The 115,343-nt window shown below is 44.7% G+C and carries 83 protein-coding genes, 1 tRNA gene and 1 pseudogene (2 of these 85 cut by a window edge); 47 read left to right on the top strand and 38 right to left on the bottom strand.

Annotated elements, in window-relative coordinates:
- Window positions 1-583, bottom strand: partial view of an aspartyl protease family protein gene (locus RB622_RS17115; protein ID WP_308047799.1) — the 5' end (the start) only. 683 nt of this gene lie to the left of the window's left edge; 583 of the gene's 1,266 nt are visible here — the first part of the coding sequence; its start codon is at window positions 581-583; its stop codon lies beyond the left edge, outside the window.
- Between the two features lie 379 nt (window positions 584-962).
- Between RB622_RS17115 and RB622_RS17110 the strand changes: the two genes are divergently transcribed.
- The 4 genes from RB622_RS17110 (at window position 963) to RB622_RS17095 (ending at window position 5,781) form a co-directional block, all read left to right on the top strand.
- Window positions 963-2,159 carry a histidine kinase gene (locus tag RB622_RS17110; protein WP_308047798.1) on the top strand — a complete coding sequence of 399 codons (1,197 nt, stop codon included), beginning with the start codon at window positions 963-965 and terminating at the stop codon, window positions 2,157-2,159.
- Window positions 2,131-2,904, top strand: coding sequence for a LytTR family DNA-binding domain-containing protein (locus tag RB622_RS17105; RefSeq protein ID WP_308047797.1), 774 nt, complete (start codon window positions 2,131-2,133; stop codon window positions 2,902-2,904). Before RB622_RS17110 ends, RB622_RS17105 begins: the two co-directional genes overlap by 29 nt.
- Before the next feature lie 163 nt (window positions 2,905-3,067).
- Window positions 3,068-3,334, top strand: a complete 267-nt coding sequence (locus RB622_RS17100) for a hypothetical protein (RefSeq protein ID WP_308047796.1) — start codon at window positions 3,068-3,070, stop codon at window positions 3,332-3,334.
- A 92-nt stretch (window positions 3,335-3,426) separates the two neighbouring features.
- Entirely contained in the window at window positions 3,427-5,781 is a 2,355-nt protein-coding gene (locus tag RB622_RS17095) for a TonB-dependent receptor (RefSeq protein WP_308047795.1), read from the top strand.
- Window positions 5,782-5,904: 123 nt separating this feature from the next.
- Here the strand turns inward: RB622_RS17095 and RB622_RS17090 are convergent, their stop codons facing one another.
- Window positions 5,905-7,170 (bottom strand): hypothetical protein, encoded by a 1,266-nt coding sequence (locus tag RB622_RS17090; protein WP_308047794.1) that lies wholly within the window; start codon window positions 7,168-7,170, stop codon window positions 5,905-5,907.
- A gap of 155 nt (window positions 7,171-7,325) precedes the next feature.
- Between RB622_RS17090 and RB622_RS17085 the strand changes: the two genes are divergently transcribed.
- From RB622_RS17085 to RB622_RS17015, 15 genes and pseudogenes are all read left to right on the top strand, one after another.
- A complete protein-coding gene (locus RB622_RS17085) occupies window positions 7,326-8,474 on the top strand; it encodes a hypothetical protein (RefSeq protein ID WP_308047793.1) in 1,149 nt (382 codons plus the stop codon).
- 742 nt (window positions 8,475-9,216) lie between these two features.
- Window positions 9,217-9,687, top strand: a complete 471-nt coding sequence (locus RB622_RS17080) for an Lrp/AsnC ligand binding domain-containing protein (protein ID WP_308047792.1) — start codon at window positions 9,217-9,219, stop codon at window positions 9,685-9,687.
- Between the two features lie 94 nt (window positions 9,688-9,781).
- Window positions 9,782-10,135, top strand: a complete 354-nt coding sequence (locus RB622_RS17075; protein WP_308047791.1) for a PadR family transcriptional regulator — start codon at window positions 9,782-9,784, stop codon at window positions 10,133-10,135.
- A 59-nt stretch (window positions 10,136-10,194) separates the two neighbouring features.
- Complete coding sequence (locus RB622_RS17070; RefSeq protein WP_308047790.1) at window positions 10,195-11,223, top strand: TonB family protein; 1,029 nt, start codon at window positions 10,195-10,197, stop codon at window positions 11,221-11,223.
- A gap of 168 nt (window positions 11,224-11,391) precedes the next feature.
- Complete coding sequence (locus RB622_RS17065) at window positions 11,392-11,907, top strand: 3'-5' exonuclease (RefSeq protein WP_308047789.1); 516 nt, start codon at window positions 11,392-11,394, stop codon at window positions 11,905-11,907.
- Between the two features lie 86 nt (window positions 11,908-11,993).
- Window positions 11,994-12,170, top strand: a complete 177-nt coding sequence (locus tag RB622_RS17060; RefSeq protein ID WP_308047788.1) for a hypothetical protein — start codon at window positions 11,994-11,996, stop codon at window positions 12,168-12,170.
- A 139-nt stretch (window positions 12,171-12,309) separates the two neighbouring features.
- Window positions 12,310-12,383: transfer RNA gene (locus RB622_RS17055), tRNA-Ala, on the top strand.
- 33 nt (window positions 12,384-12,416) lie between these two features.
- Window positions 12,417-13,448, top strand: a complete 1,032-nt coding sequence (locus tag RB622_RS17050; protein ID WP_308047787.1) for a RagB/SusD family nutrient uptake outer membrane protein — start codon at window positions 12,417-12,419, stop codon at window positions 13,446-13,448.
- A gap of 176 nt (window positions 13,449-13,624) precedes the next feature.
- Complete coding sequence (locus RB622_RS17045; protein WP_308047786.1) at window positions 13,625-14,656, top strand: glycoside hydrolase family 43 protein; 1,032 nt, start codon at window positions 13,625-13,627, stop codon at window positions 14,654-14,656.
- A gap of 49 nt (window positions 14,657-14,705) precedes the next feature.
- A complete protein-coding gene (locus RB622_RS17040) occupies window positions 14,706-15,794 on the top strand; it encodes a Gfo/Idh/MocA family oxidoreductase (protein ID WP_308047785.1) in 1,089 nt (362 codons plus the stop codon).
- Between the two features lie 90 nt (window positions 15,795-15,884).
- Window positions 15,885-16,385 (top strand): family 43 glycosylhydrolase, encoded by a 501-nt coding sequence (locus RB622_RS17035; RefSeq protein ID WP_308047784.1) that lies wholly within the window; start codon window positions 15,885-15,887, stop codon window positions 16,383-16,385.
- Between the two features lie 52 nt (window positions 16,386-16,437).
- On the top strand, window positions 16,438-18,363 hold the full coding sequence (locus RB622_RS17030; protein ID WP_308047783.1) for an alpha/beta hydrolase-fold protein: 1,926 nt from the start codon (window positions 16,438-16,440) through the stop codon (window positions 18,361-18,363).
- A 241-nt stretch (window positions 18,364-18,604) separates the two neighbouring features.
- Window positions 18,605-19,528: a hypothetical protein gene (locus tag RB622_RS17025; protein WP_308047782.1), complete on the top strand. Its 924-nt coding sequence runs from the start codon at window positions 18,605-18,607 to the stop codon at window positions 19,526-19,528.
- An 80-nt stretch (window positions 19,529-19,608) separates the two neighbouring features.
- Window positions 19,609-21,735, top strand: a complete 2,127-nt coding sequence (locus tag RB622_RS17020; protein ID WP_308047781.1) for an alpha-glucuronidase family glycosyl hydrolase — start codon at window positions 19,609-19,611, stop codon at window positions 21,733-21,735.
- A gap of 68 nt (window positions 21,736-21,803) precedes the next feature.
- Window positions 21,804-23,403 (top strand): annotated as a pseudogene (locus RB622_RS17015) (sodium:solute symporter family transporter).
- Between the two features lie 253 nt (window positions 23,404-23,656).
- Here RB622_RS17015 and RB622_RS30345 read toward each other — a convergent pair.
- From RB622_RS30345 to RB622_RS17000, 4 genes are all read right to left on the bottom strand, one after another.
- On the bottom strand, window positions 23,657-23,872 hold the full coding sequence (locus RB622_RS30345; RefSeq protein WP_409021581.1) for a T9SS type A sorting domain-containing protein: 216 nt from the start codon (window positions 23,870-23,872) through the stop codon (window positions 23,657-23,659).
- 8 nt (window positions 23,873-23,880) lie between these two features.
- Complete coding sequence (locus tag RB622_RS17010; protein ID WP_308047780.1) at window positions 23,881-24,621, bottom strand: hypothetical protein; 741 nt, start codon at window positions 24,619-24,621, stop codon at window positions 23,881-23,883.
- Between the two features lie 324 nt (window positions 24,622-24,945).
- On the bottom strand, window positions 24,946-25,917 hold the full coding sequence (locus tag RB622_RS17005) for a zinc-binding dehydrogenase (protein ID WP_308047779.1): 972 nt from the start codon (window positions 25,915-25,917) through the stop codon (window positions 24,946-24,948).
- A 72-nt stretch (window positions 25,918-25,989) separates the two neighbouring features.
- Window positions 25,990-26,574 (bottom strand): Crp/Fnr family transcriptional regulator, encoded by a 585-nt coding sequence (locus tag RB622_RS17000; RefSeq protein WP_308047778.1) that lies wholly within the window; start codon window positions 26,572-26,574, stop codon window positions 25,990-25,992.
- Window positions 26,575-26,923: 349 nt separating this feature from the next.
- On the opposite strand from RB622_RS17000, the gene RB622_RS16995 reads away from it, so the two are divergent.
- Window positions 26,924-28,561: an ABC-F family ATP-binding cassette domain-containing protein gene (locus tag RB622_RS16995; RefSeq protein ID WP_308047777.1), complete on the top strand. Its 1,638-nt coding sequence runs from the start codon at window positions 26,924-26,926 to the stop codon at window positions 28,559-28,561.
- 93 nt (window positions 28,562-28,654) lie between these two features.
- On the opposite strand, the gene RB622_RS16990 is transcribed toward RB622_RS16995, so the two are convergent.
- The 3 genes from RB622_RS16990 to RB622_RS16980 form a co-directional block, all read right to left on the bottom strand.
- The gene (locus RB622_RS16990) at window positions 28,655-29,473 is read right to left on the bottom strand and encodes an SDR family NAD(P)-dependent oxidoreductase (RefSeq protein WP_308047776.1); all 819 of its coding nucleotides are present in this window, start codon (window positions 29,471-29,473) and stop codon (window positions 28,655-28,657) included.
- 185 nt (window positions 29,474-29,658) lie between these two features.
- The gene (locus RB622_RS16985; RefSeq protein ID WP_308047775.1) at window positions 29,659-30,039 is read right to left on the bottom strand and encodes a hypothetical protein; all 381 of its coding nucleotides are present in this window, start codon (window positions 30,037-30,039) and stop codon (window positions 29,659-29,661) included.
- A 162-nt stretch (window positions 30,040-30,201) separates the two neighbouring features.
- Window positions 30,202-33,618 carry a ThuA domain-containing protein gene (locus RB622_RS16980; RefSeq protein ID WP_308047774.1) on the bottom strand — a complete coding sequence of 1,139 codons (3,417 nt, stop codon included), beginning with the start codon at window positions 33,616-33,618 and terminating at the stop codon, window positions 30,202-30,204.
- A 407-nt stretch (window positions 33,619-34,025) separates the two neighbouring features.
- Here RB622_RS16980 and RB622_RS16975 point away from each other — a divergent pair, with 407 nt between their 5' ends.
- On the top strand, window positions 34,026-34,763 hold the full coding sequence (locus RB622_RS16975; protein WP_308047773.1) for an NrtR DNA-binding winged helix domain-containing protein: 738 nt from the start codon (window positions 34,026-34,028) through the stop codon (window positions 34,761-34,763).
- A gap of 293 nt (window positions 34,764-35,056) precedes the next feature.
- On the opposite strand, the gene RB622_RS16970 is transcribed toward RB622_RS16975, so the two are convergent.
- Both RB622_RS16970 and RB622_RS16965 read right to left on the bottom strand, forming a co-directional pair.
- Entirely contained in the window at window positions 35,057-36,214 is a 1,158-nt protein-coding gene (locus RB622_RS16970; protein ID WP_308047771.1) for an acyltransferase, read from the bottom strand.
- A 215-nt stretch (window positions 36,215-36,429) separates the two neighbouring features.
- Window positions 36,430-37,251: an alpha/beta hydrolase gene (locus tag RB622_RS16965; protein ID WP_308047770.1), complete on the bottom strand. Its 822-nt coding sequence runs from the start codon at window positions 37,249-37,251 to the stop codon at window positions 36,430-36,432.
- A gap of 460 nt (window positions 37,252-37,711) precedes the next feature.
- Here RB622_RS16965 and RB622_RS16960 point away from each other — a divergent pair, with 460 nt between their 5' ends.
- From RB622_RS16960 to RB622_RS16940, 5 genes are all read left to right on the top strand, one after another.
- Window positions 37,712-43,600 carry an Ig-like domain-containing protein gene (locus tag RB622_RS16960; RefSeq protein ID WP_308047769.1) on the top strand — a complete coding sequence of 1,963 codons (5,889 nt, stop codon included), beginning with the start codon at window positions 37,712-37,714 and terminating at the stop codon, window positions 43,598-43,600.
- A gap of 225 nt (window positions 43,601-43,825) precedes the next feature.
- The gene (locus tag RB622_RS16955) at window positions 43,826-44,491 is read left to right on the top strand and encodes an RNA polymerase sigma-70 factor (protein WP_308047768.1); all 666 of its coding nucleotides are present in this window, start codon (window positions 43,826-43,828) and stop codon (window positions 44,489-44,491) included.
- A gap of 126 nt (window positions 44,492-44,617) precedes the next feature.
- Window positions 44,618-45,622 carry a FecR domain-containing protein gene (locus RB622_RS16950; protein ID WP_308047767.1) on the top strand — a complete coding sequence of 335 codons (1,005 nt, stop codon included), beginning with the start codon at window positions 44,618-44,620 and terminating at the stop codon, window positions 45,620-45,622.
- Complete coding sequence (locus tag RB622_RS16945; protein ID WP_308047766.1) at window positions 45,619-49,104, top strand: TonB-dependent receptor; 3,486 nt, start codon at window positions 45,619-45,621, stop codon at window positions 49,102-49,104. The genes RB622_RS16950 and RB622_RS16945 overlap by 4 nt, the downstream gene beginning before the upstream one ends.
- A 25-nt stretch (window positions 49,105-49,129) precedes the next feature.
- Complete coding sequence (locus tag RB622_RS16940) at window positions 49,130-50,713, top strand: RagB/SusD family nutrient uptake outer membrane protein (RefSeq protein WP_308047765.1); 1,584 nt, start codon at window positions 49,130-49,132, stop codon at window positions 50,711-50,713.
- Window positions 50,714-51,020: 307 nt separating this feature from the next.
- Here the strand turns inward: RB622_RS16940 and RB622_RS16935 are convergent, their stop codons facing one another.
- The 12 genes from RB622_RS16935 to RB622_RS16880 form a co-directional block, all read right to left on the bottom strand.
- A complete protein-coding gene (locus RB622_RS16935) occupies window positions 51,021-52,835 on the bottom strand; it encodes a DUF4838 domain-containing protein (protein ID WP_308047764.1) in 1,815 nt (604 codons plus the stop codon).
- On the bottom strand, window positions 52,832-53,263 hold the full coding sequence (locus RB622_RS16930) for an alpha-glucuronidase family glycosyl hydrolase (RefSeq protein WP_308047763.1): 432 nt from the start codon (window positions 53,261-53,263) through the stop codon (window positions 52,832-52,834). Before RB622_RS16930 ends, RB622_RS16935 begins: the two co-directional genes overlap by 4 nt.
- 85 nt (window positions 53,264-53,348) lie before the next feature.
- A complete protein-coding gene (locus RB622_RS16925) occupies window positions 53,349-55,589 on the bottom strand; it encodes a DUF4838 domain-containing protein (protein ID WP_308047762.1) in 2,241 nt (746 codons plus the stop codon).
- A 2-nt stretch (window positions 55,590-55,591) separates the two neighbouring features.
- On the bottom strand, window positions 55,592-57,862 hold the full coding sequence (locus RB622_RS16920) for a DUF4838 domain-containing protein (protein ID WP_308047761.1): 2,271 nt from the start codon (window positions 57,860-57,862) through the stop codon (window positions 55,592-55,594).
- 82 nt (window positions 57,863-57,944) lie between these two features.
- On the bottom strand, window positions 57,945-59,201 hold the full coding sequence (locus RB622_RS16915) for a hypothetical protein (protein WP_308047760.1): 1,257 nt from the start codon (window positions 59,199-59,201) through the stop codon (window positions 57,945-57,947).
- Between the two features lie 8 nt (window positions 59,202-59,209).
- Window positions 59,210-60,502, bottom strand: a complete 1,293-nt coding sequence (locus RB622_RS16910) for a hypothetical protein (protein ID WP_308047759.1) — start codon at window positions 60,500-60,502, stop codon at window positions 59,210-59,212.
- 319 nt (window positions 60,503-60,821) lie between these two features.
- Complete coding sequence (locus tag RB622_RS16905) at window positions 60,822-62,354, bottom strand: carboxypeptidase-like regulatory domain-containing protein (RefSeq protein WP_308047758.1); 1,533 nt, start codon at window positions 62,352-62,354, stop codon at window positions 60,822-60,824.
- Between the two features lie 50 nt (window positions 62,355-62,404).
- A complete protein-coding gene (locus tag RB622_RS16900; protein ID WP_308047757.1) occupies window positions 62,405-62,641 on the bottom strand; it encodes a FecR domain-containing protein in 237 nt (78 codons plus the stop codon).
- Window positions 62,642-63,131: 490 nt separating this feature from the next.
- A complete protein-coding gene (locus tag RB622_RS16895) occupies window positions 63,132-64,358 on the bottom strand; it encodes a hypothetical protein (RefSeq protein WP_308047756.1) in 1,227 nt (408 codons plus the stop codon).
- Window positions 64,355-64,798, bottom strand: coding sequence for a Rieske (2Fe-2S) protein (locus RB622_RS16890; protein WP_308047755.1), 444 nt, complete (start codon window positions 64,796-64,798; stop codon window positions 64,355-64,357). Before RB622_RS16890 ends, RB622_RS16895 begins: the two co-directional genes overlap by 4 nt.
- A gap of 2 nt (window positions 64,799-64,800) precedes the next feature.
- Window positions 64,801-65,997, bottom strand: a complete 1,197-nt coding sequence (locus RB622_RS16885; RefSeq protein ID WP_308047754.1) for a di-heme oxidoredictase family protein — start codon at window positions 65,995-65,997, stop codon at window positions 64,801-64,803.
- A 145-nt stretch (window positions 65,998-66,142) separates the two neighbouring features.
- A complete protein-coding gene (locus tag RB622_RS16880) occupies window positions 66,143-66,808 on the bottom strand; it encodes a metalloregulator ArsR/SmtB family transcription factor (protein ID WP_308047753.1) in 666 nt (221 codons plus the stop codon).
- Between the two features lie 178 nt (window positions 66,809-66,986).
- Between RB622_RS16880 and RB622_RS16875 the strand changes: the two genes are divergently transcribed.
- A complete protein-coding gene (locus RB622_RS16875; protein WP_308047752.1) occupies window positions 66,987-68,441 on the top strand; it encodes an MBL fold metallo-hydrolase in 1,455 nt (484 codons plus the stop codon).
- Between the two features lie 174 nt (window positions 68,442-68,615).
- On the opposite strand, the gene RB622_RS16870 is transcribed toward RB622_RS16875, so the two are convergent.
- Complete coding sequence (locus RB622_RS16870) at window positions 68,616-69,458, bottom strand: hypothetical protein (RefSeq protein ID WP_308047751.1); 843 nt, start codon at window positions 69,456-69,458, stop codon at window positions 68,616-68,618.
- 282 nt (window positions 69,459-69,740) lie between these two features.
- On the opposite strand from RB622_RS16870, the gene RB622_RS16865 reads away from it, so the two are divergent.
- The 5 genes from RB622_RS16865 (at window position 69,741) to RB622_RS16845 (ending at window position 73,818) form a co-directional block, all read left to right on the top strand.
- Window positions 69,741-70,676, top strand: a complete 936-nt coding sequence (locus RB622_RS16865) for a hypothetical protein (RefSeq protein ID WP_308047750.1) — start codon at window positions 69,741-69,743, stop codon at window positions 70,674-70,676.
- A gap of 149 nt (window positions 70,677-70,825) precedes the next feature.
- Window positions 70,826-71,302, top strand: coding sequence for an RNA polymerase sigma factor (locus RB622_RS16860; protein ID WP_308047804.1), 477 nt, complete (start codon window positions 70,826-70,828; stop codon window positions 71,300-71,302).
- The gene (locus RB622_RS16855; RefSeq protein ID WP_308047749.1) at window positions 71,286-72,632 is read left to right on the top strand and encodes a hypothetical protein; all 1,347 of its coding nucleotides are present in this window, start codon (window positions 71,286-71,288) and stop codon (window positions 72,630-72,632) included. Before RB622_RS16860 ends, RB622_RS16855 begins: the two co-directional genes overlap by 17 nt.
- 284 nt (window positions 72,633-72,916) lie before the next feature.
- On the top strand, window positions 72,917-73,492 hold the full coding sequence (locus RB622_RS16850) for a DUF417 family protein (RefSeq protein WP_308047748.1): 576 nt from the start codon (window positions 72,917-72,919) through the stop codon (window positions 73,490-73,492).
- Window positions 73,493-73,626: 134 nt separating this feature from the next.
- Window positions 73,627-73,818: a hypothetical protein gene (locus RB622_RS16845; protein ID WP_308047747.1), complete on the top strand. Its 192-nt coding sequence runs from the start codon at window positions 73,627-73,629 to the stop codon at window positions 73,816-73,818.
- 52 nt (window positions 73,819-73,870) lie between these two features.
- Here the strand turns inward: RB622_RS16845 and RB622_RS16840 are convergent, their stop codons facing one another.
- From RB622_RS16840 to RB622_RS16815, 6 genes are read right to left on the bottom strand one after another with little or no spacing between them, the layout of a single operon-like run.
- Complete coding sequence (locus RB622_RS16840; protein ID WP_308047746.1) at window positions 73,871-74,803, bottom strand: glycerophosphodiester phosphodiesterase family protein; 933 nt, start codon at window positions 74,801-74,803, stop codon at window positions 73,871-73,873.
- Between the two features lie 50 nt (window positions 74,804-74,853).
- A complete protein-coding gene (locus RB622_RS16835; protein WP_308047745.1) occupies window positions 74,854-75,480 on the bottom strand; it encodes a histidine phosphatase family protein in 627 nt (208 codons plus the stop codon).
- On the bottom strand, window positions 75,455-76,912 hold the full coding sequence (locus tag RB622_RS16830) for an FGGY-family carbohydrate kinase (protein WP_308047744.1): 1,458 nt from the start codon (window positions 76,910-76,912) through the stop codon (window positions 75,455-75,457). The genes RB622_RS16835 and RB622_RS16830 overlap by 26 nt, the downstream gene beginning before the upstream one ends.
- Entirely contained in the window at window positions 76,909-78,360 is a 1,452-nt protein-coding gene (locus tag RB622_RS16825; protein ID WP_308047743.1) for an FGGY family carbohydrate kinase, read from the bottom strand. Before RB622_RS16825 ends, RB622_RS16830 begins: the two co-directional genes overlap by 4 nt.
- 10 nt (window positions 78,361-78,370) lie before the next feature.
- Window positions 78,371-79,375 carry a 2-hydroxyacid dehydrogenase gene (locus RB622_RS16820; protein ID WP_308047742.1) on the bottom strand — a complete coding sequence of 335 codons (1,005 nt, stop codon included), beginning with the start codon at window positions 79,373-79,375 and terminating at the stop codon, window positions 78,371-78,373.
- A 37-nt stretch (window positions 79,376-79,412) separates the two neighbouring features.
- Complete coding sequence (locus RB622_RS16815) at window positions 79,413-80,678, bottom strand: MFS transporter (RefSeq protein ID WP_308047741.1); 1,266 nt, start codon at window positions 80,676-80,678, stop codon at window positions 79,413-79,415.
- 476 nt (window positions 80,679-81,154) lie between these two features.
- Here RB622_RS16815 and RB622_RS16810 point away from each other — a divergent pair, with 476 nt between their 5' ends.
- Window positions 81,155-81,925, top strand: a complete 771-nt coding sequence (locus tag RB622_RS16810; RefSeq protein WP_308047740.1) for a DeoR/GlpR family DNA-binding transcription regulator — start codon at window positions 81,155-81,157, stop codon at window positions 81,923-81,925.
- A 422-nt stretch (window positions 81,926-82,347) separates the two neighbouring features.
- Here the strand turns inward: RB622_RS16810 and RB622_RS16805 are convergent, their stop codons facing one another.
- The 4 genes from RB622_RS16805 to RB622_RS16790 form a co-directional block, all read right to left on the bottom strand.
- Window positions 82,348-83,106 (bottom strand): LytTR family DNA-binding domain-containing protein, encoded by a 759-nt coding sequence (locus RB622_RS16805; protein WP_308047739.1) that lies wholly within the window; start codon window positions 83,104-83,106, stop codon window positions 82,348-82,350.
- A complete protein-coding gene (locus tag RB622_RS16800; protein ID WP_308047738.1) occupies window positions 83,103-84,731 on the bottom strand; it encodes a histidine kinase in 1,629 nt (542 codons plus the stop codon). The genes RB622_RS16805 and RB622_RS16800 overlap by 4 nt, the downstream gene beginning before the upstream one ends.
- 251 nt (window positions 84,732-84,982) lie before the next feature.
- The gene (locus tag RB622_RS16795; RefSeq protein WP_308047737.1) at window positions 84,983-86,491 is read right to left on the bottom strand and encodes a RagB/SusD family nutrient uptake outer membrane protein; all 1,509 of its coding nucleotides are present in this window, start codon (window positions 86,489-86,491) and stop codon (window positions 84,983-84,985) included.
- 6 nt (window positions 86,492-86,497) lie between these two features.
- Window positions 86,498-89,554: a SusC/RagA family TonB-linked outer membrane protein gene (locus RB622_RS16790; RefSeq protein WP_308047736.1), complete on the bottom strand. Its 3,057-nt coding sequence runs from the start codon at window positions 89,552-89,554 to the stop codon at window positions 86,498-86,500.
- A gap of 392 nt (window positions 89,555-89,946) precedes the next feature.
- Here RB622_RS16790 and RB622_RS16785 point away from each other — a divergent pair, with 392 nt between their 5' ends.
- The 10 genes from RB622_RS16785 (at window position 89,947) to RB622_RS16740 (ending at window position 105,242) form a co-directional block, all read left to right on the top strand.
- Window positions 89,947-90,585: a GntR family transcriptional regulator gene (locus tag RB622_RS16785; protein WP_308047735.1), complete on the top strand. Its 639-nt coding sequence runs from the start codon at window positions 89,947-89,949 to the stop codon at window positions 90,583-90,585.
- A 654-nt stretch (window positions 90,586-91,239) separates the two neighbouring features.
- Window positions 91,240-94,422 (top strand): TonB-dependent receptor, encoded by a 3,183-nt coding sequence (locus RB622_RS16780; protein WP_308047734.1) that lies wholly within the window; start codon window positions 91,240-91,242, stop codon window positions 94,420-94,422.
- A gap of 23 nt (window positions 94,423-94,445) precedes the next feature.
- On the top strand, window positions 94,446-96,227 hold the full coding sequence (locus tag RB622_RS16775; protein ID WP_308047733.1) for a RagB/SusD family nutrient uptake outer membrane protein: 1,782 nt from the start codon (window positions 94,446-94,448) through the stop codon (window positions 96,225-96,227).
- Between the two features lie 44 nt (window positions 96,228-96,271).
- The gene (locus RB622_RS16770; protein WP_308047732.1) at window positions 96,272-97,564 is read left to right on the top strand and encodes a Gfo/Idh/MocA family oxidoreductase; all 1,293 of its coding nucleotides are present in this window, start codon (window positions 96,272-96,274) and stop codon (window positions 97,562-97,564) included.
- Window positions 97,565-97,613: 49 nt separating this feature from the next.
- On the top strand, window positions 97,614-98,843 hold the full coding sequence (locus RB622_RS16765) for a Gfo/Idh/MocA family oxidoreductase (RefSeq protein WP_308047731.1): 1,230 nt from the start codon (window positions 97,614-97,616) through the stop codon (window positions 98,841-98,843).
- A 54-nt stretch (window positions 98,844-98,897) separates the two neighbouring features.
- On the top strand, window positions 98,898-100,244 hold the full coding sequence (locus RB622_RS16760) for an aspartate aminotransferase family protein (protein WP_308047730.1): 1,347 nt from the start codon (window positions 98,898-98,900) through the stop codon (window positions 100,242-100,244).
- Between the two features lie 27 nt (window positions 100,245-100,271).
- A complete protein-coding gene (dgoD, locus tag RB622_RS16755) occupies window positions 100,272-101,450 on the top strand; it encodes a galactonate dehydratase (protein ID WP_308047729.1) in 1,179 nt (392 codons plus the stop codon).
- A gap of 45 nt (window positions 101,451-101,495) precedes the next feature.
- Complete coding sequence (locus RB622_RS16750) at window positions 101,496-102,263, top strand: SDR family oxidoreductase (protein ID WP_308047728.1); 768 nt, start codon at window positions 101,496-101,498, stop codon at window positions 102,261-102,263.
- Between the two features lie 19 nt (window positions 102,264-102,282).
- Window positions 102,283-103,671 (top strand): neutral/alkaline non-lysosomal ceramidase N-terminal domain-containing protein, encoded by a 1,389-nt coding sequence (locus tag RB622_RS16745; protein ID WP_308047727.1) that lies wholly within the window; start codon window positions 102,283-102,285, stop codon window positions 103,669-103,671.
- On the top strand, window positions 103,671-105,242 hold the full coding sequence (locus RB622_RS16740; RefSeq protein WP_308047726.1) for a sodium:solute symporter family transporter: 1,572 nt from the start codon (window positions 103,671-103,673) through the stop codon (window positions 105,240-105,242). Before RB622_RS16745 ends, RB622_RS16740 begins: the two co-directional genes overlap by 1 nt.
- Before the next feature lie 3 nt (window positions 105,243-105,245).
- Here the strand turns inward: RB622_RS16740 and RB622_RS16735 are convergent, their stop codons facing one another.
- Window positions 105,246-105,530: a 2Fe-2S iron-sulfur cluster-binding protein gene (locus RB622_RS16735; RefSeq protein WP_308047725.1), complete on the bottom strand. Its 285-nt coding sequence runs from the start codon at window positions 105,528-105,530 to the stop codon at window positions 105,246-105,248.
- A gap of 584 nt (window positions 105,531-106,114) precedes the next feature.
- On the opposite strand from RB622_RS16735, the gene fabV reads away from it, so the two are divergent.
- A complete protein-coding gene (gene fabV / locus RB622_RS16730) occupies window positions 106,115-107,305 on the top strand; it encodes an enoyl-ACP reductase FabV (protein WP_308047723.1) in 1,191 nt (396 codons plus the stop codon).
- Between the two features lie 97 nt (window positions 107,306-107,402).
- On the opposite strand, the gene RB622_RS16725 is transcribed toward fabV, so the two are convergent.
- On the bottom strand, window positions 107,403-108,659 hold the full coding sequence (locus RB622_RS16725; RefSeq protein WP_308047722.1) for an MFS transporter: 1,257 nt from the start codon (window positions 108,657-108,659) through the stop codon (window positions 107,403-107,405).
- A gap of 127 nt (window positions 108,660-108,786) precedes the next feature.
- Between RB622_RS16725 and RB622_RS16720 the strand changes: the two genes are divergently transcribed.
- From RB622_RS16720 to RB622_RS16710, 3 genes are all read left to right on the top strand, one after another.
- Window positions 108,787-109,215 (top strand): carboxypeptidase-like regulatory domain-containing protein, encoded by a 429-nt coding sequence (locus tag RB622_RS16720; protein WP_308047721.1) that lies wholly within the window; start codon window positions 108,787-108,789, stop codon window positions 109,213-109,215.
- Between the two features lie 215 nt (window positions 109,216-109,430).
- Window positions 109,431-110,471, top strand: coding sequence for an SDR family oxidoreductase (locus tag RB622_RS16715; RefSeq protein WP_308047720.1), 1,041 nt, complete (start codon window positions 109,431-109,433; stop codon window positions 110,469-110,471).
- Between the two features lie 194 nt (window positions 110,472-110,665).
- A complete protein-coding gene (locus RB622_RS16710; protein ID WP_308047719.1) occupies window positions 110,666-113,149 on the top strand; it encodes a glycoside hydrolase family 9 protein in 2,484 nt (827 codons plus the stop codon).
- A 43-nt stretch (window positions 113,150-113,192) separates the two neighbouring features.
- Here RB622_RS16710 and RB622_RS16705 read toward each other — a convergent pair whose 3' ends face one another.
- Both RB622_RS16705 and RB622_RS16700 read right to left on the bottom strand, forming a co-directional pair.
- Window positions 113,193-114,332 carry a VCBS repeat-containing protein gene (locus RB622_RS16705; protein ID WP_308047718.1) on the bottom strand — a complete coding sequence of 380 codons (1,140 nt, stop codon included), beginning with the start codon at window positions 114,330-114,332 and terminating at the stop codon, window positions 113,193-113,195.
- 453 nt (window positions 114,333-114,785) lie between these two features.
- A protein-coding gene (locus RB622_RS16700; RefSeq protein ID WP_308047717.1) for a hypothetical protein crosses the window boundary here: on the bottom strand, window positions 114,786-115,343 show its 3' portion. Its footprint extends 147 nt past the window's final position; the window shows 558 of its 705 coding nt (coding positions 148-705); the start codon falls outside the window, past its right edge; its stop codon occupies window positions 114,786-114,788.

Below are 115,343 nucleotides of genomic sequence, written 5' to 3'. Positions count from 1 at the left end.
TGTGTATCAAAATGGGTAGCTTATCGCCTTTTTTCGCGTTGTACTGATATTTTGACGGAGTAGTCAGCGTTAATTCTTTTCTGTCAAAATCCAGTGTCACAACAAAACTGTCAAAAATTTCATAACCGATAATGCCATGAACAGGCATCCCGGCATAAGCTGACAGCATGGTTAATGGCTCGTCCAGAATCAGCATGTTGTGCTGGTTGACCTGCATGTGCTGCATCGACAGCGAATTTCCAATAGCCGTGTGCGCGCTGATCATTTTGCCTTCGCCCATGCCCCCGATCATCAGCCTGCGTTTTAGATCAAGTTTGCTTTTATCCAGTGTCGTCGGATCGAGAATAATGGTATGGGCCACACCCGTATCGAGGATGAAATTCAGGGTATCCGAGCCGTTGATTTGTATCGGGACAATGATCAGGTTTGAACGGAATTTAAACGGAATGCGGTCATGTTTGCGGTTTTCGGTCAGGAAAAATCCGCTTGGGCCTTCTTTCTTTTCTTTGTCTACCGCTATTACACCCGTTGGGAAATATAATTGGATGATTAATGCCAGGATTAACCACTTTATTCGCTTCATTTTATCAGAGGACTAATTGTAAACCTGGCCGGATTCTAGTCCGGTATATTACTTTATTGCTATTAAACTGACGGAAACCATGAAATTTCGCTGGCAAAAGTAACAGGTAATGCTGTAAATAAGACAACAGATTGTGACAGCCGGTTCATTTACGATGTAAAAATGATCAATTGATAAGACATGATCTGGTTTTTGGCCCTGAAAAGTGTTTTAAATAATAATCAGGGCAGTTTGGATAAATTTTATCAAGTAAATATCAGCCGGATTTTAGTTTTGTTTTAAAATCTAATTTATTCTCCTTCAACCATTTTTAATTGGTCGTACGGGATAAATTTTAAAACTTTAAGTAAAATTAAAAGACACCCTAACCGTGCTGTGTATGCACTTTGTTCAACGATTACTTAACCAGTCCCGGTTGCCGCTTACCGTTGGTCAGTTCTGGAAATATGCTTTTTGTTACTGGAGCATTTTTGCCGTGATCACTTTCGGGCAGCTTACGATGCTGTGGCTGCTTCGGGATGGTTTGACCATGCGCTATTACGAGACTTTTATCTGGCTTCTGGATGGTCTGTTCTGGTGGAGTACAACGCCGCTGATTCTTTATGCTTCTTTAAAAATCCCCATTGTTTTCAAAGACCGGACCAAACGGCTGTTTCGCCAGATCCTTTTGCATTTATTTATTGTCACGTTTCTGATCACTTTCTTAAATATCTTCCATTATTTCATCACCAATCCGATCATGTTTCGGTTGGTGGGTAAGTTCGTGTCTGCGGAAAGTTATATTTTTTCACTTTTCATGGCGTACCCTGCCGCGTTTGGGCAGTACATGCTGCTGGTTGTGGGGTTTAATAAGGTGTCTTATATCTACCGCTACCAGGCACTCAGGCAGCAGCATTTTAAAACTGAGTTAACCAATGAACAGCTCCGAGGGCAGCTCGCGACGGCTCAGCTTCAATCATTGAAAATGCAGCTTAACCCGCATTTCCTTTTCAATACCCTCCATGCTGTCGTCAGTCTGATGATTAAAAATGACATCAGAAAAGCCACGCTGATGATTACCACTTTAAGTGACCTGCTCAGGGCCGTGTTGGTTAACCAAAAAGCGGATTTTATTCCTTTGCAGGAAGAGCTGCGGCTGACCCAGCAATACCTGGGTATTCAACAGATCCGGTTTCAGGACAGACTCAAAGTTGAATACGATATTGATCCCGCCACGGAGTTATGCCCGGTTCCGCAATTGATTCTGCAACCGCTGGTCGAAAATTCATTTACACACGGAATTTCAGACCTGACGACGGACGCGCTGATCCGGATTACGAGCAAAATTGTCGGAGACCATCTGCAACTGGAAGTAATCGATAATGGTATTGGGCAGAAACAACGGAAGGCGTCGACCGGCATGGGACTTGGCCTGAAAAACACTTTGCTGCGTCTGCAACAGGCCTATGGCGAGGATGCAAGTCTGATCTGTTCGTACCCGCCGCAGGGTGGAACGGTTGTAACATTATTTTTTCATACACAAACAAAAACCAAAATTCAGGAAGACAATGACATATTGCTGCCTTATTATAGATGATGAGATATTGGCAAGGGACGTGATTCGGACGTTTCTGACGGGAGACACTTCCATTCGCGTGGTGGATGAGGCTGCAAATGGTACGGAAGCCGTGATAAAAATATTGCAGCACAAACCCGATATTATATTTCTCGATATTCAGATGCCGGAGCTTGACGGTTTCGAGGTTTTAAAGGAAGTGTGGCCGCACCATCAGCCTTTCGTGGTTTTTACGACCGCTTACGATCAGTATGCGTTGCGTGCATTTGAGGTCAATGCGATTGATTATTTACTAAAACCTTTCGATGAAATCCGTTTTCACCAGTCGCTGGGACGTTTGAAAGAGCGGTTAAGTCAACAGGCGCAGCCGCGTATTGAAGAACTTGTCAACCGGTTATTATTAGAGCAGAAGGAAGAAAAAGGAGGTAATTATTTGCAGCGGATCCTGGTCAAGGAAGCCGGGCGGATGTATCTTGTAAAAGTGGAGGATATTACCCATTTTGGCGCGGACGGAAATTATATTTCGTTATTCACCGCTTCGAAAACGTATACGATTTATGAAAGCCTGACGAGCCTGGAAAACCGCCTGGATCCTACGCTAATGATACGTGTCAGCCGGTCCAATATTATCAATATCAATTGCATCGCAGAACTCGAAACCTATTTTAACGGCGAGTATATCGTTCATCTGACGGGCGGCCACAAAGTGAAATGGACGCGTGGGTACAGAGATACAATTAAGGCTTTTTTGACTAAAATTGGCTAGTTAAGTGATTGATTTATAGTTTGATAAATTGTGAATCTGCGCACTCTTTACCGTTTAGTCATTAAAGTTGGATTGCAGTTTTATATAAATAAAATTTGTAGACTGGAAGGTCTCTGCCTGAGACAGAGGTTGTTGCATTTATAATTTATCAAATTTCATAGCCATGTTAAGTCAAACTTCATTAAAACGCTCGCTTCATTCACTTTTTCTGCCTGGATTGCTGGCCTGCAACAATGTCTGCGAAGTATCCCGATTTCAGCAGGATTTATTTCCCGATTCCGATTCAAAAAACCTGAAATGGGACTATGACGAAATTACGCACAAGCTAATCGTTAACGATCAGTCCGAAAAAGGCTGTGAACTTTTCAGACTGAAAGACGATGGTTTTAAAGTTAAAAGTATAATCGCCAACGTTACCAGCCGCATCTGAAATTTGCCTCACGGAAGTAAATATTGTTGATTTAAGTAAAGAGGATTCGCGTGATTTCCTAAACGATCTTATGTCCACACTTTTCCATAGTCATGAAAAAAGTAATACTAACAACCTTATTGGAGCTCTGTTTTTATGCAGGCTGGTCGCAAACTTTATCCAATACAGTAAAGGGAAAAATTCTGGATGCCCAGTCCGGAAGTTCCTTGCCAGGTGTTCATGTTATCCTGGTGGGGAGTGAGCCGCTGACCGGTATACAGTCCGATCAGGAAGGTATTTTCAGGTTGCCGTTCGTGCCGCTTGGTCGTCAGACGTTGAAGATAACCTGTGTGGGTTATGGTGAGCAGATTGTTCCCGATGTGCTGGTTACGGCCGGGAAGGAAGTCAATCTTGAAATCCGGCTTATTGAACAGGTGATTAATGCAGAGGAGCTGACAGTAAAGGCAAACCGCAATCAGGATGTTCTAAATAACGAATTTGGAACGCTTAGCGCCAGGACATTTGATGTTGAAAATACGCGCCGCTTTGCCGGAAGCCGGAATGATCCTTCGCGCATGGCGGCCAATTTTGCGGGCGTCGTGGGAAATAATGATGCCCGCAATGATATCGTAATCAGAGGAAATTCTCCTACCGGACTTCTGTGGCGGCTCGAAGGTATCGATATCCCCAATCCGAGCCATTATGGCGCATTGGGTGCAACGGGCGGTCCTGTCACTATTTTGAATAACAACGTATTGAGTCAATCCGATTTTTTTACGGGGGCTTTTCCGGCTTCCTATGGCAATGCGCTCAGCGGTGTTTTTGACCTACAACTGAAAACAGGCAATCGGGATAAACGCGAGTATACCGGACAGGTCGGTTTCAACGGCTTTGAACTGGGTGCGGAGGGGCCGTTTAAAAAAGGGAAAAAGGCGACATATCTCGCGCACTACCGCTATTCGGTAATGGGTCTCGTACAAAAACTCGGTGTGAATTTGGGAACGGGCAGCAGTGTGCCGAATTATCAGGACCTATCTTTTAAAATAGATATCCCAACGAAAAAAGCCGGAAGCAGATGGAGTATCTACGGGGTAGGGGGCACCAGTGATATATCTTTCAAGGGTGATTTGAAAGATACGGCCAACCTTTACAGCGACGCGTACAGTAATCTTGTCAACAAAGCAAAAATGGGCGTGGCCGGGTTGTCCTACCTGCATTATTTCAACGAAAAGACTTCTCTAAAAGCATCGCTCGCTGTTTCCGGGTCTGTTTTTGAAACGCAAATTGATTCGCTTAATGATGAACGTCAGCCTTTTAACCGGTACAGGGATAAGTCTGGTCTGGGAAGGATTACATTTACCGGCATTTACAACAAAAAGCTGAACGCCAAAAATCTGTTTTCAGCGGGCGTGTATCTTCATAAGTTGTCCTATGACCTGTTGGACAGTACTTACAGCAACAAAATATACCGACGTTTAAGGGATGAAAATGGTGGGACGGAGCTGGCCCAGGCATATGGACAGTGGCAATACAAACCCTTGAACGAACTGACGATTAACGGCGGACTGCATTTTACGTATTTCAATCTGAATAAAAAAAATGCGGTTGAGCCAAGGCTGGGCATGCGTTATGATCTGCCGTTGCGACAAGCCGTTTCTTTTGCTGCGGGTATGAACAGTAAGATGCAACCGATACAGCTTTACTTTTACAAAACCAGAAATACTGACGGGAGTTTTACGCAGACAAACATGGATTTGGACCTTACCAAAAGTTATCAGTTTGTGGGTGGATACGAACGGTATTTTGGCGATAATATAAAACTGAAAACGGAAGTGTATTCTCAGCATCTATACAATGTGCCCGTTGAAAGATTTCGGTCAACGACTTCAGTCCTTAATCTGGGTGCAACGTTTTCTGCGCCGGACGTGGATAGTCTGGTTAATGAGGGTAAAGGAAAAAATTATGGTCTGGAAATTACTTTGGAAAGGAATTTTAATAAGGGTTATTATTTTCTCACGACCATTTCACTGTATGAGTCCAAATACCAGGGAAGCGATAAAATATGGCGAAATACGGCTTTTAACGGTCGCTATGTGGTCAATTTCCTGGGTGGGAAAGAGTGGAAGATTAATGAGAAACACAGTGTTGCCGTTGATTTAAAAGTAGCGCTCGCGGGTGGGCGGCCCTATATTCCCGTTGATCTGCAAAAATCCATTGAAACAGGGTGGGAGATAACCGACAAAAGCCGCGCTTATGAAAATCGCTTCAAATTTTATTTCAGGACCGATTTAAAGCTGACATACAGACAAAACGGGAAGCGGATGGCTCAGGAATGGTTTGTTGACATCCAGAATGTAAGCAACACGAAAAACATATTCTCGAAGCATTTTGATGTGAGGACCGGTAAAATCAAGACCATCTATCAGACTGGTCTGTATCCCAACTTCAATTATCGTATCGAATTCTGATCAGATTTTGCGAAAAAAACACTTTGTCCTAAATGATTAAAAGCATTGAGCTTTTTTGAAAAATGAAAACAGGCTGATCGCTCAGCGTGCCGTCAGGCTGTTTTGTTCGGGTTTGAAACGCAATCAGAATGCTTGAAAAATGATTTTGTTTTGGCTGCTTAAACTCACTTTTTTAACCGCTCCTGTTCCTTGAAATGTGTAGGCCAAACCCACAACATGGATGTCACGGGCGGGCAAGGGCAACTCCAGCACCTGTTTATTGTTGACTGAATATTGAATTTTAGTTCCGGAGCTTTTGCATGAAACCTTTACCCAATCCGAAAAATCGGCGCCAAAAGCAGAAAGGTCTTCCTTTTTTCCCGAAATGAAATTATCGATGCTGAGAAAGTTTAACTCGGAAACGCAACCCTTTGCCGAAAACGGAATGACGATAGGTATATCATCTGTAATTAACGTAATGGCCGATAACTGACAAGCACCCGCGCCGTCCCTGAACTCATTTTTAATTTCACTACTGAAATTAAAGTTCTTTATCGAAACGGGCTCAAAGTTGCCAACATTATAATAATGAATGTTGGGAGTCTGGGGCTGCATCGGTATATTTTTGGTGGCAATAACACTTACAGGCAATTGTAAAATGCTGTCGGCCATAAACTCACGGTTTTTGAGATATACAGGAATTGTCGGCCCGTCGATCGTGCCGAGCCAACCAGTGGTAGGCACCAGTAACTTATGCTCCTTCACAATTTGTTCACCCACGATAAGTTTAGCAATGTAAAAACCCGGTTCGTAGTAGATAGAAGTATGTTTGTGGAGGTTTTTCTCGACCACTGTTCTGCGACGTTTATCCCAGGATTGTTGTATGAAAATCGAATCTCCCGGAGCTTTCGATGCATCGTATGTGAAAATGACTGAGTTAGGGATTCCTTTGGTAATGGGCTGGCTGCTAAAAGCATATTCCTCAGATTTGAGCTGAGGTTGGCCTTTGTCGAACGCGAGAATAGTTATCAGACCTGTAAACACAGCAAGTCCAAAGATCCACGCAAATTTCACGAGTGACCCCGAATGGATTCTTGTTTTTTTCTCAGTGGACGGATTTCGATTCAGATCTGGTTCAGAAGCATTCTTCTTCATGAAATTACGCCAGTCTTCAAAACCGGCAAACTTCGCCAGGGTATTTAAAGTTGTCACGCTGGGCAGGTGATTGTATTCGACTCTTCCCCAAATTCTGCGCAGCGTACTCACGCTTAATGAAACCCCGGTTTTATCAAGAATCAGCTGATTGAGATTTTCAAAATCGGAGCTTTGCCAGTTTTCACTGTCGCCCCAATCAAGCTTTTGCTCAATTATTTTTTTACATCGCAATAGTTCACTTATGTCGGACAGCATTGGAATTCAGTGTGATATAACTTGAAAAAACTTGACCAGAATTTGAGCAACGATAAAATGGGCGCGCTGTTTATGTTTGCCAAAGGTAACCGGAAACCTTAAAACCCAAACTTATAGTGAATTTTATATTAAATCAATCTGAACAATTAAAAGTCATGAAAAAGATATTAATCATTTTTTTGCTACTGATTTCACTATCAGTGGTTGCTCAAAAAAAGAAAAACCGGACGAAAACGCCTGCTGATTCAAATACCACAATCTCATTAAAAGCCGAAAATTGGGATTATCAGCATGAGAAAGTAGCGTTTGTAATGCATGATTCAAGGCCATCAATGAAACTTTCACCGAAGGGTAGACAGGTTATTTTGAAAAATACTTCTTTTTCAAACGGCACGATTGAATTTGATTTTATTCCGGCTGATGCACGTTTTGTCTCGGTTTATTTTCGCTGGCAGGATGCCAGGGAGAACGAATGTTTCTATTTTCGAACACATCGCCTCCGCGATTCCACTGCTATGGAAACGGTTCAATACGCACCTCATATTTCCGGCGTAAACCTGTGGGATTTGTTGGGGCATTTTCAGGGCAATGCTTATTTTTGGAAAGAAGGCTGGAATCACGTCAAACTGGTGATTTCGGGGAAGCAGTTTCAGGCTTATGTGAATGATATGGCCAGGCCAGTGGTGGAAGTCCCCAGGCTGGAAGGTAATGTATCTGACGGAACAATCGCCTTTGAAGGGGAATCTGTAATCTCGAATCTGGTTATAAAAATGAACGATACGGGAAATCTGTCGCCTTTGGCAGGTATAGATCTTACGGATCACGATCCGCGATATCTACGGAATTGGCAGGTCAGCAAGCCCTTTGAAACACCGACAAACGTTGATTTTAGTAACGATTTTATTCCAAAGCCGGAAGAAATCTGGGAGCCTGTGGTGTCAGAAAGAATGGGGCTGGTTAATCTTACCAGGAAATTTGGGGGAAGTGTTAATAACAAGAGGAGGCTGGTATGGTTAAAAGTCAATATCAATTCGAAAATGGAACAAAAGAAAAAGATTTCGCTTGGTTTCAGCGATGAAGTTTGGGTTCTGCTGAATGGCCGTTATCTCTACGTTGATAAGAATTCTTTTGGATCACCCATCATGAAAGAGCCTTTCGGCCGGTTGTCATTGGAAAATACGTCGTTTATAATTCCGTTTAAAGAGGGGAAAAATGAAATACTGATCGGCGTATCCAATGATTTTTACGGATGGGGTATTGTTGCCCGAATGGAAGATATGGAAGGGATATCGATAATAAAGTAAGTTCATTTCTGCAAAAATCCGTAGTAAACAGCATGCGCTGGGAAGCCCGTCTGTTTACTGCGGATTTCTTGTTGTTTAATTTTATCAGGCGAACTATTATTTTAACAAATTCCGAAAATAATTTTGTAACGATCAGTAATTTAGTGGTAGACGGGAGGATGACATGTAAAATAATCTATGAAGGGTGGTGTCCAGGTACCAACTGTTATGCATGAACGGTGGCCGGTTGACTTTACTTCTATGGTTAGGTAAAGTGCTCTTGAAGTCTTGAAAGCAACTTTTTGTCTCTAAAACAAAAAAACACGCAGGTTTCAAAATGAACCCGCGTGTCAAATTACACTTCATCAACAAACTAAAAACCAAATAAAACTACTACGAAAAAAATCGCTTGTCAAGTTTTTTTTGCTGTAGGAGGGGGATTCGAACCACCCACGGTGAGGTTAGCCGCGGTACAAATACTGTTGGTGGTCCACCCCAGTCGACTTTCGTCGGCATTATACCGTGTTTATCCCTGATTCACCACCCCCGAGACAGGAGGGCATGGCTGCCAATTTCATCACCCTACAATGTGATATTTTGTCGATTCCAGTTTTTAAAATAAATTGTCTTTCCCGGAATGACAATGCAAAAGTAAGCGGTATAATTTTAAATATAAAATATTTGCATAAAAAAATCGAAAAATTTACGATATTTTTATAAATTGCTTTAAATAATTGCGAAAAATTCAACAAAAATACGCTTTATGCAGAAGTATTCAGATATAGACAGTACTGATTTAAAAATTTTGTCCCTGCTGATCGAAAACGCAGCGCTACCTTACACAGAGATAGGAAAGCGGGTATTTGTGTCGGGCGGTACCGTACACGTTCGCATGAAGAAGATGGAGCAGCTCGGTATCGTAAAAGGTTCACAGTTGCTGATCGACCCGACCAAACTGGGGTGGGATATCAGTGCATTTTTAGGCGTTTATTTAGATAAGAGCTCTTTGTATGAGCAGGTGGCGCTGGAATTGGAGCGTATTCCGGAAGTGGTCAATATCCATTATACTACGGGTATTTATAGTATTTTCGTTAAAATTGTATGTCGTGATACAGGTCACTTAAGAGAAATACTCCATGACAAAATTCAAAAAGTAAACGGAATTCAGCGGACAGAGACGTTTATTTCGTTAGAAGAGCGTATTAATCGTTCTATTCCGTTGACGGACGATTAATTTTTAAATAAATATCACAGATTTTAATAATATTTGACCTGGATTGTTGCATATATAAAAAACTTATATATATTTGTAGAGTAAAAACTGACTTATGGATACGAACACAACAAGTAACGAATATGTGCGTGGTACGCTGAAAACCATTGTTCTTAATTTACTCGCTGAGCAGAAGCGTATGTATGGTTATGAAATTACGCAAGAGGTGAAGGAGCGTACGAGCGGGGCGATTGCACTTACCTTTGGTGCTTTATATCCTGTTTTGCATAAATTGGAACAGGAAGGGCTGCTGGTGACAGAATCTGTGGAGGTCGATGGGCGGCTGCGGAAATATTATTCATTAACTACGCCGGGAAGTGAAGCCGCACGTACTAAAACGGATGACCTTGAACGTTTTGTAGATGCGATCAGGTTGTTGCTTGCGCCGAAGGGCCTGGCAACGGAATAGTTGATCCACTGGCTAATAGTTTTTATTCAAATCCTGTAATACCCTAATCTCATTTACAGATGAAACGCCTTCAAGAAAACCGAATCGAACTGCTGAAAAGTTATTTGAAAAATAATGGTTTGAGTCCGGAATTGTTGCCGGAAATCCTTGACCATCTGGCGTGTGAAGCAGAAGAAAGACTTTGGGACGGGAATTCGTTTGAGCATGCTTTCAAAGGGATTGTTGAAACGGCTGATCCGAAAACGCTCCAGATACTGAGTGTTGAACATAATCATCTATTAGCCATGGAAAAAACATTAAATGACATCGTTTTTGAAGGAAGGAATAAGTCTTACGGGGCTTATCAGCTGCGAAAAGGGTATAAAAGCACGATGCAGCGGTCGGTGCTGCTTGGGGTGACCTTCTTTTTACTGGTTATGTTATTGCCCGATCTGTATGCCCGTTTGACACCGGACCCTAAGAAGGAAGATATTGGCTTTGAGGCAACGCTGTTAACCGTGGATATTAAACCCGAAGCGACACCTCCGCCTGCTCCGATTGAACTACCCAAGCCGGAGCCACAAGTGAACACGAAACGTTTTGTGAGCTACGACGTGTTGCCCGATAATATGGTGCCAGAGGAGATAACACCGCCGACGATCGATGATTTGCAGCATGCAGTACCCGGACAGGAAAATATCGAAGGCAATGCCGATATTGCTGAAATTGTTCCGCCGGCTGCGGAAGCCCCTGCCGGCAAGGGTAAGGTCGTGGAAACGGAAGCGCCAAAGGAAGAGACTTTCATTGCCGTTGAACAAGCACCTTCTTATTTGGGAGGCAATGCAGCAATGGCTGATTTCTTACGTAAGAATTTGAAATACCCACGCCAGGCTGCACAGGCAGGAATTCAGGGAAAAGTTTTCGTTTCCTTCGTGGTAGGAGCAGACGGTAAAATTGAAGACGTGAAAACTTTGAAGGGAATCGGTTTTGGCTGTGATGAAGAAGCCGAACGTGTGATGAAACTGATGCCAAACTGGAAACCGGGCCGTCAATCAGGCAATGCCGTTCGGGTTCGCTTTAATATGCCAGTTGTATTTCAGCTTGAATAATTTTCGTTGTAGAAAATATTAAAAGTACAATCGTAATATTTCGAAAAATCCTCGCCTTAAACGGGGATTTTTCGTTTTTTTGTATTCTAATTGGAGATGTTAAAATTGATCAGTCTTATTTTCTTCACATAACATGATTTCTTTACCTATGCAGATGTTTGAAAAGTAATGTACGCTATCGTTGATATTGAGACAACCGGAGGAGGAGGAAATGCCCGCATTACTGAAATAGCTGTTTTTCGCCACAATGGAGTGGAGGTCGTTGACTTTTTTCACTCGCTCATTAATCCTGAAATATTTATTCCGCCCTTTATTAGCCGACTGACCGGCATTGATAACCTGATGGTCCAGGACGCCCCGACGTTTGCCGAAATTCAGGATTCTGTAAGAAAACTGACGGTAGATGCCTGGTTTGTAGCGCATAACGCCAAGTTTGACTATGGGTTTTTGAAGAAGGAATTTGGCGCACTCGATGAATATTTTCAAAGAGAATTGCTGTGCACGGTTCAGCTAAGCCGGAAAATATTTCCTGGTTTAAAATCATATAGTCTTGGGAATTTGTGCGAAAGCTTAAAAATTTCCATTGAAAATCGTCACCGGGCAGAGGGAGATGCGGCGGCAACTGTGCGACTTTTTGAAATGCTTTTAGAAAATGACCTTCAAAACCTTATTCCCATGGCCTAGGGAAGATGCAGATGATTTCGGGCAGTTTCATGTGGAATGGTTTTTGTAATAATTTAAGTATAATCTATACCTAAATTATTATACGCATGAAAGCTTACATCAACATTCTTATCGTTACTTTTCTATTGGCAGGCCTTACCAGCTGCGAAGTTATTGGTGGTATTTTCAAAGGTGGTATGTGGACGGGAGGCATTCTGGTCATTGCTGTGATCGTATTGGTGATCTGGTTGTTTACCAAAATGCTCGGTGGGAACAAACGGTAGCCTTGGGTACCTTCATTTTTTTTTCTTTTCTAATGCGTTGTTTATGAGAATCTTGCTGTTTTAATTGAGAAAAGTAACTTAAAAAGCTTTCTTTTCCTTGGTTATCACAATTCTGTCGCACATCTTTGCACTCCAATCCGGGGGATTAGCTCAGTTGGCTAGAGTGCTTGCATGGCATGCAAGAGGTCATGGGTTCGAATCCCATATTCTCCACCTGATTATCAGTCACTTACAAATTATTTGTAAGTGACTTTTTTATTTGGTCGAACATTTTCGGATCAGGCCAAATTTTTGAGGGCTTTCTGGTATTTCTACCTTGTGCAGACCTGGGGCGGTGCGGCGCAAAACCTGAGTCCATGGTTCACCAACTGGAATTATCCTAACAACAGTGGCATCAATTCCATTAAAAATGCTTCCGGCGCTTTTGTGAACAGTGGAACTTCCGGCATGATCCGCGATTCGTACTACGGTCGCCCTTATGTGCGGATGCGTCCGAATTCAGATAAACAGACAACTGGTACGCGTACCGGCAAAAACTATTTCCTTGATCAGGCTTTCACAAACCGAGATGTCGATTCCCGTTTTGCCAATTCATTTTACACGGTTTACATTGCAAACACGGCTGTAACCAATACCGCTACTACCGCCAACAATACCCGGGGAATCGGTTATACCACCGTACCAGGTTCGGACACAGCCGTTTGGCTGCCCGACTATGAAGTGCCAGGCGCACCTCAGTTTGTAGGGGCCAGGCCATTTAAGGGCATTGTAGTGCCGCCAAGTCTTTGGAACAACGGTATTTATCCGGCATTGAAAAAATACATGGATCCTAGTCGTGGTGCTAATTTCAATGATCCATCCACACGCCCTGCTGTATTATACCGCTTTTCTGATGTTTACCTGACAGGTGCCGAGGCGCATTTCAAAGCGGGCGACGCATCCAGGGCAGCAACGCTGATCAATGTTTTGCGGCAGCGCTCAGCATTCAGGAAAACCAATAGCACGGCGCAGAATGCAGCTGCTGCTACGGCTATGACCATCACCTCTGCTGACGTAACACTGGATTTTATCCTGGACGAACGGAGCCGCGAGTTTTTCGGAGAATGGCAGCGTTGGCATGACCTTGTAAGAACACGCTCACTGGTCCGCCGTGTGCAGGAGTGGAACAAAGAGGCAGCACCTTACGTCAAAGATTTTCATATGTTACGACCAATCCCGCAGTCGCAGATCGACAGGGTGGTAGAGGGGCCTAAGTTTCCACAAAATACAGGATACTAAAACTTTTTTAGAGGCCTGATCCAACGATCCTGAAATGTAACTGCACCACCTGCGGTAATACATCTCAGGGTTCGTTTTTGTCCGGAGATGTTGCTGAGATAGGATCCGGATAGTAGACATTCAACGACTTACAGTTTTATAGTAAACTAAAAATGATGATTCGATTTAATAAAAAAATGCTGATAACATTTGCGTTTGTTGTTGCCGGTGTCGGTCAGGTAATCAGCCAGAGAGCACCTGGGAAAATCAAGCCCTTGGTTAACGGTTTGTATACAGCCGATCCGTCAGCGCATGTTTTTAACGGAAAAATTTACATTTATCCATCCCATGACGTGGAAGCAGATGTGCCGCAGGATGACGAAGGCGGACATTTCCAGATGCGGGATTACCATGTTTATTCCATGGACAAGATCGGTGGAAAAGTGACCGATCACGGCGTTGTGCTTGATGTAAAAGATGTGCCCTGGGCCGACAAACAAATGTGGGCGCCTGATGCAGCTTACAAAAACGGTACTTACTTCTTCTATTTTCCTGCAAAAGATAAAGAAGGCGTATTTCGCATAGGCGTGGCCACGAGCAAGTCGCCGGCTGGACCATTTAAACCTGAAGCAAAACCTATTGAAGGAAGTTATAGCATCGATCCGGCCGTATTCACTGATACAGACGGCAAAACTTACATGTATTTCGGAGGAATCTGGGGTGGTCAGCTGCAACGCTGGCATACCGGAACTTATGATAAAACTTTAATGACGGATCTTGGAAAGGGCCAAGAAAATGAGCCTGCTTTAAGTGCGAAGATCGCACTGATGAAAGACAATATGTTGTCATTTGCCGCGCCTTTACGTGATGTTCAGATCCTTGATGAAAATGGAAAACCTTTGCTGGCGGGCGATACCAACCGTCGTTTTTTTGAGGGAGCATGGCTCCACAAGTACAACGGGAAATATTATTTCTCGTATTCAACCGGCGATACCCATCTGCTGTGCTACGCCGAAGGCACTTCGCCTTACGGACCATTCACCTACAAAGGCGTGATCATGAACCCGGTCGAAGGCTGGACGACACATCATTCTATTGTCGAATTTAAAGGGAAATGGTATTTGTATTACCACGATTCGGAGGTTTCAGGAAAGACACATCTTCGTAATGTGAAGGTTAGGGAACTGCTCAGAGACAGTAACGGGAATATCAAAACGATTAATCCCTAAATCATTTATTTAGATTAACTTATCCTGTTTAACACTAGAAAATACAGACATGAATATTGAAAGACGTGATTTTTTATCGACATTAACATTGGCTGGTGCCGCCACCTTGTTTTCAGGGAATGCACTGTTGGCGTCAACCGGTCCCAAAAAGGAAAAACTTGGTATCGCGCTGGTTGGCCTGGGATATTACAGCACCGATCTGTTGGCACCTGCGCTGCAATTAACGGAAAAATGTTATCTGGCCGGGATTGTAACAGGCACGCCTGCCAAAGCCGAATCCTGGAAAATCAAATACAATATCCCGGATAAGAATATCTACAATTATCAGAATTTTGACCAGATCGCCAATAACCCTGATATTGATGTGGTGTATGTGGTATTACCACCATCTATGCACAGGGAATTTGTAGTACGCGCTGCAAAAGCGGGCAAACATGTGTTTTGTGAGAAACCCATGGCGCCATCCGTTGCTGACTGTGAGGCGATGATACAGGCTTGTAAAAGCAACAAAGTGAGACTATCCATAGGCTATCGCTGCCAGCACGATCCGAATATTCAGGCGATCATCAAGCTTGCCAAAGAGCCAAAATTCGGTAAGGTAAAAATGATAACCAGTGCAGCCGGATATTTTGATGCACGTTCAAACCACTGGAAGCAAAACAAAGCACTTGGCGGCGGAGCCATGGGTGATATGGGTGTTTACGCTTTGCAGGGGGCACGCCTAGCGACGGGTGAGGAGCCCGTAAGTGTTTTTGCGCAGGCATCTACCACCCGTCCTGAAATTTACAAGGAGGTCGAAGAAACAATGATGTTTATGCTGGATTTCCCTGGCGGTGCCAGAGCCTCCTGCCAGACCAGTTTCGGTATTAATATGAATTACCTTCAGGTGAACTATGAAAAAGGATGGGCTAAACTCGAACCGCAGTCGGGATATATCGGTAATAAAGGAAGTATGTCAGACGGTACGATCATCAATTTTCCTATCAAAAATCAGCAGGCCAGACAATTGGATGATGACTGCACCGCGCTTATGGCAAATACCGACCTGATTGCACCCGGCGAAGAGGGACTTAAAGATATTCGGGTTGTTGAGGCCATTTATAAATCCGTGGCATCTGGGAAAGTTGTAAAAATCTAAACGAAGAACCTGATGTATACGCTGAATGGCTCGTGTTTCTGTTCAGGTCGGTTACTCAAAAATTTACCAATTCGTTATAAAGTTTAATACATGATGGTTAAGCAATGTATCTGCACAGCAATTGCAGCCGGCTGGCTATTTTTTAGTCCTTGCGCTTCGGCACAGACAACCACGCTGGTCAACCCGATTTTGACCGGTTTTTATCCTGATCCAAGTGTGGTTCAGGTGGGCACGGACTATTACCTTGTTAACTCCACATGCTCTTATTTTCCGGGTATTCCGGTTTTTCACAGCAAGGATCTTAATTTTGAATACACACTCACGTTTGAAAAATCACTGGATACTGCTCTGCTTTTTATGAGAACGATCGACAGCAGTTCGTTCTCGCTTTCAAAGAAAAACGGTTTGACAATGAAACTGAAACCCGAAACTGTTATGGAGCTGGGTAATCCGTCATTCATTGGCAAACGCCAGCAGCATTTGTATTGCACAGCTGAGATCGAACTCGATTTCAAACCGAAATCAGAAAACGAAAAGGCAGGTCTGACCATTTTGCAGGACGAGTCGCATTTCTATTATCTGAGCAAATAGACCAGAACACGATTTCTTTACTTCACCATTTTTCAACGTTTCCATTAAAATCATGAAACTACTTGTATCCATAGTCGTGAGCCTGATGATGCTTGCTTTTGTAAGCGAGGCGCAGGAAATATTAAAAGAAATGCCGAAAGGTTATGACGCCGCACAGGCCGAAGCCCCGGTCGGGAAAATCGATACCATTCAATATCAATCCAGGACCGTAGGCAGTAAGCGTAAGGCGCTGGTGTATACGCCGCCGGGCTTTAGTAAAAAGAAAAAATATCCTGTCTTGTATCTTCTGCATGGTATTGGCGGGGATGAAAAGGAGTGGCTGAAAGGAGGCAATCCGCAGCTGATTCTGGATCATCTTTATGCTGAAAAGAAAATTGAACCCATGATTGTGGTGATGCCAAATGGGAGAGCGATGAAGGACGACCGTGCTACTGGAAATATCATGGCGGCGGACAAAGTCGCTGCATTTGCAACATTTGAACAGGATCTGCTTAAAGATCTGATCCCGTTTATCGAGAGCAAATATCCTGCATTGAAAGACCGGGAACATCGTGCCATCGCAGGGTTATCCATGGGAGGGGGGCAGTCGCTTAACTTCGGATTGGGTAACCTGGATCAGTTCGCGTGGGTGGGTGGATTTTCGTCGGCCCCTAATACCAAAATGCCTGCGCAGCTGATGCCTGATCCACAGGAAGCAAAAAAGAAATTGAAATTACTTTTCATTTCCTGCGGTGATAACGACAGACTGATCACTTTCAGCAAACGGACGCATGACTACATGTTCGAAAATCACGTTCCGCATGTGTATTACATTGAGCCCGGTGTTCATGATTTTAAGGTATGGAAGAATGGCTTGTACATGTTTTCTCAGTTTCTTTTCAAACCGGTTGACAATGCCTCTTTGTCAAAATACACCATTCTGGGCACGCGGGCTGCTACCAATATTCGGTCGGCACAATATCCTCAGATTCTGCCCGATAACCGGGTAGTGTTCCGGGTTAAAGCGGCCGAAGCGCAAAGGGTACAGATCGACCTTGGCAAGAAATACGAAATGGCGAAAGATACTGGTGGCTATTGGGCGGTAACAACGGATTCAATCGGCAAAGGTTTCCACTATTATTCACTTCTGATTGACGGCGTGGCACTGGCTGATCCTGCCAGCGAAACTTTTTATGGAATGGGGCGCATGGCCAGCGGGATTGAGATTCCTTATCAAAATGGTGATTATTATGCCGTCAAAGATATTCCGCATGGTGAAATTCGTATCAAAAAGTATCTGTCAAAAGCACTCGGCGGCTGGCGCGAAATGTATGTGTACACGCCTCCTGGTTATGATAAATCCACTGAAAAGTACCCGGTATTGTACCTGCTTCATGGAGGCGGCGAAGACCAGAGAGGTTGGGCTACACAAGGTAAAACAGATCTGATTCTGGACAATCTTATCGCAGAAGGAAAAGCCAAACCGATGGTTATTGTCATGCTGGATGGTAACGTAGGTGCAACAGGTGGCATCGCGGGGTTCAATGAGAATGTATTGAAGACATTCGAAAATGAGCTTAAAAATGCAGCCATTCCTTTTGTTGAAAGCAACTTTCTGGTGCAGACGGATGCAAAAAACAGAGCACTTGCAGGGCTGTCGATGGGCGGAATGCAAACACTCTATGCCGGGATCAGAAATAGTGATTTATTTTCTTCTTTGGGCGTGTTCAGCTCCGGTTGGTTTGCCAATAATACTGCACTCACCGCTCCGCAATATGCGTTCATGAAAGACAACGCGGACAAGATCAACAGCAATATCAAGAACCTGTGGATCTCCATGGGCGGACAGGAAGATATTGCCTTTAATAATTGTAAAATCATGCGTGCAAAATTTGATGAGCTGGGAGTAAAATATACATACAGCGAATACCCCGGTGGGCATACCTGGCCGGTGTGGAGACATGATTTATTTCAGTTTTCACAGCTTCTATTTAAATAAACGGCTGTCGGTGGTCAGCGATCGGCTAGGAGTCTTTTGGCTCCGAAAGCTGAGTGTGGACCGCCGACAGCTTTTTTAACAAAATAAGATTACCCGCTATTATTCGATCAGCATTATCAACCCAAAAAGGCATTTGAAGGTGTAGCTAATTTTTAAATGCTTTTATTTGTATAATACATTCATTTACAATATGATGACAAATTTGGTTTATGCCAAATTTGTCCGATTACCCAGCCCATCGATGAGGATTTTTAAGTTTACATTTTTGCTGTTTTTTCTATCCTACGATCTTCTGGCGCAGATCGGCTTGCCACAGCTGATCGCTGACAATATGGTTTTGCAGCGCGATCAGCCAATCACGATTTGGGGCTGGGCGGCGCCGAAAGAAAAGGTAACGGTGACACTGAAAAACAAAAGTTACAGTGCGGCGACAACTACGGATGGTAAATGGAAAATTCAACTGCCTGCACAGGCAGCTGGTATTGGTTATGAGCTCATTTTAAAAGGTAAAAATCAGATCCGGATCAAAAATATAGCGTTCGGAGACGTGTGGTTATACAGTGGACAGAGCAATATGGTCATCAATATGGAGCGCATCAAAGAGCATTTTCCTGAAGATATAACATCTGCCAATTACCCGGATATCCGCAATTATCCTTGCGATGCGAGCGGTCCGGGCATGAGCTGGGTGAAACCGGAATATGATCTGAGTAAGTACAGTCTGGGTAGAATTCGGGATGAAATAAAGATGTGTAACGCCTTTCTAAAATCCATCGATGGCCGCGATAAGCGTACATTCGCCTTCACCTGTGGTCATAAAAAAGTAGCCGAAGGCGAATTTATACAAACACTTTCTGATGATTTTGTTGCGGCCAGAGCGGTGCGGCATGAAATGCATTCGTTTGACGAACAGAAGCTGCTGGATATCGATTGCTATTCGATGGTTGAACAGACCGGACAACAGATGATAGAGCTCGTAAAACAAGCGCAGCAGAGCGGAAAGTTGCTCGTCTTCCTGTTTCATGGTGTGGGTGGAGAACATGCACTGAATGTTTCCAGTCGGGCGCATAGCGAGTTACTGCATTATTTGAAAGAACAGCAAAATGATATTTATATCGATACCATGCTCAACGTCGCAGAGCATATTCGTTATATGAAAAAATAATTAAATTGAGATATTAACATTTCGGATTATCAATTTATTAGTTATTTTATTCAACGACACAAATCAATACAGTATTTACAATGACCAGAAAATTTCTGCTATTATTTTTCAGTTTTATCCTGATCGGCGCAGCATCATTTGCCGCTGATCCATTACCCTCTGACGGTGATGACGGGTATAAGCTTTGGCTTAAATATGAGCCGGTTGCAGACGCATCCGTTAAGGCTGAATACCTTCGCTTTGCAGGTTTCATCAACAACGCATCCATAGGTGAGATCGCGCAAAGTGCGTCCCGCGAGCTGCAAACAGGGTTGAAAAGTCTTTTGGGTAAAAATGTTTCTGTTACAAATTTATTGGGGAGTAAATCCGGTGGTATCGTTTTCAGACTGGAACCTGATACCGATCTGAAAGATGAAGGTTACCGGATTCAATTGTCTGGCGGTAACATTGTTGTCAGTTCAAAATCAGAAAGCGGTATTTTGTACGGAACTTTTGCCCTGTTAAGACACATGCAGATGCAGTGTCCGGTTAAAGGTCTGAACATTGCAAGCAGCCCGAAAGTACGCTACCGGATGCTGAATCACTGGGATAATCCGGATGGGACCATCGAGCGTGGTTATGCGGGGGCGTCTCTTTGGAAATGGTACGAATTGCCCGAGCGTGTTGACCCGCGTTATCAGGACTACGCACGCGCCAATGCTTCATTGGGAATTAATGGTACGGTGCTCAATAATGTAAATGCGAGCGCGCGGTTCATGTCACAGGAATATATTGTGAAAGTTGCCGCCATAGCGGATGTTATGCGGAAGTATGGTATTAAAACGTATTTGTCTGTCTACTTTGCCGCACCTAAAACATTGGGCGGGCTATCCACTTCTGATCCGTTGGATCCTCAGGTGCGTGCCTGGTGGAAAGAAAAGGTCGCTCAGATCTACAAAGAAATACCTGACTTTGGTGGTTTTTTAGTAAAAGCTAATTCGGAGGGTGAACCCGGCCCGCAGGACTACGGTCGCACACATGCCGATGGTGCAAACATGCTGGCAGAAGCATTCAAACCCTATGACGGCATTGTAGTCTGGCGTGCTTTCGTCTACAAGGCAGATCTGAACGCAGACCGTTTCAAAGCAGCTTATGAAGAATTTGTACCGCTGGATGGCAAGTTTGATCCCAGAGTAATTGTGCAGGTCAAAAACGGACCTATTGATTTCCAGCCAAGAGAGCCATTTTCGCCTTTGTTTGGTAATATGCCTAAAACGCCGCTGGGCATGGAATTTCAGCTTACGCAGGAATACCTGGGCTTTGCTACGCATGCCGTGTATGAAGCCCCTATTTTCAAGGAATGTCTGGATTCGGATACTTATGTAAACGGGCAGGGATCGACCGTCGCAAAAGTTGTCGATGGCAGTTTACATGGATATTCAAGCACATTGATGGTCGGTGTTGCCAATACAGGAAACAGCAGAAACTGGACGGGACATCCGCTGGCGCAGGCGAACTGGTATGCATTCGGAAGGCTTAGCTGGGATCATCAGCTTAGTTCAGAAGATATAGCCCGTGAATGGACCGAGCTGACTTTGACGCGTAATCAAAAAGCGCGGGAGCATATCGTTGGACTGATGATGCGATCACGTGAGATTTATGTCGATTACAACACGCCTCTCGGACTCTCCCGGCCCTGGATGGGCGTTCACTTTGCTCCTGAACCCTGGCAAAATAGGGGTTCCCGGCCAGACTGGACAGCTGTGTATTACCACCGGGCGGATTCCGCCGGTTTTGGCTTTGACAGAACAGCTTCCGGCAGTAATGCCCTGACCCAATACCGGCCAGAGGTACAGCAGCAATGGAGTAATCCCGACAAAACCCCGCTTCCATATCTTTTGTGGTTTCATCACGTTGGCTGGGATAAAAAGCTGAGCACCGGACGAACGCTGTGGGAGGAACTTTGTACCCGTTTTTACACCGGCGTAGATTCGGTGTCATGGATGCAGCAGCAGTGGGATCTGGCAAAAGGAAGTCTGGATCCGCAGATATACACCGATGTTGCCCAGCGATTAAAGGTTCAGCATAGAGAGGCGATCTGGTGGAGAGATGCCTGGGTTTTGTATTTACAGACTTTTGCCAAAAAACCTGTTCCGGCGGGCTTTGAGCCTCCAAAACAGACTTTGGAAGAAGTTAAAAAGTCGGTGGATATTTATCTGATGAGATAGCCGGTTTCGCATTAATTAGTTGAAAGATTTATTCAAAAATATACTTATCAATGAGGTAGTTACAGTCGCTGGATTACATTATTTTCTTTGTCTACTTTATCATTGTGTCGGTATACGGCTACTGGATTTACAACCGGAAGAAGAGTGAAGCAGCCTCAACCAAAGATTTCTTTCTGGCCGAAGGGTCTTTGACCTGGTGGGCAATCGGGGCTTCTTTGATCGCCTCCAATATTTCCGCTGAACAGTTTATCGGTATGTCCGGAAACGGTTTTTCGATGGGACTGGCCATATCAAGTTACGAATGGATGGCAGCCGCAACGCTGGTAATTGTTGCGCTCTTTTTTATGCCGATATATTTGAAGAACAAGATTTTTACCATGCCCCCAATTTTTAAGCCAACGTTATAATCCAACGGTTAGCCTCATCATGGCGATTTTCTGGCTGGGGTTATATATTCTCGTGAATTTGACCTCAATTCTATACCTGGGAGCATTGGCCGTGTCTGGCATTTCAGGTCTGGATTTTGACTTGTGTATGTGGGGACTTGCCATTTTTTCAATCGTGATCACAATCGGGGGAATGAAAGTGATTGGTTTTACCGATGTAATACAGGTTTTCTTTCTGATCATCGGTGGACTTGCAACAAGTTACATCGCCATCAATCTGGTTTCGGATAATTTTGATACGGCCGGTCTTTTCAACGGCCTTAAAATGATGAAGCAAAGTCATGATGATCACTTTCATATGATCTTTAAAGAAGGCAGCACGCATTATATGGAGTTGCCCGGTCCGACGGTTTTGCTCGGCGGGATGTGGATTGTGAACCTGAACTACTGGGGTTGCAATCAGTATATTACCCAGCGTGCGTTGGGGGCGGACCTTAAAACGGCGCGCAACGGACTGCTGTTTGCCGCTTTTTTGAAACTTTTGATGCCTGTCATTGTGGTGCTTCCGGGGATTGCGGCGTACACACTTTACAATCAGGGGCTTTTTCAACAGGAAATGACTGAGAATGGCGTTATCGTCGCAGATAAGGCCTATCCGGTATTGCTGAACTTATTACCTGCCGGATTGAAAGGACTTTCATTTGCTGCACTAACCGCAGCCATTGTCGCATCGCTGGCGGGAAAAGCCAATAGTATTTCAACGATTTTTACGCTTGATATTTTCAAGATTTACATTGGTAAAAACAGATCCGAAGCACAGCTTGTAACCATTGGCCGGATCGTAATTGTAATTTCGATGATCATGGCTATTCTGATTTCGCCATACATGGGCATCGATAAAGCAGGAGGTTTTCAGTTTATTCAGCAAATGACAGGGTTATTGTCACCCGGGATTTTTGCGTCTTTTATTATGGGTTTCTTTTGGAAGCGGAGCAATTCGGCCGGAGCTTTGTTTGCCATTGTCGGCGGCTTTATTGTAGCATTGGGTATGCACAACAACTGGCTGCCCTTCGCGGACTGGACGCAGGTGCCGTTTTTGGATAGAATGGGTTGGGTTTTTGTGATCTGTATCGCAGGAATGTTTGTACTGGGCTACGTTTTACCTGACGAGAAAAAAGGCCTTGTGATTGATCCGTCCATGTTCAAAGCCCATAAAAGTTTTGTTTTTGGAGCGACCATTATTCTGGTTCTGCTAATCGCATTGTATACTTTATTTTGGTAGACAGCATCACTTCTGAGTAGCAATTATTTAGTAAAGATATCAGTACAAGGCCCCGGGAAAACATTTTCCCGGGGCCTTGTAGTCAAAACGGACATGAGAAAATCTTAACATTCCGACAATCGGTCAGGTATCTGTTTTTCTGATCCGACGCTGTTCAAAGCTTAAAACGCAGGTTATGCCTCATTTTTATCTGAGACATAACCTGCGTTTTAAATAAACATCATTTTGCTGATAACCAATTGATCAGAGGAATTTAGTTTCTTACAAATGATCCTTTAAAGTTATCCAGACGGTAGAAATACATCCCCGGTGTAAGGAATGAAACATCAATCCCGGTCTGCCCGGATTTTTCCAGGTCAGATTGGAAAACTTCCTGTCCGAGTATGTTCAGGATAACAAGTTTTCCATCTACCTTATTTCCTTTGAGATCTATTGTAAGTATATTTTTAACAGGATTAGGGTATACGATTATCGGCGTTACATCTCCGTTTTCACTGATCTGATCGAAGAATACATATATGTTCCATCCAGATCAACCTGTTTCAGTCGGTAGTAGCTGGTACTTTTAAGTGGAAAAAGATCGGTCGATGTGTACCGATTTTCTGAATTACTGTTTCCATATCCCTTCACAGAAGCTATTTTTTCAAACTTTTTGGCATCTGCGCTTCGCTCGACATCAAATCCAGCATTATTCTGTTCGGAATAGGTGATCCATTCCCAATAAACAGCGTTTTTCACAGATTTTGCGCTGAATACGCCTAATCGGACCGGCAGGGCAGTTTCATCTAAGGTAATTTCCAAAGTTGGGGCTGCGGTTGCCAGCCCTGGTGCTAGGTACCCATCAAATGAGCTGACAGATGGCTGAGACGCAGACGTTACCCGATTAAAAGAGAAAGTACCATTGTTGGTCGTTAGATAATAGCTGCCAATAGGCGCTTTGATTCCAATGTACACGCCACCTGTTATACCCACTTGCAGGTTGCGCGCAGCACTCACTGTCATATCCTCATTTGCCGTAGCCGTTCTCAGGTTTGAAGATGAAGCAATTGCGCCTGCTCCTTCAAATGTGAAGGTACCCACACCATTTACCAATACCGGCGTGTTTGCTGGAATTTTGGAAGTAGTGATAATTTTACCAATTATTTTTGGATCTGCAAATTCCAGATTGTAGACTTTTATGCCCGTTGGGATGCTGGATTCAAATGGTAAAACCAACATTTTCATCCCGTTCAATGTCGCGCGGTACGTGGCTGTTGTTGACGTAAAACTCAGTGGCGTGTAAAAATCCCCGTCAGCTATCTGAACGACACGGTTAAAACTGTAACAAGACTTCCATTAATCTATTTTATACAACGGGAAATTATCTGTGAAGCACAGCACCTGCTTTATTACTCAGAAATGAGCGTTCGGGAAATCGTTTGCACGTTTGGCTACGAAAACGATAAATAGCTTATCTGTTTGTTTGAAAAAGAGACAGGCGCTTCAGCTGCGAACTTCGAAAAAGCCAGAAACCTAAATGGCGGAAAAGCTATCTGAAAGCACTCAGATGGTCACAACCAAACGCTTCCCGCCCGGAACCTCTAAATCCCATAGGTCAGCAATGTCGGAGAGCTTTGCCAAAGTAGTTTCTACCTTTAACTTCCCTTCGGCTGCCAATTGAAAAGCCTCAGGTAGTATTTCTGTCAACGCCAGACCAACTTCGTGCTTAGACCATGAGCCGAGACCAGAGCCTGTCAGAGTCAGATCCACACTGCGCAGAACGGCTGCGGAGAGCTGCATCTGATCCCCCGACATGCTACCTACGGAAACATAACTTATGGGTCGGGTGAACATGCCTGTTCCTTTCAGAACCTGCAATATTAGCTCAGCCGTGTGGCCCCACAGGTAATCGATCACGATATCGATGGGCGTATGATGATGTATAGCCGCCAGTTGTGCTGTGAACTTTTCGTCAGTTTGCTTCAATGAAACTGTTTCGTCGGCCCCAAGAGAAAGCAGATCTTCCAGAGATTGCTGATTTCGGCCAGTTGCGATCACTTTTTTTGCACCGTAATATTTAGCCAGTTGTACAGCTACGCGGCCAGTCACGCCGGTAGCGCCGTTTATTAGCACGACATCTCCCGTATGAATGTTGGCTTTGAACTTCAAACCCATCGCTGCGCCGATGACGGCATTCGGTAAGGCGGCGGCGGTAGCATTGTCCAGGCTTTCAGGCAGCCTCACGATGCGGTCTTTGTGAATCACTGCTTTTTCGGCCAGCATACCACTTACGCCCATGCCATAAACCCTCGTGCCATCAGCGAGAAGACAAACGCCATCACCGCCAATCAACGCGCCGTGGTCTTTGGGTGCAACGCTCGCATAGTGTTTGCCCGACGCCATACTTTTATCCAGATGTTTAATGGCCACAGCTTTTACACGCACCAGTACTTCATCGTCATTTTGTATCAGGGGTTCAGGAAAATCCGTGTATCGGGGTCTTTCTTCATTGGGATAAATAACTGCTGCTTTCATTTTGTTCTGGTTTGATATAAGCCAAAATTAGAGCAGATGAGAGCCCCGTGACGATAACATATGTTATCAAATTTAAAAATGCGGCTTTCCTTTGGCCAGTTTACTTTTGATCCGGCTTAGGTGCACCGTGCTTACGGCCAGATAGGAGGCGATATAATGCTGGGGCACCCGCCTGATGATATGCGGCCGGTCGGTAAGTAAGCGCTGATAGCGTTGCTCGGGTGTGTCGCGAATAAAGGAGAGCAGCTCATCGTTGTAGTGCCTTTGCCGGCTGGCCGTTATTTTCAACAGCATTGACATAAAGCCAGGCTCATGGCTTAGCTCGTCGAGCAGTTGTAGCACATAGGTTCTGGGCAAAAGATAAAGGACGGAGGGCTCTATCGTCTCAATGGTCAAGGAGCTGGGCACCTCGTTGACAAAACTGTCTATAGAAGAGAATCCTTCATTTTCAAAAAAGAACTGGACGGTTTTGTCATCACCGTCTTTAAGGAAGAAAGCGCGTACACAGCCCTGCTCAATGAATGTATAGTGCTGCGATACTTTTCCTTCTTCGAGCAGGACCGTTTTGGCCGGCACTTCCAGTCGTTGCTGAAATGGTAAATATTTATCCCAATAAAGATTTAGCTGCGGAAACTGTTTTCGGAAATGAAAAACCATAGCATCAGTCAATAAACGTTTAATGCCAAAACTATGACACTTTGGCGATTTTATGCCAATTTACGGTGCTGGATGTGAACAAAAAAATCGGGCCGGATTTTGGTTACTTCCATCAGAGAATTATCATTTCATAACAAATATTCCCGCATGGCAGGGGCCGAAAATCACTTATAAGAAAGAAGTATACAACACACCAGTTTTACGGTAGTAAATCCTACGGACAGACCAGGCAGCAACTGACAATTTACTGTTTTTTAAATGGGTGAAAAGTATTAAAGGATCAAAAGTTGACTTTTTTCGTTTCTTTCAGTCGTATAATCGTAGCTTTGCGGTTTCAAAAAATTAGCAAATGATTACAATTGAAAATTTGGCCGTTGAATTTAGCGGTTCTGTCCTTTTTAGCGAAGTTTCCTTCGTTATTAATCCTACTGATAAAATTGCCCTGATGGGTAAAAATGGAGCGGGGAAATCCACAATGATGAAAATTATTGCTGGTGAACAAAAAGCCAATCGTGGCCATGTACGCGCACCTAAAGACGCCGTTATTGCTTATTTACCACAGCATTTACTTACCGAGGATAACTGTACCGTTTTCGAAGAAGCGGCCAAAGCATTCAAGCAGGTTTTTGAAATGCGTGCCGAAATGGAAAAACTAAATCTTGCGCTCGAAACCCGCACAGATTACGACAGTGATGAATATATGGCGATCATCGAAGAGGTTACCGAACTGGGTGAAAAATACTATCAGCTGGAAGAGGTTAATTATGACGCGGAGGTTGAGAAAGCTTTGAAAGGATTAGGATTTAGGCCAGAAGATTTTCAGAGACAAACCAAGGAATTCAGTGGAGGGTGGCGTATGCGTATTGAGCTTGCCAAAATATTATTGCAAAAGCCGGACCTTATTCTCCTGGATGAGCCTACAAACCATATTGACATTGAATCCGTGATGTGGCTGGAAGATTTTTTGGTGAATAAGGCAAATGCAGTAATGGTTATTTCCCACGACCGTGCCTTCATCGACAATATTACCAACCGTACGGTTGAAGTAACCATGGGGCGGATTTTTGATTATAAAGCCAACTATTCGCATTATTTGGTATTGCGAGAGGAGCGCAGATCACATCAGGTTAAGGCGTATCAGGAACAGCAGAAAATGATTGCTGATAATATGCAATTTATCGAACGCTTTCGCGGGACATACTCCAAAACCAATCAGGTTTCCTCCCGTGAACGCATGTTAGAGAAACTGGAAATTATTGAAATTGATGAAATTGATAATTCTGCCCTAAAACTTCGTTTCCCACCTTCGCCACGGTCAGGGGACTATCCGGTTACTGTGAAGGATGTTTCAAAATCCTACGGAGATCAGGTTGTGTTTAAAAATGCCAGCATGACTATTTCAAGAGGGGAAAAGGTATCATTTGTGGGCCGAAATGGTGAAGGTAAATCTACGATGATTAAGGCTATCATGGGCCAGATCGATGTGGATGGAACCTGCCAGCTTGGGCATAATACAAAGGTTGGATATTTTGCGCAAAACCAGGCTTCCTTATTAGATCCTAATCTGACTATTTTTCAGACGGTGGACGAGGTCGCAGAAGGAGATGTGAGGACCCAGATCAAAAATATTTTGGGAGCCTTTATGTTTCAGGGTGAAGATATCGACAAAAAAGTAAGTGTTTTGTCCGGTGGAGAAAAGACGCGGCTTGCCATGGTGAAGTTGCTCCTGGAACCTGTAAACTTGTTAATTCTTGATGAACCTACGAACCACCTGGACTTAAAGTCAAAGGATGTTTTGAAAGAAGCACTTAGAAACTTTGATGGCACGTTGGTGCTGGTCTCTCACGATCGTGATTTCTTACAAGGGTTATCCCAAAAAGTCTTCGAGTTCAAAGACAAACGTGTAATCGAGCATTTTGAAACGATTGATGCCTTTCTGGAACGAAATCGGATAAAAAGTATAGCAGATCTTCAACTTGTTAAGTAGATACGGTTTTTACCAAAACAAAGTAGCGGAAATCTCATAGTCCCTAAATTTAAATCCCAGCCTGTTTAAGGAAGACCATGAAGGAATATTGGTCTACATCACCACTTTTTTCATCAATTTGCCAATCATGTTCGTGGCAAATTTTGGGTTAAAGCGGTACAGCAGATCCAGCATGGTGGCATCTTTTCCAACGGTTACCCGAAATCTGTCTTTCTCCATGGCCGAAATAATTATTTCAGCGGCTTTTGATGGAGACAGTGACATTTTACTCGCCATGGCGACATTTTTAGGATCACTCATGTCAACTTTGGATTTTCCCAGACCTGAGTTTTCTGTAATGTTGGTGGCTACCGCTCCCGGGTGGACGACCGTTACTTTGACAGATGTATCTTTGAGTTCGATATAAAGTCCTTCGGTAAAAATTTTGACGGCCGCTTTGGCTGCACCGTATATCGTTTGCTTGGGAAACGGAATGAAGCCTCCCATACTCGAAACATTTACAATATGCGCTTGTGGTCTGGTCAAAAAAACGGGCAGAAATGCCTTCGTCAGATAAACGGTTCCGTAGAAGTTCACATCCATAACCCGCGTTATTTCCTCAATCGTCAGCTCGTTCACGGGGATGAATTTCTGTATGATCCCAGCGTTATTGATGATACCATCTACCGAACCAAAGTGCCGAATTACCTGATCGGGCAGGGCCATAACTTTTTCCTGGTTTGTAATATCCAGTTCATAACCCTTGAAGCGGTCCGGGCCAACCCCGGCTATTTTTTGTGTTTCAGCGAGCCCGGCCATGTTGATGTCGATACCGGCCACATTGGCATTTTTTTTCAGTAGCAGCAGACTTAATTCCCTGCCGATGCCATTTCCTGCACCTGTTACGACGATGGTTTTGTTATTTACTTGCATATTAGCCTTTCTCACAGACTTTGGAGGACACAAGAGTTCTTTTGCAAGAAGTTTCGCTCTTATGAGAAAACTTCTTGCAAAACCAGCTCCCTTAATCTAATGAGGTTTATTTTGGATGAATAATTTCTCTACTTCTTTAAGGCTTCAACATTTTTTGCAACTGATTTTAAATCAGCTGCTGCTATTTACGGGGCTACCACCCGAACGCCTTCGGCATCAAACATGCCCATCATGCTCCCTTTCAAATGGTTCTCGTCCACCTTATCCATATCCAGGTTTACATTGTAACCTTGTGCCGAGAAACTAATGATGATCTTTTTATCGGTTTCTTCGATACTGGAAATTTCCATGGTTGTTTCTTTCGCATCTGCATCACGAGCCGTGAGATTTCCAACCAGTTTTCCATCTTTACGACTCAGGTTAGCTATAAACTTAGCGTCACCCTCTGGTGTTCCAATCACTTTTAATTCCCATTTACCTGCCCAAAAATCAGCAGGCGCTTGTGAAAAACCAATCACAGAAATCCCTAATAGGACCATGGATAATACGATTCGTGCTTTTTTCATTGTTTTCATAGTTTTGGTTGTTTTAAAGTTTAAAATTTTACCAGGAGTAAGTTCTAAAAGGGACCACAGGAAGACCATTTGGCCCGAAAAGATTGAATTGTGCGTTGTTTCTAAAAGCTAATCTAACAGCAACAGTTTTTTGAACGTGGCCTGAGGATACTTTCACTTTACTACCGGCGATTCCAGTTTGAATTCTATTCCGGAAATCAGCATCAATGAGCGCTGTTCGGGACTTGGATTCACAAACACCAAAAAGACGTCGTGCATTTTGCCATCGTGGTTTTCAGGGAGTTTTACAGGTGCTTTTAGCGCCATACTTCCTCCCGGCATTATGGACTGCGATATTCCGACCAAGGTGCCCTTCGCGCTGTCCAGGCGAACTTCGATAGCTCCACCTTTGGTGATTATACCTTGCTGGGGCGCTATGGCAGCTACAACCACTTCATCAATATGTTTTAGATCAATTTGTTTGAGCTTCACAAAAGCCCCATCTTTTGAAGGGATGAGCATGTTTTTATTGCCCGTAGCAACCTTTCTTACTTCATCATACGCATCGAATGTTGTCAGGCCAATTTTTGAGTTTTTCAATATCAAAGTCTTCTCATCTTTCAAAGTTGGCAGCCCCTGCATGCCATGATCCTGATAAGCTGCCCTGACTATAAATACACCTTCGCCTTTGTCTCCCTCAGGAAGTCTGGCTGAAAATGTACCGCTGGTTGGTAGTGATGCTTTTATATTTTCGTCCGCTATGTTCAGGATATATTTAACAATTTCTGATGCGTCAGTTTTTGAGATCTGTGGATGGGCAGCCATGGCGGTTTCGCCCCAGGAGCCACTTCCGCCATTGATGATTTTCATGGAGAGCTTGTCAATAGCGGTGGTATTTCCTTTGTATTTTTGAGCTATGGCCACATAAGTCGGGCCAATCGATTTTTTGTCACGCCTATGACAAGCCATACAATCACTGGCATCCATCAGTATTTTACCTTTTGCGGCGATGGATTTATTATCAGCAGCCTGATGTCCTATCGCCACGGCTATTTTGTCATATCCTTCCGCCAAATAATCAATATTTACAGCCACGCTGGCCGCCGATATTCCCTTACCCAAATTGCCGTCTTCCTTATCATTTACATTTACTACGTAATTGAACGGTTTGTTTGCCGAGTAAAATGACTTATTGCTGCCAGGTAAACTTAAATGCACGACTGGCACTTCGTTGCCTGCGGTGATTTCGATGGCTTGTGTGCTGATGCCTCCCTTACCATCGTTGGCAGTGAGGGTAGCATGGTATACACCTTTTTGGACCAAATTAAGTGTGACGTCTACCGTATTGAATGACTTGTTAAAACCATTCTTTGAGGTGATTTTCCATGAATATTTTATTGGGTCCTCGTCGGCATCTTTAGTGCCCTTTGCGGAAAGTTTCACTTTTAGCGGTATTGAACCGCCCATTTTGTCCGCTGTGAGTTGAATCTGGGGTTTTCGGTTTCCAGCATTGTACTCAATTCGTATCAACCGTGCATCGTCGTTGTGCGCAAACCAGCCGGCTCCATATTCCAGCATATATAAATCACCATCAGGACCAAATTCCATATCGATTGGATTGCTGAATTTTTGACTTGGCATGAAGCGTTCCATTGATTCGAACCTGCCGTCTTTGTCCAGGGTTACCACCATAATCCAGCCGCGCATCCATTCATAAATGAATAGTTTTCCATCATAATATTTTGAAAATGAATGTGCTGCGTTTTTGAATTGGTCACTATAAAAAATGGGACCTGCCATCGCATTTCTTCCTCCGCTTCCTATTAAAGGAAATTCTTTCGATTCACCATAACCGTACGATATAAACGCTGGCTGCGCAGGTGGAAGCACCTTTAAGCCTGTATTGTTGGGCGAATTATTTGCAGGAGCTGCCGCATCCCATTTATTACCGGACTTTTTGGTCGCAAAATCGTATTGCACATAGGGCCTGTTGTCTGCAACAAAGTAAGGCCAGCCGAAATTTCCTGCCTTTCTGGCTTGGCCAATTTCATCAAAGCCTTCGGGTCCGCGGGCAGTATCTGCCTTGACTGCGTCCGGACCTACCTCTCCCCAGTATACGTAGCTATTTTTTTTGTCAACTGAAATCCGGTAAGGGTTACGATGTCCCATGGAAAATATTTCCGGCCGGGTTAACGGAGTTCCTTTTGGAAACAAATTTCCATCCGGGATCGTGTAAGTACCATCCGGCTGCGGTTTTATTCTCAAAATTTTACCACGTAAATCATTGGTGTTGGACGCTGACTTTTGAGCGTCCCAGGGATTTCGTCCTTCCCGTTCGTCTGTTGGATTGTATCCATCAATGCCTTGGGGATTGGTATTGTCACCAGTTGAGAGATACAGATTGCCATCTTTATCAAAATCGATCGAACCACCTGTATGAATGCATTCCTGGCGTTGTACTGGAATTTCCAGCAATACTTTTTTAGACGCAATCATTAACTTATCCTCGCGCAGTTCGTAGCGGGTAAGCACATTTTTAGGTTCATTGGGCAAAGAATAATATAGATAGATCCAATGGTTCTGACTGAAATCAGGGTCCTTGTGCAGTCCAAGCAACCCATCCTCCGAAATGCCGCCGCCGCATTGCAGACAAACGGGTATTGTTGCTAACGTTTTCAGCTCTTTGGTTTTATTGTTGTATAACCTCACGTCACCTTTTCGTTGAATAAATAATACCCGATCATTATCCAACACCGACAGTTCGGTCGGTTCGTCTAGTTTATCCCTTAAAATCACCTTTGAAAACCGATTTTCTTCCGGCCTGGCCTTTGTGTAATCAATTGGCTTGGGTGCAGCATCACCACCGGAGGCGTACTTTATGCCGGCATATAAATGGTCCAGGAATATCCTGTTGGTAAACGTTTCATCGGTATGTCCCATGCCTGTGTAAAACGAGCGTCCCCCATCAAATTCCTGATACCAGCTCATGGGATGAAAATCGCCGTTTTTGCCTCCCTGATAACTCTTTTCGTCGAGCCTCAGGACCACATTGATTTTGGGCGAAATATTTTTGAAATTGTAAAACTCGTCGGTTTTATCAAATTCATCTGGCATTCCTTTCGTTAACCAGTGTTGTTTCTGCGTTACGACAAATTGGCCTTGCTGAATATTATTTGGGGTGGGGTGATCTAAAAATACGGCTCCGACCAGTTTGCCGTACCAGGGCCAGCCATATTCGCAATCCGCTGCACCATGGACACCTACATATCCGCCGCCGGCCTGGACGTACCGCTCAAATGCTTCCTGCTGAGAATTGTTAAGCACATCGCCGGTTGTATTTAAGAAAATGACAGCGTTGTAGTTTTTTAGATTTTTGTCATTGAATGCTGAGGATTCTTCCGTAAAGTTGGCGGTAAACCCTCTTTCCCTGGCCATATGTGCTAAGGCTTTTTGACCAGCCGGTATAGACTCATGTCTAAACTCAACAGTTTTGCTGAAAACCAGCACATTGATTTTAGACTGTGAAAAACCTAATAAGGGGAACAGCAAGTACAAAATTGCGGTTGTTAGCACCTTTGTTCTGGACATCATCTTTATGATTATTTAATTATTTCAAGACAAAGTTAGAAAAATAAATTATATTGTATATAAATAAATACAATAAATATTATAAAAAATATTGTTTTTGATTTGACTATGGGAAGATTTGCTAATTTCGCGGTATTGGTAGTGAAAAGTGACCGGGAGATTTCTGATATCGCCCATTAAAATATGTGCCGGGGATTGATTTCCACCGCAGGGATCATTTGCACTTAGTTATTAATATCTATTGAAGTGACTTTAAATATTGAGTAATCTGCGACTATTGCTTAGTTTGGCAGATTCTTATAAAATACCTTTAGACGCAATGGTTGCGGGAGAAATGCTAACTTAATTAACTTATTGTTAATCAGAATTATAGGTTGTGTAGTCCAGATTTTTGATCCAAGTTCCTAAACATGAAAAAAATACCCATCAGTAATTTTGATAATTATATTCCGCATAACGGTATAGATTGTGTCATATTCGGCTATGAGAAAAAGCAATTGAAAGTCTTGGTTGCCAAGCTAAACTTCGAGGGTGATTTCTATGCACTGCCTAGCGGGTTCATTGGGCATGGTGAAGATATTGACGCTGCCGCGCAAAGAATTCTCAAGGAAAGAACTGGCCTCAATAACGTTTATCTGGACCAGTTTCGTGTTTTTGGCAAAGCCAACAGGAATACAAAAGCGTTTCTGGATAAGTTAATTGATCGGAATCCTGATTTGAGACCCAATGAGCAGGATCCTATGGATCAGTATCAGTGGTTTACCAAGCGTCAGATTTCTATTGGCTATTATGCGCTTGTGGATATTACAGTTGCTAAGCCCAACATTAGTGACTATGACCAGTCCATCGACTGGTATGATATCCATGAAATTCCTGAAATGATTGTAGATCACAATGAAATTACCGGGGAAGCCTTAAAGGTCTTGCGAAGCGATATTAACGAAAAATTGAACGCATTTAATCTTCTTCCTGAAAAATTCACCATGAACGAAATTCAGGAGATTTACGAGACCATCAATGAAAAGACGTATATAAGAACCAATTTTCAAAAGATGATTTTGGAACTCAATGTTTTAGAAAGGCTGGAGAAAAAATTTACCGGGGCCAAGAACAGAGCGCCCTTTTTGTACCGGATGGTTCAAAAATAGTTATGTGCGCTGAGGCTTCGGTCAGCGGATTGGCGATATTTCCTAAGGAACCAGTTATTATGATTTTCTTTTTTTGTCCGTTTATTTGCTGTTGCGAAGTTCCGCAGCAGCAAACTTTGTTGCAGTCGAATGTAGGTTATTGTGATTACGGTTCGGGTGTTGGTTCTGGGTATTCATGAATTGCGGCCCATGGCGAACCGCAGATAAAATATCCTTAAAGGACGACTGGCTGGTAGAAACAATAATTGAATAGCCACGATGCCTCGTTCCATATGGATATCAGTGCATTTTACTTAAATTACTTTGTTGATTCCAGGGATTTTAACAACGACATGCCCCAGAAGAAAGCTAAGCAATACCCCAAGAGGCCCGACAATTAGAAATTTAAATGCAGGATCAATCGCCCAGCTTTTGGCAATTAGCGATAGCGATATCAGCACCAGGGGATGTAAAATATATACAGCGAAAGAGCAGCGGGAAAGCTTGGCCAATAGTACGGAAGGTGTGTTCCAATATTGTTTTCCAAAGCAAAGTAACGCGGTGCAAATCGTAAAACCGGCGAGCTGTTCCCAGCTTGCGTACAATAGCGATTCTGGGTTAAAACCACCGCTAAACCATTCCAGAGCACTGTCAAATACGAATTTGAATGTGTAAATAACAGGAAAGCCGATCAGGATCAAAAAAGCCATTATGGTGGCCGTTTTTTTGTAACGCGAATATTCCAGCTGATCCAGCCATTTGCTGTTGGCTGCAACCAGGCCGAAAGTAAACATGGCAATGTATTGCGGGAAGTGCCCGAGCTGAAAACCAAATGGATTTAAAACCCAGCCCACAGGAAAGACGATTCTGACTAAAAAGCTGACGAAGCCTACTCCTAATGAAACTAATAAAATCCTGTTGACGGAAGGTACTTTCCATATTCCAGTTTCGGAAGTTTGAAACCGCCGGACTAAAATGTAAACTCCTGTAAATAACAAAAGTGCCAGCACAAACCACAGCACACCAAAACTTATCCAGCCATCGTATCCCAATAGAAACTGCAAAAACGTAATATGATGGTTGCTTCCGTAGTAGTAAACCAGATAATTCATACAGGGCGAAAGCACAAATGAATAAAAAAGCAAAGGAACGCCGAAACGCAGTAGGCGGTCTGCCACAAATACCGCCGCGCCTTTTTTGTCCAGAGAAGAGGGGGTGAAAAGTGCCGACAGGAAAAAGAAAAATCCCATAAAAAATGCCTGATTTGTCGACACGAAGATGGTCATGGGAATGATGGCACCAGCGCTTTCGGTTTTTTCGGAATAATACCAGGATCCCGGTCCGCCGTAAGTGACGCAGGCATGATGTAAAATCACCAGTGCTGTCAGCATTACTTTGAGATTATCAATATAAACGACTTTACTTCTCGGTTGGTTTTGCAGGATTGTCGGTTCTTTTGCAATGGCTGACATTATATATTGATCTAGTTTATATTGAACTAAAAATTAATGCTTTTTAGTTTGATGTGTTTTATGGGGCGGAAGTTGCATTGGGTTATCATAAATAAATTTTTTTAGATCGTGATGTAAAAAGCCGTGAGCGACAGGGGTGTTTTACCCTGTTATGCGTAGTTTGAAAACGACGCATAACAGGGTTTAAAATAATTAGTTGTGGCAATTTAGATTCTCTACTCCTTAATAAAAGCCAAAAGATCCTTATTAATTGTCGCAGCTTCCGTTGTTGGCATGCCGTGAGGGAAACCCGGGTATGAAATAAGCTTCCCGTTTTTAACCAGTTTTACTGCTTTTACACCCGTAAGTTCGAACGGAACGATCTGGTCGTCTTCGCCGTGTAACACCAGTACAGGCACGTCCACACTTTTCAGATCTTCGGTGAAATCTGTTTCCGAAAATGCCTTGACGCAATCATAATGGGCTTTGATGGCGCCCATCATACCCTGACGCCACCAGTTGTCGCGGATACCCTGGGATATGGTTGCGCCTTCGCGGTTATAGCCATAAAACGGTATCGTGAAATCCTGAAAATATTGCGGGCGTTTGGTTGCCGTACCTTCACGTATTTCATCAAATATCGCCATTGGAATACCATCCGGGTTGCGCTCTGTTTTTGCCATAATTGGCGTAACAGCGCTGATCAGTACTGCTTTTGCAACACGACCTTTTCCATGTTTTGCCACATAACGAATTACTTCGCCGCCGCCGGTCGAATGACCAACGTGGATCGCATTTTTCAAATCAAGTGCTTTGGTAAGCTCAGCAACGTCAGCGGCATAGGTGTCCATATCATGGCCGTCGGCGGTTTGGCTTGAACGGCCGTGTCCTCTGCGGTCATGCGCGATAACCCTGAACCCCTGGCTCAGAAAAAACATCATTTGCGCATCCCAGTCATCACCGGATAATGGCCAGCCGTGATGAAAAACGATCGGCTGCCCGGTTCCCCAATCTTTGTAATAAATTTTGGTACCGTCTTTTACTGTGATTTTAGCCATGTTTTTAGTTGAAAGGTTATGAACAAAGTTTTTTGGAAATATATTTTTACAACCAAAAAATTGTGCCTGCTCAATCCCACGGACCCCGTTTAAATGACTATTGCTAACGCTAAACGCTATATGATGCGGGGTAATCTGATGTTATCACACCCCCGATACTGCTGCGGGGAAGATTGTTGATTTTCCCGATCGTGGCCGATGCGAGGATGGTCAATCGCCAAATAACTGCCGCTATTGCCTTCCAGGAGTTATCGCTCTGACCCATTCCATTGTAATTATTAAAATATCAAGTTTATATATGGGGATTTTACTTTCTCGATTGTCTGTAAGGCTGTCTTTTATTTTGTTGCGGTAATTATTCCAAAAAATCATATGTCCTTTTAATCAACGAGGCATTTGTTTTAGAAATAGGGACGGGCAGGACTAGAGCAGAAAATTACTCTTTACTAAAACAATTGTTATGAGAAAATGTATGCAAATCATGCTGCTGGTTATTGCATTGGCCGGAGCACTCAGTTTTACGGCTTCGGCTCAGATCTACAACTGGAAGTCCGTCCGGATGGGTGGCGGAGGTAACGTTACAAGCATTAAGGCACATCCGAAGGTCCCAAATCTTTATTTTATTACGACTGATGTTGGTACGCCCTACCGCTGGAACCATGGGGCTCAGAAATGGGAAGACCTGATGTGGTATAATAAAATACCAACGACGTACTGGAATTGGGAAGCGGCTGCCAAATGCGGAGATCTTGCTTTCGATCCGAGCGACGTAACCGGAAACATTCTTTATGCTACGCATCAGACCGGAAAAGGTACGGTGCCAGGTGGTGGAACTGCTCCCGGAACGGTCATGAAGTCAGTTGACCGGGGTGCTACCTGGACCGACCTCGAGCTTCGGATCACAGTGCTGCCCAATAGCGACCAGACTTATACCGACCGTCTGGCTGTCGATCCGAATAATAGTAATGTTGTGTATGTAACAAGCCGGGCAAACGGTACCTATAAAAGCACGGCAGCAGGTGCCGTAGGATCCTGGACGAAGGTGAACACCTCATTGCCGGATTCCGTGTCTGGAAGATTTATCTTTTTTGACAAAAGCGGAGGCGTGGTCAACGGCGTTACCCGGAATATTTTTCTGGGTGCCAAAGCAGGCGTATACCGCAGTACTGACGGAGGAAGCACTTTTGCATTGATGGCTGGTAGTCCTGGAGAGCCCCGACGCGCCAGTATCAGCGATGACGGTACTTTTTTTGTCTCGCAATTAACTGCAACCGCAACACGTCCGTTGGGAGGTAACAAATTGAGCAAATGGAATGGAAGCAGCTGGACAGATATCTCGCCTATAGCCGGTAAAGAATTTAGCGGCGTAGGTGTGAACCCTTCCAATAGTAATGAGGTGATTGTCTCAACGACCGGTTCCTGGAATCATGATATCGCTTACCGCAGCACAACCGGCGGGAGTGCTGGCAGCTGGTCATCGATGGTCCCGGCAACCAGGGATGCTACCGAAGCGCCTCATTCCGGCGGAGACGGTGCTAATGGAAATATTGGTCATAATGTCAATGGTTTTGCCTGGGATCCGTTTAATACGGGTCAGGTCTGGTTTTCGGATATGCTTGATGTTGGCCAAACGACCAACGTATGGGCCTCAAGAGTTACCTGGAAATTGAGAAACAACGGATTGGAAGAAATTGTAGTTGCCGGTCCGTTGGTTTGCCCGCCTTCGGGTCCTAACTTCCTGATATCAACCACGGGTGATGTCGGTGGTTTTGATCATAAATCGCTTGATGTTCCGCCTGCAAAGGGGATTGCCAACTTTTTTATAACCAATACGGGGTCGAATACATCCGGAGGAGCAGTACAATACAACGATCCGAACTTTATTGCACGGGTAGGGAGCGATGGCTGGAATGGCATCGGAATAGGAGGATACTCAACCGATGGTGGACTATCATACAACAAGTTTACTTCCATTGCCGGGGCAAGAGGTAGAATCGCCGTGTCTGCCACCAGCAGAAAAATGGTCTGGGTAACGCAGGGAGGCCTTACTTATCAGTCATCCAACCTCGGAACCAACTGGACGGCTGTCAACGGTATTCCTTCGGCGGTTTTAAAACCAGGAAGTATTTACGATATCTGGGCAGGCATGCAACCATTGGCTGCGGATAAGGTAAATGGTGATATCTTCTATATTTATGCAAATGGTAAAGTTTATGTCAGCACCGATGGCGGTGTGAATTTTGCAGCAGCAGCCAGCGATTTGCCCAATGTAGGTAACGTGGCCCAAATGAATGTAGAAACAACTCCGGGAAAGGAAGGAGATCTCTGGATCGCATTCTCTGGCAACGGACTTTATCACTCCACCGATACGGCCAAAACCTTTACGAAAATAAATCCTACTATTATTACAAGGCCGAAATGGGTTGCTGTCGGAAAGGCTGATCCGGCTGTATCGTCCAATCCGGTGATCTATGTAAGTTCGGAAGGAACTGCGATCAATGGTGTTTCCTACGGTGTTTTCCGTTCAGACGATAATGGTGCTAACTGGACAACGATCGCAAATCCTGTTCCGGGTACAGTGAGTAATATGGGGGCGGATCTGAATGGCAGAGTGTATCTTGGGATTGGTGGAAACGGGATCTTTGTTGGTGAGCCAGCCGGTGGCCCGGTGGTCTCGGTATCTGTGACGCCAGCGTCCGATTCTGTTATTGTTGTCCATACTTTACAGTTGAAATCGACCTTAACACCTGTCTACCCGACCAACAGCGCTGTAAGCTGGACGTCTTCTGATGCGGCCATTGCAAGTGTGGATGCTAACGGACTGGTGACAGGTGTAGCTGTGGGAACAGCTACGATTACGGTGACGACGCAGGATGGAGGGAAAACAGCTCAGAGTATCATCAGGGTTACTGCGCCGAACGGAGTTACCGGTGTAACATTGGATCCGGCAATATCCGTAGGATTGGGAACCACAAGAAACTTAACGGCAACTGTTTTGCCAGCTACCGCGACAAACAAAAATGTTTCATGGATTTCTTCGGATACCACGGTAGCGACAATTAATGCCAGTGGTTTGGTAACAGCGCTGAATTTGGGCTCAATGACCATTACTGTTACCACGCAGGACGGTGCCAAAACGGCTACCAGTGCTTTGACGGTAGGAACCGTCGTTCGCGCCAATAATTGCGGAGGACCAACCATTGGCAGTTTTATTGCCGATACACCACAGTCGGCTTCGATGTGGGTTTCATCGACTGCGACGGCCATTGATTTGGCAGCTGTTACTAATCCTGCACCGGCAGATGCCTATAAGTCGCAGCGTAACAGCGGCCAGCCGCTCACGTATTCGTATGGAAATCTAATCCCAAATGCGCTGTATGTGGTACGGCTTCATTTTGCGGAAATTGCTGAGTCAATTACAGCAGGTAAGAGAAAGTTCAATGTAACGAGTCCTACGGTAGCCGATACGATACTGAAAAACTTCGATATTTTTACTACGGCCGGAGGTCGGTACAAAGGTATCGTGAGAGATTTTCAGATCCGGTCGAATGCCACGGGTGTAATCAACATTGTATTCCGTCCGATCGCCAATTTTAACTATCCTGCGATTAACGCCATTGAAGTAGGACTTACGCCGCTTACTTCGGTTTCTGTAAATCCATCGGCGACCTCTGTCGGTGTTGCCGATACAACACGCTTAACGGCTGTGATTTTACCGGTCAACGCGACGAATCAGCGCGTTGTCTGGACTTCTTCAAACTCTGCGGTGGTTAGTGTTGATGCTACCGGGCTGGTTAAGGGAGTTTCACCTGGAAGTGCTGTGATCACAACCACAACCAATGAAGGGAAAAAAACAGCCTCGTCAACGGTAACGGCTTCGAATACAGTGGTAACCGGTGTGATGGTGGATGCTACCGCAGCAGTGGGTGTAAATAATACCATCACGCTTTCGGCCACCGTACAACCTGCCAACGCAACAAACAAGGTGCTCACGTGGAGTTCTTCTAATACAGGAGTGCTCACTGTCAATCAGAATGGTGCCATCACAGGCGTGGCGCCCGGAACCGCAACGATCACCGTGACAACCCAGGATGGGGGCAAAACTGCCAACAGTGTGGTGACCGTGAGTAATGTATTGATTTCAACGGTAACGCTCAGCAAACCATCCGCGACGGTTGGCGTGGGAGATACAACTTCCATTAAAGCAACGGTTGCTCCGTTGAATGCAAGTAACAAAGCAGTGGTATGGAGTTCATCCAATCCGGCTGTTGCCACCGTAAGCAGTAACGGAATCGTTACCGCTGTTGCTGTCGGAACTGCTACCGTTAGGGCCGCAGCACAGGATGCCGGAGGCGTTTCATCCGGTTCAGCAATAACAGTTATCAGCGCCGGAGCATGTGGCGTGCTTACGAACAATAGTTTTGAAAGCAGCTTTGTAAACTGGATCAGAAACCCGAATAATGCCGCTGCAACCATCAGTACATCGGCCCAAAGCGGATTGAAAAGCGCTGCGATTACGGCCGATCAGGGAGCTATTAATTACGGAAAAACGATTCCGGTAACAGGCGGTACGGAAATTACGTTTGACGTATGGGCCAAAACAGAAGGTACGCCAAATCCTTCGAATGCCGCGCAGTTGATCATGCCATATTGGGCAGGTATCGGAATCGATTTCTATGATGCGCAGGGAGCCAAAATTACCAGTGGCACAACACAGTTCCAGGCTTACCCATCGCCAACGTCAAGCGTGTTTACCAAATTTACGGTAACCAAATTAGCACCTGCCAACGCGGCAACGATCGGTATCTGGGCTGCAAAAGCCGGTCCGAGCGGTAAGTTGTTGCTGGACGATTTCTGTCTGACCATCGCAGTACCTCCACTGGCTTCGCAAACGATTTCATTTGATCCTTTGGCTACAAAAATCGCCGGAGACAGTGATTTTGTTGCCAATGCAGCGGCTACATCCGGTTTACCTGTAAATTATTCGAGCTCTGATACTACTGTTGCTACCATTGTAAACGGTAAAGTTCGTCCGATCGCACCGGGTACAGCGGTGATTACTGCAAGACAAAATGGAAATGAAAGTTTCAGTCCGGCCGAAGCAGTTAGCCAAACGCTTGCCGTTTCTTCTGGCTTGAAAGTGCTTTATCAGGATGGTGACAACGGTCAGGTTGACAACAATAATGTGAAGCCTTATCTGAATATCGCCAATCAGGGCGCTGCGGCTGTGCCTTACAGTGAATTAAGTATCCGCTACTGGCTAACGGCAGAGAATTTTGCCGGGATAAACAAGTGGATTGATTTCGCACAAATTGGAAATAGCAAGGTGACCATGGAGTATGTGCCACTTGAAAAACCACGTAACGGAGCACTGGGGTATATGCTGTACCGTTTTGACAGCTCGGCAGGAAATCTTGCTGCGGGCGGAAATTCCGGACCGATTCAGTCGAGATTTGCCAACGCGGATTGGGCGAACCTGTCTGAACAGGACGACTATTCTTACGCCAATGCCGCTGCCTATACTGAAAACCAACATATTACTTTGTATCGCAATGGTAAGCTGTGGTATGGTATTGAGCCTGACACCACGGCTAACGTTCTGGACGTGAAAGTATACTCGGAAAGCAAAAACACAAGCGGAACAACGAATTCTATAAGCACCTGGCTTAAAATAGACAACAAAGGCAATCTGCCTGTGGATTATGCGGATTTAAGCGTTCGTTACTGGTTCACCGCAGATGGCACTTCCAGCCTGAACCACTGGCTGGATTTTGCTCAGCTGGGGGCAGGCAACATTGCAGCGCAGTTTGTTACAGGTCAGCAGTTTGTCAACGCAGATTCGTATTTTGAGTTGAAACCAGCTGCATCACTGGGTAAATTGCATCCGTTAAGCAGCACGGGAAATATTCAGTATCGTATAACCAAAGCCGACTGGTCGTCTTTTGATCAGTCCAACGATTATTCTTACAAAACTTCCGCACCTTTGGCTGAAAATAACCATATCACGCTTTACTACAAAGGTCAGTTGATTTATGGTCAGGAGCCGGCTGCGAGCGGGGCAAGAATAGGTCTTCAGTCAGAAACGGTCGCTGATAATAAGCTGACGGTGACGGTGCTTGGCAATCCTGTTGTCAAGGAACATGCTGATCTGGTTATCAGAGGTGCTTCGGGGTATCCGTTAAAAATGACGGTGACAGATTTGAGAGGTGTTCAGTTGTTTGAGAAAATAGTAAAAGACCCATCTCATACCGAGCAGCATGTTTTGCCCCTTGGAAAAAGTGCCGGTCTTTACCTGATTAACGTTACTTCACTGAATCAGCAAGTTGTGGTAAAATTGATAAAACCATAGGTTTATCCGATCAGTTGGCTTGAAAATATCCCGGGTGGAAACGTTCGGGATATTTTTTATGTACCTGAATGTCAATTTAAATGTATCCGTCATAGTATTTATTGGTAGTATATTTGTTTTGTGACTATTCTTTGAAAAAAAAATATTATTTCAGCATGGGGATGCGGCGCTCTGCCTTGTCTGTGTGATTAAATTGTTAATCCGTAGCCAGATCAATTCAATGATATGACAAATATTTTTACCCAAAAACCGCCAGAGCAGCCTTCCGGACCACAAATAAACGTTGAGAATACCGCGCACCAGGAGCCGCTAATACTTCATGACGAATATTTGATCCGGGAAATGTTTGGCCAGAATCCGCAGAAGGGCTGTGAGTTGCTTTTTAAGCGGTATTACACCAATTTGTGTAACCACGCAATCCGTTTCGTTCACTCCTCAGAGGTGGCGGAAGATATTGTTTCCGAGGTTTTTGCAGCTTTCTGGCAGAATCGCACGTTTGAACAAATTAATACTTCTTACCGGGCTTATCTTTTCAAATCGGTCCGTTACCGGGCTTACAATTATCTTAAGTGGGACCTTAATCGGACTTCGCCGCTTGAAGCAGTAAATTTCTCGGTTGTTACGCACACGCCCAATCCATATGAGGCCTTGCAATACAGTGAGTTGCACCAGCAGGTAGAGCGCATTATCCAGCAGTTGCCGCCGCAATGCCGCCGGGCTTATCTGATGAAACGGGTAGAGGGTAAAACGCTGGAAGAAATTGCGAAGGAACTTCAAATTACGCCAAAATCCGTGGAGGCGCTCATTACACGTGCCATTGCGAGGCTGCGTAACAACCTGAAAGATAGCTGGTTTTTGTGTCTGGCGATTTTGTTTTCTGCAAAATTATAAACAGGATATGGGGATAGCTATCGGGTACTTGTCTGAATGGCAAATCAGCACAAAATGACCGAGGCGAACACATTTAAATCCGTTTAAAACTGCGACCAGACTTATAAATTATTAAAAAATATACAGATGAAAGAACCGCTATCAAAAGATCTTCTGTTTGAATTTTTCGACGGAAGGACAACATCCATGCAGCGAAAGCTTGTCGAAGACTGGCTGGCTGAACCTGAAAACGAGGAGTTTTATTATCATTGCCTGAACGAATGGGAGAGTCATCATCCGCAATTTACACCGGCTGTTGACAACGCTTTTACCCGGTATCAGGCTTTAATGAATAGTGAGGAAACGATCTCTCAATCACTGGTTAATACAGAGATAAAGACTCGTCCGTTGTATCTCAGAGCATCGTTGTGGGGCGCCGTTGCGGCCTGCCTTGTACTTGCCTGCGGGTTTGTTTTTCAAAAGCAGCTGCTTTATCAATCACTTTCTTCGGCTAACGGACAAGTCGCTTCCTATCAGCTTTCGGACGGAACGCGGGTGGTGCTGAATGCCAATTCTGTGTTAAGGATTCCACGATTTGGTTTCGGTGATGGAACCCGCAAAGTGATACTGGAAGGTGAGGCTGAATTTAAAGTAATTCACACAGAAGAAAATAGCCGTTTTGTGGTAGCCATGGACAATGACTATTCCATTGAAGTGCTTGGTACCGAGTTTGTTGCTTTTTCCCGTGAGCGCGGCACGAAAGTGTTTTTGACAAAAGGGAAGGTGAAATTAAGCTTGCCGCGCGGAAAACAGCTTTATATGAAACCCGGAAATTTATTTGTAGCCGGGCGCAATGGCCAGTTTTCTGTAACACCTTCTGTGGCAGCCGAGCAGTTTACAGCCTTCAAAAGAGAAATGTTTTACTTTGATAATACACTGCTTTCGGAGGTTGTCCAGCAAATGAATGACCGTTTTAAAGTGAATGTACGTATATCCGATCCCGTTTTGGCGCGTCATCGCATCGGTGGTGTCTACAAGGCCCGGCAAGCGGACGATCTTTTAGAAATACTATCGGAGCTGCTTCATCTGGAAGTGGTAAAACATGAAGAATATATCGAATTAAGAAAATCAGATAACCATCTTAATCCATGACGAAAAGATTTTTACAAAAAACCGGCATTGTGCTAAGCATGTTATCGGTTCAGCAGCTTAGCATGGCCCAGCTTGTTTCCTTTGCAAGGCCGGTTGAAGTTTCTCATTCGCAACAACTCGGGACACGAATCAATGCAAAAAGTTTAAAGGATTTTCTGGCTGATTTGGGTAAACAATATCAGGTAAGTATTTTGTATGAGGAAAAAAACATCATCAATATCATGGTGCGGGATCAGGAACTTCCTGCCAACGCCAACCTGGAAAAAAAGCTTGCTGATATTTTAAAACCCTACAACCTGCGGTTTAAAAAAGCAGGAAAAGAAGCGTACGTAATTATCCCCAGAAACGAAAAAAGAGCGGTTGAGGCTGCAATGGCCGTGCTGAAACAGGAAACCGCGATGACGACCTCCTCTTTTGAATCAATTAAAGAAACGGCAACATCTATAAACCGTATCGTACGCCCGGACGAGACCATTATCAGGGGAAAAGTTACCGATCAAAAGGGGGAGTCTTTGCCGGGTGTGAGCGTGGTGTTAAAGGGTTCGCAGCGTGGGGTTATTACGGATGCTGCCGGCAAATTTGAGATTTTGACAGGATCACCGGATGCCGTTCTTATTTTTTCATTTGTAGGTTATCTTCCCCGGGAGGAGTTTGTTGCCAACCGCTCGGTGATTGATATTACGCTTTTGGTTGATGATAAGACGCTGGAAGAGGTGGTGGTGATTGGTTACGGAACAGCAAAGAAAAAGGATCTGACAGGAGCAGTATCGGTAGTCGGTCGCAAGGAGTTTGGTGACGTGGCGGCAACTTCTGCCCAGCAGCTTTTGCAGGGTAAAATTGCAGGGGTGCAGGTTATTAATTCCAGTGGATTGCCCGGTGCTAATGCCAAAATTGTCATCCGAGGTATCGGTTCTCTGACCAATTCTGACCCTCTTTATGTCATTGACGGGATTCAGGGCGGTGATATTAATTCAGTGAGTCCCTATGATATACAGGATATTACAGTATTGAAGGATGCGGCTTCGGTCGCTATCTATGGGTCATCAGCGGCGAATGGCGTTGTTTTGATCACCACCAAAAAAGGCAAAGCAGGGACGCCGAAGGTCACCTACAATGGCTATGTTGGGTTGGCCCGGCCATGGAAAAAGCTGGATATGCTTAATGCCAGTCAATATGTGCAGCTGGTCAAGGATATTGATAATGCCCAGGGTAACAAGGTGCCCGAAAAGCTAAATACACCGTATGTGCAGGAAACGCGCACGGACTGGCAAAAGGAGATTTTCAGAACGGCCAAAATAACGGAACACCATGTGAACGTGACGGGCGGAAGCGAGAAAGCGACGTACAACTTTTCAGCAGGCTATGCCAATCAGGAAGGTATCATGAGAAATTATGGTTATCAGCGGATCAACCTGCGCACGCAGCTGGAAGAACAAATCGGAAAGCGTATCCGTTTGGGGCAGACGATCAATTTTAAGTATAACCGGACGACCGGTAATGCGCCAAGTTTTGTGGAAGCGCTACGGATGCCTCCTTATGCGCCGACAATGGATCCGACCAACCTGGGTGGATACAGCAAAGTGACCACGATTATCGATCAAAACGATGCGCTTAACCCGCTTCCGGGTATTTACCTGACAGAGCGGTTGTCCAGAGGGATCTCTAATCTGTTTCAGCTTTGGGGGGAGCTGGAAATTATCAATGGGTTGAAATTCAGGACGCAGGCTAACATCGGTCTTTCGAGCAGCAACAGCTATAATTACACAGGGGAGTATCTGAATGGTAACACGAAAATTGACAGGAAAATTGACGAAAGTTATGGTTTCTCAGTCTCACCGATCGTTGAGAATATCCTGTCATACAATAAAACGCTGGGTCGTCATGATTTTAGTCTGATGGTGGGAAATACCTTCAATGAGGGTAACAGAAGCCGCGGTGTCAATTTAACAGGAGCCGGTTTTACAAATGATCTTATCAAACAGATCGGTGTATCCAAAAGCAACAGCATTACAGGCGCCAGCTCTGGAATTTATGCTTCACGTTCTTATTTTGGCAGGGTTACCTATGCTTTTCAGGACAAGTATCTGGTGAATGCATCGCTGCGTCAGGATATTAATCCTGCCTTCGGGAAGGCTTACCGTAAAGGAAATTTCCCTTCGGTTGGGGTAGCATGGAAGCTGGCTAATGAGCCTTTTATGAAAAATGTATCGTTTATTTCGGACCTGAAAATCCGCGGAAGCTGGGGTGTAACGGGGAATGCAAGCATCGGACTTTTCCTTACCGATCCGACTGTTTATCGTGGATATGGCAATAACAATATTGTGTATTCATTCGGAGACAACAAAGCCTTTTTGCAGGGCGCGACGATTACCCGGGTTCCCAACCCGTTCCTGAAATGGGAGGAAACAACACAGACCGACTTTGGGCTTGATTTCGGATTATTGAGAAACAGAATCCAGATCAGTTTTGACTATTACAAACGCAACAGTAAGGATCTTTTGCTTGATGTTAAACTTCCGGTGTCGACGGGGCTCGGTGATATTTATTCGGATGCAAGTATGGTGCAAAATGCTGCCAATGCCGTTAATAAAGGCTTTGAATCCGCGATTTCTTTTAACGGGCAAGCAGGCGGTTTCAATTACAGCATTTCGGCTAATGCAGGTTTTAATAAAAATAATGTGGTATCGCTCGGCAATGGCGGCCCGATTGTAAGTGGAACGACGAATGGGGGAATCAATATTACCAAAACTGATGTCGGCGCTGCCATTGGTTCCTTCTACGGCTTTGAAGTGGATCATGTGGTTTCCAGTGCCGCGGAGGTAGCAACGTACAACGAACTTGCAGTGGGCAAAGGATTCAAGAGTTATCAGGAAGGGTTAAAAGCGGGTGATATTGTGTATAAAGACAATAATGGAGATGGCCAGATCACGGACGCAGACCAGAAGTTTCTGGGTTCAGCCATTCCGAAATGGACTTATGGTGGTTCTGTCAATATTTCCTACAAGGCATTTGATCTTTCTATGGGATTGGCCGGTATCGGGAATGTTAAAGTTTATAATGCGATGCGTTACTGGACAGAGGGCACGACCCGTCCGTTTAACTCCTCCACAGCGGTGTTGTCCGCCTGGAAAAATGACAGTGATGTTACAGATATGCCACGATCAGGCCAGAACACACCATCAAACCTACGGGCTTCTGACAGGTTTCTGGAAAACGGATCTTTTATGCGCCTGAGAAATCTGACGGTTGGTTATTCCATTCCGAAAGCGGCATTGAACAGCGTGGCAGGAGAGACATTTTCAAGCTTCCGCCTTTATGTAACGGCCATGAATTTACTGACTGTGACCAACTACAAAGGATATGATCCGGAGGTAAGTGCTGCCAGCAGTGATGCCAAGTCGTTTATTTTTACAAGAGGGGTTGATATGGGGCAGTATCCTCAGCCGCGTACTTTCATGGTAGGGCTTCAGGTTGGTTTTTAAATCTTACAATTAATTCTTTGTCATCATGAAAAAGCATATACTCTTTCTGGCAACGCTGGGTTTTCTGGCAACCGGCTGTGATAATTCCCTGGACAATGTTCAAAATCAGACCAGCTATAACGATGATACCTATTTTACAACGGTGCCGACGATCGGTGAAGCGGTCACGGCGACTTATGGCCTGTTGCTTTACAAGGGACTTTATTCGCGGGATTTTTATTACCTGATGGACCTGACCGGCAATGAAGCGGAAGCAGATGCGCCGCTGCTGGGCGATGTGTTGCAGCTCCATGATTATAGTTACGCCTCCAATCACGCACAGATTAACGATCTTTGGTCAACCACTTATAAAATGACTTTGCGAGCCAATCTGGTCATTTCCAAAGCCGCGAAAGTCACACCCGTGTCGGATGCAGAGAAGACCAGGCTTCAACAATATGTCTCTGAAGCCTATTTTTTGAAGGCTTATGCGGAGTTTTTATTGGTGACGCTTTGGGGAAGAGTCCCGATTCGTAAGGATTATGAAGGGACAAGTGAGTTTTACCTGAGCAGATCTTCTGTGGAGGAGGTTTGGAAACAGATCGAATCAGATTTGAAAAACGCAGCGGATGGCCTGCCGGTTATTTACGCCAACAGCGCGACAGATCTTGGACGCGCCACCAAAGGCGCAGCGATTGCATTGCTTGGTAAATCCTATTTATACCAAAAGAAATACGCGGAAGCCGCGGCTCAGTTTGAACTGTTAACCAAGGCGCCGTTTACATACGATCTTGTTAAAAACCTCGATGAGCTTTTTACCAAGTCGCCGGTGAAAAATGCCGAAACCGTCTTTGACGTTCCGCATAAAGCCTGGGGCGGTTGGGGAGAAGGGAGTCCTTATTATATGTTTGGCTCGCAGGAAGGATCGGGAAGCGGTAAAAACACGCTGACCGGCCGTGCGATGGAGTATGGCTGGAACGATTGGCGAAATGTTTTCATATCAGACGCGTCTGTGAAAGCTTTTACCTACACCGATGAAGCGGGTGCCACTTTTGTAGACCCGCGTGCAAAAAACACTTTTTACGGAGACGCTGCCAGTGGAGGAGATGTCACCTTTTGCGATAACTGCACGGGAGGCGTTAAAACTTATCCGTTTGCAGAAAACGGAAACGGTTACCGTTGGAGAAAATACCAGCCATATGAATACAAGGAAAAAGCGGAGCTGCCACAGTCCGATATCAACTCGCAGATCATCCGTTACGCAGACGTACTTTTGATGCTGGCAGAATCCTACATCAATCTCGGGAAAACAGGTGACGCGCTGCCGTTGATCAACAAAGTAAGAAGCCGATCCGGTGCCTTCGTTTACACAGTGCTGGGCAGTAAAGAGGAGGCATTCAAAAAACTGATGCTTGAAAGACAACTGGAATTGGTAGGCGAGCAGGTTCGCTTTTTTGATCTCGTACGGTGGGGTATTGCTAAAAATACGCTCAATGCAGAGAAAAAAATCAAGTATCCAGCAGGAACGCAGTTATTTTTTCAGGACAAACACGTGCTTTTCCCTATTCCGTTAACAGAGAAAAATACAAACCCGACCGTAGCTAAGGATATTGTGAACGACTGGAATTAATTATAAAAGTCAAGTATGAAATGAGGGCGTTTTTAAAGGGCCATTAAAGTTGAATGTTAGTAATCGGTCCTCGGGTATTTACATGTAAATCTCGACGCCCTTTTTAAGTATTGTCAATGTTGCAGGAATGATAAAACTAAGGATTTTATCATTCCTACAACAATTGGAATCTTAAATATGGAGTTTTTAGACAATTTCGATAATGATTACATCGCTCTGATAATCATAAACGATTCGTCAAACGTGCTTAATCAGCAATATTAAAATTGAGTTTTGGCCAGAAATGTAGCATTACAAAGGTTATTCTCTAATTTCTTTCCGTAAAATAAAAACCCCATTTGTTGCCCAGTTGATCCACTTTTACCAGAATCGTGTTCGCTCCTTTTTTCACAGCAACGGTGATTACATCGTCATTGGGTTTTGCGGCTCTGAGTACCGGACGGCTTAGTTCCAGCTTCCCGTTGACCCACACTTTAACACCGTCATTGCTTCCCACACCAAATTGCATCTTTCTGGCAACAGGCGATTCAAATTTGCGGTACGCGTAGGACACGACATTTTTCTTCGGGTTAAACATTTTGGCAAGATCAATATAGCCCGACTCATTGCTGTTGTACCTTGTCCATTTTGTTTGAATGCTGTTTTTGCCTGTAAATACCGCCGTACTGTCAAAACCTTTTTCCGGAGCGTAAATGGTATCAAAACCTTTTCTGTTTTCATTGTCGAAAGGTCCTGTCAGCCACCAGTCTTTTATAAATCGGTCGGACGATTCCACACTTTTAATGAAATTTGGAATATTGCCGGGTTCAAGCTCTACCACACCCATACTGGTAATGCTGTTGGCAGCCAGAATTCGTTTGAACGCGGCCAGTGCCTCCGGCATTTGCTCCCTGCTCAGATAAGCGGTACCGCCGGTCGCGTAAAAGTACAGTCGTGTGTACAGTACGGGCAGATAAGCGAGCTCGACCCTTTTGTAAAGCGCAGTGTCTTTTTTTGCAATCGCTTTCGCCATACTGAAAAGTGAATCTGCTTTTTGAATGGTTTCTAATCCCAGATAATTCACATCTTCCGGGTCGGTCCAGATGCTGAAATAGGCGCTTTTCGGTTTCACCTGCTCGTGCATCATTTTAATGTATTCGCTCACATAAGGAGCGGCAGGTCCATAAACATTCTGGACAAATTCATCAATCAAAGCCTGTGCGTCCCTTTCCGGATTCCAAAGCAATTGTGAAAATATCCAGGCACGCAGCTCAGAAAATTCACCACCACCGTTGTCGGAAACGTTATTCCCTTCCGGGAAAAGCCCGATTGCCTTCCGATCCGCATAGAATTTTACATCATGTTTTAAAGTTTCGAAATTGGGAAACGGCAGCAAATATCTTTCAAAATTGGTGTAGTAGTCCCAAATTGTAACCTGGCTGGCTATTTTGCTCCACTGGTCCAGCCGTTCGACATATACTTTATGGTTATCACACTGGCCCAGCGGATGGGCGGAACAATAATCGTAATGACAGAGCCGGATGATAACATTTTTGGCCGGACGGATATTCTTTGGAGGTATTTCGGTATACGCGTATGCCAGTGTCTGCAATTTTACTTCCGGGTAAACCTTCGCAACCGAATCGGCAATCTGGTTAACGAAATGAATCAGTGTTCCCGAGTAGCTGCCTTCCTGATCGTCGATTTTTTTACAATTTGTACACTCGCAATGGCCTTCTCCGTCATTTTGGTCAACGGTATAAACGCTGGCCTCAGGATGCGTTTTGATCCACTCGAAAACGGTTGCGGTCGCGATTTTGACAACTTCCGGATTGGTCAGACAGAGCTGTCCCCCAGTATTGGTCTCCTTGATCAGCCGTTTGCCATCCACCTCACTAAAATACTCAGGATGGGTTTTTCCATATTTCTGAGGCGATACCAGGGCATAAAAAGTATGCACGAAAGGGTACGCGATGTTGCCTGATCCCAGCGAGTCTGGCATCAGATTACTGTTGATGCGATTGTGCAATGACCAATTTACATCATAAGCTTCGCGGTAAGATATCTGACGGGCTTCCATTACGGGTTTTTGCCGGTCTTCCATTTTGCCGAGCGCAATGCTTTTCTGTTCGGGAATCTTCACGACTTCACGCGTATACCAGCGGCATCCCAGATGTCACCCAGATAGCCAAGGACGCCATACAGCGTGCCCCGGGGCGCCCCGCCAGCGATGAGTAAATTCTTTCCGTCGGATCTGATAATGTATTCCTCTTTACCAAACGCTGCCGGTTTCAGATCATGCGTCAACGCATGCGGCGCGTTTTGGAAGCCAATGTATATCATTTTGTCATCAGCCTTGTTTTCGTTAACAATCGGAAGCAGACATCCGCTGATCTTTTGAAGATATTTTTGGAGTTCCCTCGCCGCATATTGCTCCGGCTTGGCTGCGTTTTTTGAAATAAATATCTTAAAATCGCTTTTACTATGGGACACCAGTTCTGTTTGGGACGAGCAGGCACAGAAAAAAAGTAAAACTGCTATGCCTAAAAGGGACAAATATTTCTTAATCATTTGATAAATAAAGTTGATAAGGTGAGCACTGAGCCGAAATGGCCTCCTTTTTTTCGCCTTAATGGTAATATGTCAACAGGTACGTTTAGTTTCTCTCGGTAAAGTAAAAGCCCCACTTGTTTCCAGTTTGATCTACTTTTATCAGTATCGTGTTGTCGCCTTTTTTCATTGGAACGCTGATCTCATCATCGTTGGGTAGGGCCGGACGCAACAACATGCGGTCGAGCACGAGTTTGCCGTTAATCCATACTTTAACCCCATCATTACTTCCTACACCAAATTTCATCGTTTTGGCTGCCGGAAGTGAAAGACCTCGGAATGCATAGGAAACGACATTTTTTTTCGGATTAAACAATTTCCTGAAATCAATATAACCCGAGGAATTGTCCCGGTAATGGTTCCATTTTACCTTCGAACCCTGCATTCCGTTGTAAGTCTGTGTCGTGTCAAATTGCTGTTCGGGAGGATAAATTGCGGCATAACCTTTTCGGTCTGTATTATCGAAAGGCCCAATCGTCCACCAGTCTGTAATAAACCTGTCGGGAGATTCGACGGTTTTGATAAAATTGGATAGGTTGCCTGGTTTCAATTCTACCACACCGATTCCTGTGATCCGGTTATCGGCCAAGATCCTTTTAAATTGGGCGAGTGCTGCCGGTACGTGCTCTTTTTCCAGGAAGGCGGTTCCTCCCGTGGAGTAAAAATAGAGGCGGGTATACAACACCGGCAAATAGGCTCTTTCAACGCGTTTTAATAAGGCAGGGTCCTTGACAGCGACTTCCCTGGCGCGCATGAACAGGCTATCGGCTTTTCGTATGGTGTGAAGATTGAGGTAATTAACGTCTTCCGGATCTTCCCAAATGCTGAAATGAGTACTGTCAGATTTTACCTGATCATGCATCATTTTAATGTATTGACTGATGTAAGGAGCGGCATTATTGTAAACGTTGGTAACGAATTCATCGATCAACGCTTGCCCGTCGCGCTCAGGATTCCACATGAGCTGCGAAAACACCCAGGCACGGAGCTCCGTAAACTCTCCGCCTCCGTTGTCCGGAACATTACTTCCCTCCGCGTAAAAAGCCTTCACATTGTGATCTGCGTAGAATTTTAGATCGTGCTTAACCGCTTCAAAATTGGGGAAGGGCAGGAGATACCTTTCAAAATTGGTATAGTAATCCCATATTCTGACACGTTTAGCAATTTTGGACCATTGAGAAAACCGCTCAATGTATTGCTTGTGATCATTACAGGTTCCCAGTGCATGCGCCGAACAATAATCGTAATGACACAGACGAATGGTCACATTGTCGGCGGGGCGTATTGTTTTGGGAGGAATCTCGGTATATGCGTACGCCAAGGTGAGCAGTTCCACCCTGGGATAGACCTTTGCTACGGTATCGGCGATCTGATTTACAAAATGGAGCAGTGAGCCGGAATGGCTTTCTTCGCGGTCATCAATCGCCTTGCAGTTTTTACATTGACAGTACCCGTCTCCGTCATTCTGATCTACGGTGTAGACATCGGCTTCGGGATGTGTTTTTATCCATTCAAAAACCTTTGCCGTTGCGATCTTTACGACTTCCAGATTCGTAAGGCAAAGTTGAGCGAAATTTTTCGCCCTGCTGCGTTTGCCATCTATCAACGCGAAGTATTCAGGATGTTTTTCGAAATAATCATCGGGGGAAACAAGGTCAAAAGCGGTATGAACCCAGGGATATACCACATAACCGCCTCCCAATGAGTCCGGAATAGACTTACTGTGGCTATGATTCAAGCGGTTATGTGTCACCCAGTTTAAATCGTTCGTTTCCCGGTAAGCCATTTCTCTTGCCTCGAACCTTGGTTGCTGGCGATCGTCAATCGGGCTTAGAAACACTGTTTTCTTTTTAGGAATTTTCACAACTTCACGTGTATACCACCTGCATCCAAGATGATCCGAGAGATAGGATATTACACCATACAACGTTCCCCGGGTATTGCCCCCGGCAATCAGCAAACGCCCGGAGTCAGCGCGTATGATGAATTCTTCTTTCCCGAAGCCGGCTATATCGAGACCTTTCAGTAACGATTGCGGCGCTTCCTTAAAACCAATGTAAACCAGTTTTTGTCCGGGTTCTTTATCATTTGTAATGGATAACCTGCATCCACTTATTTCGTCCAAATATTTTTGTAGTTCACGTGCTGCGTGATGCTCAGGTTTGGAAGCATTCCGGGATACAAATATTTTGTATTCGCTTTTGCCTCCTGCTATCAATTCGTTTTTGGAATTGGCAGTGGCAAAAGCAATACTGATTGCATAGCAAACAATTAAAAGGAGTCTCATGATTATCGGGTCTTTTGCGGCTGTCTTTCAGTAAAGTAAAAACCCCATTTGTTGCCAAGCTGATCCACTTTCACCAGCAGATCGTTGTCACCTGCCCTTACCGGCACATTGATCAGATCCTCATTTGGAACTGCTTTACGGGATACAGGACGGTCAAGTACCAGTTTCCCATTCAGCCACACACGTACGCCATCATTACTGCCTACGCCAAATTGTACGGTTTTCGCCTGATCGAAATGCAACTTCCGGTAGGCATAGGAAACAACGTTTTTTTTCTGACCAAACAGTTTTACAAAATCAATATAACCGGATGTGTGATCTGCGTGGTGGCTCCATTTCACCATTTCACCACCAGCACCGGAATAGGTTTTTGTGGAGTCAAAACCGTTTTCCGGACCATATACTGTCGTAAATCCTTTTCTTTCCGGACTTTCAAACGGTCCTGCCAGCCACCAGTCGTTTATGAACCGGTCCGACGATTCGACTCTTTCCAGGAATTTCGGAATGCTTCCCACTTCCGAAACTTCGGCCATGGTGGCAATGCCATTTTCGGCAATAATGCGCTTGTAATCCTGCACAATTGCATCCAGGTTATGACCAACATAGGCAGTTCCCCCGATCGATTTGAAATACAGTTTGGTAAATATGACAGGAAGGTATGCGCGCTCCACACGTTTGAACAGTGCCGTATCGTTTTTTGCTACGTTTTTAGCAAGGGCAAACAGGCTGTCTGCTTTTTGTATTGTTTTAAGGTTCAGGTAGTTGGTGTCTTCCGGGTTTGTCCATATGCTGAAATACGCACTTTTCGGTTTTACCTGTTCGTGCAGCAAGCTGATGTACTGGCTCATATAACCGGCCGCATCGCCATAGACATTGGTCACAAATTCATCGACGAGCGCCTGTCCGTCTTTTTCAGGATTCCACATCAATTGGGCAAACACCCAGGCCCGGAGTTCCGTAAATTCTCCATGTCCATCATTCGGAACATTATTGCCCTGCGCAAACAGTCCGATCACACCATGATCCGCATAAAATTTCACATCATTTTTCATCGTTTCAAAATTCGGATAGGGCATCAAATAGCTGGCAAACTGCGTGTAATAATCCCAGATCGTGATACGTTTGGCTATCTTTTTCCATTGTTCCAGGCGCTCGATATAAGGTTTGTGGTTATCGCATTGTCCCAGGGGATGGGCAGAGCAATAATCATAATGGCAAAGCCGTATGGTTACATTATCAGCAGGGCGTATCGTTTTCGGAGGCACTTCGGTGTAGCTGTAAGCCAGCGTCTGCAATTTTATTTCGGGATAAACCTTGCCAACCGTATCCGCAATCTGATTCACAAAATTTATCAGAGAACCCGATGGGCTGCCTTCTGCATCGTCTAGTTTTTTACAATGGACACACTCACAATTTCCTCCAAAATCGTTCTGGTCAACAGAGAAGACATTGGCCTTTGGGTTGTTTTTTATCCATTCAAAAACGGTCGCGGTAGCAATTTTTACGACATCCTTATTCGTAAGACACAATTGCGAACGGATTGCCTTCCGTTGTCCGCCGATTTCTGAAAAATACTCAGGATGTGTGGCAAAATACTTAGCTGGTGGAACGAGCAGCTCGAACGTGTGAACGAATGGATAAGTAATGTACGCGCCTCCGAGCGAATCGGGGATGGCGCGACTGTTGGTTTTATTATGTAAAGCCCATTCGGTGTTGTAGGCTTCGTGATAGTAGGGCTCGCGGTATTCAAAGCCGGGTTTTTGACGGTCTTCGATTTCAGTAAGTTTGATGGTAGCCTGCTTTGGAATTTTGATGACTTCCCGTGTGTACCAACGGCACGCCAGGTAATCTGTAAGGTAAGCGGAAACGCCATAAACCGTCCCTCGTGAGTTCCCGCCGGCGATCAGCAAATTTTTCCCGTCCGAACGAATGATGAATTCTTCGTTACCAAACGCCGCGGTATCCAGTTTTTCAAGCAGCCTTTCCGGCGCTTCTCTGAATCCTATGAAAACGAGTTTGGCATCATCGGTTTCCTTTTTATTGGTTATTTCCAATTTGCAGCCGGTAATTTCCTGTACATATTTTTGCAGCTCAATGGCGGCACTTTTTTCAGGTACCGTGGCCAAATTTGAAACAAAAATCTTATAGTCACTTTTTCCGTTGGAAACCAGTTCATTTCCGGAAGAACAGCCAAAAAGAACGGCTGCTGCTGCGAACAAAAACAGAAAGCAGGCACCACGGTAAATTACTGAGGTATTAAAAAAACACTTCATTTGCGGTCAGATTTAGGTTTTTTTTGTAATAAATAAAATAGGACTGTGGTTTTACTGACCTGAGCCAGGTCATTTCAACGGCTTAATTTAACGCAAACAGTTTTCCTTCTCCCGGCAAAAACGAGGTGGTGATCGTCCTTTTTTTTCTGTCAAAATCTGATCTGGACGGCTTGCCGTTTACCTTGGAAATTTCTTTCATTTTTTTTACCGATTCATTTGCCTGAAATGTGAATGTTTTTGGCAATTTGAAGGATTTGTTCACGATCATGAGATATTCTTTTCCGGTAGATTTGTCGGTCAACCGGCTGAAAATAACGTCCGCTTTCGGGTCCTGAATTTTCCAGGCAAAATCGACGGGCGGGTGGGAGGTTCCTATCCATAGACTGTCGCCGGTGTGGTAAACTTCCTGCGCATCCAGATTAATGAGTGTTTTTCCCAGCTGTTTCATCTCCAGGTTCATCTGACGGAATGGCTCATACATGTTCGTTTTCATGCCCACCGAATCAATCACGCTCTGCATCATGGTCACTTTGGTAGTCAGGTTATCCTGCGTGTAGTAGGTATACCAAACCGGGTTTTTGACGCCGTATGCCAGATTTGAATACACATTCATCCGGATTTCGTCTGTATTGGGGCGCCTCAGCTCTTCGATTCCGTTGAAGGCCATTCCAAAGGATTGCAGGCAGGATGATGTTTTGATTCCATATTTCAATCCCACACGGCGGATAATTTCAAGGTTATTGAAATAGGTTTTTTCGAGTTTTTGATTTCGTTTGTAAGGATAATTGTCATAAGCGAGATAGTTGAGATTTTCCTTGCCCGAGCCCTCTATGTATCGTTTCAAAAAACCATTCTCATAATTATTAACCGCCCAATCCGGCAGATGGTTGATGTACGAATCTTTCGACGGGTCGAGCGCTTTTACTTTTTTCTGCAATTCAATGGCGGACTGCAACCGTGCAGAATCTGGTTCATCCGTGATGTAGTAACCGCCAAGCGCAGGGTGATTTTTGAAATCGTTCACCATTTCCCGGATTTTGTCATCGCCCTGGTTTATGCGGCTATCGAAAGTATAGACCGTCAGGCCATATTTTTTTGCCATATCCAGTGTCTTCAGATTTCCTTCCTTATTGTGATCAACACCCGGCCCGATATTCAGGATGATATCCACCTGCGCATCTTTGATGACTTTATATTGTTCATCGTTCAGCAGCTTGGCGGGAGGCGGGCCGTAGATACTGATCAGAAATTTGTCCTTTGGATTCTGCGCCTTCACTGCCAGGCCGGAAAGGATCATCGCAGTGGAAATCCAGGCAATTGTATTCTTTTTGAATGTCATTTTCTTGTCTAATTTGGTGTGTCAGAATGATATGAAATTGATAACTTTGAGACGGCGTAAAGCCTTCCCTCTCCGGGTAGGAAATTTTCTGTAATCGTATGCTTTTTGCTGTCAAAGCGAGATTTGACGGGCTTGCCCGATTCTTTGGAAATTTCTTTTAATTTCTTAATCGAATCATCAAACGTTACAATGATTTGGCTTGGCTTTTTGAATGATCGGTTCACAATCATAAGATACATCTGGCCAGAGTTTTTGTCGGTAAAACGACTGATGATCGCCTCTGTTTTTTTGTCAGCAATTTGTGCGGGGAAGTTTACAGGCGGAAGTTTTGTACCGATCCAGAGGCTGTCGCCGGTATGGTAAACTTCCTGTGCGTCCAAATGAATAAGTGTTTTTCCAAGCTGTTTCATCTGCCCGTTGAGCGTTCTGAAAGATTCATACAGATCTGTTTTACCACCTGTCGAATCCACAATCGAAGTTGAAAAGGTGATGGTCGGGCCATGGTGGAGGGTGGACCAATAGGGGAACCAAACCGGGTTTTTGACACCATAGGCAAGATTTGAAAATACATTCATCCGCATCTCATCCGGGTTGGGTTTACGAAGCTCTTCCACCCCGCTGAAATACATGCCAAAAGATTGCAGACAGGAGGAGGTTTTAATTCCGTATTTCAGACCCGTCCTGCGGATTATTTCGAGGTTATTGAAATAAGTTTTTTCGAGTTTTTGTTTCCTTTTGTACGGATAATTGTCGTAGGCGAGATAGTTCAGATTTTCCTTTCCGGCATATTCAATGTAACGTTTCAGGAAATCGTTTTCATAGTTATTCACTGCCCAGTCGGGTAGGTGGTTGATGTACGCATCCTTTGCCGGATCCAGTTTTTTGACCTTCAGCATCGTTTCTACGGCTGATTGCAACCGGGCCGAATCGGGTTCGTCGGTGATGTAATATCCGGCAAGCGCAGGGTGGTTTTTGTAGTCGTTCACCATTGCCTTTCTTGCGTCATCCGTTTCATTGATTCGGGCGTCGTGTGGGTAAACTTTCAGGCCGTGTTTTTGCGCCATATCCAACATTTTAAGATTGCCTGCTTTGTCATTGCTGACACTCCCGCCAATATTAAAAATGATGTCTACGTTGCCTTCTTTCATCAATTTAAATTGTTCATCGTTGACGAATTCAGCAGGTGGCGGCGAATAAATACTGATCAGGAATTCGTCCTGCTTTTTTTGAGCGGAAACCTGAAAAGAGGTAATTGCGGCCAGGCCTGTAAGGAGCCAGGTAAATGGTTTTTGAAAAAACATGTCAGGAAAGGGAAATAACCGCGGCCGCAAAACTGCAGTGCGACGTATTGAGTACGCCGGAAGTTGTAACCGGCCTATGTTTTTTTTAAATTTTTTGTAACACGGATGGAGATCTGAGGCAAATCACCATCCGTGTTCAGGTAAATATTACCAGGGTTTACCGGTTCCCTGGATCAGCCGCATCTTCGCCCATTGATCGTCAACTTTTGAGTCCAGGCGTTGAATGGCGGCGTTTACATTGTCGATGTTGTAATTCTTTTCTTCGTCACCATATCCATAACGAACTGGTATTCCTTGAATTTGTTCACTTTCTCATAGGCTACAAACCAGGGATTGTCATAAATAGAACTGACGCTATACTGCTGTTTTTTTTGACAGCCCAGTAATCTTTCAGTGCATTGATGTCCACGTGTTGCGGAAGCAGGAAGAGAGATTCATAAGGATAATCACTTCCGATCTGTATCGGAGAATTATCGGAATGCGATTTTACCAGATGGACATCCGTTGAAACTTCGAAGTTCTTCGAGACTTTATAATTGGCCGCAAGGTTAAAGGCATTTTTAAAAAGCGCCATACCGGGCCTGTTACCGGTTCCCCGGGTGTCGGATATGGATAGCCGGTAACTGCCGCGATCGCTCACACCTTGTACGCTGACATCGGTAACGTAGTTGCTGCCCGTCTGGAAGTATTCCTTGTAATTATTTGGGTGAAATTTAAGCGGAGTCGCCACGCCGTTGGAATTCCACTGCGCTGCCGGCGTACCTTCTTCCGGTCCAAACCAGTATTGCGAAGCTGATTCGTCAAGCAATCCGTTTTTACCGGTTGTGAAACGGGTTTGCGTTGGAATGTATTTGTAAGGAACGGCAGCAGTGTAGCCCGCATTGAATGAAACACCGATGCCCTTTTTAGAACCTGTACCTTTTTTGGTTGTGATCAGAAGTACGCCGTTTCCTGCACGTGAACCGTAAAGGGCAGTAGCACTCGGACCTTTTAACACTGACACACTTTCAATATTGTGCGCATTTAGGTCGGAAACGATCTGTGCATTGTCGCCTACCGGAATACCGTCAATAACGATCAGGGGTGAGTCTTTGCCCGCCAGAGAGCTTTTCTCCCTCGAAATTCCGAGTGCCGTTACCACCACTTCTTTCAGCGCTTTCACATCGGCTTCCAAAGTCACATGGACAACAGACCGTCCACCAATTGCTACTTCCACCGGCACATAACCAACATACGAGAAAATAAGTGTTGCTTTTCCGTCGGGCAGCGAAAGTGTATAATTTCCAGCCACATTGGTGCTCGTGCCCTGCGTTGTTCCTTTAACGAGAATACTCACACCCGGGAGTGGTTCGTCCGTAGTTTTGTCGGCTACTGTACCACCTACGTTCAGCAGCGCCTCCTGTTTGCTTAGCGGTTTAACCTCAACCGAGCGCGGGCCGGTATTGTCTTTTGGGAAAATGAACTGACTGTTCGGTGTGAGTGGTCTCATCTGTTCAGTGATTTCGCTTTTGCGGGGAACGATCAGATAGACTTTCTCGCTGAGTTTTTCGTAATCGATATTGAGATTTTGAAGCAGACCTCCAAGCTTATCTTTCAACGAGACTGATTGCGTGCGGCCCACCGGTACTTTTTTGTCGGTAATCGTGCTCCGGTCGTAGGGAAAGGAGATTTTGTACCTGCCTTCAATTTCTTCCAAGATGCTTTTCAGCGATTTTAAATTCTGTCGCGCTGACTTATGTACTGCTGCCGGACTTTGCCGGTAGGCCAGTAATTGTCCGTGTGACGCAGAACTGGCCATCAGGAAAATACCTGCCGCGAACGTGGACTGCGTAATTAAAGTAAATTTTTTCATGTAAGTTATCGGGTTTAGGAATTCTGAAAGTGAGATTTAAGTGAAGTGAGTTAAGACTTTTCGTGGTCGTGAAACCGGTTGTGTATGATGATGTTTTTATTTACCCGTTTGATATCCAGGTCGTAGACTTTTGATAATGCCGTGAGCAGCACGTCTACGTTGTCTGACGGGAAGATTCCGTTAAAATGGTTTTCGGTACTGACATTTTTATCCACTTCCACTTCGTAGCCGTAGTTCTGTTCCAATAACCGCACTACGTCCTGAATGCTGGCGTCTTCAAGCAGCAACTGACCTTCTTTCCAGGAAGTGTATTGGGTTGTATTAACTTCTTTTTCGCAATCTGATGGGATTTTTCGGAGAATTCTACCTTCCAGGAAGATTTGTACCGTTATGGGAGTAAAATGACCAAAAATGGACCATTGCTCGATGATGTTGTTCAGGAGTTGTTTCTGGAGTTATAGCAAAGCAAAGAGCAGCTGGCTGATGTGATTTCTGTAAAAGGGTACCTTTTTCGTGCGCTGAAATTTAAACTTCTTCGGGAAATTAAAAGAGAAGGAAGACTGGCCCCACTTGCCGATGATTGGGAGGAACACGCTGTTTTTAGTCACGAAGCGATTTTGCTGGAAGAGCAAACAGAATTTGAGCTAAAACAAAGATTGACCGCCCATCTGGAAGGCCTGACGAAGCGTGAGCGGGAAGCGTTTTATCTGCGTTTCAATAGTCAGTTGCGTTATGACGAAGGATTTTGCATTTTAAGCACTACTCAATTTACATTAACTAAAAATAGGTCGAAAATCCCAGCTGGAAACCCGCAGTCCGTGCAGCCGGATTTCCTAACAAATCCCTGCGCCACTCGTAGCGGTAATTAGCCCTGATAACGGTTTGCTGCGAAGGCCTGAAACTGATCGAAGCTGTGGTAGCATACAGATGGTCTGCGATGTTGGCGTCAATTTCTTGAAATTTGCCTACATTATAATCCACATATTCTAGTCTTGTTGACAGGTTAATAACACTTTCCGACCAACCCAAGATTCTGCCTTTTATGATTGGCTGCACGATGTCCAAAAATCCACCTTGCTGCCGTTTTCCAAACTGCTGAGAAAATGTTTTTGGAACGTCCACGCTTGCCCAAACCCATTCACCGTTCAGAGACGTTTTAGTTGGAAGGGTTGTATTTATGTCCACAGCTATAAAATTCAGGTGTCTTCTTTTATCCAACACGATTCCATCGTCCTGGAATTTGTTGTAAACTCCATTCATCCAGGAAATGCCTACTTCTGCGACCTTCCGGTGCTTGACAGCCATTTTGACCGTTTTTAAAGGAACGCCATTAAAACTTTCTTCGAAGCGTTCACTGTTCGCTTTACTTGCCGGAAACCAGGTGCGGTTTTCTTTATTGTTGATTATTTTATCGTCAAAACCATTGCTTAAATAAGCCTCATAAGCCCATACCCAGTTCTTTCGTGCATATTTCCCAAACAAACCAAAGCCAACATTGCTCCATGTACTCGGTATGATGGTCGTTGACGATATCGGACGACTCACAAACTCCCATTTGGGTCCGTCATGGTTTTGATTGAAAGATCCGATCGGATTCATGATCACGCCACCGCGAAGGTTAAACAAAGGATTTAATTCAATATCGAGCGCGGCAAATTCTATATTGATTTCTTTACCGCCTTCTTCAAATTCAATTTCTGTCATAAACTTGATACGTTGCCGAATACTGGCCGACATAAACATGGTGAGCCTGGGTAACTGAAACGACAAGCCTTCACTTATCCCGTCCGTTGTGAAGTAGCTGCTGTTGGCTTCCAGATAACCTCCCAGGGCAACAGGTAGTTTTCCCATTTGTAAAAATGGTCGATTGTAAACCGCGTCCATATTCAGTTTAAGCTTTGTTGAATCCTGCTTGATCCGGGAAAAGAAAAAGCTGCTATCTGATTGAGCGTAAATGGTCTGCGAGGCTAAGAACAAAAAGAGGGTATATAAATATTTCTTCATGCCAGTTCAATGTATAGGGTGGTTTCGTTACTGCGGACATTGAATTTTCGAAGGTCTTCTTTCGCAGGGCCTTTGATGACTTTTCCCAAAGTGTCATATTCGCTGCCATGGGCGGAGCAGGAAAGCAGGTCGCCGTGAACGCTGACCTCATTGCCCTGGTGGCTGCATTTGAGCCATAAAGCAGTGTATTTGTCATTGCCGTTGTCATAGACAGCAACAGGGAATTTGAGATTATCTACATTGACCACCACAACCCGCCGTGGCAGTTTTTTACCTGATTTTTTTATTTCTACAAATGAGTCCTTGGGGAAAGAAATGGTCTTGTCTGTAACCGTTCCCTGCACGGAATATAAACTCGCACAGCCTGTGAGGGCCATTGAAATCCCTGCAAATCCCAGGCAAGAAACCCCGCAGGTTTGAATGAATTCTTTTCTGTTCATGGTTATAACGATTCGAGAAAAGTGATAAGTTTATTTTTGTCTGTTTCAGTCAGTTTTTCGAATTTATTGTTACTTGCCTGCCCTTCTCCCCCGTGCATCTGAATGGCCTGCCTGATACTGCGGGCCCTGCCATCGTGCATCAGGTAATATTGGCCTCCCTGAGAATCAGGAGAAAGGCCAAGCCCCCAGAGTGGAGGGGTCCTCCATTCAGCTGTTTTCGCGCTTCCTTCGGTATAGCCATCATCGAGTCCGCTACCCATGTCATGCAGTAACAGGTCCGTAAAAGGGTGAAAAGTTTTATTGGAAAGTGCGGAAACCGGCGAGGAGCCTGTTTTAAGATTTTCCCGGTGGCAACTCTGGCAACCTATATTGATAAACGTTTGCTTTCCCTGCTGTACAATGGGGTCGGTTTGGTTTCTTTGAATAGGCGCTTTCAGCGTTTCTAAATAGAACACAACGTTCTGAATGGTCAGGTTGGAAACCTCCGGATCGATCTCATGACCCTGATAAACATCGTACGGCGAAAAGGTAGAGCTGATACCTATATCCTGGCTGTACGCATTGACGGTTTGATGCAGCAGGTTGTATGCCGCTGCTTTCTTGCCAAAACGGTGAATGTATTTGCCGTTCTTTGGCATTGCATGCGCGTACGGCGTCACAAAATCGGGAAGCGTGCCATAGTTTGGGACTCCTGAGATTCCATCCCCATCCTTGTCGTCAGGGTCGGCCATGGCTAGTATGTCTTCATCAGATACAAGTTCAATGAAACCAAGTCCGGTATTGGCAGGCGGGGTGAATTTTGAAAAAGTTGCCCCATCTGGAATTGTTTCGGGCATAAAACCTGGCAATGCCCTATTTTGTAACTGTGGACCACCCATGTGTAAAAATTTGTTCCCCGTTTCATCCGTCTGACCAAAGCGTGTCAGGGTCGTAAAAGGAGTGCCCTTTCCATCCCCAGCATGACAGCCACCGCAGCTGGTGGCAACAAAGACAGATCCTAGGCCAGTCTCGCTGGTAAAGATCTCCGTATTAAATGCAGCATCTCCCGCCAAAAAACGTATTTTTTGATCGGAGGTAAGATCATTGACAGGTCCGTCCAAAATTTGATCTTCCTCCGGTGCTTTTGGAGAGATTTGATCGCAGGAAAAGAGGACTAAACCTGCGATCAAACATTTAAGGGATAGTAACCGGATGTTCATTTAGATTTTTCTTAATTATAATTTAGACAAGACTAAATATTTAGTAAAGGTAGTTTAAATATTAATTTAACCAAATATTAACAAAAAAAGCCGCCCCGATATGAGAGCAGCTGTTGATGTATTAGCCGTTAAAAGTCACGCGCAGTTAAATCAGGGCAGTAACGGGGAGGTTGCGTATTTTCCAATCTGGAAATCCTTCTTCCAGACGTCTGGAGGGAATGCCCCGCTGTGTCAGCATTTGTACGGCATCATCGGCAAATACGCAAAATGGTCCGCGGCAATAAACAACAGTTTCTTTCTCACCGGATAGTTCGGCCAATCTTTGCGCTAATTGATCAATCGGAATAGATCGGGCACCCGTAATATGTCCCGCGGCAAATTCCTTTTGTGGTCTTACATCCAGGATCATCACATTGCCCTGTTCTATTTTTTGGAGCAGTTCATCAATTGAAATACTCTCAAAACTCTCCCTTTCCTCCCTGAATTGTCTCAGGGTTCTGTCGATTTCGGCCAGGCGGTTAATGCCCAAATCGCGTAGGCTATGCCAGCTGCGCACGACTTCGTCACTGGCTACCCGGTAGTGGGCATAATGTCCTTGTTTATATACGGTTACCAAATTGGCACTTTTTAAAACCTGGAGATGCTGTGAAGTATTGGCGATACTGATGGAAAGCTGCCCGGCAATCTCCTCGACCGTGCGGCTTCCCTGGGCAAGCAAATCAATAATTTGCAGACGAAATGGATTCGACATCGCTTTGGTAAGTGCCGAAAGCTCGTTGTAGATCCTGGATTTGAATTCCTGTTTTTCCATACTTTAACCTAGATAATGTAACGAAGATAATCAACAAATTCAATCATTCAATAGATTTATTGAATAAATAAAAAACTAGTCTACCTTTGTCTTAATCTGTTGTAAATAAACATTACAGCATTATCCAATGGGCAATGCTGTGGTGTAACAGCTCTTTAACATAAATCAATAAACAGTGATGGAAAGACGGAATTTTGTTTTCAACCTCGCTGGTCTGGGCTTTGTATCGCTGGCCAGCAATTTGAATGTTATGGGAAAAATGCTTCAAAGTTCTGCTCATTATACTGTGGAGCAATTTGAAGACAAAGGATTGGCACATTTTTCCTATGCGGTGATGGCCGGTAAGAAAGTAATTATTATAGATCCGCAAAGAAATCCCGAAGTATACTACGACTTTGCAAAAAAGCATGGGGCCTCAATTGTCGGGATCATTGAAACCCATCCGCATGCTGATTTTGTCAGTTCGCATCTGGAAATCCATCAAAACCTGGATGTACCCATTTATGCCAGCAGTTTAACGAAATCCCAATATCCCTTAACCGCTTTCGACGAAGACCAGGTTATCAGGTTGACGGATAAAGTAGGGCTTAGGTCCCTTTACACCCCCGGACACGCCCCCGAGCACATTGCGGTGGTCTTATACGAGGAGGGGAAAGATAGAATTGTATTCAGTGGTGACTCGTTGTTTTTTGGCGACGTTGGGCGTCCCGATCTGCTGGACTATTCCAGCGAAAGTGACAAGCAAAGAAAAAAGCTGGCTGAAATGATGTACGATACCATTCATCAAAAGTTTGCCAAACTTGACGATGATGTGATTGTCTATCCTTCCCATGGGGCGGGTTCGCTCTGTGGAAAATCGATCCGGAAGGCAGTCACCTCGACAATTGGCTATGAGAAGCAAAATAATTATGCCTTTGAAAAACGGACAAAAGCAGAATTTGTCAGTGTATTGCTGAGTGATCAGCCGTTCATTCCCAAATATTTCGCACACGATGTGCAATTAAATAACCAAGGGGCACCGGCATTCAAGCCGAGTCTGTCAAAAATCAAACATTTGCCGAAAAATTATCAGCCAGAAAGCAAGGCATTGCTCATCGACGTCCGTGCTTCCCAGGCTTTTCAGGCATCCTATATCAAGGGAGCCATCAACATACCGGCAACGGGCTCCATGGAGACATGGCTGGGCAGCCTGGTGGCGCCGGAATCAAAATTTTATTTGATTGCCAGCGATGACGCGGGCTTGCAGACTGCTCTTAAAAAAATAGCTTCTATTGGTTATGAAGGTAATGTCCTGGCCGCATTCTTCTATGACGCCCCCAATGGGAATCAGCTGGCTGCATTTGATAAAAACAGGTTCCGTCCACAAGAGAACAAGTATACCTATCTTGACGTACGGACTGAAAAGGAGGTAAAGAATCAGCCTGTTTTTAAGAATACCGTGAACATTCCTTTGCAGGAATTGGAGAGCCGTTTATCGGAGATCCCCACATCCAAACCCGTGCTGGTTCACTGCGGATCCGGCTATCGCTCGGCAACGGCGGCAAGCATCCTGAAAAAACAACTTCCGTCTCTTCAGGTATATGATATGGGCGCAGCCGTTGTCCCGTTTATCGGTGCTGATACGGCCCATTAAATGATCAAATCCAGTTGCTAAAATGTGTATTCAAGCCCCTTGAATGCACATTTTTTTTGTTGGCATTGCAGCATTTGCATTAAACATGGAGACGGCAAGAAATTTCACTTTTATGTTTCAGAGCAATAATTATAATTGAAAAGTTGAAGCATATTAAAAACATGTTGAAGCAACTCAATATTCGAACTTGTAGACTTTCTTGGAAAACCAATCTTCTGGTGTAGCAGTTACGGTAACTTTGATTGGGTAGCCATTCGGCAAATATTCATAGTCGTAATGCAAAATGTATGGCTTGCCTTCGTTGGGGACTTCTTCTTTGGTAATATTATTGGGACTCAATGATTTGACTGAAAATCTTCCCTCCAGATCCATGCCTAATTTGAAAAATGGATTAGGGTGATTATCATAGGCATATTTTGTTGAGGGGTCTTTCTTGGCTTTGCTAAACGTTGTGCCATACGATTCCCGAATATTGTGACTTACGTCCCTTTCGTAAACCACCGCAGATCCCGCTGGTATGTCGGCACCTCGGTCGGATTGGAGAAGATAGCCGTTTTTATCAAAGCGATAAACGAAGGAATAGACGTTGCCGCCACTATAAAACTGATTACTGATTGAAACATAACGAACGGTATCCTGTTTTGACTCCCTAAAATTCAATGTATACGCGGGTCGTAGTGGTTGATTCACCATTCCTCCCGGCCACGATATTTCCGCGGCCTTTACCGCATACTGATCTGGCATTTTGCCGTTTCTGGTGATGAGCCCATTCACACACAACTGATGAGTTCCTGCGGGAGAATATCCCTTAAATTCGATTAGCTGATCCCCCTCATAAAAGTACGCTGCCACGATGGCGTCATTGAGATATACTTTTTTCAATTTCACATCAACATCGGAAACCCCAAAAGGAGCCTGATGTTTCTCGATCACTTCCGGATTTGCACCTGGCTCCGTATCGTTGCGATCGCAGGAAATGAAAAGAAGAAAGGAGAGAAGGTAGAGTAGATTTTTCATAGTAAGGTATGTGCAATTAATTTCACCAAGATATTAATATAAATTGATACATAAAAGGTTACATATTTAAATTTCGGTTTTGCGCTCAACTTGCTGCCAAGTATATAAGTAGCTGTCCAGATGTTAGGACGTATTATAACGTCGATCGAAAATTTACAATTATTTTATTGCTACATGCAACGGTTTTGTATATACCTGGTGTCAGTCATGTTGAGTAGAAAACTTGTGTTTTTAATATTACTTTTCCAGGAATACTGAAACGATTAAACCGACAAATAGCTCATGAAAATCATGTTACTGAATCTCCGCACCTATCTGTTCGCACTGCTGATATTTTCGCTTTCGTCTTGCAGCAAAGTAAAAGATGAACAGCCTGGACCAATCGAGCAGGTTCCGGATACTGTGGCCAGAATTTTGGCGGATGCCTACCCGAATGCGAAAGAAATTACCTTAAAGACGCTTGAAAAGGACAAAGAATGGGAAGCGAGGTTTTCAGATGGGGAACTGCAGTATTATGCTGTATTAAACCCATCCAAGATTCTGGCAGCGCACAAATTGATCAGCCCTACGGTGCCCGATTCTATTAAAAAATACTTTGAAATAATCCCTGTTCTGTCTCCTAACAAAGGCGTTCTGTCTGACTATAGGGAAATTATAAATACCAAGGCGAGCGATCGTAATTATACGGCGAAGTTCACAGTGGATCAGAAGGATTATCTGTTAAGGTTCAGAACTTATAATCAGCCTTCAGGTGACTACGACGTCACCGTGACAAACTACCATAAATTTAGTTATTACGATTTGGATGATAAAATATCCAGCTATCTTACAAGTAATAATTATGCCAATGTTATCGCCAAGATTATGGTTCTTGACGATAACAAAAAGCAGTACACTGCATGGACAAATCACGTCAATGGGGAAACAGGTGAAATGGTTTTTGATGACGCAGGACGATTAATCGTTTCTTTTAGAAGGGCTGAAGCCATTTCCCGTTTGACTGATCTTCCTGAAAGTATTCAAAAATTCACTAAAAACACCGGACTTTTACTTAGCGACCAGAATTACAAATTTGCAGAAAATAACATTTCAGGTTATCATATCTTTATGTTGGGTATCGTTGGGGTCAGGGGGTACCGCTATGCTTTGGATTTTGACCTGGATGGCAATGTCATCACATCCCAGCTCAACATATCAATAGTTCATGACAGGAAGTGAAAGTTGAAATACATGTCTGATTGCTTTGTTTTCCATTACCCCTGATCAATGAAGTTTTTTCGCGGCAAAAAGTACGGGACTCTGAATGAACTTGTCAAAGGCTTGAAGCCAGTGCGCAAACTGAGTTTTATAAAAAATATAAAGCAAAGCTGATAGGTGTTTGTATTCGTTATGCAAAAACACATGCAGAGGGCGAAGATATTTTTCAGGAAGCATTCATCAAGGTCTTCAAAAATATCGCTGAGGTTAGGGAAATAGAATCGATTGACAGTTGGGTCAAATCCGTTGTCATCCGTACAGCGATTAACTATTACAACAGAACCACACGGCAGCAGCTGCTTCACGTAGATTTGGATAATTCTGATACCAGTTTTCAGACGGAGGATTATGAATCTCTGATCGATCGAATGGACACAGCGGTTATTCTAAACATTATCGCGCAGTTACCGGATGGGTATAGAATGATTGTGAACCTGCATTTAATCGATGGATATACACACGCAGAGATTGCGGCGATGTTATCCATAGCGGATGGTACAGTGCGCTCTCAGTATCACAGAGCACGAAGTGTTTTAATGAAGAAGTTACAGGAAATTGGAATAAATCGTTATGAAATCCCGGGATAATGATATCGATAGCGCACTTAAAGCGGCGCTCAAACGAAAATTTGATGACTTTGAAGCGGAAGCAGGAAAAGCATCAGAAGAGATTATTTTGAATAGACAAAAGGTCCCTTACTGGCAGTCCGCCGGGCGTGGAAGTTTGTTAGCTGGCGGATTCATAGCTTTTTTGCTTTTAGGTTCCTTTTTGTATTTTTCCATTTTTAAAGTAAAAGAAAAAACTGCTGCGGACGCCTCCAGAGTAGCGTCTTTCAAGAATTTGACAAAATTGCAAAATGCTCCCACAGATCGTGATTCAAAAGAAAATGGCGTGGAGCCAGCTGTAAACGAAAATAAATTAATTCCGCTTCCGAATGACAGAAATACAGTCAAAACACTAAAAGGGGTTATTAAAGAAAAAAAGTCAGCGCTTTCGATTGGTCATATAACAAAGGTGCTTAAACCCATTGAAGTTGTTACTACTTATGAAAATAGTAAGGACAGTGTTTTACGATCGAATGAGTCAGATGCAAGGGGAACCGGGACTTTTGTGCGCATACCGGACGGAAATTTAAATTCGGTAAGTTTTGAGAAAGTAAACGACAATTTATCCTTTGGCAATAAGGCATTGGCGCTAGGATATGATCTGGAAATAATCGGTAAAAGGCCATACTTAGCTTACAATTTTGAACCAAAGCTGGGGATCAACGCTGATTTAAATACCGCTAAAAAGGAAAGCAATAAGGCTGACAAGAAGACCCGGGATGTTGGCTTTGTTGTCAATTTAATTTCCTTAAATACCGTCCAGGTACTGACAGTTAAAGCCTCGCCGGGCGTTGTTTATCAAAACATACGTGTCCCTTCTGAAATTTCCTTAGGCAGGCTCGGCTACAAATTGACAGGTGGTCTGACAAAAGGCGCCTTTCAGTTTCTTTTTAGCTATGGCCAAATGAATCAGTCATTTGGGTATGAAATTGCCTCTGATGAATTTGAACTTAGTAAGGGTTCGAAGGACTATGTTTTTGTCCCAAAAGGAATTCAGTACGAACAGAATAACAAACTCAAATTTGTCGGTCTTGGCATAAAACGGCATGGCGTTATAAAAAGTGCATCCGTTTTTCAGCATTACTTTGGAGATGTGGGTCTGGAGTTTTCGCGGGAATTACAAACAAATACAAATGTCTTGTGGGGGAATTTAGCCATTGGCAAAGAGTTTCGGCTAGGTGAAAATGCGCGGCTTAACGTTGGCCCTTATGTGGAATATAGCTTCACGAAAATGGTAAATCCGGATACCAAATTTCAAATTCAACCCTATCAAATTGGTCTTTCGATTGGACTTTCCTATTTGAAGAGATAGGTTAAGTTTCGTTTTGATCCGGGCCAACCCTGTCTATCTTTGTAATAACAACAGGAAAATGTTGGCAGTGAACTCCCCGTTCAAATCGCCGGTATAGTGGTGTTTGAATGATATTGAATCTGATCCGGAAAAATAATTGGCATTTCAGGGTGGGTAGAGATCCGTTGTATGGGCGTTTATCTATAACGTCGACTCCGATTTAGTAGTGAGGATTTTCGTAGCATATGCGGAGATTTTCGCGTGGGGATAATTTGGCTCAATAGTGAACAAAACAATAAAAGACAATGAATAGACTAATCACAATTTTAGCGAATAGCCAGTCATATTTTATCAACCTGACGCGATTATCAATATTTATAGTAATGGTCTGGATCGGCGGACTAAAAGTCTATCAATATGAGGCTGATGGTATCGTTCCATTTGTTGCCAACAGCCCGTTGATGTCCTTTTTTTACAGTAAAGAAGCGCCGGAATACAATGAATATAAAAATCCCGAAGGAAAAACAGTACAAAAGAACATAGACTGGCATAAGGAAAATAGAACCTACATTTTTTCCTATGGATTAGGGACGGTCATTGTGATCATCGGTACGCTGACACTGCTAGGTATTTGGTTTTCGAAGATTGGGCTCATCGGTGGCTTGCTGACATTTGGCATGTCATTGGTAACGCTAAGCTTTTTGATAACCACGCCGGAAGTTTATGTTCCCAATTTGGGAGGCGATTTCCCGACGCCGCGTTATGGATTTCCTTATTTATCAGGCGCGGGGCGATTGGTCATTAAAGACGTAATCATGATGGTCGCCGGATTAATTTGCGCCTCGGAAAATGCTAAACGGCTGCTTTCACGGAATCGCTAGCTGTGGCGTTTTCTGGCACGAAAGTAGTAGGAGAAATGTTGGAGAGATATAATACGTTCATATGAAAGCCTCGGGTTTAGTTGATGTAAACCCGTTGCAAAAAGGAAATGTTATATGCCTAAAAACCAGAAATCATGAGCAAGCCGAAATTTGAACAAGGAGCCTGGGTCAAGGTGAAAACAGGAACCCATGGAATGACAGTCGTTAAAAATGTCGTGGATGAAGCAACCTCTGAATTTGCCGGGGAGGTGCGGTGTAGATTTAACAACGCGGTTGGGGAGTCGGTCGAAGATACTTTCAGGGAGTCGGATCTTGTGGCGTTATAAAGAAGGTAAGAGAATGGAGATGGAATAGCGGAACTATTTCATCCCCATTTTCCTACTTTTTGCTAAAAAACTTTTGCTTGGGGCTGTCCTTTTTGATCAGATCCTGTATGGCCGTCGCAGCCTCAATGGGATAATCGGATTCAAGAATGGACGCACCGTCTTTTACGATAGCGATGTAAGCAGCTTTTCTCTCCTCAGCGGTTTTGGATTTGTCATAGGAAGAGGCAGCCGAGATCATGCACATCGCCCCTTTTTTATTCAGAAGGTCATACAATTCCTTATTATCCGGTTTGACCAATGGCCCTATGTATGCAATCAATTGTGGGAAAGGAACCTCGGCCTGCTCGTAGGCTTCAAACTCTTTTTTGGTTTTTATGAACGCAGAAAAAGTGCGGTCCTTGTTATCATCAAGATAAAACCGGGCTTCCGACGGACTGTGAACGGTGAGCATCACAAAGGCGTCGGCCTTATGTTTTCGTATCAAAGCAGCCGTCATGGCCAGCGGCACATCCTTGTGGTCAAGATTGATAATCGTTTTTCCCCGCGCCCATTCAATGACCTCCGACAGGGTAGGGATGCCATAATGGGTAACATTTCCCTCGGCATCTTTCAGCCGGAATTGTTTCAGCTCGGCAAAAGTATAATCGGATAATTTTCCTTTGCCCGTCGTGGTTCTGTCCAGTGTTGCATCATGCATCAGTACGATAACGCTGTCTTTCGTCAGCCGCGGATCAATTTCAAAAAAAGCGGGCGTATGCCGGAGTGTGTTTTCAAAGGTGGCTATGGAATTTTCCGGAAATCCTTTTACCATGCCGCCACGGTGACCGGCGATCAGCATAACATCATTGCCGGTATATTGAAAGAAAGCATGCATATCTTTTGCCGTTTTGAGCTTCAAAACATGCATTTTATCCTGAGCATTTGCGGAAATTGTTCCCGATAAGATCCCGAAGGTTAATGCGGCCCGAATAATTTTGTTCTTCATAAATAATTTTGATTTGATAAAAGGAACTTGTGGGTGTGGAAATATTTCAATTACCGGCAGTTCAGTTTTAGCAGACTGAAATCTTCCTCCGTCCCGAGTTCAAACAGGGTTAACGAGGCGTTTTCCTGAACCAGTCGGCGGTAATTTTTTAAAGGCATACCGAGTTTGTAGGCCATATAAAAACGATTTACGGCGTTATGCGCAACAACCAGTATGGTTTCATTCGCATGTTTTTTTGACATATCCTGAAAAAAGTCATCCACGCGACTAACGACTTCCATGGCCGTTTCGCCACAGTTTCCGGCACGTGTTTCGTCAGGATTTTCTGACCATTCTTTCCATAATCCGGGATTTTCGGAAATGAACTGGCTTCTCGTTTTTCCTTCCCAGTCACCGAAGGCGGCTTCTGTTAAACGCTTATCCACCTGTATGGCAGCATAATTTCCCGAGGCAATGGTAGCCGTATTATGGGCGCGTTGCAGAGGGGACGTGTACACGGCATCAAATTTTATATTTTTTAACAGATCTGCGGCCTGATAAGCCTGCTGAATTCCTTTTTCGGTCAAACCGACGTCGGTCGCGCCGCAATAACGATTCCCGTCGGCATTCCAGAAAGTTTCTCCATGGCGGAGCAAATAAACCTGAAGCATTTTATTTTGACTGGTTAATTTTTTCAAAAATATATTCTTTTTCGATCAGCGTTGAGACGAATTGCTGATAACGTGATTCGTACGCGTTAACCAATGTTTCGGATGGGAAAACCGCCTTCTCAATATGCGTCATAGCGCTGGCGGCCTCCGTGAGCGATTTGAAATGTGTGTGGGAAGCGGCCAGAATTGCAGCGCCCACGGCGCCCGTTACCGTGGCACATTTGTATACCGGTTTATTTAAAACATTGCTTCGGATCTTCAACCAGACATCGCTGTTACTTCCGCCGCCAGCCGTATACACGGCGTTCACTTTTTCATGTGCCAGCTTTTCAATTAACGCGTATGCGTACCGTTCGATGTAAGCCACGCCCTCCATATTGGCAGTGAAAAGTTCTTCACGCGAAATGTTTTCGGGTGCGAAACCATGTGCCTGTGGGGCAATAAATGGAAACCGTTCGCCTTTTTGCAGCAAAGGATAGGCCATGTGATTTGTTGGGATTAGCCTGGAAGCTTTCTGGTTAAGTGCCTCCAGATCGCTTGAAAAACCCGCCGTAATCCAGTCTGCGCCAATATTTCCTGCGCCTCCGGGCATCCAGTAACCCTCGGGGTGCCTATGGCTGTATAGCCTGCCTTCCGGGTCTTTGAGTTCTTTTGTAGTCACGCCTTTGACTACAAGGGTTGTACCAATGGTGGTATTCCAATTGCCCGGATTCACTGCGCCTGACGCGACCTGCGACGCGCAGCCGTCGGTCATGCCAGCGACTACAAACAAAGCCGGTAGTTTAAACTTTTCCTGCAACGCAGGCAGCAGAGCGCCAACAACACTTCCTGAGGGCACAACCTTTTGAAACCATTGTTTTTTTAACGACAATTGTGTCCACAGATAATCGGGCCAGTGGCCGTTATTTACGTCAAATCCTGATTTTAGCGCATTTGTGTAATCTGTTGTGCCAAAATCTCCAGATAACTTTCCTGTGATGTAGTCGGCCGCGTGTATCCAGGTTTTAATTCGATGGGTCGTCTCCGGGAAGTTATTGGCAAACCATACCATTTTTGACAGACCGCTGGATGCGTTGAAACCGGTATAACCTGTCGGGTGAAACTTTTTGGCTACTTCTCGGCAGTGTTTTCCTTCAAGAGCCGGACGCGTATCGCTGTACATCAACGCATGATGGAGTGGTTGGTTATTTTCGTCAATCGGAATAACCGTTCCGGAAGTAGAAGTGACGGAAATGGCCAGAATCGTATTTAGATCAACATCTTTTTGAACGAAATCGACGATTTTACGGAGGCACTCAAGGCAGGACTCCCACCAAAGTTCAGGTGATTGTTCTTCTCTGGAAGATTCTGTCAGGGGAAATGATTTTTCACTGCTCCCCGCAATTTCTCCATCCTGATCCACAAGCACGACCCGGACGCCCTGTGTGCCGACATCTATACCAAAAAAATACTTTTTCATGGGCATAAAGTGGATTTAAAAGCCAAGCGGGTCTTTTTCCAATCATCGTACCAAAGGCCTTCCTGTTCCGTTGGCTGCGGGGAAACAACTTCCAAAGTAGGAGGGATTTCAGTAGCTATCCCAAGTGCCTGATTGCAGACAAATACCCCGCCGACCACGGAAGCTTGCCGGTAATTGTCGCGGATCATCACTTTTTTACCGGTCAGGTTGGCGATAAATTGCCGTAAAACACGGCTTTGGACACCGCCACCGCAAACCCAGATATAGTCCAGGCTATGCCCGCTAACCTGACACAAACTTTTGTAATTTTCAAAAATACTGCAGGTGATATCCCAAAGTGTTGCAAAAACGAAATCGCCGCGGGTCAGCTGGTGGGAGACGGGTGTGTTAAATACAAACCCGCCACGGATCAGCGGCGTTTTTTCATCGGCCAGCAAAGATCCCAAAGCAGCCACAGTTTGCGCATTGGAAATGTTTTCGACCTCTTTTTCGATGATTTCATAACCTTCGTTGGGGTAGAAAATATCTTTTAAACGCTGATAATTCAGTCCCGTAACACCGGCGTTGGCTTCCAGAAGAAAACTGGATGGGTCGGTATGCCTGCTGGTCCAGGTTCTTTCCTGTTCGTCTGTAATATAACGATCAGTAATTTTAATGATCGGCGTCGTTGTACCGGACACGACAACAACATCATCTACCGATGGGTGAATGCTCAGAATAGCCAGTTGGGTATCTGAACCGCCGACCACAATTTGCGCCTTGCCAGATATACTCAGGTCACGGGCGATATCCGGCAGAATATCGCCAAGGATTGTTCCGGAGGCGTGTAGCGGGGGAAGGATATTAGGATTTAAACCATAAATAGTACAAAGCCTTTCTGACCATTTCCCTTCGGCGACATCATAAAGCAGGGTTTCGGATGCCTGCGAATGTTCATAACCTTTTATGCCGCTGAGCTTAAATTGCGCCCAGTCGCTGATGCTTAGAAATGTCTCAAAATTCTGCCATAGCTCGGGTTGTCTTTTTTCTAATCCCACCAGTTTTAAAGCGGAGAAAAGAGAGGTCGGATACCGGCCTGTGCGTTGGTAAATTTCCTGTTTATCTTCTGCAATATTTTCCCATTCCCGGCCGCGGTGATCAATATTGGGCATGCCGATCATGGCATTGCCGGATTTGTCAATAGCCACAATCCCTTCCCGCTGGCTGGTGGCTGTAATTGCCAGAATTTTCACATCCCCGGCTTTTGATAATGCGACTTTGGCAAGACTGACAAGCTGTTCCCAGAGTGCATCCGGATCGAAGTATATGGATTCGGGGTAGGCGTAATCCTTTTCGTAATGCATATGGTCGCTTTCTACGCTGAGTATATTGCCACTGTTTTCAGCGACCGCCACACGAACATTTCCAGTTCCAATATCGATAATTAAATAGGCCTGTTTCGGTATCATTCCTTGTTATTTAAGAAGCTTTTACGGATAATACTTCCTTGTTTACCAGTTGCCGTATCGACTGGTTACCTTCCACATAAAAATTGTGCAGACAATTGTTCATGATGTTTGCATGATGGTCCTCTACTTCGAAAGTAGCACCCGCGATGTGCGGGGTTGCGAGCACGTTTTCATGATGAATCAGTTTGTAATCCAGTTCATCCGGCGGTTCGTGGTCAAAAACGTCCAGAATTGCACCCCTTATCAGGTTATTTTCAATCGCAAACCATAAGTCTTCGCGCTTCACGACAACCGCGCGGGCGGTATTGACAAAAATGGAATCAGGTTTCATCAGGGAAATCAGGTCTTTGCCGATCATGCCTATCGTGTCCGCGTTGACTGGCAAATGCACGGAAACCACATCACAGGTTTTGAACAATTCTTCAAGACTTACCTTTTTGTAAACCGGATCGTGCGAAGTGTAAAACGGGTCATAATACTGGATTTTGGTGGGAAAATGCCTGATCAGATTCGCGATTGTTTGTCCTACCGCACCAAAACCAACCATTCCGATTGTTTTTCCGGCAATTTCGTTGCCCTTGAACTGAAGGTAAGAGGTATGTGCGCCGGCTTCCCAATTTTCTCCTTCCAGCCAGTTTATTCCGGCCAGGGTGTTCCGCATTAAGTTAACCAGATTGGCGATAAACATTTCCGCAACAGCCTGCGCATTTCGGGCGGGGGTGTGGAAGACCGGAATGCCTTTTTTTGTTGCTATCGATACGGCAACATTGGATGGTGTCCCCCGGCAAACACCGATGAAACGAAGTTCGGGAAATGCATGGATGACGGCTTCTGTAACCTCGTCGTGTTCGGTGATCAGTGCTTCGGCTTTTGTTTCTGACAAAAGGCCGATCAGTTCTCTTTCGTTATAGGCCCTTCCCTGTAATTTCCAGGGTTTGTATATGATCTCTCCGAATTGTTGTTTCAAAATTTCCTGCGCTTTCTCATAATAAGGCGCTGTAATCAGTATTCTCATTTGATGTTTTGTTAATTAATGATGATTTTTAGTCGTATCAGGAATGCTGCTCGTTTGTGAGGATGAGGGAATCGGTTTTCTTTTGCTCGTTGGGCAGTGTTATGAACCGCGTCAGTATGGCGCTGATAAAGTATAGAATAGCCAGGATCCAGACGACGCCTTCACTGCCGATCGAGCCGATGCATAAGCCAACAATCGCGGGGCCGATGAAAACAGGCAGTCCCGCGCCCAGATTTAAGATCGCCATGGCGGCGCCTTTTTCCTCCCTGACCAGGGAAGGTACCAGCGCAGAGAGCGGCACATAACCGGCCAGTAAACCTCCCCAAAGCACGCCTGAAGATAATACCATCCAGAAGTTCGCATCAAACCAGATTGGTGAATAGTAGAACAGCAATGTGCCGATGCCGCAGCCAACACCGCCAAACCACATAATGGTATTTCGCCAGCCCAGGCGGTCGCCGACAAAGCCGAACATCAGATTGAAAATAATATTACTCGTAAAAATAGTCCCCCAGATCTGCAGCCACTCCTTGGTTGTAAAACCGTGAGAGGCCAGGTACATCGGTAAAAAAACCGGGAATGCAAACTGTGCTGTGGTGTTGATGATCCGTACGATTCCACCGATCAGAACTTTTGGTTCTTCGCGGATAATCATCAGTCCTTTAAGCAGTTCCCCGGCTTTTGTGCCGGTCGTTTCAGAGGCTGGGCGAAATTGGTCTTTATTTAATACCAGGGCTAAAAATGCCCCGATCGAAACCCATAGTATAGAACTCCACAGTGTATTTTGATAGCCAAGGCGGTCGATGGCCCAGCTGGAATAATAGGCACCGAGCACGTTAAGGCCTCCCGTGAAAACGAACCAAAACCAGCCAACTGCGCGGCCAAGTTTCTGCTCGGGAGTCCGGTAGGTAATCCAGACAAGAAAGGAATAGGCAAATAACGGGTACCCAAAGCCACGAATGGCATAAGTCAGCAACATGACGGGGAAATCCAGTTTTTCCATGCCATAGCCAACGAAGCCAATCGTGCCGATGATGTATAGTGAAATCCCCATCAGCATGGCTTTTCTAGGCCCGAAACCTTCGGCAAGAACGCCCGAAAACCAGGACGAAATGGCGATGGTAATGCCGTAGACGGTAAAAAGTGAGGCGGATTGCTGAATGCTCATACCGTGTTCGAGCAGGTAGGGGCTGAGCCAGCCCTGTTCCACACCGTCGCCCATCATAAAGATCAATATGCCCAGGTAGCCCCAGGCAAGATTCCTGGGCATGCCGATCTGTTCAAGTTTAGTCATTGGTGTCATGTAATTAAGAGTTTAGGAATTCGGGGGATCAGTGAAAAGAATATCTCAGGTAGAACTGATGAAGGTGGTGATAGCCTAGGCTGGTTGTTCGTTGCCCGGTGTTTTGCATTTTGTTTACATTTGGGTGTTTTACTTTCGGTTTTTGCTTAGGTAAATAAATTAAAGCCTGAAAGGGTGATTATTTAGAATAAAACAGATAATATTTATTAACAAAACAATTGAATGATTGTGTAAACAAAGTAAAATAAAATTAATTAAACAAAATTAAAGTTTATTAAACTATTTGAAATAGCGAAAAATTAAAATTGACAATATGATAATACAAAGAGAAAGTTGTTAATGATTTAATAATGCTGATATTGAGTTGTATTATTTAGATAAAATAATGTATTTTAAATTATTTGTCTTTCATTAATAATGTCGTAAACTTTTGATTTTCGCAAAGTCTTCTTATAATTGCTTTCAAAGTGTATCAAATGAAAAATATTACAGAAAGACATCAATTCATTTTACAGGAACTGAAGAAGGCGGGCAGCGTAAATATTCAGGAGCTATCGGATCTGATGCAGGTTTCGGGCGTTACGATCCGAAAAGACCTTAAACTGCTGGAAGATAAAAATTTGCTTTTCCGTACACACGGGGGCGGTTCGATCAGTAATCCTTATGCCGTTGAAAGGCCGATTAACGAGAAGGAATTTATTAATGCGGAACAGAAGCAAAGTATAGCGAAGGCTGCCTTGAAGCTTATCCGTCAAAATGATTCGATCATGATCGGTTCAGGGACGACCGTTTTTGAACTTGCACGTTGTTTGCAGCCTGCTAAACAGATTACGGTGATTACACCGGCGGTAAAGGTCACGCTCGAATTAAGTAACAGGCCGAATGTGGAAGTTTTACAGTTGGGAGGATTGATCCGGCAAAATTCTTCGTCCGTAGCCGGATCTTATGCCGAGTATATTCTTGACCATATATCGTGTGGTATTCTTTTTATAGGTGTCGACGGCATTGACTTTGATTTTGGTTTGTCGATCAGTAACCTGACCGAGGCTGGATTGAATCAGAAAATGATCGCCACGGCACAAAGTGTCGCCGTTATGGCGGATCATACCAAGTTTGGAAAAAGAGGAATCGGTAAAATTTGTGATCTGGATCAGATACAGTACATTATTACCGATTCGGGCGTGTCTGTGGATACGGTCAAATCTCTGGAAGACCGGGGTATTAAAGTGATTGTCGCAGACAAATAACTTGGAGGCCGTTTCTTGTACATATTTAAAATCCTGACAGTATACCGGTGGTAACCTTAACCAGTCATACTTATTGAATAATTTAATTGGTCCTATCAATACCACGAAACGTTCCTACGGAACGAAAACCACATCAATCTATCTGAGCTTCTACCAACGAAATGTCCCGATGGGACAAGGATATTGGGTATTTCGGCGTTTTGGTCCAATAGGAACATTTCGTTGGTAGCAAGGGTATTGAAATTGCGAAATATCGTTCCTTTGGAACGGCTGGTGTTGGGGTGGCTTTCCCACTTTAAAATTTAGCCTTTTTAATTTCTATAAAATTATCTTCAGGTGGCGTTACCCAAAATATTCCATTACATAAATTTGTGCGAAACAGAAAGCCAAATCAGGCCGAGGGAAAGGGGGCAGTTAAGGAATCAGGATTTCGTTTCGTTATGAAGTGCTTTTTTAACGGTCTCTTTTTTGCCTCTGGATATAGGCACCTGAGTACCATCGATCAACAACAAGAAGTCGCCGTATTCTTTCTTCCAGCTTTTGACAAAAGCTTTGTTCACCAAGTGGGACTGATGGCAGCGTAAAAAGCCATAGCCACTTAGTAATTCGTCGTATTCATAAATCGGTTTACTGACCAGCAAGCGCTCGCCATCGTTTAGAAAGAATGTTGTGTAGTTATTGGAAGATTCGCAACGAATAATTTCACTGGTTTTGACAAATCTGGTTTCCTCTGTCGTTGAAAGGGCAATACGCTGTTCTTCTTTTTGGGACTGTGCTTTGAGCCATTGCATCAGGTAGTCTACTTGCTGATTCTGAACCTTTAATCGACGCTGTTTACTGGCCCTGGTTACGGCGGCCTGTAACTCGTTGATATTTATTGGTTTGAGTAGGTAGTCGATGGCGGAAAACCGCATGGCCTGGATAGCGTACTGATCATAAGCCGTGACAAAGATGACTTCGAAGTCGTGCCCCGCCAAACTGCGCAGCATCGCGAAACCATCTTCGCCGGGCATCTGGATGTCCAGAAACAGCAAATCGGGCTGATGGGTAAACAGGGCCGCTTTTCCCTGTTCGGCATTCAGGGCCAGCGCGCATGTTTCTATCTGGGGGCAATACGTTTCGAGCAATACCTGTAAATTATTGAGATTGTGAGGCTCGTCGTCAATCAAAATTGCTTTCATAAAAACCAATGGGTAAAGCTTAGTGTTACTTCTGTACCGGACGTCGACCGGTCGTTGAATACTAACGATATAGGCTGTTCGTTGTTCAGTTCATTTAAAAGATGAATGCGATCACGGGTCAGTTTTAAGCCAAACCCGCTGCTGGTTTCTTGGGTAACTATTCCCTTACCATTGTCAGAGATCCGTAAAATAAGGGCATTATTCGTCTTTTCGAATTGTATAAAAATTCGGCCCGCTTGCTGTAAAGCAGCCACGCCGTGTTTGACGGCATTTTCCAGTAATGGCTGCCATAACAGAGAGGGCATGCTGGTGGCGGATACATCAATCTGCTCATCGACCTGAATGGTGTATTGAAATCCGAACCGGAGTTGTTCCAGCTTCAGGTAGGTTTTCATTGTTTGCAATTCTTGCTGAAAAGACGTTTCTTCTTTGTTGCTTCCGGTTAACGACTCCCGCATCAACCGGGCAAAATCGGATAAGTACTCGTTGGCCCCTTTCAGATCCTGACGGTTGATTAATCCCTGAATCGAACTGAGGGCATTGAAGATAAAATGGGGATTGAGCTGCGCGTACAGTGCTTTAAGTTCAAGTTGCAGTTTTTGTCTGTTGGCTGCTTCCTGACGGGTTTTGCGTCGTTGCCGGATCAGTAAATAGACGAACAGGATGAGCCCGATAACCACAACCCCCATGCCCAAAATTACGAGTTTAAACCAAAACGATTGATGCCATGCTGGTTCTACTTCGAAGGCGTATTCGGTTACATGCTTGGGCTGTACAGCGTATCGGATACGTATGCGATACTGGCCTGGTGAAAAATCTTTGAGCCAGATAAAGTTGTTGTCATATTCGTTGTTCCGCCAGTTTCTAATCACCTGGTCATTATGAATCAGTTGGTATTGGACCTGATTTTTCGCATAAATGTCTGCACTCAGCATAAAGACCAGATTGTTGTTCGCGGCGGGTAATCTAATATTGTCTAGGGAATATTGGGCGGTGTCGGCGGAGGTAGATTTTGCCCAGGGATGTTGCAATTTTTGCAAAAAGATATCTAAATCGGCTGACGTATAAATGCTCGACACGGAGGGACGAATCGATTCCCAGGCCACCAGGCTCGTTGCGATGATCGACAGATGATCCTTTTTTCTAACATCCATAATCAGCATGCTCCCCAAGCCGGTTTTGTAGCCTCCCAGATAAGCCATTTGGGGTAATCCGGCACTTCTGATAACACTGGATTCTGTAAACCGGGTAATGGATTTCCAGGGGACAAGCACCTTCTGACTTGGATATTCCATTACGCGAAACAGGTATAGACTTGCATTGTTTTTATTTACACCGTGCAGAAAAAACTGTGCGTTGGCAGTATCAAAGGTAGTCCGGGTCTGCATGTCAGAGGGACGTGAGGCGGTAAAGGAAGTGTCTCTGGTGAACGCATCAAAATGGACGCTTTTGCTTCGGACGCTCCAAAATGAATTGTTGGTTTTGGGGATGGCGAGGATCAAGCCAACGTTTTCGGGCTTGTCCATCGTTCCTGCCGGAAAACTCTGGGAATAATCTCCCCAGTTGATCTGAGCATAGAGGAAAGTAGGTATGTGCATCAGGAAAAACAGAAGTAGGCGTTTCATGTTCATAGGATTACGTTTGAGTCTCAAAGGTCTGCGGTTTTATTTTGCAGTCAGGTTCCAGATGTGAATACTGTTCTGATTACTGTGAATTTGGGGGCAGACTGCATGGAATCCTGCAAAGTCAATTTACCTGGTATTAACCAAGTAAATGTAAGATTGAAACTGGCTGGTAACAACACGGGACAGGTGAATAAAAAAAAGGTGATAGGAAAATGCTCCCGTCACCTTTTTAATAACGCAACGCTCAGTTACTATGGGTTCTGAGTGAGTTTTGAATTGCGGTCGATTTCTGCCTGCGGTATAAAGAAAATAACGCGCGGATCGGTTGGTAGTACTTTCTGGGACAAATTGGTTGTTGGCGTATTGTTCAATGAATGTGTACCCGGGTAATTCCTCTCCATGGGAAGATTATTACGGAACAAATCATAGGAGCGGTGTCCTTCAAAAGCCAGTTCGAGCCAGCGCTCTTCCATGACCACATCCAGTGCCGTTTTGCTGCCCAGGTTGGCGTTTGTATAAAGTTTGTCACCCGATAATCCTGCACGTTGGCGAAGTAAATTCACATCTTCCAGCGCAGCAGCGGTTTTACCGAGTTTTGCATTGGCTTCTGCACGGATCAGGTACATTTCGGCAAGACGCAGATATACCGGAGAGCTTAGGTTGATTACGCCTTCCTGCATCGAGTATTTATTAACGTAATACATCGGAGTGGATGGATTCAACTTTGTATTGTGCTGTACCACGCCGCCAACGACGTAAGGCGTTATGAAATTGTTTCTGAGGTCATTGGCGTTTTTACCTACAAAATCAAAATATTTCTGAGAGGCATAAATTTCTGCCCAGCCACTTACACCTTGTCCTTGCGCAGTACCGGAGGCATCGCTGCTGAAATACATGGATCCAATCGCCGAGAAAGCTCTATCCTGAACTTTGGTATGGCGGATGGCGAAAATAGTTTCGGGATTACTAGCCGGAGCCGTTTTGAAATAGCCCGAATATTCTGCGCCTTGTACTAGCTTGTAACGCCCGGATTTGATCACCAAATCGGCATACTTAATCGCATTTTCGTTGTCGCCTTTGTAAAGATACACACGAGACAACAATGCCTGCGCCACCTCTTTGGATGCAAAGGAATTGGACTTGTTTTCAGACATTAACTCATGTGCCTGTGTTAAATCGCTGATCACCAGGTCGTATACTTCCTTTACTGAACTGCGGGTGATGGCATTGATCTGATCCTCTGAAAATCCGTCTCTAAGTAAAGGTACACCAGGGGAATCGCCGTTGCCCTGCGTATACGGCCGTCCGAATACACGAACCAGATTGAAGTGCATCATAGCACGCAAGTACAGGTTCTCACCTTTTAACTGGCGCATCGCTGCCGACGACTCGTTTGGCACGTAGGCAATGATTTTGTTTGCCGCAGCAATTACCTTATAGGCCTGTCCCCAGAAGTTGGTGCAATGGCCGGAGGTATTGATGTGGGTGTAGCGATACGCCCGCGTCAGGTCATCACCAGAAGATTGTCCCTGTGCCACTTCATCACTCGGATATTCCATGAGGAAGTGAACGCTACGTACATAGGCCGCATTTAACAAAACGGCATAAGTTCCAATGGTGGCCGTACCCACATCTTCGGCATTGTTAAGCGCCACTTCCTCGTTGATGGATGTAGTGGGATCATAGTATTTTTCACACGATAGAGAACCGAGTGTTAATACGCCCATTAATAATAATTTATGAACTGAATATTTTCTCATGACGAATTAGAATGAAAAGTTGATCCCGAAAAGATATTTTTTACTAATTGGATATCTTATGCTGGATAATCCTGATGATAGGTCAATTTGTGACAAGGAAGCTTCCGGATCTGGGCCAGAAAACTTAGTTCCAGTCCATAGATTGTCACCACTCACGAATACAGCGATTTTGGAGAATCCGGTTTTACCCAGCATGTTGTCAGGCAAAGAATAGCTAAGACGAACGTTTCTCAGGCGGATATAGCTCGCATTTTCAAGATAACGCGTGGAAGACTGATTGGAATCTTTGTTTCCACCTACGATGGCTTTTGGGTGCGTAGCAATGTCACCGGGTTTTTCCCAGCGCGTCCATCCTTTTGCGGGAACCATCTGGTTATAACTTTCATAAAGACCGTCGTTATCGAAGTACACACGGCTTTCGTTGTACACATAGTTTCCAACGACAAAGTTAAAGAAAGCAGATAGCGTGATACCTTTATAAGTCAGGGTATTGGAAAGACCGCCTGTAAACTTTGGAGCGGCAGTTTTTCCTGTGAACTGGCGGGAAGTGGCTGTTTGCGCCTGGCTGTAAGTACTGGTCAGTTCTTTGGTGATGTTTCCATCAGCAGCTGTAATAACTCTTTCCCATTGCGGTTGACCATTGTCCGGATTCACACCTGCCCAAATTGGCATGTTGAATTCGTCCATGTTGTGGCCTACAGCAATAGGCTGGCGTGCTCCTGAGTTGAATACGGTAGCTCCGCCACTCAGTTCAAGAACCTTGTTGCGGTTAAAGCCCATGTTCAGATTGGTTTCCCATTCGAAATCCTTGGTTTTGAAGTTGGTAGAAGTCAGGCTGAATTCAATTCCCTTGTTACGAATAGAACCTGCATTTTGCCATACGTAGCTATATCCGGTGGTAGCAGCAAGGGGTTTTCTATACAAAAGCTCACTGGCTTCTTTCACGTAGGCATCCACAACGAGGTCAATACGGTTGAAAAAACTCAGATCAAAACCGATGTTGGATGACTTAATTTTCTCCCAGGTTAGGTTCGGATTTCCTTTTTGAGAAGGGAAGGCGCCTGGTAGTCCGGAATAGGAAGCATCCGAAGAAATAGAATACAAGCCCAATGAAGCAAAATTTGAAATGCCATCGGCATTACCCACGGTACCATGGCTGGCACGTAGTTTTGCAAAAGTGATCGTGTTATTATTCTTCAGGAAGTTTTCATTGCTTAAAATCCAGGAAGCACCTAGCTGGAAAAAGTTACCAGAAGAGTTATTCTTACCAAACAACGATGAAAATTCATTGACAAAAGACCCAACCAGGAAATATTTGTTATCATAGTTATAATCTGCCTGACCCAGGAATTTACGGAACCCAACTTGTTCGTTTGCTCCGGTTGGGTTCAAGCGCACATCGGTAGCAACAGACATCACATCATGACCGGCCGGAAGTCCTTTTCCGTCAGCGGTAGTAAAGCTTGAACGGGAAGTTTCAGCTTCGGCTACACCCAAAAGGGTTAGTCCATGTCTGCCAAAATCCTCGGTGTATCGAATACGGTTAGAGGTCAGCAGACGGTTAGAGTAGGTCGTACCGTTGTTGAGTTCACCGCCATTGGCGCCGCCTTGCTTGGTGCGTCTGTCGTTATACCACGCGCTTTGACCATTGCCAAAGTTTACCCGGTTGTATGATGACAGGGTAATTTTGTCCGTCAGATCGTAGTCGAGATTTACGTCTGTGTTTATGGTAAGGCTCTGTGCCTTTGAGTAATTGTACTGAACCGAGTGTAGAAAGTTTTCCCGGTCGCGTCCCAGCCATCCTTTATAGCTTCTTGCGTCAATCGGGCTTCCATCGGCGTTGTAAGCGGGGTCAAAAGGTAAGTTGTTGTAGGCGTCGTATAAAGTATTGCTATTGGCATAGTTGTCTTTATTGAACGTTCCATTAAATAAAACCTTTGCGGTCAGTTTTTTGGTGAGCCGAGATTGCAGGTTGGTACGGAAGTTGTAACCGGTTTTATCGTTCTCAATCTGCGTTCCCTGCTCTTTGTAGTAGTTCCCGGAGATATAGAAAGTGGTTTTTTCATTTCCCCCGGATGCAGAGACGTTATGGCTGTTCACAAAACCCGTTCTGAAAGCCTCGTTCCACCAGTCCGTATCCGTGCTTAGCACAGAAGGGTTTCGAGGATAGAAATCCTTCTGAAAATCAAACAACTGCTGAGAGTTCATGAGTTTGAATTTTCCGGTCGTAGCCTGCGAAAAACCAATGGTGTTGTTAAAGCTGATCTCCGTTTTACCGGCTTTCCCCATTTTTGTGTTCACGATGATTACCCCGTTCGCCGCGCGCGATCCGTACAAACCCGTTGCAGCAACGTCTTTCAACACGGTTATACTTTCTACATCGACCGGGTTATAGTTCCCGCCAATGTTTCCGTCCACGACGATCAAAGGAGATGTTCCGGCGGAAATGGTGCCGGCTCCGCGGATCAATATTTTTCCGGCACTTGTGGGGTCACCGGATGAAGTGGAAACCACCACGCCCGGGGCTTTGCCCTGAAGTAAGTTAGGAAGTTCATTGGAGGTTACGTCTCTTAATTTGGCACTGCTGATGGTGGCAACGGAGCTGGATAGATATTTTACTTTTTTAGCAGAATATCCGACGATAACCACTTGCTCCAGTTGATTGACTGTCGCAGTTAATGCCATGTCAAATCTTGTTTTTCCGGCTACTTTAGCTTCCACGGGAGCGTACCCGATATAGCTAAAAACAAGGGTGGCATTCGTTACCAGGTTTTCGGGAATATTTAGGGAAAATTCGCCATTCATGTCCGTGGAGGTACCGATGCCATTACTGTTCTTCATGGTAACGGTTACTCCGACAAGGGCTTCCCCTTTTTCATCTTTCACACTACCGGTTACGGTCTGGTCCATACGGACCACATTAACTTTGGCCTTGTTCGCCAGTGGGTTGGCGATGGCCTGAGGGGTGTTAAACAACGATATCCCTGCGATCAAGGCTAGCGGATAGCACCAGGATCGGTTAACAAGATACCTTACTTTTAGATTGGATTTAGGTTTTTTCATTGGGTATTAGGATAGTTTAAGTGCGCAAAATAGCCTGTTTGAGCAATTATTTATGCTATTTTCAATTAAATACTTTTTTTGAAGTGCGTATATCCCACCATTCGACAGGAATACTATATTTTTTTTGACACTATTTTTAGTCTCCCTGCGCACGGGTTTTGTCGTGTAAAATAAAAAATCGGCAGATCAATAATTCAAAGGTTAAATCCATTGACCCTTTATCATTCTGAGAACGTGTTTGTCTATAAATTCGTCCGATACGAATAACGTGTTTCTGTAAATATTTTCATTCCGACCTTACGCCAAGATGTTATACTGACAAGTTTAAATTTTTATCTATAAAATTGCTACCTTTATGTTTACATTTTATCAACGAAATTGTTTATATAAAAATGAAAGAAGATTCATTGGCCAATAAGGTATATGTAGAACTGAGAAGAAAAATTCTGTCGAATCAGCTGGTATCCGGGATAAGGCTCAAGGAAGATATCTGGGCGAAACGCATGGAAGTGAATAGGATGGCCGTGCGGGAGGCTTTGACCAGGTTGCTGGGGGAAAACCTTATCGTTTTTGGTGAAAAGGGCGGGTATTTTGTCAAATCGCTAACCGCTTCGGATATCAAGGAAATTCGGGAGTTGCGGGAAGTGCTGGAGTTGGGCGCTTTGAGGCTTACTTTTCAGAAGGTAGATGAAAAACTCATTAAAAAATTAGAGGATATATGCGACGATTTTACCTCCATGGTAAGCGGAGGGTATTTGGGCGGGGCCTGCGAGGCTGATGTGAAATTTCATGAAACCCTGATAGACAGTGCCAGGAATAAAAAGTTGATGGATTTGTACCAATTCAGCAATATTCCTTTATTTCATCACAAACTCGGGCAGTCGCAGACCCACATGAATGACTACGAGCAAACTGATTTAGAGCATCGTCAGATTGTCAAGGCATTAAAAGAAAAGGACCTCAGGCTGGCTGAGGAAACACTGACCAAGCATTTGATCAGAGGAGAAGCCTCTGTTTTGGATCTTGAGTAATTTACCGTCTTCGAAAATAAATTCCTTCTATAATCTTGCCGGAGCTTCGGGCGCAATGACTTTGCCTTCTGTCGACTTATTCTGTTTCTAATTTGCCTCGCGCATGCAGGTTGGGAACGGAATAGATCCCAATAGCAATCCAGGCATTCATGAAGTTTTGTTGTGCTTAAACAGCTTCGGGTCAGGCCGTCTTTTCTGACTATCACCCATCCACGGCAAAATTCCTTCCCGTTTCTTTCGATGGTACTTTTGATTGAAAAATTATAAAAAAAAATATCCTTCTTTATTTTTTTGTTTACAAAATTGATATATATTTGTAAACGATAATTTGAAATTGTCGTACTAGCACTGATTTGTATTAGTAAACATTTTTTGATTGTATCGGTTTTGTATTCTTCATCTGACTCCTTAGAGGACTGGATTGAAAGCAATACCGGGCATCATTGACTACCGATAAAAGATATGCGATAGCTGTCTGATATGCTAAAAGTGTCAACAAAAAGAAGGGTATCTTCATCACATCACAACTGAAAAATTGATCAAAGCACAGAACCAAGCGTCCTGGAAGGAGTGTGACGATTCTGTGCATGGAGCCGAATAGTGAATCATTTTACTGTATATCTACTCTTAAACTCTTTCCAACCTGAATCAATTATGAAACATGAGAAACTTTACCAGTTAAAAGCTGCCATTTTGCTATTGGTCCTACTGTGTTTTTGCTCGTCGGAGAGATTGGCAGCGCAAAATACCAGGGAAATTAAAGGAGTGGTGCTGGACAGTTTAAGTCAGACGCCTTTACCCGGCGTTAGCGTGGTGGTAAAGGGTACAACAAGCCTGGGAACAACCACGGACGTTAACGGAGCCTATTTGTTGGCTTTGCCTGCGCAATCACAAACGCTCGTGTTCAGTTTTGTAGGATATCAGAGTCAGGAAATCGCGATCGGAAACAAGACTTCCATTATGATTAATCTAGCGCCCGACATACAGTCGCTTGATGAGATTGTTGTAACCGGTTATTCCGCTCAGAGAAAACAGGATATCATTGGCTCGGTGGCCGTTGTGGATATGAAAGCCCTGAAATCCGTACCTGCGGGTTCGGCCGTTCAGGCGCTTCAGGGCCAGGCTGCCGGTGTGAATGTAATCAGTTCAGGCGTTCCGGGTGCCAGTAGCAACATTTTCATTCGGGGCATTACGTCTTTTGGCAATACGCAGCCGCTTGTAATCGTGGACGGTATACAGGCGGATCTCAACAATATCAGCGCCGGTGAAATTGAATCCATTCAGGTTTTGAAAGATGCCGGAGCCGCGGCGATTTATGGGGTACGTGGTGCCAACGGCGTCATTGTGGTAACAACAAAAAAGGGAAAATCAGGACAGCCTGTCATTACTTATGACGGTTATTACGGCATTCAACGCCCGCTTTCGGGAAATCCATTTAATCTGCTCAATTCCGAAGATTTCATGAAGGTGGTTAAGATTGCAACGCCCAACAATGCGTTGTTTAAAAATGGTATGCCTGATTATCTGTACGCGGGTCCCGGGGTTTCCGGAGCGGCTATGGAAGGAAATCCGGCAGTTGATCCTTCCAAATACAGTTTTGATCCGATCAATACGGCAAATAATTATTTAATTCAAAAAGTAAATAAAACCGGTACCGACTGGTTCCATGCGCTTTTCAAACCTGCACTCATGACCAGTCATAACCTGGCCGTGAGTGGGGGAAATGAGAAAGCGAGCTATCTTTTTTCGCTGGGTTACATTCATCAGAAGGGGACTTTGATCGAGACATATCTCAAGAGATATTCTGCCAGGATTAACACCGAATACAGGATTAACAAGAAGATCAGGATCGGGGAGAATGTAAACATTTTTTATGTAGACAATCCCGGTTTTGGCAACCAGGCCGAATTCGGAACGCTGTCGGCAGTTTATAAAATGATGCCCATTGTACCGGTTTACGACATCAAGGGGAATTTTGGAGGCACTTTTGCCGGCCCCGATCTGGGTAGCAACCAAAATCCTGTTGCACAGCAAAAACGGACGCTTAATAACCGTAACAGCTCCTGGAACATTGTTGGCAACGCCTATGCGGAAGTGGATTTAGTAAAAAACCTGACGGCACGAACAAGTATCGGGGCCAATATCAATAACCCGTACAGTCAAAGTTTTAATTTCACCCAATACGATAACAAGCAGGGAAACAGCAGCCCGAACAGTTATTCGGAAGGAGCGAGCTATAACAATACAATAACCTGGACCAATACCCTGAAGTATAACAATCAGTTTGGTAAACATAATTTGCAGGTTTTGCTGGGCTCCGAATCAATTAAAAGCATGGGAAGAAGTGTTGGCGGAAGCTCGCAAAAGTTTTTTTCAATGGAATTTGACTATCTGATTTTAGGAAACGGAACCTCCGGAGTAACCAATTACAGCAATGGATATGTAAACAGTCTGTTTTCTGTTTTTAGCCGTCTGGATTATTCCTTCCAGGACAAATACCTGCTGGGCGCCACAATCAGAAGGGATGGATCTTCGAAATTCGGATCTGAAAAAAGATATGGTATCTTTCCTTCGGTCTCTCTGGGATGGCGATTGTCCGGGGAAAATTTCATGAAATCGGCGACCTGGGTTAATGATCTGAAATTAAGGGCCAGTTATGGCGTATTGGGCTCTCAGAATAATGTGACCCCTGAAAATGCCTATACCTTGTTTGGAGGCGGTTATGGCAATGCATATTATGACATTACAGGATCCAGTAACAGTGTGAGACAAGGTTTTATCCAGACGAGAATTGGTAATCCCAATGCGGGCTGGGAGGAAAACATCGTTTCCAATATCGGGATTGATGCAACGCTATTGAACAACAGCCTGGATGTTTCTTTTGAATATTATAAAAAATCGATCAACGGCCTTTTGTTCACCCAGCCACTTCCGGCGACCGTTGGCGGGGCTGCTGCACCGGTGGTAAACATTGGTGATATCCAGAATAAGGGATTTGATATCGCGCTCACATACAGAGGTAAGATCGGGAACGAGCTGCAATATTCACTCGGTACCAATATTACCGCCTACAAAAACCTGGTGATGGATATCCCCAATCCGGGTTATTTTGATGGAGCCAGCCAGCAGGGCATGGGAACGTTGGTTCGCAACAAGCAAGGTGAAGCCGTTAGTTCTTTCTATGGATACGATGTACTGGGCATTTTTAATTCGGCTCAGGAAGTTTCTGAGGCGCCCGCGCAAACGGGTGCGGCACCTGGTCGTTTCAAATACAGGGATGTGAATGGTGACGGGGTTATTACACCCGATGACCGTACCATGCTGGGTAGCCCCAATCCGGACTTTACTTACGGACTCAACCTGGGGTTAAATTATAAAGGATTTGATTTCTCGGCTATATTTTATGGTTCCCAGGGCAACGAGATCGTGAATACCATTCGTTCCTACACGCATTTTTACGCGGGCTATATTGGTAACAAAAGCAATGTTTTACTAAATGCCTGGACTCCGGAAAATACCAACACGACTGTTCCGAAAATTGAAACCGGTGCCTCATTGAGTACATCAGGCGCACTAAATTCTTATTTCGTAGAAAACGGTTCTTATCTGAGATTGCGATCACTGATGCTGGGTTATACGATCAACCCGGCCATTTCGCAGAAAATAAAAATTTCCAGACTGCGATTGTATGTACAGGCTGCGAATCTTTTTACGCTGACAAAATATACTGGACTTGATCCGGAGCTTGGCGGTAGCAGTTCCAGTTTTGGGGTTGATTATGGAAATTATCCCAACAATCAGCAGAATTTTCTTCTTGGACTTAATCTTTCCTTTTGATTATTAATGTATTAACATAAAATATGATGAAAAGATATTCTAAACCATTCAAAAAAGTCCTTTTACTTTCCTTCACATTGCTGATGGCCTGCAATAAGGATTACCTCGAACTGAATCCGGTCGGATCCGTTAATGAATCCATTTTAGCAACAAAGTCTGGAGTAAATGGTGTGCTTATTGGTGCATACTCCCTTTTAGATGGCGCAGGTGCCGTGGGTGGAGGTATCTGGGGGAGTCTCACGGTAATGGCCAGCGTTGCGTCCGATGACGCCCATACAGGTACGGAGCCAAACGGATTACTTGCATCTTATGAAGGATATAGTCATGATCCTACGACTTCGTCAACGGATGAAAAGTGGCGTTTCCTGTATGCGGCTGTTCAGCGCTCCAACGATGTGTTACGTTTATTGCCTAAGGTTAAAGATATTTCTGAGGGGGAAGCGACACAGATCAAGGCGGAAGCCCTGTTTTTACGGGGCGTTTATCATCTGGAACTGGCGAAACTGTGGCGAAACGTTCCTTATGTGGATGAAACAATTAACTACGAGGCGGGGAATTACAACGTTACCAATACGGAACCGGTTTGGCCGAAAATTGAGGCAGATCTCCGGTTCGCCGCTGATAACCTCACACCGACGAAGTCAGACGTAGGAAGAGCAAACAGTTGGGCGGCAAAATCTTTTCTGGCCAAGGTATACATGTTCCAAAACAAGTTTACAGAAGCGAAAACTTTACTTACAGATATTATTACGAATGGTGTTACGGTAAATGGCAAGAAGTATGCGCTTGCGGAAGGTTACTTTGATAATTTCAGGACAGCCAAAAAACATGGTGCCGAAGTAGTGTTCGCCGTGCAGATGTCTGTGTACGACGGATCAAACGGCGCTAACGGAAATGGTGCTGATTTGTATAACGGACCGTTTGGTGGGCCTCCTTCCTGCTGTTATGGCTGGTTGCAACCTTCATTTGATCTTGTGAATGCCTACCAGACCGATCCGGTAAGCGGCCTGCCATTATTTGATACCTACAATCAGACGCCGGTAAAAAATGACCAGGGCATGGAATCTTCCGAACCGTTTACGCCCCATGAAGGGACCCTTGATTCCCGTTTGGACTGGGTTGTAGGCAGAAGAGGCATTCCTTACCTTGACTGGGGACTGCATCCGGGAAAGGCATGGATCAGGCAACAGCTTACCGGTGGCCCTTACAGTGTAATTAAGAATATCACTTCTCAGGAAAGGGTAGCACTGGACAGAGAAAATGCTGCAATGAATTCACCTTATAATATGATCCGTTTTGCCGATGTTTTGCTATGGGCCGCGGAGGCTGAAGTGGAAGTGGGGAGTTTGGCACAGGCGGAAGTTTATGTAAACCAGATTCGTGCCCGTGCGGCAAATCCGGCGGGTTGGGTTAAAAAATATGTTGACGATAAAAATCCGTTAAAAGGATTTACCAATACGCCTGCTGCCAATTACAAAGTAGGACTGTACAAAGGAGAGTTTTTGCAACAGGGAAAAGAATATGCCCGTAAAGCAGTCCGGTTTGAAAGAAGGCTGGAGCTGGCTTTGGAGCATCAGCGGTTCTTCGATCTTCAGCGTTACGACAATGGGACGGGTTCTATGGCAAGCGTGCTGAACACGTATCTGACTCACGAAACCAATGTGCCTAAGTATGATAATAAAGCATACATGCCCAATACAAATTTCACAAAAGGGAAAAATGAAATTTATCCTATCCCACAAGCTCAGATAGATTTAAGTATAAAAGACGGGGTACCGACCTTAAAACAGAATCCGGGCTATTGAAATATTTTATCTTATTCCTTAACTGATATTTATTTTAACCAATTATGATGGAAAAACATCACAACAACCAGGCTTCTGACGCTAATTCCGGGAATGTTCCGGGCAAGACGAGCGAAAAGGATTCTTTTAACCGCCGTTTATTTTTACAATCTATTGGGCTGGGTTCAGCCGCCCTGGGGTTGCTGCAAACCGGTTGCTCGACAGACAACAAGGCCAACGATGGCAGTAAAGGAAATCAGGCCATTCAGGGTTTTGAAAAAGATTCATCTGCATCACAATCGTTAAAGAAATGGGTAGCTATTTCCGATAAAAAAGTGCGGGTGGGTATTGTCGGATATGGGCTTTGCAAATTCGGCGCAGCATTCGAATTTCAAAACCATCCTAATGTAGAAATTGTTGCGGTCAGTGATCTTTTCCCTGACCGATGCGCTGAACTGGCCAAGGCTTGCCGCTGCTCCAAAACCTATCCTTCTCTTGAAGAACTCGTGAAAGACGATAGTATTGAAGCCGTATTTATCGCTACCGATGCACCAAGCCATGCCAAACACGCCATTGAAGCATTGAAGCACGGAAAGCATGTTGCCGTAGCAGTTCCTGCCGTTTTTGGGTCACTCGAAGATGCCGACAGGTTGTATGAAGCGGTAAAAACAAGTGGTAAAAAATACATGATGTTCGAGACATCCTGCTTTCATGAAGATCTGTACGCCATGCGGCAGATTTATAATAAAGGCGGGTTTGGTAAGCTGGTTTATTCCGAGGGGGAATATTATCATTACATGGACGAGCCGCTGGCATCTTACAAAGACTGGCGTGTTGGCCTTCCGCCGCAGTATTATCCTACACATTCGAATGCCTATTATGTCGGTGTCACGGGTGGAAGTTTTACAGAAGTTTCCTGCCTTGGTATTCCAAGTATTGTCAAGCAGCTTCAGCCTTCAAACAACCGCTACAAAAACCCGTTTGGAACCGAGATTGCACTTTTCAGGACCAGTGAGGGCGGTATGTCCCGGATGGCCGTAAGCTGGGATTCTCCTGGTGACCATGGCGAAAAAGGCAGGATCAGAGGGCAGAAAGGCTCTTTCTATGGTAAATATGAAGGCCATGAAAATGCGTTGCCTGACCTGATAAGGCCTGCGCTTCCTCCGGGTGTCGATGAAGGCGGACATGGCGGTTCACATGGGCGGCTGACGGATGAATTTATTTCCTCCATTCTTCTGGACCGTCAGCCGCTGGTGAATATTGCCATGGCTTTAAATCTTACCGTCAGTGGTATTGTAGCCCACCAGTCGGCTTTAAAAGACGGAGAATTACTTAAGATACCACAATACAAAATTTGAAGAAACCCCTGAATTTAAAGGATATTCTAAATATTACAACAACAGCCGCATGATGACCAAAGAAATAGACAATCAGTTAAATCGCCGTAAATTTCTAAATCTCGCAGGAATGTCAGCTGCTGCCTTGACCGTTTCATCACGGTTTGCTTTTGCGGGGCCTCCTTCTTCGGACCGGAAATTGCGCATGGGCATCGTTGGGGGTAGGTTTGGGCTTGGGTTCTATTTTCATGAACATCCAAATTGTATCGTGGAAGCCGTAAGTGATCTTCTTCCCAACCGTCGGGCAGACCTGATGAAAACCTACAAATGTTCCAAATCCTATGAGTCACTCGATAAATTATTAGCGGACTCAAAAATAGAAGCGGTTTTTCTGGCAACGCCAGCACCCGATCATGCCCGTCATGTGATTGCTTCACTCAACGCGGGAAAACATGTATTGTGTGCCGTCCCGGCAGCGTTGACCATTGAGGAATGCCATCAGATTTTAGCGGCTGTAAAGCGTACAGGCCTTACTTATATGATGGCTGAAACCTCCGTTTATCGTCAGGATACCATTTCGGCCAAAAAGTTTTACAAGGAAGGGAAATTTGGAAAAATTTTCAGCAGTGCAGCGCAATACTATCACCCGGGGCTGGAAACCTTATATTTTGAAAAAAATGGTAAGCCTACCTGGCGCCACGGACTTCCGCCAATGCTTTACCCAACCCACGTAACTGCTTTTTTAATTTCCGTAACCGGCGAACGATTGACCAATGTAACCTGCCTGGGCTGGGGAGATGACAGCCCCTTACTCAAAGGAAATCCATATAAAAACCCTTTCTGGAATGAAACCGCCTTTTTTAAAACCAACCGTGGCAATGCCTTTACCGGGGAAGTTTGCTGGAAAGGTGCCCTGGTAGGAACGGAACGGGGCGAATGGCATGGGGATAAAATGAGCTTTTATGCCGAATACAAGGGTGTTGACACACATCAGGTCCTCGCATCCGAGAAGTTGGGGACCGACGACGGAGGTTTCCGGATAACAGAACCGGAAATGAAACCTTACAAACAGCCGCTCTGGTGGGAGACCGACATGCTGCCCAAAAGCCTGCACCATGAAAGTGGTCACGGAGGATCACACACCTTCATTACACATGAATTTGTTGACGCGATTATCAACAACCGGCAGCCGGAAGTCAATATTTATGAGGCGCTCGCTTACACCGCTCCTGGTATTATTGCGCATGCTTCGGCACTTAAAAATGGTGAATACATGAGCATTCCCGATTTTGATAAGTAACTGGGAAAAATTCATCACACGCATTCGATAAGTATTATTTTAAATGATCAGATTATGAATTTAACATGGCCGAAATCGTCGGAATTATTAAAAAATAATGAACAATGGATCCCAGGCGGCGTGGTATCCCTTAACCGGAAGTCAGACCCGAATATCTGTTTTTCAAAAGGTGTCGGTAGCCATGTCTGGGATCTGGAAGGTAATAGGTACATTGATTATCAGGCGGGATTTGCTGCTTCTTTTTTAGGGCATAACGACCCGGACATTAACCAGGCGGTACTCAATACACTTCAGAGTGACAGTATTTTAATGGGTGCCGGACCAACAGATCTGGAAGGGGAATTTGCCGAGTTATTTTGTAAGTCAGTGCCTACCGTGGAAAGTATACAAATTACCACAACGGGATCAGAAGCGACGTATCATGCCATTCGTATTGCGCGTGCCGTTACCGGCCGCAACCATATTATTGTGATGCAGGGAGGTTACAATGGCTGGCACAATGATGTAGCCTGTAATGTGATCAGTGCGCTCAATGAGGTGGGAGAACGGGTGAGTCCGGGTGAGTATCCGTTTGATTCGTTATCGTCCGGCATTCCTGAGGAGCATAAATCACTGGTTCACGTCATCAATTATAACGACCTGGATTCGGTACGATACCTGTTGAAACGCCATCCTGTTGCTTGCATTTTGCTTGAACCAATCTTGCAGAATATCGGCATCGTTAAGCCGCTTCCCGGTTATTTGCAGGAGCTTAGGAAACTTGCCGATGAAGATGGTTTTCTGTTAATCTTTGACGAAGTAAAAACCGGTTTCAGGCATGCACTGGGTGGTTATCAGAGTATTTGCGGTGTACAGCCAGACCTTAGCACTTTTGGTAAAGCAGTAGCCAATGGTTATCCGTTAGGCGTTATCGGAGGGAAAAAGAAATACATGGATTATTTTGTTCACCCCGAAAAATCCAAAAGGGTACTGATTGCAGGTACGTTTAATGCTTTTCCGCTGACAACGGCGGCCGCTATCGCCACGCTTGAAAAACTGGCTTCTCCCGTTCATAAAGTTTATGAACACGTAAATCGTTTGGGGCAGATGCTGGAAGACGGACTGAATACCATTTTTTCTTCAACCGGCAAACCTTATCATGTCGCCCGTCAGGGATCTGCCTATTGTGTTTATTTTATGGATCATGCCCCGGTAGATTTTCATGACATACTCAAAAATCACGATTTTAGTTTCGATAAAACATATCGCTTAAAATTGATTGACAAAGGGATTTTCAATTTTCCGCTTCCTATTAAGCAGGGCAGTATCTCTTTTGCCCACAGTTTACAGGACATTGAAGAAACGCTGGAAAAAACCGAAGATGTCGTTCAGCGTTTATTCCAACGTGCGGCAGTCCTGTAATCCATCATTCAGTTTGTAAAAAAATATATGAAAATTACTTCCATTGAAACATTGGTTTGTCACGCGCGTATGCGCAACTGGATCTTTGTTAAAGTCGTGACAGATCAGCCGGGGTTATGGGGCTGGGGAGAGGCTACACTGGAATGGCATACGCGTTCGGTAGTCGGGGCAGTTGAAGATATCTCGCAGCTCCTGATCGGTGAAGACCCCAGGCGCATTGAACACCTTTGGCAAATGATGTACCGGCAGCATTTCTGGCATGGAAACGGCATTGTCCGGGGAACAGCCATAAGTGGAATTGATATTGCCCTTTGGGATATTGCAGGAAAGATCCACGGCGTTCCCACGCATCATTTATGGGGTGGCAGGGTTCGTGACCATATTCGTTTGTATTGTCATTTAGGCGGTGGTAAAATGGAAGACTTTTATCAGACCAAACCTGATGATGCGAAACGTTTCGGTGCGTTGGCGCAGCGGGCAGTGGAAGATGGATTTACGGCTTTCAAATCAATGGCCGTTCCGGAAACAATGCCGTTGGAAGGATTAAAACCGGTACATTATGCAGAAGCCTGCGTTGCATCCATGCGGGAAGCGGTGGGAGATAATATTGACATCATGGTCGACTGTCATGCGCGCCCAAGCCCAAGAATGGGTATGCTGTTTGCCAAGGCGCTGGAACCTTACGGCCTTTATTTTTTTGAAGAACCATGCTGGCCTGAAACGCTCGAAGATATCGCCCTTATTCAGCGCGCCGTCAAAACCCCGATTGCGACCGGTGAACGCCTTATTGGCGTACACGCCTTTCGGGAACTGCTTGAAAAACGTGCCGTCAGTGTTATTCAGCCGGATATTACACATTGCGGCGGGTTAAGTGAAGTACGCCGGATTGCCGCCCTGGCAGAAGCCTACCGTGTTGCCGTTGCGCCGCATAATCCGCAAGGGCCCGTTAGTACCGCGGCTTCCATCGAATTCGGATTTGCAACACCGTCTTATATCATTTGCGAAAGTGTCCATAACGATGTTCCATGGCGGGATGAGGTGGTCAGTGAAGGTTTTACCGTTGAGAAAAAAGGCCGGATCGTTCGTCCGAATGAAAGGCCCGGGCTGGGTATTGAAATTAATGAAGAAGAAGTCAGAAAGCATCCTTTTGAGCAGGAAGTTTTACAGCGGACCTTTTACAATGATGGCAGTGTCGGCGATTGGTAACAGAACAAAAAAGTAAGCAGCAGTACCGGCTAAAAGGAATAAACGATGAAAAAACTATTTGAGGGTAAAACTGTCATTCTGAGTGGAGGTCTTGGGGATATTGGACGTTCGGTGGCAAGAGGGTTTGCCAGAGAAGGTGCCAACATTGGTATCGGTGATATTTTACCGGAGCCGGATGCGGCCGCTTTTCTGGAAGAAATAAAGAGTCTGGGCGTTTCATGTCATTATTACCAGGTGGATGTCACGGATGCAGCAGCCGTGCAAGAATGGATTTTGGAAGCAGAAAAACATCTTGGCGTTGCGCATATTATTATTGCTAACGCTGCAACCGTCACGGTTGCCAGCATACATTCCATTACGCCGGAACAATGGGCCAGGGAACTTCGGGTAAATCTGGACGGCGCTTTTTATCTGACGCAGGGGGCAACGGCACGCCTGCTTCATCATGGATTGCCGGGCAGAGTCGTATTTGTCGGCAGCTGGGCAGCGCATTCCGTTCATGCACATATTCCAGCCTATTCGGTATCCAAGGCAGGTTTGAGAATGCTTTGCCAATGCCTGGCACTGGAACTTGCACCGCATAATATTCTTGTCAATGAAATAGCACCGGGTTACGTAGAGGCCGGGCTGAGTGCCGGTATCTGGAACAAAAATCCGGGTTTGAAGGATGTATCCCGGGAAAAAGTACCTGTAAAAAAAATTATAAGCCCTCAATCCGTTGCATGGCAGATCATGCAGTTATGCCATCCTGAAAACGAACACATGACTGGTAGCACCGTACTGATGGATGGAGGATTATCTCTGCTTTCCTGACTTTAAAACAGACTATTTAATGGCTCAACAAAATTACCCCATTATAAAACATTCTTCTTTCTCAGGACTGATTGGTGTAGCGCAAAAGGACATTACGCCCCCGGTTGGGATTTACTCCCGAAACTGGGGCGCTTCCGAATATGATATTGCAGAAGGTATCCATCGTCCGCTCATGCTGACTTGTCTTACCATACAATCTGCTGAAAAAGAAAAACCGGTTGTGATTGTTTCCGCGGACCTTGGGTGGTGGAAAAATACAGAGGATGAGCGATCGCTGCGCAAAGGAATCCTGGATGCATTATCACTGGATCCCGGACGGCTCATGTTTTGTCTGTCTCATACGCATGCCGGCCCCAGTTTATGTATGGATGATGCGGACAAGCCGGGAGGTGACCTGATCGCACCTTATTTGAAGGATGTTATGGAGATTACCATCAAGGCCGTAAGTGAGGCACTTTCTTCCGCAAAAAGAGCAGTGTTAACCTGGGAATACGGAAAATGCAATCTGGCCAAAAATCGGGATTTACCGCAGCCGGAGAAAAATCGTTTTCTTGTGGGGCTGAATTCAGAGGAAAAGGCGGATGATACGTTGCTGGTCGGACGGATTACCGATGATCAGGATAAAATCATGGCAACCCTTGCCAATTATGCATGTCATCCTACCACGCTTGCCTGGGACAACCGGTTAATTTCCCCTGACTTTATCGGTGCCATGCGTGCATTGGTGGAGACCGAAACCCAGGCGCCCTGTCTGTTTCTTCAGGGCGCATCCGGCGATCTTTCTCCCGCCGAACAGTATTCGGGTAACTACAAGCTGGCCGACCGGTATGGACGGCAGCTTGGTTACGCCGTGCTGGCAACGCTCGAAAGTATGTTAAGCCCCAAATCGAACCTTTCTTATGAAGGTGCTGTGGAATCCGGTGCTCCGCTTGCGGTCTGGCGCGAAAAAGCGGAAAAGATACCGGACACACTGCTGGTTAAGATGATCGATGTGGCATTGCCTTTAAAACCAATGCCATCGCTTTCGGAAATTGAGCGGGAATGGTCTCTTTGCGACGACCGTGTTCTTAAGGAACGTTTGTGGAGGAAACGCTGCATCCGGAAAGCAGTAGGAGATGGCAATACGGCAAGCATGCCGGTATGGATATGGCAGCTTGGCGACAGCCTTTTAATAGGTCAGTGTAACGAGGCTTATTCCGAATTTCAGCTGCACATGCGTGCGGCACTTTCAGCCCACGCAGTGGTTGTGATGAACGTTGTCAATGGAAGCATTGGTTATCTGCCGCCCGCAGCATTGTATACCGAAGATATGTATGTCGTGTGGCAAACGCCTTTTGAAAAAGGTTCTCTCGAGCTGCTGACCGAAACAGTTACTTCCCAGGCCCATCTAATGATTTTTGAAAAATAATGAACATCAATCTCACAGCGCTTGACGCAACCATATTTGGCATTTATATTCTTGGCGTAATTGGATTGGGTGTGTATGCTTCCAGAAAGGGCAAACAAACCAAGCGGGATTACTTTCTTGCCGGTGATAAGCTTCCCTGGTGGATGATCGGAGGGAGTATCATTGCTTCCAACATCAGCAGCCACCACCTGGTAGGGGCCATGGGGATGGCTTACAGCCGCGGATTTGTGGCTGTGGCCATGGAATGGGGAGCCATTTTCATGGGTTTCAATGCATTGTTATGGATTTTCTTGCCCTTTTATATTCGAAATGGTTTTTACACGGTCCCTGAATTTTTATACAAAAGGTTTGGAGAAGCTGCCAGGACAACCTACGCCGTATTGATATTGCTTACCTATATTCTGGTGGAGATTAGTGCAGTTTTGTATCTCGGAGCACTCTCGCTGCATTCTTTACTAGATATACCGGTCATGACGAGTGTGGTCGCGCTGGCTGTGCTGACGGGAATATATACCATCATTGGCGGATTGAGAGCCGTAATATGGACGGAAATGCTTCAGCTTGGTGTACTTGTATTGGGAGGTATTATTCTGACCATTTCAACAGTCGATGCTGCGGGCGGCGTGTCTGCGGTGATGGCAACATCCAAGGACTGGGAGCTGATCCTTCCTGCTAATGATCCCGATTTTCCCTGGACCATGTATCTGGGCGGTTCGTTATGTATCAGCGTTTTTTACTGTGCGACAAACCAGTTTATTGTGCAACGTGTACTAGCGGCCAAAAATGAATGGCATGCCCGCATGGGTGTAATTTTTGCTGATTATCTCAAATTTCTGATTCCGTTAATTATCACGGTTCCGGCACTGGTTGCGCCAAAATTATTTCCAAATTTGGATAAACCCGATCTCCTTTTTCCCACTTTGGTGCAAAATTTGCTTCCTTCGGGCCTTGTAGGGCTGGTCATGGCCGGGCTTATTGCGGCGGTGATGTCACATCTTTCCGGTGCTATTAATTCCTGTACGACCATCCTGACGATGGATATTTATTTACCATATTTCAGAAAAAAAGCCTCGGAAAAGCAAGCGGTAAAATTTGGAAGAATCGCCGGAGCGGTCATTATTGTCATTGGAATACTTTGCACCGGTTTATTTCTCTCACATTCCAATAAGCCGGTTTTCCTTTATCTGCTCAATGCCTACGGACTTTTTACGCCCGGTATTGCAGCCATGTTCCTGCTGGGTATCTTATGGAAAAGAACGACCCACGCCGGGGCGCTGACTGCCGGTATGCTGACCATTCCTTTATCCTTACTCATTGAATTTATTTTCCCACAAATGCCTTTCCTTAACCGGACCGGCATTGTGTTCTGGACTTGTATCGCGGCCTGTATGCTCGTAAGTCTGGTTACCAAACCAAAGCCGGAAGCGGAATTGGAAGGTTTGATATGGAACAAGGCAAGCCTGTCTTTGCCACCCGCTCAGCGGGCGCAGCAGCAAGCCTTTCGCAACCCTTTTTACTGGTGGGTACTTATTACCGCCATCGTTTTATTCTTTTACATTAAATATGCCTGAGACTTAAAAGAATGAAATGTTATCCCCGATTTTTATGATCGTATTGGCCAGATCATCGTCGACGGGAATGGCACAGGACAAGGTCGCTCTTCCATCAATTTCGACCATGCAGGTTCCGCAGCTGCCCATACCGCAACAAAGTCCAAAACCCGGAATGTGCAGATAATCAGATAGCAGGCTCATTAAAGAAAAGTATTTTTTTCGTGTGGTCTGAACCCGGTATTCTTCTTCCTGATAAACCAGCGTAAAAAGAATTGTATTTTGATCGGCCTTGTCGATGTCTTTCATATCGGATGCATTAATATTCAAACTGAAAGTAATAAGCTGTTGGCAATAAGCTGTATGCGATTAGCTCAGTAACTGGATGATTAATAGCTTATTGTAAAAATCAATAATATAAACTAATTTTTCACAACTACTTAAAACGATTTAAGTTATTTTTCTGAATCTGTAAAAAAGTCTGGTTTGATTCAAAGCAGATCTCATCTGAAATGTGATTTGAACAGGTCAAAATAATAAGCCGTCTTTTTGGATTCGGGCCCTTGGTTACTTCTTTCAAATTCATTAAATTTGCCGGCAGATTGAAGTGCTGGAATCCAGGTGAACAATTCGGTGAGCAGACTTTTTTAGTTGGTGTAAAATATTGGCTATCAGATGTATATGCGGGGTGTTTTAGTCTCGTATTCTCTACTTGATTGGCAACCACTTGCAAACTATTTGTGAGTGGTTTTTTCTGTTGATAGAGCCAGTATCGAGGAAAATGTTGATTTTTAGTGGAAAAATAAAATGGCTGTCCAACATGTTTTGAGCGCATATTTTTTGTGACAAACAAGGAGGATTTAGATTAGGGAGCATAATAGATAAAAGACGATATGATAATAGAACCGAGAATGAGAGGATTTATATGTTTGACTTCGCATCCAAAAGGGTGTGAAAAAAACGTCTTAAATCAAATTGAATTTGTTAAGTCCAACGGGCACATTGAAGGCCCGAAAAATGTACTGGTTATCGGAGCTTCAACGGGCTTTGGTCTGGCTTCAAGAATAACAAGTGCATTCGGTTCCAACGCCGCTACAATAGGCGTGTTTTTTGAAAAAGCTCCTCAGGAAGGTAAAACTGCTTCTCCGGGCTGGTACAACAGTGCCGCTTTTCAACAGGAAGCGAAAAAAGCCGGACTGTATGCAAAGAGTATCAACGGCGATGCCTTTTCAACAGAGGTTAAAAAGAAAACAATCGATCTGATTAAATCGGACCTGGGTAAGGTGGATTTGGTCATTTATAGCTTGGCTTCACCCGTGCGGACGCATCCTGAAACGGGCGTAACCCACCGTTCTGTATTGAAGCCGATTGGCGATACTTTTACAAGTAAAACCGTTGACTTCCACTCAGGCGTGGTTTCCAATATTACCATTGAGCCTTGTACAGAAGATGATATTAACAACACGGTGGCGGTCATGGGCGGCGAAGACTGGGAAATGTGGATTGACGCATTAATTCAGGCAGACGCTTTGTCAAATCATGCCACAACCGTTGCTTATTCGTATATCGGGCCGTCGTTGACAGAAGCGGTTTATCGTAAAGGAACAATCGGGAAAGCGAAAAATGATCTGGAAGCCAGGGCATTTAAGATTGCCGATAAATTAAAGGATATTGATGGCGAGGCTTATGTTTCGGTAAATAAAGCGCTGGTGACCCAGGCGAGTTCTGCTATTCCCGTAATACCGCTTTACATTTCATTGCTTTACAAAACGATGAAAGAAAAGGGGATTCATGAAGGCTGCATTGAGCAGATTCAGCGTTTATTTGAAGCCAGACTTTTTAGTAAGGAAGGCATCCCGACCGATGAAGAAGGCCGTATCAGAATTGACGACCTGGAAATGCGTGAAGATGTACAAAATGCAGTGGCTGAATTATGGCTGCAGGCAACAACAGAAACACTTCCTGAAATTGGTGATTTAAAAGGTTATAAGCAGGATTTCCTGAACCTGTTTGGATTTGGTTTTGAAGGCGTAGATTATTTGGAAGACGTCAATGAAGTTGTAGCGATAGAAGGGCTGCAATAATATAAATACGGACGCTGAAAAGCGGATGTTGTCAGAAGTTGTGAAAAAGTCCTGGTGGAATTAGTTCTACCAGGACTTTTTCACAATAACCGAGAAATTAATGCGTTTCATTGGCCTCGAACGTAATCCTTTTGGTTGAATCGATCCTCAGCCATAATAGCGCTCCGGCCATCAGAAGAAACGATAAAAGAATAACCGGCGCATGATAGTTGTTGCCAAAGGCGGTAACCAGATAGCCAAATCCAATGGTATTCAGCGTGCTGCCGATAAGCCCCGCGGAATTCATTGCACCGGTGATGGTGCCCGCATGTTTGCCGCCAATATCCATGGCTGTTGACCAGGAAGCCGGGATTGTAAAATCCATTAACCCCAATCCCGCGGAGAGTAAAACGGTTGCCGCTGTGTTGTCCTTTACAAAAACTGAAATCAGCATGAAAAGCCCCGAAAGGCCCAAACCTGTGAGTGCGACAAGCGCGCGGCCCCATCTTGGCCCTATACGTTTGACAAGATAATCACAGACAAAACCGCCGGAAAGACAGCCAACTGCCCCCAAAATAAATGAAAAGGAGGTGATGAAGGACATATCGGCGTCGTTTAGTCCGCGTCCCTTTTGCAAATAAGTCGGCAGCCAGCCCTGAAAGAAAAATGCTCCGGACGCATAACAAAAGTACATGCCCATTAACAACAGCAAATTACGGTTTTTAAAAATGGACCAGGAAAATTTGTGGTTTCCTTCCGGCAGATTCCGGTTTTTAAGAATGTTATCAAGTTCTTTTTCAGATATTCCTTTCATTTGGGAAGGCTCTTCCCTGAACCAGAATTTCCAGAAAATAACCCAGACAATGCCGAGTATACCGAGAAAGAAAAAGCTGGCTCTCCATCCAAATTGATTCTGAATGGGTATGACCAGAAAAGGTGTCAAAGCACCGCCGATCCTGCTGGCGGACCATATCCAGGCTTGTCCTCGTGCCCGTTCAATCGAAGGGAACCATTTTGAGAGTACAATAGAAGAGTTTGGATAAGCGCCTGCTTCTCCGACGCCAAAAAGAAAACGGGTGATCAGCAGCATGCCAAAACCCGTTGCGAAACCCGTAAGTACCGTGAAAACAGACCACCAGAGCACGACGCGTATCAAAACTTTTTTTGCGCCGAGCCGGTCTCCCATTAATCCGGTTGGGATTTCAAAGCCGCCATAAGCCAGGGCGAAAATGCCAAGAACCCATCCGAGCTGTTCTTTGCTAAGTCCGAGGTCGGTCATAATCCTGGGACTGGCGACGCTGATGGCAATACGGTCTAAAAAAGTAATGACGGATAGCAGTGAAAGAGCAAAGAGGACCTGGTAGCGTTTTTTCATGAAATAAGATAGCGAGGAGAAATTTCGCCGCAAGTTAAGAGAAAATTGATTTTTAAATCCTACAATTTATGTGCATATTTAAGTAATAATATAATATTTCCCATCACTGCCCTGACCGGTCGTCAGCTTGTATTTCAATATTGTAAAACAGAATACGATGATGATGCAGTATACATGGGTGATCAGAGCATTGTTCCTGTTTTTTGCAGGCGTTTTTTCCGACAGTTCTTTCGGTCAGATTTTCACGGGCAGGGTGACCGATAGCCAAAAGGCCGTGGCTTTGCCCTATGCGAATATCTTTGTGCGCGGGAAAAGTGTTGGTGGTATTACGGACATCAGGGGCCATTTTGCAATTGATATTACTAAATCAAGCCTCAGTGATTCTGTCGTGATCAGTTATCTGGGTTATGAATCAATATCGATACCGAGGCGTCAGATTACCTCCGGATTTTATGATATTGAGCTATCTCCGGTGTCGTATCAACTCGATGAAGTTATTGCACTTGGGAAACGCAGGTTTGTCTTCCCAGGGCGTAAACCGAACCGGCAGCGATGAGCCGGTCGACCCCAAATAAAGTTTCACTCGAAAACATCTTTTCAAAATCTTACAGGTAAAAGTCCTGGCAATGTATCATGCGAAATAATATCAAGCCGTTACTGCGGCAGGAGGCGCATACCTTTATGTTTTGGGTATAATTATTGTGTGCTCCGCTAAAAATCATTAACGTGCTTTTGTTAATGTGGTAAATAAGTTCTCCTAAACAACTGATCATGAAAGATTCGATGCCTGCAGTACCTTTTATCTCCCGGAAAACTGCCTTGCTAGCAGCTTTGGGAGTCGGATTATTTGCTTTGGGGAAAACGATTTACGACGAAATGATCAGGTATGATCTCAAAGGCAAGGTTGTGCTGATCACCGGTGGTTCGCGCGGGCTGGGGTTGGCAATGGCCAGGTTGCTGGCTGCGAAGGGTGCTAAACTGGTAATTTGTGCAAGAAATGCAGAACAGCTTGAAAATGCCCGGATGGAACTTTTGGAGCAGGGTGCGGAGGTCCTGTCCATTGAAGCGGATGTAAGCAATCAAAATGAAGTGAACAGAATGGTGCAAATGACGATTAACCGTTTTGGGCAACTGGACGTGCTGATCAACAATGCGGGGATCATGATGGTTGGCGCAGAGGATGTGATGGATGTTGAGGAATATAAAAAGGTCATGGATACGAATTTGTGGTCGGCTCTTTACACAATAAAGGCTGCGATGCCTCAGTTTTTAAGCCAGCGCGGTGGCCGAATTGTAAACATTTGTTCGATAGGCGGAAAAATCGCAGTACCGCATATGTTGCCTTACAGCGTGAGTAAATTTGCACTGGTAGGGCTGTCGGAAGGATTGGGCGCTGAATTGAAAAAAGATAATGTTCAGGTAACCACCGTTATACCCAATCTGATGCGGACGGGAAGTCCAAGGAACGTTTGGGTGAAGGGTGATCATGAAGGGGAATTTGAATGGTTTAAACTGGCGGATTCCCTCCCGATGCTTGCTCAGGATACTGAGGTGGTAGCAAAAGCAGTGATCGGGGCTTTGGAATATGGGAATAACGAGGTGATCCTTACCCAAACTGCGAAAGTGATGGTTGCGCTTAAAGGGCTGATGCCGGGTGGTATGAATTCAATTTTGCAGGTGGTGAACCGTTTTCTCCCGAAAAGCGGAAACGACCACAAGGCTAGGCGGGGCCGGGAAGGTGAAACAAAACTATCGCATGGCTGGCTGACTTCTCTCCCCAATGAAGCATCGTATAAATTCGATGAAGCATGAGCCAAAGGATTATTTGACGTGAAGGGAAGTCAGCGCTAATCCTATTGCAGACAGGTTTTGAAATTAATACCTTCGGTTGAAAATTCCTCTGAACTTTAATAGCAAAATCAATCGTGATCAATGTAAAGCAGCAATTGGAAATATTTAATCCATTTTCGTTAAGGCGAAAAAAGATAATTAGTTTTCAGTGTTTAGTGTATTTTTTGTTTCTGACAGTCAGTTCCTTCAAAACCAGTGAGCCGCCGAATTCCTGGATCCGGATTAACCAACTCGGTTATTTACCTTCGGGTGTGAAAGTGGCTGTTTGGGGAAACAAATCGGGTATTCTTCCGGCTACATTTGAGCTGTTGGATTCGAAAACATCCAAAACGGTGTTCACCGGTAAAACGGGCAAACATTTTGGGCGTTACGGTCCGTTCAAACAGGTTTTGAGACTTAATTTTAGCGCATTTAAAACCGATGGAAGTTATTACATCCAATGTGGTGATGCCAGGTCTCCCTTGTTTCGCATTGGCGCAGATGTTTATGCAGGGGCAGCAGATTTTGGACTTCGTTATATGCGCCAGCAGCGAAGTGGTTTCAATCCGTTTTTAAAGGATTCCTGCCATACCACGGACGGATACACCATGTATGGTCCGATGCCCGACAGCACCCGGATGGATGCCTGGGGTGGTTGGCACGATGCCACGGATTATCTGCAGTACGCAACCACGTCGGCCAATGCGACTTATCACTTGCTCGCCGCATACCGTGACTTCCCCGAGGTGTTTTCGGATAAACATCTGGCAAACGGTCTTGACGGGAGCAATGGTTCGGCGGATGTATTGGATGAGGCACGCTGGGGAATTAGCTGGCTGTTAAAAATGCATCCGAGAAAAGATTGGCTATTTAATCAGCTCGCGGATGACAGGGACCATGTTGGTTTTCGTTTGCCTACCAGAGATTCTGCGAATTATGGCATGGGCCCCGGAAAAGGACGCCCCGTTTATTTTGCTTCCGGAGAACCGCAGGGACTTGGAAAATACAAGAATAAATCGACTGGCGTCGCATCCATCGCGGGGAAATTTGCCAGTGCTTTTGCGTTGGGAGCCTCATTGTACAAAAACACGGAGCCGGATTTTTCGATACTGCTATCCGAAAAATCCCGATCGGCTTATCAACTGGGACTGGATAAACCAGGCGTTGCACAGACTGCACCAAACCGGAGTCCTTATTTTTATGAGGAGGATAACTGGACCGACGATATGGAACTGGGGGCCGCCGCATTGTATCAGTTAACAGGAAGTGAAAAATACCTGAGCGAGTCGGTTCAATACAGCGGAATGGAAAAGGTTACGCCATGGATGGGTGCTGATACGGCGAGGCATTACCAATGGTATCCGTTTCACAATTTCGGACATTATGAAGTGGCAAAAAAGGCTGATCCTAAAACGAAAGCTGAAATGATCAGTTATTATAAACAAGGTATTGAAGCGGTTTGGAAAAAGGCATCCCAAAATGGATTTTTCCGTGGCGTCCCGTTTATTTGGTGTTCCAATAATCTGACAACTTCTTTCGCGATCCAATGTTATCTGTATCGGGAGCTGAGCGGGGATAATCAGTTTGCGGAGTTGGAACAAGCCAGTTTTGACTGGATATTTGGCTGTAATCCCTGGGGAAAATCGATGGTTTACGGTTTGCCTGCTGACGGTGATACGCCGAAGTTTCCGCATTCCTCTCTGACACTTCTTTATAAATATCCTTTGGATGGGGGACTGGTCGACGGGCCCGTTTACGGCAGTATTTTCAAAAACCTGAAAGGGTTGACGTTATCTCAGAAAGATCAATACGCCGAATTTCAGTCGGATTACGTCGTTTATCATGATGATTTTGGCGATTATAGTACCAATGAACCGACAATGGACGGGACTGCCTCTCTGGTTTATCTGCTGGCTGCAAAACAACACGAAGCCGGAACGCATCAGTCAGGGAAACAACCGGTGAAGTCGCACGGTGCAATAATCCGCGGCGATCAGACTCGGAAGCAAATCGCCCTTGTTTTTACAGGAGATACTTATGGCGACGGTAGGACGTATATTACCAAAACTCTCAAGGAGAAAAATGTGAAAGCATCCTTCTTTCTGACTGGTAATTTTTATCGAAACAAGGATTTTAAACCGGTTATTCAAACCCTCCGGAATAATGGCAACTATCTCGGCTCGCATTCGGATAAACATTTGCTCTATTGCGACTGGCGGAACCGGGACAGTCTGTTGGTGACCCGAAAGGAATTTGAAACCGATTTAGACAACGCATACAAGGAGTTAAAGAACTTTAACATCGGAAAGGACAAAGCACGTTTTTTTCTCCCTCCTTATGAGTGGTACAACGATTCAATCGCGAATTGGACAAAACAAATGGGGCTGCAATTGATTAATTTTTCTCCCGGCACACGCAGCAGCGCCGACTACACCTATCCTGAAATGGGAGATAAATATGTAGACAGTGAAACCATTTATCAGTCGATATTAAATGCGGAAAAACAATCAAAGGAAGGTTTGAATGGTTTTATTCTGCTTATGCACATCGGAACGGATCCGAGACGAAAGGACAAATTTTACGTATATCTTCCCAAGCTTATCGCAGAGGTAAAAAGCAGGGGTTATCAGTTTGTCAGGATCAACGAATTGTTACCCTAAACGCGAAAAGGGAGCTTCCGGTTATCAGAAGCTCCCTTTTCTGTCAATGCCCTTCGTTGTAGAAAATGGCCAGTCCGTCCTTACCTGCAACAATTATGTCTTTCTTACCTGAATTTCTTAAATCTGCTACTGAAAAGTATATTCCTGCACCTTTCCCCTCGCCATAAGGGCCGTAACTGATGAAGTTTTTGGTAAAGGATTCACCGTTCCATTTGAAATAATACAGTCCGACGGGATCAAATTCTCCCGGATCATTGCCATTATGCGCACGAAAACGTTTTCCGGTAATGAGTTCATTTTCACCGTCATTGTCGATGTCTACCCAGGCCATCGTGTGGTATTGAGACTGGAACGGGTCAATCGGATGTTTTACAAATGTGATGGTTTTGCCATTCCGCTTTTGCTCGTACCAGTCCAGCCCGTATGTGTGGCCCTGCCCGACGATAATATCATTCAGTCCATCTTTGTTCACATCCGTTACAATAATGGGAACGCCCGCATCACCAAGTTTGAAATCAGCATGGTGGGTCCAGGGTTTATTTTTTCGGTCCAGCGGTGCTTCCAGCCAGCCATCCGCGACGATAAAATCACCCCGGCCGTCGCCGTTGATATCACCAAATCCCAGGCCATGACCATGGGTTTCAGCCACCTTTGTTGGCACGAATTTTCCCGTTGACTTTTTATTTTGATCCAGAATTACTGTATAATAAACCAGGGGGTTCTTGGGGGTATTTGGTACAATTTCCTCAATTCCATCTCCGTCAACGTCCCATGCACGGGTTGTTTCGATATTCCCGGTCTCAAATAACGCATGCTCGGTCCACTCGCCGTTCGTTCCCGGATTTTCCCTCCAGGTCAGTTTTTTATTAAACCATCCGCCTGTGATATAATCCATTTTTCCGTCACCATTGACGTCAAAAGGAATCGTTGAGAAATCGTCAAAATATTCGTTAACCCTTTTTACTTGTCCAATTAAATGTCTTTTTTGATATAAGGGACCTTCATACCAGTAACTCCCGGATACGATATCGGGAATTTTATCTCCGTTTACATCAAAAACACCAACAGATTCAGCGCTTTCTGAGGAGATCATTTGTTTTCTGAAGGTGAGCTGTTTTAAAGCCTGGGCGGAAACTGCCTGTGTAAAACTTAATGCGAAAAATAATAGAATGTATTTTTTCATTGTACTTAACCAATTCGTTTTGTGTTATCTGTAAAAGCGAATGTTTGGTGTAAATACTTGTTTCTTATCCGTCGGACGACTTTTTCAGCCATCCGACGGATAAGAAAGCAGCCCGAGGGAATCAATCTATTCCTATTTCAATGGTTCGAATTCATTTGACTACTAAATTTGACAACTTTCCGGATATCTTCTTCCTGATTGAAATTGATATTTTCCTCACGGATGTACTGGTCGATAACCTCCTTATTCTTTGAGAGTATTTTCAAAAGATTATTTCTCGAAACTTTGTGAAACCTGTGATTTGCGTCAATGACGTAAAATTTTGTTGCATCCTGCCCGTTTTTTATCCGGAGCACTTTCGCCGGTTGCGCCTGCAGCTCAAATACGAGACATCATAGAGGCAATGGGAGTAAATGCTTGATTTTCATTCAGCGGGTTATCAGCGCAAAAAAGTTATAACGACTGGCAAAATTCAAGTGTTTTTACCAGGTCATTTTCTTCCAGGAAATTGATTTGATTGTCTTTAAGATAATTGTTTAGTGCTTTTTTATGATCGGGATAAATTTTTAGCAAACCAGCCCGGTTCGCGACGCTGAATCTGAGATTGCGATCAATTAAATAGAAATCCGTCTTTTTTCGCAGTATGAGTTTATCGCCAGATTTGAGCGTCTGCATTTCTCCGTTTCTGTTCGTAAAATGACTATAACTGGAAACCGCCGAAGCCGAAGAATACTGGTTATAGCCGGCGTTTTTTTCACTTCCCATAAACAACAGTTGCTGTTTGCGGCCCAACATCACTTTTCCATAATCTCCGATATTCTGGATATGTCCCTGTTTTTTCTGGTAGTAAAAAACGTCATTGTTAATGACGATCCTGCTTATGAAGTCATTGTCGCTTAAGAGCAGCGTATCGTTTTTGGGATTGATAAACTGGATTTCGCTGTGAAAAAAACTGTAATTCAGTCGGGCCAGCGAAACCCTCCCATTCCTGAAATAAACTTTGCCTTCCTG

Origin of the sequence: Dyadobacter sp. LHD-138 (assembly GCF_030929615.1) — a bacterium.
Taxonomy (GTDB): Bacteria; Bacteroidota; Bacteroidia; order Cytophagales; family Spirosomataceae; genus Dyadobacter.
This window is presented reverse-complemented; position numbering and strand designations above follow the sequence as displayed.

Excerpts from the sequence above, each read along its gene's own strand:
- RB622_RS17110 (WP_308047798.1), top strand. The coding sequence starts at position 963 with ATGCACTTTGTTCAACGATTACTTAACCAGTCCCGGTTGCCGCTTACC.
- RB622_RS17105 (WP_308047797.1), top strand. The coding sequence starts at position 2,131 with ATGACATATTGCTGCCTTATTATAGATGATGAGATATTGGCAAGGGAC.
- RB622_RS17100 (WP_308047796.1), top strand. The coding sequence starts at position 3,068 with ATGTTAAGTCAAACTTCATTAAAACGCTCGCTTCATTCACTTTTTCTG.
- RB622_RS17095 (WP_308047795.1), top strand. The coding sequence starts at position 3,427 with ATGAAAAAAGTAATACTAACAACCTTATTGGAGCTCTGTTTTTATGCA.
- RB622_RS17090 (WP_308047794.1), bottom strand. The coding sequence starts at position 7,170 with ATGCTGTCCGACATAAGTGAACTATTGCGATGTAAAAAAATAATTGAG.
- RB622_RS17085 (WP_308047793.1), top strand. The coding sequence starts at position 7,326 with ATGAAAAAGATATTAATCATTTTTTTGCTACTGATTTCACTATCAGTG.
- RB622_RS17080 (WP_308047792.1), top strand. The coding sequence starts at position 9,217 with ATGCAGAAGTATTCAGATATAGACAGTACTGATTTAAAAATTTTGTCC.
- RB622_RS17075 (WP_308047791.1), top strand. The coding sequence starts at position 9,782 with ATGGATACGAACACAACAAGTAACGAATATGTGCGTGGTACGCTGAAA.
- RB622_RS17070 (WP_308047790.1), top strand. The coding sequence starts at position 10,195 with ATGAAACGCCTTCAAGAAAACCGAATCGAACTGCTGAAAAGTTATTTG.
- RB622_RS17065 (WP_308047789.1), top strand. The coding sequence starts at position 11,392 with ATGTACGCTATCGTTGATATTGAGACAACCGGAGGAGGAGGAAATGCC.
- RB622_RS17060 (WP_308047788.1), top strand. The coding sequence starts at position 11,994 with ATGAAAGCTTACATCAACATTCTTATCGTTACTTTTCTATTGGCAGGC.
- RB622_RS17045 (WP_308047786.1), top strand. The coding sequence starts at position 13,625 with ATGCTGATAACATTTGCGTTTGTTGTTGCCGGTGTCGGTCAGGTAATC.
- RB622_RS17040 (WP_308047785.1), top strand. The coding sequence starts at position 14,706 with ATGAATATTGAAAGACGTGATTTTTTATCGACATTAACATTGGCTGGT.
- RB622_RS17035 (WP_308047784.1), top strand. The coding sequence starts at position 15,885 with ATGATGGTTAAGCAATGTATCTGCACAGCAATTGCAGCCGGCTGGCTA.
- RB622_RS17030 (WP_308047783.1), top strand. The coding sequence starts at position 16,438 with ATGAAACTACTTGTATCCATAGTCGTGAGCCTGATGATGCTTGCTTTT.
- RB622_RS17025 (WP_308047782.1), top strand. The coding sequence starts at position 18,605 with ATGAGGATTTTTAAGTTTACATTTTTGCTGTTTTTTCTATCCTACGAT.
- RB622_RS17020 (WP_308047781.1), top strand. The coding sequence starts at position 19,609 with ATGACCAGAAAATTTCTGCTATTATTTTTCAGTTTTATCCTGATCGGC.
- RB622_RS17010 (WP_308047780.1), bottom strand. The coding sequence starts at position 24,621 with ATGTTGGTTTTACCATTTGAATCCAGCATCCCAACGGGCATAAAAGTC.
- RB622_RS17005 (WP_308047779.1), bottom strand. The coding sequence starts at position 25,917 with ATGAAAGCAGCAGTTATTTATCCCAATGAAGAAAGACCCCGATACACG.
- RB622_RS17000 (WP_308047778.1), bottom strand. The coding sequence starts at position 26,574 with ATGGTTTTTCATTTCCGAAAACAGTTTCCGCAGCTAAATCTTTATTGG.
- RB622_RS16995 (WP_308047777.1), top strand. The coding sequence starts at position 26,924 with ATGATTACAATTGAAAATTTGGCCGTTGAATTTAGCGGTTCTGTCCTT.
- RB622_RS16990 (WP_308047776.1), bottom strand. The coding sequence starts at position 29,473 with ATGCAAGTAAATAACAAAACCATCGTCGTAACAGGTGCAGGAAATGGC.
- RB622_RS16985 (WP_308047775.1), bottom strand. The coding sequence starts at position 30,039 with ATGAAAAAAGCACGAATCGTATTATCCATGGTCCTATTAGGGATTTCT.
- RB622_RS16980 (WP_308047774.1), bottom strand. The coding sequence starts at position 33,618 with ATGATGTCCAGAACAAAGGTGCTAACAACCGCAATTTTGTACTTGCTG.
- RB622_RS16975 (WP_308047773.1), top strand. The coding sequence starts at position 34,026 with ATGAAAAAAATACCCATCAGTAATTTTGATAATTATATTCCGCATAAC.
- RB622_RS16970 (WP_308047771.1), bottom strand. The coding sequence starts at position 36,214 with ATGTCAGCCATTGCAAAAGAACCGACAATCCTGCAAAACCAACCGAGA.
- RB622_RS16965 (WP_308047770.1), bottom strand. The coding sequence starts at position 37,251 with ATGGCTAAAATCACAGTAAAAGACGGTACCAAAATTTATTACAAAGAT.
- RB622_RS16960 (WP_308047769.1), top strand. The coding sequence starts at position 37,712 with ATGAGAAAATGTATGCAAATCATGCTGCTGGTTATTGCATTGGCCGGA.
- RB622_RS16955 (WP_308047768.1), top strand. The coding sequence starts at position 43,826 with ATGACAAATATTTTTACCCAAAAACCGCCAGAGCAGCCTTCCGGACCA.
- RB622_RS16950 (WP_308047767.1), top strand. The coding sequence starts at position 44,618 with ATGAAAGAACCGCTATCAAAAGATCTTCTGTTTGAATTTTTCGACGGA.
- RB622_RS16945 (WP_308047766.1), top strand. The coding sequence starts at position 45,619 with ATGACGAAAAGATTTTTACAAAAAACCGGCATTGTGCTAAGCATGTTA.
- RB622_RS16940 (WP_308047765.1), top strand. The coding sequence starts at position 49,130 with ATGAAAAAGCATATACTCTTTCTGGCAACGCTGGGTTTTCTGGCAACC.
- RB622_RS16930 (WP_308047763.1), bottom strand. The coding sequence starts at position 53,263 with ATGATTAAGAAATATTTGTCCCTTTTAGGCATAGCAGTTTTACTTTTT.
- RB622_RS16925 (WP_308047762.1), bottom strand. The coding sequence starts at position 55,589 with ATGAGACTCCTTTTAATTGTTTGCTATGCAATCAGTATTGCTTTTGCC.
- RB622_RS16920 (WP_308047761.1), bottom strand. The coding sequence starts at position 57,862 with ATGAAGTGTTTTTTTAATACCTCAGTAATTTACCGTGGTGCCTGCTTT.
- RB622_RS16915 (WP_308047760.1), bottom strand. The coding sequence starts at position 59,201 with ATGACATTCAAAAAGAATACAATTGCCTGGATTTCCACTGCGATGATC.
- RB622_RS16910 (WP_308047759.1), bottom strand. The coding sequence starts at position 60,502 with ATGTTTTTTCAAAAACCATTTACCTGGCTCCTTACAGGCCTGGCCGCA.
- RB622_RS16905 (WP_308047758.1), bottom strand. The coding sequence starts at position 62,354 with ATGAAAAAATTTACTTTAATTACGCAGTCCACGTTCGCGGCAGGTATT.
- RB622_RS16895 (WP_308047756.1), bottom strand. The coding sequence starts at position 64,358 with ATGAAGAAATATTTATATACCCTCTTTTTGTTCTTAGCCTCGCAGACC.
- RB622_RS16890 (WP_308047755.1), bottom strand. The coding sequence starts at position 64,798 with ATGAACAGAAAAGAATTCATTCAAACCTGCGGGGTTTCTTGCCTGGGA.
- RB622_RS16885 (WP_308047754.1), bottom strand. The coding sequence starts at position 65,997 with ATGAACATCCGGTTACTATCCCTTAAATGTTTGATCGCAGGTTTAGTC.
- RB622_RS16880 (WP_308047753.1), bottom strand. The coding sequence starts at position 66,808 with ATGGAAAAACAGGAATTCAAATCCAGGATCTACAACGAGCTTTCGGCA.
- RB622_RS16875 (WP_308047752.1), top strand. The coding sequence starts at position 66,987 with ATGGAAAGACGGAATTTTGTTTTCAACCTCGCTGGTCTGGGCTTTGTA.
- RB622_RS16870 (WP_308047751.1), bottom strand. The coding sequence starts at position 69,458 with ATGAAAAATCTACTCTACCTTCTCTCCTTTCTTCTTTTCATTTCCTGC.
- RB622_RS16865 (WP_308047750.1), top strand. The coding sequence starts at position 69,741 with ATGAAAATCATGTTACTGAATCTCCGCACCTATCTGTTCGCACTGCTG.
- RB622_RS16855 (WP_308047749.1), top strand. The coding sequence starts at position 71,286 with ATGAAATCCCGGGATAATGATATCGATAGCGCACTTAAAGCGGCGCTC.
- RB622_RS16850 (WP_308047748.1), top strand. The coding sequence starts at position 72,917 with ATGAATAGACTAATCACAATTTTAGCGAATAGCCAGTCATATTTTATC.
- RB622_RS16845 (WP_308047747.1), top strand. The coding sequence starts at position 73,627 with ATGAGCAAGCCGAAATTTGAACAAGGAGCCTGGGTCAAGGTGAAAACA.
- RB622_RS16840 (WP_308047746.1), bottom strand. The coding sequence starts at position 74,803 with ATGAAGAACAAAATTATTCGGGCCGCATTAACCTTCGGGATCTTATCG.
- RB622_RS16830 (WP_308047744.1), bottom strand. The coding sequence starts at position 76,912 with ATGAAAAAGTATTTTTTTGGTATAGATGTCGGCACACAGGGCGTCCGG.
- RB622_RS16825 (WP_308047743.1), bottom strand. The coding sequence starts at position 78,360 with ATGATACCGAAACAGGCCTATTTAATTATCGATATTGGAACTGGAAAT.
- RB622_RS16820 (WP_308047742.1), bottom strand. The coding sequence starts at position 79,375 with ATGAGAATACTGATTACAGCGCCTTATTATGAGAAAGCGCAGGAAATT.
- RB622_RS16815 (WP_308047741.1), bottom strand. The coding sequence starts at position 80,678 with ATGACACCAATGACTAAACTTGAACAGATCGGCATGCCCAGGAATCTT.
- RB622_RS16810 (WP_308047740.1), top strand. The coding sequence starts at position 81,155 with ATGAAAAATATTACAGAAAGACATCAATTCATTTTACAGGAACTGAAG.
- RB622_RS16805 (WP_308047739.1), bottom strand. The coding sequence starts at position 83,106 with ATGAAAGCAATTTTGATTGACGACGAGCCTCACAATCTCAATAATTTA.
- RB622_RS16800 (WP_308047738.1), bottom strand. The coding sequence starts at position 84,731 with ATGAAACGCCTACTTCTGTTTTTCCTGATGCACATACCTACTTTCCTC.
- RB622_RS16795 (WP_308047737.1), bottom strand. The coding sequence starts at position 86,491 with ATGAGAAAATATTCAGTTCATAAATTATTATTAATGGGCGTATTAACA.
- RB622_RS16790 (WP_308047736.1), bottom strand. The coding sequence starts at position 89,554 with ATGAAAAAACCTAAATCCAATCTAAAAGTAAGGTATCTTGTTAACCGA.
- RB622_RS16785 (WP_308047735.1), top strand. The coding sequence starts at position 89,947 with ATGAAAGAAGATTCATTGGCCAATAAGGTATATGTAGAACTGAGAAGA.
- RB622_RS16780 (WP_308047734.1), top strand. The coding sequence starts at position 91,240 with ATGAAACATGAGAAACTTTACCAGTTAAAAGCTGCCATTTTGCTATTG.
- RB622_RS16775 (WP_308047733.1), top strand. The coding sequence starts at position 94,446 with ATGATGAAAAGATATTCTAAACCATTCAAAAAAGTCCTTTTACTTTCC.
- RB622_RS16770 (WP_308047732.1), top strand. The coding sequence starts at position 96,272 with ATGATGGAAAAACATCACAACAACCAGGCTTCTGACGCTAATTCCGGG.
- RB622_RS16765 (WP_308047731.1), top strand. The coding sequence starts at position 97,614 with ATGATGACCAAAGAAATAGACAATCAGTTAAATCGCCGTAAATTTCTA.
- RB622_RS16760 (WP_308047730.1), top strand. The coding sequence starts at position 98,898 with ATGAATTTAACATGGCCGAAATCGTCGGAATTATTAAAAAATAATGAA.
- dgoD (WP_308047729.1), top strand. The coding sequence starts at position 100,272 with ATGAAAATTACTTCCATTGAAACATTGGTTTGTCACGCGCGTATGCGC.
- RB622_RS16750 (WP_308047728.1), top strand. The coding sequence starts at position 101,496 with ATGAAAAAACTATTTGAGGGTAAAACTGTCATTCTGAGTGGAGGTCTT.
- RB622_RS16745 (WP_308047727.1), top strand. The coding sequence starts at position 102,283 with ATGGCTCAACAAAATTACCCCATTATAAAACATTCTTCTTTCTCAGGA.
- RB622_RS16740 (WP_308047726.1), top strand. The coding sequence starts at position 103,671 with ATGAACATCAATCTCACAGCGCTTGACGCAACCATATTTGGCATTTAT.
- RB622_RS16735 (WP_308047725.1), bottom strand. The coding sequence starts at position 105,530 with ATGAAAGACATCGACAAGGCCGATCAAAATACAATTCTTTTTACGCTG.
- fabV (WP_308047723.1), top strand. The coding sequence starts at position 106,115 with ATGATAATAGAACCGAGAATGAGAGGATTTATATGTTTGACTTCGCAT.
- RB622_RS16725 (WP_308047722.1), bottom strand. The coding sequence starts at position 108,659 with ATGAAAAAACGCTACCAGGTCCTCTTTGCTCTTTCACTGCTATCCGTC.
- RB622_RS16715 (WP_308047720.1), top strand. The coding sequence starts at position 109,431 with ATGAAAGATTCGATGCCTGCAGTACCTTTTATCTCCCGGAAAACTGCC.
- RB622_RS16705 (WP_308047718.1), bottom strand. The coding sequence starts at position 114,332 with ATGAAAAAATACATTCTATTATTTTTCGCATTAAGTTTTACACAGGCA.